Source organism: Breznakibacter xylanolyticus (assembly GCF_003254275.1).
Classification (GTDB): domain Bacteria; phylum Bacteroidota; class Bacteroidia; order Bacteroidales; family Marinilabiliaceae; genus Breznakibacter; species Breznakibacter xylanolyticus.
The window spans coordinates 1-115,343 of the sequence record NZ_QKZK01000012.1 but is presented as its reverse complement, the minus strand read 5'-3'; the positions used below and the strand labels follow the sequence as shown (position 1 = coordinate 115,343).

Below are 115,343 nucleotides of genomic sequence, written 5' to 3'. Positions count from 1 at the left end.
GCGACAGCGACGGCAGCCGGTCGGCCTGTGCCATGCGAATGTCCAGTTTGGCGCTCTCGGTTTGTAGGGCAGCGCTTTTAATTTGAGGTTTCTGCTGCAACGCCTGTTCGTAAATGCTTTGCGCCACCGGAATCTCCATCCCCGCCATGAGCGAATCGACCGAGGGTGAGGCGATGTCAAATCCATCGTCCACGGGCAGCTCCATCAACTGAAGCAGATTGAGGTGCGCCATGGCCAGGTTGCCCTGTGCATTGGCCAACGATAGTTTCTCGGCCGCCAGCGATGACTTGATTTGCAGATAATCGCTGCGCGAAACGCCGCCGAGCGTCATGCGTTCTTCAACCAACTGCAACTGCTTTTCGGTGGCCGCCACCTGATTGGCCGCATTGTTGACTTGCTCGCGGGCATAAAGAACCTGCACGTAAGCGCTCAGCACGCTCAGCTCCACCGATTCTTCAAGCGCCTTGGCATCAAGCAGGCTGCTCTCGAGTGTCAGTTGCGATTGTCGTATCGACTGGGACACTTTAAAACCATTAAAGAGGGTCACGTTGCCATTCACGCCATAGCTACCGCTGCGGCTTCCTTCATAAGCGCCATACTCGCCGGTGGCGGCATCCATTTGTTTGCTCCAGGTGAAATTCTGCGATGCCGACGCGCTCACCGACGGCATCCGCGAGGCCTGCGCCTGAGAGGCGTACTCCTCGCTCCGGCTCACCGACAAACGTGCCTTCTGCACCGACACATTGGCCTTGATGGCCTGCTCAATGCATGCATCGAGCGTCCAGGCTGAGGTTTGCGCACGAGCCAGTGGCGGCAGCACCATCATCGCTGCCATCATCCACAATGCTATTCGAAACTGTTTGGTCATTGTTTTGTGCTTTTATTAGCACAAATCTACAACCGGCTAAAGCCACCATAAAAGAAAACCGACCAATGGGCTATTTTTATAGACCAATAGGCCGGTTTTAAGATGCTGTAATAATGACTAAAACCATCAATGCTCCATCAGATGGCACATCTTAAAAAAAGATGCTTATAAATAAAGATCGATCAATCCCTCGGGGGCAGTGATGTATAGGATGTGCTTATCATCGTCAAGGCCATCAATGTATTCGTCGGCCACCGGCACCAAAATCTCGCCGGCACCGCCTTCAATCACGAAATAAGGATTGCGTTCGGGGTCGCGAATCTCGATGATTTTGCCTAATTCACCATGTTCGCTGTCCACCACCAAGAACCCGATGAGCATCGACGAATGAATGCCCTCTTCATCCATCTCCAATTCGTCACCTTCCACCCAAACTGGCACGTCAGCCAGACGTCGGGCAGCAACTTCGGTGGTGATGCCGTCGAAATGCACCATCAGCGCGCCATCGCCCCGGGTGCGACTCTCCTGCACGTAAAAGGGCACCAGACCGCCATCGAGGTCGAGGAACAAAAAATCACAGGTGATATCCTGCGCATCAATCCCGTTATTCAGCCGAATCACCACTTCACCGGACACGCCATGTGCCTTGGTGATGACACCGATATGTTGACAATTACTTTTTTCGATCATTGGTGTTGCATTTGGCGCAAAGATAGACATCTTTCCAAACCTGCATTCACAAAAAAAGCCACCGCAATGCGATGGCTCTGTAAGACTTTTACGTCGAATGGCTTATTCAGCAGCTTCTTCAGATGCAGTCTCTTCGGCAGCAGCTTCCTCAGCGGGAGCAGCAGCGGCAGAAGCAGCAGCTTCAGCATCGGCTTTTTTCTTTGCCAGTTCAGCAGCTTTCTCAGCATTGATTTTTGCTTCGATGGCCAGACGTTCTTTGGCAGCAGCATTTTTGTCGCTGGCCAATTTATCTTTTTTAGCCTGAACTTTGGCAACTTTCTCACCCTGCCATTTGCTGAAACGGTTTTCAGCTTCGGCAGCATCAAAAGCACCTTTTTTCACACCATCCAACAGGTGTTTTTTCATCATCACGCCTTCGTTTGAAAGCACTTGACGAACTGTGTCGGTAGGTTGAGCACCATTGTTGAGCCAGTTCAAGGCTTTGTCAAAGTCTAACTGAATTGTAGCAGGATTCGTGTTAGGGTTGTAAGAACCCAAACGCTCGATAAACCTGCCATCTCGTGGCGCCCTGCTGTCAGCTACCACAATGTGGTAGTAAGCATACCTTTTGCGACCGTGTCTTTGTAAACGAATTTTTACGGGCATCGGAATAATTTTAAATAGTTAAAAACCTTTGTGGTTTGAGGGTGCAAATATAAACTGTTTTCACCAAATGTAAGCCACTTGTTTTTATTTTTTTGATGATGAATATGAAACCGTATCGAGGGGATAGTGCAACAAGCGCCCCTCGCAGCCTCCAACCACCACACCAAGCCTGTCGCCATTGGCATTCAATCGTCCAATGGCCAATGAAGTAATCCCATTTTTCGGAAAACCATTGCACAAAAAACCGTCGGAACGATAGAGATAGACATTCCCATTCGCCCCAACCACACCAATGCGTACGTCATCGTCAGCCAAAGGGTAGATTTCCACAACCGGACGCAAAGGACTCCCCGGCTCGGACTGCCAATGAACTTGCCCACGACCGTCAATCAAATACAAATAAAGCGAATCAACAACAGCCATGAGACCTTGACGACCAGGCAATGGCTTCATGGCCGCAGGGCGCGATTGCAATGCCACCGCCATTCGGCTCACCCCACCCGATGGCAAGGCAATTGAAGCCAACTGACCATCAGAACCAAACGTCAACAACTCATGCTTTCCGCCTTGTATGGCATAAACAAAGGGCATCGATGGCATCTGATCAAACTCATCGGACAACTGCACGCGCTGATTCCCACGACGATCGAGCAAGTAATGGCGTGATTTGTCGGCCAAAACCCAATAATCTTTACCCCCCACATCAAAATGCTGCGGAACCGATACGGAAGGATTTTCAGTTCGTGTCAACACCCAATCGGCGATGCGATTGCCTTGATGATTGTATAACCCGATGGTTCCGTCTGCTCCTGTTATGAAAAAGCGATAATCGTGCGTCTTTTCATAATCGACCACGGCCACCGGCTGAACTGCAGGCGATGTCAACAAGATGGGGAAATGCGGCAAATCATTCCCGTTCCGATCCATCAAATACAACGACGAGGCAGTATTGAAAACATATTGAAGCTTCTTATTATGAAAACAATCCACTTGCCCCACATCGCCCATGATCAGCCCATCGAGTTGCTTTTTCCACAACACCATCCCATCACCATTTAACAAATAAAGCCAACTGTCAGCATCCTGCACCAACAATTCATGTCTCCCGGTGAGGTGATTGACCACTACCTGGGGCTTCCCCACAAGAGGCACATCAAATTTACGCTGCCAAATCACGCCGGTATCTTTAGCCGATTCACTGCCAACCCGCAACGCCGCATTCACATATACAGGCCCAACTCCTGACGACAACTGAACAGCAAAAGCATTAAAACGCTGCAATGCGGCATAATCAGAAGCAAAAAGCCGCCCTCGTTCATTCAGACAGGGAGCCACCCATTGCCGAATATATCCGGGAGCCATGTAACACATTATGTTTTGAGAGGCGGGAAAACGATTCATAAACTCGCGAAACGCGGCATCTTTCAACAGAGTCATGTCTCTTAAATTATCAACCACAAAGCGTTGAAGTGATGCAACAGAGACACCAAATATTAAATAGTTATTGTAGATGGTATAGAATTCACCGGGTGCCCCATCAAAAAGGCCGCGCATGGCCGCGGTCATTTCGTCACCAGAAAAACCTTGATATATGGGAATATTAGCTACCAACTCGGAACTGACAAACCCCACGGGCTCAACACTTCGAATGGTATCATTTAGTAATCTTGACATCTCCGTAAGTGCCTTTGCCTGACTATGGGTTTTCAACACCAAAAAAGGCTCCACACCTATGGAATCACCCGACTCGCAATGAATTAGAGCAATCTCGCCATCCAAACACCCCATAAGGGTTTCGAACAGAGGTGACGTTTGGTTTTCGGCAATAACAACATTCGATAAAAATCGCACTTCGCTCCCACGCACCTGATAGGCCAACATAAAACGGGTTCGCATGGGGCAAACCTCCTGAATTTGGCTCTCGCTCGGAGTCACGCCTTTTAGCAAATTATCCATTCGGCTCTGCGTGGGCGTGCCAATCAGGAAACCGGACAGTAAGAGATTCTTGTCCTTAACCTCAATGTCAAAACCCAACCATTCGCCCAACATAGAAAAGCGTTGAAGACCGTTTTTCGCATCGCCAAACAACGCCAACACTTCAGCCAATCGGGTCGGATGCAAATAAAGATGCGCTATAGCCCGGGCACCCAAGGCTTTTTGCATTTGCAAAAACGTTTCATTATGACGAAAACTTCGATTCGATTGAACCTGCCCGAACGATGCCTTCAACGCATGCAAAAACTGACTAATTACCACTCGACCATCCTTAACGGCTACATACCACAACGAATCAGTACAATAAATTGCGGCATCGCTCATCCCGTCCACTTTTACTTTCGAGGCATGCCCCTTCATCCATCGCTTCACCGATAAAGCCTCTTGTTGATTGACACAATCGAAGCACCAAGCGTTCACGACAGAATCATTTAACGTGAAAAAGTAATGATAAAATGTCCGATCTGTCAAGTGGCTCGCCAACGGCATTTGATGACGTCCCCAACAATTCACTTCATCAAAAAAAGATTTAAAAGCAGGCAGTTCAGACAAGGCAGACTCTAACACAGAGTCATTGGAAATCAACAATGAGGACTGATGAATGCGAACAATAGCAAACGCATCTTCCGGGATCACATCTACACAACGTCCCTCCTCAAATGCTTGATTATAGTAGAGTAAATAAAAAACAGATGAGATAGAGGCCATCGCCAACACAACGATTACCCCCCAAAAAAAATTCTTCTTCATGTTCGGGTGAGTCATAACAAATAAGCCGTATCTGCGCACATATATGTCGACGCAAATAAGCGGTTAAAATTTACGACTTTTTAATTCACAATGAGAATTTTTCCGGTCGCCACTAAACTTCCATCCGACGATGTCACCAAAACCACATAAACACCTGATTGCACACGTTTACCCCACATATTATTACCATTCCAAACGGCCTGCCCCCCCAACGACGTGGTCTCAAAAACTAAATTACCACTCGGATCAACAATTTTGACATTTGAATTTTTAACCATTCCAGACAGAGTAATGATTCCTTTATATTGGGGTTGAACAGGATTCGGATAAACACGCACTTCACTCATCGAAGATTGCCCCTCGGTAGCGGTTCCCTTAAATGAAACAATGCCGATGCCGGTTCCTATAAACACTTCTCCCGTTTGAGGATGAATCGCGATACTCATTATTTCATTCGAAAGCAATGGACTATTATCCACCGTAAAATGCTCAATCGTGCGGGTTCCATCGGCTGAAACCAAGTACACGCCCGAAGCCTCTGTGCCAATCCATTTCCTATTAGCGCCATCCACAGTAATCGCTGTCACCTTTTCCGACTCCAATAAATAATCCACATACAATGGATCATCTTCTCTGGGGATTTCGACATACCGAAAAACAGGATAAGCTTCCTTGAAAACCTTTTCAGGCGAATAATTTACCAACACTCCCTTGTCGGTTCCCAACCATAAATAACCACTTAAATCACGTGTCAAGCAATAGACATTACTGGTTACCTCTTCATAGTTTTTATCCCATATCCTGATTTTTCCGACATGACGCGAATCCCCGGCCGGATCATAAGGACTACGATAAATATCATCAGAATCATCATCGACAGTGCCATTGGTATTGAACACATAAATACCTCTTCCTTGATTCAATGATATGACAACTAAAATCCAGATGTTAGAATTCTCATCCACCACCATCTGCCCCATAGTATGCTGACTAAGCAACCTTTCATAATCATATCGATACCATTTCCCATCTGATGATTTCACAACCACTCCTTCACTCTTTTCCGAATTGGTCATAAACAGATTCCCGGTTTTATCAAAAACCATCCCCCCCACACGAGCATAACCGTACATCCCTGAAATCGTCTGTAATGCACTATTTTCCACATAATAATTTTCCGTAACCACACGATCATTCACCTCAAAAACGCCATTACCCCACGAACTAAAAAAAACACGATTGGCATCATTCGGATCTACTGCAATCCCTAAAACATCTCTCTTTCCGGTCAGCAGCTCATCGGTAGTACTGCTTAAATTTTGCCATGTTCCATCATAAAAATACATCTGAGCGGCCAGATTTCCATTGTTCCACAACGTCGTTCTGGCTCCGGGGGCAACAACCAAACGATTACCGGCAAACTTCAATTCATGACATCCATTGGTCAGAGGCCCATCCGCCACAACAGTTTGATCAGTCTCTTCCCCTTGCCTCATTAACAATCCATACGCTCGATCAGCCACCCATAACGTGCTCTTATCAGATGACCACACCGCATCAGTAAATGATGGATTAACAACAACATCACCCTCTAAGCGAATATCGTTCTTTTCAAGAATAAGTTCAAATTGGTCATTTATTGAATAAACAGACGATGATGTTGTTACCAATGCCCAATCACTCCCTGAACGAAGCGACTGAAAGCCTGTCAAATTGGACAACAACATCCAACCATCATCCCCTGAAACAAACAAATCCATCTGCGTAGCAGATGTTTCATGTACAAAAATCAACCGTCCACCAATAGATGCGACACTAATTATTTTACCCGAATAAACTTGCTCCCAAGCATCATAATACCACAAACGTCCATTATCAATCGCAGCTCTGTATACCCCCTTCAATGTTGAAACGTAAAAAAAACCATTCAAAACAGTCATCCCGGTTACACTTAAACTTTCACCATCCACTCCCAAATAATAGACATCTGCAATCTCGCGTTTATTAACATCAACAACCATGATTCCAAAGGCAGTACAACAATACAAACGACCTTCATAAGCATAAAACCCGTTAATCTGCTTACTCCCAGACATATTCTTCTCCTTCAAATCAAGTATCGAATATGTGTTATCACCTTCAATTATATCAATCCCCCCATCAAGGTAACCCACAACCATATGATCATCCTTCAAAAACTTAAAAGCAGTTATCCCGGTACCCGATAGGTAATTCACCTTGCTATACTTTTCGATGTGATTTTTCTCAGGGTAGTGCCTAAAAAAACCATTCCGACTGACCCCTACGACCGATTTACCATCATTATCAACAAGGGCACACTCCCGATAAGATAGATGATCCCGCCATTGTCCACTCGCCAGTTGCGAATAACTCGAATCCATAATCATCAATAAAACGACACAAAAAACGAATCGCAACATCATCATCTTTTATTTAAAGCGTTACACTCAACTCTTAAAAAACAAACGTCATCAGTCAACCACATCATACGACCATATATCAAGCGTCACCGTTCAACATCCTTTCGATATGGGCAATCAACAAAGCAACAGCACGACCTCTATGGCTGACTTGGTTTTTTACACTCAAATCTAACTGCGCAAACGTCGCATCAAAACCATCAGGCATGAAAATTGGATCATAACCAAAACCCTTTTCCCCCATAGGCGATTCTGTAATAACCCCATTCACGATACCTTCAAACTGCAACTCCTCACCGTCATGAATCAAGGATATTACAGTTCGAAACCGGGCTCGACGATTCTCCTCTCCCTTCATTTGTTGCAACACCAATGACATATTATGCAAGGCATCACGCATCTCACCGGCATATCGAGCTGAATACACGCCCGGCGCACCATTCAGCGCCTCAATTTCCAACCCGGTATCATCAGCGAAACAACTCATTCCAAACTTTTGATAAACATACCAGGCCTTCTGTGATGCATTGTCTGACAAAGTCACCCCTGTTTCCGGAATATCATCATCACACCCCAATTCGCTCAACGATCTCAATGTCACTATCGAAGGACACAGCACTTTTATTTCGGACAACTTATGCAGATTATTGGTTGCAAAAACCAATTCCAATCCACGCTTCAATTCCTGTTTCATCAAAAAAATAACGAGAGATAAGTCACTATTATTTCAACAAAAATAAAAAAAGCCGTCATTTATCATGAACGGCCTCTTACAACTTATAACATCATTAATTACATAAATCCATAACCATATTTCATTAAGTCATTTCGGGGATTAACAACCAAAACCGGTATTTTTGCCTCATTCGCAATAATATACTGTTCCTGAGCTCCCAACACATAATCATGAAAAGCAATATCTCGGGTCGTCATCGCAATGATCATGTCAGCTTCAATGCGCTTAGAGAACTGAATGGTTTCCTGAGAAAAAGAACCACCTCCCGACCCAATGGCCAACTCGTAGTTGATTTCTTTTTCGTCTAAAAACTTTTTGGCAAACACCACATTCGCCTTTGTGCGGCTATCCACAGCACCTTCTTTGGTTGAATAGGATAATAAATAAATCTTGGTCTTTAAATAGTGCGACAAAAACTCAACCCATTTTAACTTCTCTTTATTTTCACTTTTAAAATCAATGGGGAAAACAATTTTTTCAACTGAAGTGCGAATAGGAGGTTCTTGAACCACTATAAAAGGAACTCGGGAACCGACAATAACCTTTAACGCCCAACTACCTGTCAGTTTTTGAAGACCTTTCATGCCATGTGTTCCCATAATTACGATAAGGGCATCCATTTCTTCGGCAGTATGCTGAATGGACTTGAATATATTCCCCTCACGCACTAAGGCAATGGGACGCTGACCAAATTGCTGTTCAACTTTTTCAGCAACCTCGTCAAGTTTACTTTGCCATTCAGATGTCTGCACATCACTTTTCACAATGTGCAACAAAGTAATGCCGGTATTCAGAGTTTTTGAATAATTTATTGCATGAGCGATAGCATTGTCCGCAATTTCAGTAAAGTCATACGGAACTACAATTTTATTATTGGTTGTATTCATAGAATTGTAAGATGAGATGTCTGTTTTTTCAGGAATAAATATACTACATTTGAGAATACCAACAAAAACTCTTTCAAGATAATTTCACAAAACACCAACCTCCTCACTAACAACACCCTTAGAGTAACAATGAAGATCCTCCTCATACACACCTTCTTCTGCATGCAAAATTTGATCAACCAACTACTGTCAAACAACGCATATAAAACAGAATATTACCATCCTCACAACTTGTTAATAAAGATGTTTACACCCGTGCAGCTAACTTCTTTGCCATTTCTTGCCTTCACCTTTGCTGCAACAACAGCCCTCACCATTATTATTCTGATTTTTTTATATAAACGCTTTATAAATCGTGCAATTATACAAATCAATCACGAAACACGTCAAACACTGGAACTTGAATATCAAAAAAAACTAAGAATAGAACTTCTGCGCAAGCACAACGAACAGAACCAATTCACAAAAGAAGAACATCACACAGGATCAAAAAAACACGACCACGTCACAGTTCTATTTGCAGACATTCAAGGATTTACCAAGATTGTAGAACAACTACGCCCTGAAACCTTGGTCGACGAACTCGACAAGTTCTTTCTACAATTCGACGAGGTTGCATTCAAATATCATATCGAAAAAATCAAAACCATTGGCGATGCATATATGTGCGCAGGTGGGATTCCCGACAAAGTGCGTTCAAACCCAATTGAAGTAATATTAGTTGCATTGGAGATGCAAAATTTTATGAAATCCGCCATCCATCCCTCTACCATGAATGGCGTTTCAGGGGTATGGGAATTGCGAATCGGCATCCATACAGGATCTGTGATTTCCGGTAAAGTGGGTCGAACTAAAAATACCTTCGACATCTGGGGGGATACTGTTAACATAGCCTCACGAATGGAGTCATCAGGCATTCCAGGCGAAATAAATATTACTGGCGTAACATACCAATATGTCAAAGATTTTTTTGAATGTCAGTACCGGGGAAAAATGCCCATCAAGTACAAAGGAGAAACAGACATGTACTTTGTCAAACGCCTAAAACAAGAATACTCAGCCGATGAGAATGGTGTACTCCCTAACGAAGCATGTCTGATAAAACTCCAACACATCCGATTCTCGGATCTGGAAGATGAATTTTTGTCCCGCCTCAATATTGAACTCCCTAATTCTCTTTATTTTCACAATGTAGATCACACCATTAATGCGATTGCACAAGTTGAAATAATTGGTCGTGGAGAAGGCATTGACGAAAAAGACTTATTACTATTAAAATCGGCTGCATTATTTCATGATGCCGGTTACTTACATCAATATCACAATCCCAAAGAATACAGTTTATTAATTGCGACCGAATATCTTAAGAAACATCACTTTGCTGACGAGCAAATCCATGCCATATCTGATCTGATTAATTCCACACGACCTGGAAATACCCCGACCAATAAACTTGAAGAAATTATGACCGATGCCAACATGCATCACTTAGGACGTCCGGACTTTTACCACCAAAGCGAAAAACTTCTGAAAGAAATGCTGGCCAATGGCATTGCCATTTCACCCGCTGAATGGATTCAAAACCAAACCCGATTAATCGAATCACATCATTTTTTCACCAACACGGCTCGTAAGTTGCGACAAGTGAACAAACAACACCAGCTCGAAAAACTCAAAGCCATCAAATTCTAAATTTTTGGTCATTTTTTTTGTGCAGAAGCCAATAAAAGTGCTAATTTCGTTTATATCGAAACATCTAAAGAAATGGGAAAAACATTCGAAGTCGAAAACAAATTGCCCAACATGATTGGCCCGGGAACTAAAATCATTGGAAATATTGAAACCAATGGTGACATTCGCATAGACGGCTCGATCGAAGGGAATATTTCATCTAAAGGGAAAGTCGTTATCGGCGCCAATGGCAATGTTAAAGGAGAAATTCAATGCGCCAACGCCGAAATCTCCGGCTCTTTAGACGGCAAAATACAAGTTGCAGATTTACTCTCCTTAAAAGCGACCAGCAAAATTACAGGAGAAATGAAAATTGGAAAACTTTCCATTGAACCCGGTGCCATGTTTACAGGAAACTGCAGCATGCTTAATGCGACCAATGCACCAACTTATAATAAAGACGTTGCCACAAAATCGTCACAAGAAACATAATACTGCATCACTTTTTGCAGCAACAGGACTCTCGATAGCCAGTCTATTTATCATCAACCATTACGACTGGATAGATCTGGATTTTAAAGTATTAGCAATACCAATACTTTTTAGTAGCGTCCTTTTCATTCTGTTTTCATTTTCATTCAATTTTTTCAGAGATAAAATCATCGGGAAAGAAGGATTTTATTTCTTATGTACCTCTCCGGTTAAGTTAATACTTTCTACAACCTTTCTGCTTTTATTGAAAAAATTTGCAACTACAGGATTTCATCTTGTTGCATGGATTTACATCATCCATTATTTACTTATGCTCCTTATTGATACAAGAGAGCAAATAAATATTTTAAAAGAAAACGATCATCATCATTGAGATTCTGTTTCAAATAAAGTAAATTGTGGTTTTAAAAATTGATGCTTGTGAGCAAGACAATAAAATATTGGCTAATAACTGCATTCGCATTACTCTTAACAGGGCAAATACATGCATCGTCTAATACCGAATCTTCTTCTGAGGAAAGATTCAACCCGGTAGATTTAATCATGCACCATGTGGGTGATTCTCATTCTTGGTCTATTATTCATAATGATCAATTTGATTTAACACTCCCACTTCCCATCATCCTGGTACATGATGGACGAATCAGTGTATTTTCTTCATCTGCGTTTGGACATGGTGAAAAAATTGTCAACAACGGCAATTACTATTACAAACTCCATCACGAAAAGATTTACCTGACTGATGAAAAGGGAATACTTCAACTCAACGAACAACACCTCCCTACAAACCAACAACCTCTTGATTTTTCCATTACACGAAACGTTGCATCCATGTGGCTGAGTATAATTCTATTGCTCACACTATTTGGCATATCAGCCCAACGATACAAACATAACATGTTATCTCGCCCCAGAGGGGTACAATCATTCCTTGAGCCAATTATTTTATTTGTTCGCGATGACATCGCCTATAAAATGATTGAACCTTCAAAAGCCGACCGCTATTTACCATTCCTGCTCACTATGTTTTTCTTCATTTTTATCAATAACCTCATTGGACTCATTCCCTTTTTTCCGGGAGGCAGTAACCTCACCGGCAATATTTCGCTGACACTGGCACTGGCCTTATTCACGTTTATTGTCACAAACATCAACGGCACAAAGAGTTATTGGACACATATTTTTAACCCTCCGGGGATACCGGGCTGGGTCAAAATCCTCATTATTCCGGTCGAAATCATTGGCCTTTTCACCAAACCCTTTGCATTACTCATACGTTTGTTTGCAAACATTACAGCCGGCCACATCATCATTCTCTGTTTGATATCGCTCATCTTTATCATGAAAACCATTTATTTTGCTCCGGTATCGATCTTATTGAGTGTATTTATGTCAACACTCGAATTACTGGTGGCTTTATTACAAGCATTTATATTCACGCTTTTATCGGCGTTATACATAGGCATGGCAGTTCAACAACATGAACATCATCCTGAAAGTGCTCACTAAAAAACAATTGCAATATGGAACAAGTAGTAAATTTAGCGCCCATTGGGCTTGGATTAATCATCATCGGATTAGGCATCGGCATCGGATCAATCGGGAAAAGCGCCATGGAATCAATTGGTCGTCAACCTGAAGCTGCTTCAAAAATTCAAACGGCTATGATTATTGCTGCGGCATTAATAGAAGGTGCCGGTTTGTTTGCCATCGTTATTTCTTACCTGTTAGGAAGCTAAAACAGATTTATGAATCTATTAACTCCGGAACCGGGACTCCTCATCTGGTCTTCTGTTTCATTTCTCATACTACTATTTCTTCTAACCAAATACGCATGGAAACCAATCATCCATGCGCTAAGAGTTAGAGAAGAAACCATTGCATATTCACTTCGAGAAGCTGAACGAGCAAGGCAGGAAATGGTCAATATTGAGAAAACTCAAAAACAGATTCTCGATCAAGCTCGAGTTGAACGTGACGAAATGATTAAAGAAGCAAAAGAAATTCGCGATAAACTCGTCATGGAAGCACGTGATGTGGCCAAACTTGAAGCTCAAAAAATCCTTTCTGCAGCGAAATCTCAATTAGAGCAGGATAAGAGAGCAGCGATTGAAGACCTCAAAAAACAAGTCGCCCTTCTCTCTGTAGACATAGCTTCCCGTTTGTTGCAACAAGAACTTTCCGATCCTGAAAAACAAAAGGGGCTGATAAAGAACTATCTTAACGAAGCCACCTTTAATTAAGGACATGTGAGATGTTCAACTCTGACCGCATTAAATTGCTGATAAAAAGACTCACCCAACGCAATAAATTTTTGTTGTGAATAATAGTCTCATTGCTGTAAGATATGCCAAGGCATTATATGGATTAGCGGTTGATCAACATACTGCCGATGCCATCTATCTTGATTTGTGCATGATAGAAAAGATGCTCAAAGCGACACCTGATTTGCATATTTTCATGCAAAATCCCATATACAAACCGTCCCAAAAGAAGGATTTTTTATCGGCACTGCTTGTTAATAAAACGAATCCGACAACTATCAACTTTCTTAAGGTCATCATTGACCAAAAGAGAGAAAGCCTTATTGAGGACATCATCAGGAATTTCTCGGATTTGTATCGGGCAGGAAAAAATATCAAATGCGTCACACTTATTGTTGCTGCACCGATCTCAATATCTTTTCAACAAGAAATCAAATCATTATTAGAAAAGACGTACCGTACAGAAATCGAGTTAACGACTGAGATTAAACCAGACTTACTGGGAGGGTTCATTTTAATGATGGATGGAAAACTAATGGACGCCAGTCTTTTGCACCGGATTCAAGAAATCAGAAAAAAACTTGTTGGTTAACAACAAAATAGCAAGGAATCAATGGAACAATTTAAACCTTCTGAAATATCAGAGCTGCTTCGCAAACAAATCGAAGGCTTTCAAACATCATCTCAATTAGAGGATGTGGGAACTGTACTTCAAGTCGGAGACGGCATTGCCCGTGTTTACGGACTCAAGAATGTCAGGGCCAACGAATTAGTTGAATTGGCATCATGTAAAGGAGTCGTGTTAAACCTGGAACAGGACAATGTTGGAATCGTTTTATTTGGCGCCTCGAGCAAGGTGCGCGAAGGCGATTTAGTTAAAAGAACAGGACAAATTGCTTCCATTAATGTAGGCGAAGGGCTGTTAGGTCGTGTGGTCAATACCCTTGGTGAACCAATTGATGGCAAGGGCACCCTTAAAGGTGAACTTTTTTCAATGCCCCTCGAACGGAAGGCTCCGGAAGTTATTTACAGACAACCGGTAAAAGAACCCCTTCAAACAGGATTGAAAGCGATTGATGCCATGACTCCTATCGGCAGGGGGCAACGAGAACTCATTATCGGGGATCGTCAAACCGGAAAAACCACCATTGCCATTGACACTATCATTAACCAACGTAGTTTCTTTGAGAGTGGAAACCCGGTATATTGTATCTATGTAGCCATCGGACAAAAAGGCTCTACTGTTGCTCAATTGGTCAACACACTTGAAAAACACGGTGCGATGGAATACACCGTCGTTGTTTCTGCAACAGCATCAGATCCGGCTGCCATGCAATTCTATGCTCCTTTTGCAGGAACAGCGATCGGTGAATTTTTTAGAGATACCGGACGCCCCGCACTAATCATTTATGATGATTTATCAAAACAAGCCGTTTCGTATCGTGAGGTATCACTGTTGCTGCGCCGGCCACCAGGCCGAGAAGCCTACCCTGGTGATATCTTTTATCTTCACTCCCGATTACTGGAGAGATCGGCCAAAATCATCACTTCTCAAGAAATTGCATCCCAAATGAACGATTTGCCGGACTCCATCAAGCATTTGGTCAAAGGGGGAGGTTCATTAACGGCTCTGCCAATCATCGAGACACAAGCAGGTGACGTTTCTGCGTATATCCCCACCAACGTCATCTCAATAACAGATGGGCAGATTTTCTTAGAAAGTAACTTATTTAATGCCGGGATACGCCCTGCAATTAACGTTGGGATTTCGGTCTCTCGCGTCGGAGGTAACGCCCAAACAAAACCGATGAAGAAAGTGGCCGGAACCTTAAAATTGGATCAGGCACAATACCGAGAACTGGAAGCCTTTTCAAAATTTGGCTCCGACCTTGATCCAGCTACAATGGCAGTATTAGATCGGGGGCGAAAGAATGTTCGAATCTTAATACAACCACAAAACCAGCCCGTTGCTGTAGAAAAACAAATCGCCATCATCTATTGCGGCACCAAAGGCTTGCTAACCGATGTCCCGGAAGATAAAGTGGCGCATTTTGAACGTGAATTCATTGACATGCTTGAAGTTCGATCTCCCGACACATTAAAACAATTGGGAGCCGGCATCATCAATGATGATATCACCAACACGCTTGAATCGGTGGCAGCAGACATTGCCAAACGATTCGCAAAGGTCTAATGAAATATTCTTCAGCAATTGAGCTTGATAATAGATATTCATAATTGCAGAGCTACATCTTCAATATGGTCAATGAAAAATGCTTTAGTAATACGAATTAAGGCGTGAGTATGATTTTCTCAGGCAGAGTAAAAGAAATATTGGCGAGTTCCATCTGACCGCTAAAAAACAAATTACACACACAGATGTAATCCTATGGCCAATCTTAAAGACATAAGAATCCGGATCAGCAGTGTCAAAACCACTCGCCAAGTAACCAGTGCCATGAAAATGGTATCGGCGGCAAAATTCAAAAAATCACACGATCAGATTATTGCATTCCGCCCCTATGCTGATGGTTTAAATTACATTTTATCGACGCTCAATCTAGACAATCAGGCTCTATGGAAATACTCAAGAACAAGTATTGTTGATCGCCTTTTGGTGGTAGTGATCACGTCTAATAGAGGATTGTGTGGTGCGTTTAATGCCAATGTCATCAAACAAACCGAGCGGCTCATCAAAGAAGATTTCAAAGCCTTACACCACAACCATGCCGTAGATATTATTGCAATTGGGAAACAAGGCTATAAAGCCTTAAACGCCCATGGATTCAATGTCATTGAATCACACAACGATGTATTAAGTGAATTACGCTATGCACCTTGTTCTGAAATTGCCGAAAATATCATACAGACATTTATCGATGAAAAATACGATAAAGTCCTCGTGATTTACAACGAGTTTATCAATGCAGCAGTTCAAAATGTGACCATCGAACAGTTTCTCCCAATTCAGATTGACACAAAGGGTCAAACTGCCGAAGTGCCGTTCATTTTTGAACCAAGCACCGAAGATGTTTTAGAAATGTTGATTCCCAAAACACTAAAATCAACATTTTACAGATGGGCACTCGAATCGGTAGCCGCAGAACATGGTGCACGCATGACTAGCATGCACAAAGCAACCGATAATGCCACTGAACTCATCTCAGATTTACAATTGATGTACAACAAAGCCAGACAAACTGCTATTACAAATGAAATCCTGGAAATCGTTGGAGGAGCAGAAGCTCTTAAAAGCAGTTCATAATTTGTGACGACGGGTTGTCACTTTTTGGGGATTCTTTGAAATAAATTCTTTCCACGATTTAGCCCCTTCTCCCCCAATCACCTGCTGATTTTGGAAATGATGACACAAAGCAACGCCTAACCCATCAGTTGCATCAAGATATTTTGGCAAGTCCGAGAAGTTAAGAATTTGTTGTAACATAGCAGCAACCTGTTCTTTTGAAGCGGCACCACTCCCGGTGATCGCTTGCTTGACTCTTAAGGGGGCATATTCAAAAATGGGAATATTTTTCACCAATGCAGCTGCCATGGCTACACCTTGTGCACGCCCAAGCTTGAGCATCGACTGTACATTTTTCCCAAAAAATGGCGCTTCAATCGCCATTTCATCAGGAGAATATGTTTCAACTAACTGAGTGATACGTTCAAATATCTTCCTTAATTTGAGATAATGATCTGAATATTTATGCAACTCAAGTACCCCTAATGCCAATAATTTTGGTGTTTTCCCAACCACCTGTATCACACCGTATCCCATCACGGTGGTGCCGGGATCAATACCTATGATAATTTTATCGGTCGTTTCAGCCATTATTGAAGTTTCTTAAGCACTGAACTAAAAGCCAGGCATCGTTCGCCAAACTTAGAACCCATCAAACGACAATATTTATCAGACGCCACCTGAAGTTTATCTACTAAACTAACATCTTGACAACGCCATTGAACGGAGACAGTATGACTCCCGTCCTCTTGAATTGTCATTACTTCAAAAATTTCATATCCTGAAATTGACAAATCCTTACTAATGCATCCGCAATAGCTATTGTGTAACCAATCGATCCACGATTGGAATACAGAAGGTTGAACCAGAAAAGTTGTATTAAATACGAACATTTAAATAAAAAAAAAGAGGTTGTCTCCACATTTCACATCGGGAAACAACCTCTATCGGTTTGAATATCATTAATTAATCAAATCAAATCCACAATATGGCACCAAGACAGCAGGGATACGAATCCCCTGAGGGGTTTGATTGTTTTCGAGAAGAGCTGCGACGATACGCGGGAGAGCCAGCGCACTACCATTTAGTGTATGAGCCAAACGGGTGCCTTTGCCCTCTGTCTCTTTAAAGCGACATTTGAGCCGATTGGCCTGAAAGGTCTCAAAATTTGACACAGAACTCACCTCCAACCATCGACCTTGAGCTGCAGAATACACTTCAAAATCGAAGGTCAAAGCAGAAGAAAAACTCATATCGCCCCCACATAAGCGAAGTATCCGCCAAGGCAACTCCAGTTTTTCAACCAAGCCTTGCACATGAGCAACCATTCCGTCCAACACTTGATATGAACTATCGGGATGAGCGATTTGCACAATTTCGACCTTATCGAATTGATGAAGTCTGTTCAACCCACGAACATCCTTACCATAAGATCCGGCTTCACGACGAAAACATGCAGAATATGCACAATTTTTTATCGGGAAATCGGATTCCTTAAGAATAACATCTCGATAAATGTTAGTTACAGGAACCTCTGCCGTGGGAATGAGGTAAAGATTATCAAGGGTTGCATGATACATTTGCCCTTCTTTATCGGGTAATTGACCGGTTCCAAAACCGGAATCTTCGTTCACCATCAGCGGCGGTTGCACTTCAAGATAACCGGCTTTAAATGCTTCGTCGAGAAAAAAACTGATTAAAGCACGCTGCAAACGAGCTCCTTTTCCTTTATAAACAGGAAAACCGGCACCGGTAAGCTTCACACCCAACTCAAAATCAATAATGTCATATTTTTTTGCCAAATCCCAATGAGGCAAGGCATCTTGAAGCTGGGGAATAAGACCACCTTCACTCACCACCTCATTATCATCGGCTCCATTACCCTCAGGAACAGAGACATGGGGTGTATTTGGCAGCAACACCAATTGCTGCTGCAACTCAACTTCAGTCTGATTTTGAGCAGCTTGCAACTCCTTAATGGCATCCTTCAAGGCTGCGGTTTGCTGTTTCATTGATTCAGCTTCATCTTTTCTGCCGGACTGCATCAACGCACCAACCTGCTTAGAGATAGCATTGGCTTCGGCCAATTTGGCATCAGCCATAACCTGTAGGGACTTGCGCTGCTCATCAAGACGAACAATGGCATCCACGATAGCAGTAGCATCAAAACGTTTTATTTTCAACCGCTGAATAACCTCATCACGGTTTTCCTGAATATACTTTAGGGTCAGCATGAATCAAAATATGAAATGGTAAATAAAACAAAAAAGAAAATCCTGAATTCATTACGAAAGTAATAAAATCAGGACATTCAATAAGATTTTCAGAAGAAAGTTATTGTGCCACTGCGGGCTCAACAGATACATAAGATTTGTTGTCCTTTTTCTTCCGGAATGTTACAGTACCGTCAACCAATGCAAATAATGTATGGTCTTTACCAATACCTACGTTTACACCGGGGTGATGTTGTGTGCCACGTTGACGAACAATGATATTCCCTGCTTTAGCCAACTGACCACCAAATACTTTTACGCCAAGTCGTTTACTTTCCGATTCACGACCGTTCTTGGAACTACCGACGCCCTTCTTGTGTGCCATGTTATTCTAATTTTTTTCGATTATCAACCTTGAATACTTTCAATTTGGATTTGTGTAAAACACTGACGGTGACCGTTTTTCTTTTTGTAGCCTTTACGACGTTTTTTCTTGAAAACAATCACTTTATCGCCTTTTACATGCGAAAGCACAGTGGCTTTTACTTTAGCACCTGCAATTACAGGAGCACCAATGTTGATTGAACCATTGTTGTCAATCAAAAGAACTTTTTCAAATTCAACAGATGCGCCTTCTTCAGCGCTCAAACGATGAACAAAAATTTTACGGTTGGCTTCAACCTTAAACTGCTGTCCTGCAATATCAACAATTGCGTACATGATAAATGACTTTATAATTAACTCCGTAAGGTGGGCTTAAAACACTCTCTGTCAGCCTCTTTTTAGAACCCTACCGAAGAATACGGACTGCAAAAATAGAAAAAAAATCAAAGCACAAACAGTTCTTCTTCAAATTTTCTATTTCAGTGGGATGAATTAACACTAGCACTGTATTTTAAAAAGGTAAAAAACATGAGGAAAGACACAAAAAAACGACGATAGAAAAAGAAAACCAACAAATCAAAAAATGATTTCATATATTTGTTAACAAGAGCAGAACTGAAATCCACATTGCCAAACGTCAACATGGACAAATTCAAGAAGGTCAGATTAAATATTTTAGGGTTGTCATACAGCCAAACACAATCGGGCGCTTACGCGCTCGTTCTGGCAGAAGAGGAAGGCGACCGTCGCATTCCAATTATCATTGGGGGAATTGAAGCGCAATCCATCGCAATCAAACTGGAGGGCTTAGAACCTCCACGCCCACTGACGCACGACTTATTTTACAACTTTGCTGCAACATTTGACATTCAAATCACAGAAGTGGTAATATACAAACTGGAAGAAGGGATTTTCTTTTCGGAGCTGGTTTGCATTCACAATTCAGAAGAGACACGTATTGACTCTCGCACTTCAGATGCCGTAGCTCTGGCTCTTCGTTTTGATTGTCCAATTTACACCTACGAAGACATCATTGAAAAAGCAGGGATTGTACTTGAAGTGAGCAAAAAAGAAGCATCAAAAAGTAAAACCCAAGGCAAACCGATTACTAAATACGAGAAAAAATCGATTGCCGAGCTCCAGGAATTATTGGACGAAGCCATCAGTAATGAGGAATATGAAAAAGCCTCTGAGATACGAGATGAAATTAACAAACGCGATCGCGAAGAGGAAAAATAATGGATCCGGTCCATATTCCATGGGGAATCAAAATAATTAAAATCCACCCTTTCATTTCCCTCTCTCCATTAAGGCGATTACTCATTTATTCAAAAAAGAGGTTATTGACACGAGCTTAAATAATCGACCGTCTTAGCGCACTCTCGAAATCACGCCCCATAAATACAGCAACCGGAATCAAATTGAAGAATAAAACATCACACATCCACAAAACCGAATAGCATCACAATCTCATTCATCGGTTTATTCATAACAATCAGTGCGATGATTTAATCTACCACATTTTGTTTCCCGGAATTATATTTCAAACAGTGCTGTTAGCCTCACGATGGAATACCAATAATTGCATGGCAATATCAAAATAAACATCAACCCCACCAACAAACCATGCTACTTAGAAGCATTAATCCCGCAACAGGCGAATTGATAGGTGAATATCCGGAAACGCCATTCGAGGAAATCGAACAGAGGGTACAATGGAGCAATGATGCCTTTCAGACTTGGAAAAAAACACCAATTAGAGAAAGAGTTGCCCTATTCACCCAATTGGCTAATGCACTAAACAAGCACAATGAGCCACTGGCACAACTGATTACCCTTGAAATGGGAAAAACCATTCGGGAAGCAAGAGCCGAAATCTCAAAATGTGAACATTTGTGCCGTTATTATGCATCAAATGGGGAAGAATTCATCGCACCCAAAAGGATAATAACCGAAGCCAGCCAATCATATGTCTGTTACCGACCATTGGGTCCCATTCTTGCAATCATGCCATGGAATTTCCCGTTTTGGCAGGTATTCCGATGTGCCATCCCCGCACTTACATCAGGCAACACGATCCTGCTCAAACATGCGGCCAACGTTTCGGGCTGTTCCATCGCCATCGAAAAACTGTTTAAAGACTCAGGGTTCCCCGAGCATGTTTTTCAGTCGTTGCTCATCACCGGCCAGAAAGTAGAGGTGTTGATAAACCATCGAAAAATAAAAGGCATCAGTCTCACCGGCAGCACAGAGGTGGGGCGAACAGTGGCACAACAAGCAGGGCGGCACCTAAAAAAAACCGTCATGGAGCTTGGCGGCAGCGACCCATACATCATACTGGCAGATGCCGATATCGACAATGCGGTTCAAAAAAGCATCAGCGGGCGACTTCTCAATGCAGGACAAAGTTGCATTGGTGCCAAACGATTCATTATTGAAGAAAACATATACGATTCCTTTGTTGATCGTTTTGTGCACAGTATGCGAACGGCTCACATGGGCAACCCATTGGATGAGAATACGCAGATTGGCCCCATGGCACGAATGAATCTACGCGATGACCTGCACATGCAGGTCATTAAAAGCCTCGACAAAGGAGCAACACTACTCACAGGAGGCATTCTACCAGAAACTTCGGGGTATTTTTACCCACCCACCGTCCTCGCGGATTTGCGTCCGGGAATGCCGGCGTGGCACGAAGAGTTATTTGGACCGGTAGCATCGATTATTAAAGTCAAAGACCATCACGAAGCGGTGGCGATTGCCAATGATACCTCCTTCGGGCTAGGATCGGCCATCTTTACCAACAATATTACTTTGGCACAGAAATTGGCTGAAGAAGAACTCGACGCCGGCTGTTGCTTCGTTAATGACATGGTTCGCTCCGATCCGCGATTACCATTTGGTGGAATCAACGACAGCGGCTATGGACGGAAACTCTCGCGCGAAGGAGTGCTGGAATTTTGTAACGTGAAAACCATATGGATCAAATAAGAGACGAAGTCAAATCGGCACTAAACAAAGCCGCAGCCCTCTGCTCGGCCGGCGAAAAAAGCGTGAGCGACATTCGCACCAAACTTGAAAAATGGGATCTCTCAACCGATGAGATGGCGTGGATTATACAAACGCTCATTAACGAACGATTTATTGACCATCAACGCTTTGCCTCTTTCTTTGTCAAAGATAAATTCCGGTTCAACAAATGGGGAAAACGCAAAATTGCATTTGAACTATCCAGAAAAGGCATTGAACAGGACATTATACAAGAGGCGCTTCAAACCATTGACGATGCAGATTACGCCATTGTCATCAAAGAAATACTAACAGTTAAGCTTAGGCAAATCAAGAACAAAGACCCCTGGCAAACCAAATCGGCCTTACTCCGTTTTGGGACATCAAAAGGGTTTGAGACAGATGCGATACTCCAAACCATCAACAAATTAACCAACGACGACAGCGATTTATAAAATCACACATCCTTTGTTTTATGAGAAACCTCTCCATTGCGACATTACTTACCATGCTGCTACTTGCCCTAACGGCACAAGCAGCCCGTAAACCATCCTGGGTTAAGCAACGTCCATCCGACTCAAATGCGTACATAGGCATTGGAATGGCTATGAAAAAGCCAAACGACCTTCAGCACGCAACCCAAGCGCGAAACCAGGCCTTGAGAGAGTTATCAGCCGAAATTCAAGTTACCATATCAGCGAATTCCATTTTGCGCCAATTTGAAAACAACTACGAGCTGAAAGAATCATTCGAGTCGAACGTGCAGACATCAGTAGCACAAACACTTGAAGGCTACGAAGTGACAACATGGGAAGACAAAACGCAATACTGGGTCATGCTCAAATTGGATAAGGACAAATACGAACTCAATCGACACATGACACTGGATAAAGCCCGTCGCACAGCCTGGTCATCAATTGAAGCAGCCAGGAGTGCCACTGAACGAAACAACATCAGAACAGCCATCTCGCACTATATTGGGGCGCTACAAGCCATTGAGAAACATCTTCAAGACGACCTGACCATCAAAACATTCGATGGGAGCATTAACATTGGCACAACCTTGTACCAGGACATTCAACAACTATTAAAACAAATCCTCATCACACCCGAACACACAACTTACACGCTGGCATTTACACAACAATTGCGTCAACCGATAAAAATTAGGGCACATTTCGGAGCAAAAGCCGACACCCTGCGTGCCATCCACGGTCTACCCATTATATTTGAATTGACACGCAATGGTGGCGACATCACCAATCGAGCATCAACCGAAGCAGATGGGAGCACCACATGCTTCATTAACCAGTTGTCGTCCAAGCGGCGAGTGCAAGAACTTCAGATACGTTTGGACATGGAATCACTGCTGCAAAACTCGATACAAAACCAATCGTTGACAAACATATTTTTTCATGCCTCAGCCGTGCCACAAACCATGGTCATCCTTGAACTCAACAAAGTCAAAGCGTGGTTCAACCAATCGGAAGAGGTATTTGGAGGGACTTACCATGCAGCATTCAACAACCAAATTAAGTCACTTCTGTCCGATAGTTATTTCATATTCACAACCCACCCCGAAGATGCCGAATATGTAGTATTCCTTCAAACGCAATTTATCAAAGGCGATGAAAAAATAGGCACAGGATACTCTGTTTTTGTGGTATATGGCAGTTATCGCATCACCATCAGTAACAATGCCAACCGAACCGAAATTTTTGCAGATACCATCGACCGAATCATCGGCATGCAGCCAGGAAATTATGACTATGCGCTGAAAAACTGTCGCGACAAATTAAAAGACCAGTTTTTACAACACACACTGCCTAAACTGGATTCGGTGGACATGTAAAGAATCGGGAATAAAATGAAAATCATCAACCCTTGTTGACAATATCGTGTATAAAAATGGCCTCAAAGCCGAACATGGGTTATCCATTCTCATCAAAACCGACAATCACCACATTTTGTTTGACACCGGACAAACAGGCCTATTTATGGACAATGCCCAGACCATGGGAGAAGACCTGATGAAAGTAAACATGGTGGTTATCAGTCGCGGTCACTATGACCATACGGGAGGCCTTGAGAGGTTTCTGAAATTCAATCCACACGCAATGGTCTTCCTCAAGCAGGAAGCAACACACAAAAAATTCTCATCATCGACCGGTTTAGTCCGCTCCATTGGATTTCCATTCGATGTCACCCCCTATCAAGAACGGGTGCGGTTCATAACGGAAAACACCGAAATTGCTCCCGGCATTTTTTTACTCACGGGCATCGAACGTAACACAAGCTTTGAAACACTTCATCCCAAACTGATGATTTCTGCGACAAAGGGCTTCATGACTGACCCCTTCGATGATGAACTGGTCATGTACCTTCATCACAATAAAGGTGCAGTCATCATGTCGGGTTGCGCACACCGAGGGCTCATCAACACCCTTAACACCGTTACAAAACATACTAAAAGCGACCTCATTCGCCTTTTTATTGGCGGCACACACCTCAACGGAACCCACGACCACCGCCTCGAAAGCACGCTTCAAACATTGTCGAAAATGAAAATCACACAGATGATGCTCAACCACTGTACAGGAATTCAAGCCTACGCACAAGTCAGCAAACGACAAACAAACGTATCGTATGCTTCAACAGGAACAGTGGTTACCCTGTAAATTTCATCTCCTTTAAAAATAAACTTCGGGCAAGAATATGCTTAAATTTGCGGTCCATGAAACATTCATCCATGCGCACCACCCCGAAGGTTATCATTGCGTTAGCCCTCTCCATGATATTTTGGTCGTTTTCGTACGTATGGGTCAAAATCGCCTATGAATCGTTTCAACCCATCACCACCATCACCCTGCGACTGACCATGAGTACCGTCATGATGGGGGGAATACTCTTGGCCATTGGACGACTTCAACCCATCGCACCCGAAGACAGAAAATGGTTCCTGCTCCTGGCTTTTCTTGAACCATTCCTTTATTATCTGGGCGAAAGCTACGGATTAAAATATGTCACCTCCACACAGGCGGCCGTCATCATTGCCACCATTCCCCTCTTTTCTCCCATCCTGGCATATCTTTTTTACCGCGAACGCCTCTCAGCCATCAATGTATTAGGAATCGGCATTTCGATTGGAGGCGTGGTGATGATTGTGGCTGAAAAAAACACAGCAACGGCATCAACTGCCACAGGCATCATCCTGATGTTCTTCGCAGTAACTGCAGCTCTATTTTACGGGGTGATGTTACGCCGACTGGCCAACAAATACAGCCCATTGACCATCATCACCATCCAAAACGGAATAGGAACCCTAATGTTTCTTCCGCTGTTTTTCACCCTCGAATGGCAACACTTCGCACAAACCATCCCCTCCCCACAGTCGATTTGGGCATTGATATGGTTGGCAATTTTTGCTTCATCCTTGGCATTCATCCTATTCGCTTATGGCATTCAACAAATCGGACTTAGCAGAGCCAATGTTTACACCAATACCATCCCGGCCATTACTGCCATCATAGCTCGCCTGATGCTAAACGAACCTCTTTCAACCATAAAAATTGCAGGCATCATCATCGTGATAGCAGGCCTTTATGTTTCCCAAATAAAAACTGCACAACATGCCATTTAACCCGGAACAACATCGCCAAAAGGCTCTTAATCAAGACAAAGAAAATAAAAATTTTCTGGAGCGACTCAAAAAACGCACACCTAAAGACCTTGACCAAAAGGCATCTGAATTTCATGAAGAATCAGTTGAAACTTTCAACTGCCTGGAATGTGCCAACTGCTGCAAATCCATCAGCCCCATTGTCATAGATCGAGACATTGACCGCATCGCACGCCATTTGAAATTACGCCCCTCTGACCTGATTGACAAATACCTAAGACTGGATTCGGATGGTGACTATGTGTTTCAAACATCTCCATGTCCGTTTCTCATGCCCGATAACTATTGCATGATTTACGAAGTACGCCCCCGTGCTTGCCGCGAATATCCACACACCGACAGAAAACGATTCCACCAAATCACCCCCCTCACTTACCGCAACACATTTATTTGTCCCATTGTGCTGGATGTTGTAGAGAAATTAAAACAATCCTATCTTTAACATCGTTGGCCACACTTTTTATTCGCAGTAACCGTTTTGGAGTTATGACGACCAAACAACTAACACATATTCTGACGTTCGTCGGCCTCTGGCTCATGGCTACATCTGCATGGGCTCAGCAGGGCGGTGCTTCATCATTCGACTTTCTGACCATTCCCCATTCAGCTAAAATGGCTGCGATGGGAGGAAATCCGGTCGGATACTACGATCATGATCTCAACCACACCTCCCACAATCCGGCCATCCTGACCGACAGCATGAGTCACCAAGTGGTTCTCAATTTCGTTCCCTACATGGCTGGAATTAAATACGGTTTCACGAGCTATGCATTACACGTGCCACGTGCCGGCATGTTTGCCATTGGAATTCAAAACATCAACTATGGATCAATGACACGAACCGATGAATATGACAACACGCTTGGTAATTTTTCGGCGGCCGAATATGCTTTACTATTGACTTATGCGAGACAACTAACGCCCACCATTCGGGCAGGTATTGCATTTAAACCCATATACTCTCACCTCGACCAATACACCTCCATGGCTTTGGCGGCCGATGTGGGGATAATCTATCACACAAAAAACGACCTAACATCTATTGGACTGACGTTCAAAAATTTTGGATCACAAATCACCACATACGAAACAACCACCGAAAAACTCCCCACTGACTTACAGGTGGGTTTCTCCACCAAACTGGCTCATGCACCCTTTCGGTTTTCAATCACCTGGGATGGATTATTAAACTGGGATTTGGAATATTCTGCCGATGATTCTCAAAATGGGAGTGCCACATCCAACAACCATACTGAAAGTATCAGTTTTGGAGCAAACATTCTTCGACACACAACATTAGGCGTTGAATTTGCACCTTCTCGCAACTTTTTTCTGGCAGGAGGTTACCATTTTCGACGCAGAGCTGAACTTGGCCTCGATGAAAAAATGTCGACCGTAGGTCTCTCATGGGGAGTCGGCTTCAGGGTATCAAAATTCAGATTTGCTTACGGCTCGGCACGATACCACCTGGCCGGAACAACCAACCACTTCTCGTTGACCACCAATCTAAGCGAGTTATTTTGAGAAAAAAGCCGTTTCAACTCCCCAAAGATTGAAAAACGCTTTCCTTGATAAACCATTCCCCACTCAGGAACGTTTATCTTTGCACCTCATTTATTCAACCCATCAAAAAAAAGAATGACTACAACGCCCCCCCAACCGTTAATCATTGCCGTTGACGGACATTCATCGTGCGGCAAAAGCACTGTTGCAAAAGATATTGCCCGTGAGCTCAATATCGTTTATGTCGACACAGGTGCCATGTACCGTGCCATCACCCTTTTCGCTATCCGCAACGGAATGATTGACAGCAACGGAATCAATGAGCCACAACTCGAGGAAGCATTGCCAAACATTCATATCACGTTTAATTTTTCACCTGCAACCAAACAAAACATCACCTTCTTAAATGGCATAAATATCGAAGACGACATTAGAGGACTAGAAGTCAGCCAAAACGTGAGTGCAGTGAGCGCCATTGGTTTCGTGCGACGTCATTTGGTGACCCTTCAACGTCAAATGGCTCAAAACACCGGTTTGGTGATGGATGGTAGAGATATTGGAACCGTAGTCTTTCCCATGGCACAACTGAAAATTTTTATGACTGCCAGCCCTGAAATCCGAGCCAAACGGCGCTATGATGAATTGACCGCCAAAGGAGAAAAAGTGGACTTTAATGATATTTTACAAAACGTAGTCCAACGCGATCATCTCGACTCCACTAGAGCCGAAAGTCCATTAAAACAAGCAGTTGACGCACTGACTCTTGACAATAGTTACCTTTCCCGTCAAGAACAGCTTGACTGGATTATGACCCAATTAAAAAATAAAAACCTAATTTAAGCGAAATGCCATTTACTGTCACCATAGATAGCAATTCAGGATTTTGCTTTGGCGTTGTCAAAGCGGTTGAAAAGGCAGAACATTATCTGACAAACGGCCATCAACTATTCTCATTAGGCGACATTGTTCACAACACCTGCGAAGTGGAACGACTCGAGAACATGGGACTAAAAACTGTGACAACACAACAGCTTCCCAACATCACCAACGGCACCATACTTTTCCGAGCCCATGGCGAACCGCCCATATCATACCAGCAAGCCGCCTCGCAAAACCTCCAAGTCATTGATGCTACCTGCCCGGTAGTCTTAAAGTTGCAGCAGCGAATCCGCGCAGCTTGGGAGAAAATGAAACCTCTCAACGGTCAGATAATCATTTACGGAAAAAAAGGTCATCCAGAAGTAATCGGACTATTGGGCCAAATCAACAATGAAGGAATACTGATAGAAGATAGTAATGACTTATCGTCAATCGATTTCACCCGCCCCATTGAGCTTTTTTCACAAACCACGAAAAGCATTTCCGGGTTTCAGCAACTGATCAGTAACATCGAAAAGCAGGCATGCAACAAAGATTCATTTACCTGGCACGATACCATTTGCCGACAAGTTTCCAACCGAGTCCCCAAAATGGAACAATTTGCAACCACCCATGATGTGGTCATCTTTGTTGGGGGCGCCCAAAGCAGCAATGCCAAGTCACTTTTCAATGAATGTCTCAAACACAATCCGAACAGTCATTTTGTGATTGACGCCAACGATTTAAAACAAGAATGGTTTCCGCTACAAACCCAAAAAGTAGGCGTCTGTGGAGCCACTTCTACTCCCCAATGGCTGTTGGAACAAGTGGCCGATGCCATCACAAATCAATTTGCATCGCTTTCATCATGAATTAGCATTCCCGATTACGTTCGCCACACTCATTTACTATCTGACACCAAATAAAACACACACCAAACAAATTATTACACATTTTACCACATACACCCCCTATTTTTAACCAATAACCCCCATTCAAATTACGAAATAAGCATTAGTATTGCATACTCTCAAAGACCAATTCTGACCCAAAAAAACACTCCGAATCGGACATTTAACTTTTTAAACCCGATTCACGTTCAAACGACAAACACACAACTATAACATAAACGAGATCGCCTAACAGGCAATAAAAAAACTCTGAGAGATGAAAAAGATAGCAGTTTTAACGTCAGGAGGTGACGCTCCTGGCATGAATGCAGCCATACGAGCTGTCGTGCGGGGAGCTATTTCGTACAAACTTCAAGTAATGGGTGTATTTCGCGGTTACCAAGGGCTAATTGACGATGATTTGCACGACATGACCTCTAAATCAGTGAGTAACATCATTCATCAGGGTGGAACCATCTTAAAAACAGCTCGCTGCAAAGAATTCCCAACCAAAGAAGGTCGCAAAAAAGCATTTTACAACCTCCGCAAACATGACATCGACGGACTGGTAGTCATTGGAGGTAACGGAACATTTACAGGTGCGAAACTTTTGGGAGAAGAATTTAACTTCCCTGTCATTGGCATCCCCGGAACCATCGATAACGACTTATATGGCACAGACTTCACAATCGGATTCGATACAGCTCTCAACACCGTTGTGGATGCTGTCGATAAAATTCGTGACACAGCAACGGCACACAATCGCCTATTCTTTGTAGAAGTAATGGGTCGCCATGCCGGATTCCTGGCCTTGCACAGTGCCATCGCATCCGGATCAGAAGCCGTATTCACCCCCGAAGTGGATGGCGATATGGAACGCCTTTATGATTTCTTGCGTAATAAATTCAAGAAAGCCAAAAGTTCAAGCATCGTCATTGTCGCAGAAGGCACCAAAGAAGGCAATGCGATTACCATTAGTCAAAAAGTCACCGAAGATTTTCCGGAATATGACACTCGCGTCAGTATCCTTGGACACATTCAACGAGGAGGCTCACCATCTCCATTCGATCGCGTATTAGCAAGTGAACTGGGTGTTGCTGCCGTAAGAGCTCTTATTGCGGGTAAAAAAGCCGTAATGATGGGACTTGAAAGTAACAAACTGGTCGAAGTCCCTTTTGATGATGCCATTTTCAAAAAGAAAGACCTCGACCCTCGAATGGTCGGGCTGGTTGGGGTTCTATCAATCTAAATAAAAAAAATCCGGAGTCAGGCTCCGGATTTTTTTATTCCTCAATTAATACGGTCACCTTGTTCTCAAGGCATTCTACCACTCCACTCTTACATGCAAACACTACATCATCACTAAATTGCCCTAACACCCTAATCTCGCCCTCTTTTAAGGCTGCAATTAACGGTGCGTGCTGCTTTAAAATGGTAAAACGTCCCATGACACCCGGCAAATTGACAGACAAAACATTTTGCCTGAAAATCACCTTTTCAGGGGTCACAATCTCAAGATATAATATGGGATGAATCATTTCTTAGCTTGTGATAATAATTTCTTACCCTTCTCAATCGCTTGCTCAATGGTTCCTACCAGGTTGAACGCAGCTTCCGGATATTGATCCACTTCACCGGAAAGAATCATATTGAACCCCTTGATGGTATCCTGAATGCTCACAAGCTCTCCTTTCAACCCTGTAAACTGCTCGGCAACATGGAACGGCTGAGATAAGAAACGTTGCACTCGCCGAGCTCGATGAACCACTAATTTATCATCTTCCGACAACTCTTCCATCCCTAGAATGGCAATAATATCCTGCAACTCTTTATAACGCTGCAAAATCTCTTTCACTCGCTGAGCCGTGCGATAGTGCTCTTCTCCTACAATATCCGGAGCCAAAATGCGTGATGTCGAATCCAACGGATCTACAGCCGGATAAATACCTAACTCAGCAATTTTACGACTTAAAACGGTGGTCGCATCCAAGTGCGCAAATGTGGTCGCAGGAGCAGGATCGGTTAAGTCATCCGCCGGAACATAAACTGCTTGAACCGAGGTAATTGAACCATTCTTGGTAGAAGTAATTCGTTCCTGCAAAGCACCCATCTCTGACGACAAAGTAGGTTGATATCCCACAGCCGAAGGCATCCGACCTAACAACGCCGACACTTCAGATCCGGCCTGTGTAAATCGGAAAATATTATCAACAAACAATAATACATCCTTTCCTTTACCATCAGCGCCCTTACTATCACGGAAGCTCTCAGCAATCGTCAACCCTGACAACGCAACCCGGGCACGAGCACCGGGCGGTTCATTCATCTGACCAAAAACCATGGTCACTTGTGATTTCTTCAAAGCTTCGGTATCGACCTTGGTCAAATCCCAACCCCCTTCTTCCATCACTTTCTTAAATTCAGAACCATAATTCACAATCCCGGATTCGATCATTTCGCGAAGCAAGTCGTTCCCTTCTCGAGTGCGCTCACCAACACCGGCAAACACCGATAAACCATCATATCCCTTGGCAATATTGTTAATCAATTCCTGTATTAGAACTGTTTTTCCAACACCGGCACCACCAAATAACCCAATTTTCCCACCTTTAGCATAAGGCTCAATCAAATCGATGACCTTTATCCCGGTAAATAAAACCTCCGTTTCGGTCGTTAAATCTTCGTAAGGTGGCGCATCTCGGTGAATAGGGCTACCACCTTCAGTTGAGACCTGATACAATCCATCAATGGCGCGTCCGACAACATTCAACAAGCGACCTTTAACGTGTTCACCATGCGGCATGGTTATAGGATTGCCCAACGACACAACCGACATTCCACGCGTTAAACCGTCTGTTGAATCCATTGAGATACAACGAATGGTATTCTCACCGATATGCTGCTGGCATTCAACAATTAACCGCTCACCCGTTTCTCGAGTGATTTCCAAGGCATCTAAAATGTTTGGTAATTCTCGGCCATTAAGGTCAAAGGCGACATCAATCACTGGGCCTACGATCTGAATGATGTGTCCGGTAACTTTTTCCATATTGAACCTTCTAATATGATTTTAATGAGTTAACGACGAGATGATTTTCCCGCTGTTTAGAACCATCAAGGTAAGAAAAATTCTTTATTTGGTGCGAAATAATGTGTGCGAAGCAAAAAGTTTTAACGCATCCTTGTATTGCAATTCAATACCAAGCATTTCGATGATCCGAAGTGCTTCCATGTAATAAGTCTCCATTTTTTCCTTACTCAAAACAGCAATTCCTAATTGATCATATAATGCAACAACGGCATCAATCTTCTCTTGTCGATCAAAATCAGCAGCATGCAACCAATATTTCAACTTTTCTTTTTGCTCACTATTTGCTAATTTTTGACAAGCGAGTAATAAAAAAGTTTTTTTATTACTAACTATATCTCCACCAATACGCTTTCCAAATGTTTCAGGATCTCCATAAACATCCAAATAATCGTCTTGCAACTGAAATGCAAGACCAATATTAATCCCAAACTGATAGATTAAATCGGCATCACGCGATGATGCACCACCAATCATCGCCCCGATCTTGAGACTTGCTGCAATGAGAACGGCTGTTTTTAATCGTATCATGCTCAAGTATTCATCAACCGTCACATCATCACGTGTCTCAAAATCCATATCATACTGCTGCCCTTCACAAACCTCAAGGGCTGTTTGTAAATAAATGGTTTGAACAGTTTTCAATACGGTGTCGGGAACATCGAGCATCATCTGACTGGCTAAAATCATCATGGCATCACCCGACAAAATGGCTGCATTTTCATTCCACTTCAAATGTACTGTCGGTTGATTGCGACGCATGGTAGCATGATCCATTATATCATCGTGCAACAATGTAAAGTTGTGAAACATCTCCAACCCCATCGCCGCAGCCTCTGCTGCTTTGCCATCACCCGAAAAAAAATGACACGCACTCATGCACAATGCCGGTCGAAGTCGCTTCCCTCCCAAACCAATAACATAATCAATTGGATCATACAACAAACGAGGTTCACGCGGTTGGTAACGACGCAACATGGCCTCTCCGGCATGTTGGATATACTGCTCTATCACTCCCATCATATCAAGTATTTAATCATTGATTACGCTTCGTCCTTTCGGGCAATTTTAAGAAACTTAGGATCAATATCTTCTTCTTCATCATAAATCTGCAACAACGGTTCACTAAATGACCGATCTGTTGCCAATTTTTCGAGCCCCAATAAAACACTCGGCAGAAGAATCAAGTTTGAAATCAAAGCGATCACTAATGTAATGGCAACCAATGTTCCTAAAGCAACTGTTCCCCCAAAGTCCGATGCACTAAATATTCCAAACCCAAAAAACAATATGGTAGCGGTGTAAACCATGCTCACCCCTGTCTCCTTGGTTGCTAAAACCACTGCTGCACGGATGCTCCAATTCGTCTGACCTAACTCCTGTCGATATTTTGCCAGATAATGAATGGTTCCATCCACTGAGATACCAAAGGCAATGCTGAACACCAATATGGTAGATGGCTTTATCGGCACATTAAAGAAACCCATCAAGGCCGCCGTCACCATCAATGGCAATACATTTGGAATTAACGAAATAACAACCATTCGCCACGACCTAAACATCAAAGCCATAAACACAGCAATGAGAAAAACAGCCAACAAAACACTCGTCATCAAATTGGAAATCAAATAACTGGTCCCTTTAAATGACACAACACTGCCACCGGTAATCAACACATCAAAATTATCCTTCACAAACACAGAATCAACCACACTTCTTATTTGAGCATCTAATTCTTTCATATGGGTTGTCCCCACATCCTTCATTCTAAAACTTATCCGGGCAGACTGACGCGTTGAATCAATAAACGACCGTATCAAATCTCCTTGCGCCTGCCCTCCTTTTGCAACATATGAAAGAATAAAGTTTCGTTCTTCTGTCGATGGAACCTTAAAATGCTGCTCCCGACCATTAAAGAAGGCCTGACGAGCAAATTTAACGACTTGTGTTAGCGACAACGGCTTTGAAATTTCGGGCATGGCAGAAAGACGAGTCTCTAATTCATCCATCTTTTTTAATGTATTACCACGTAAAATCCCGTTGGGGCGTTTGGTATCTATCACAACCTCCAAGGGCATTAATCCATTGAAATTTGCTTCAAAAAACTTCAAATCAAGATATAATGGATCGTCATGCTGAATATCATCCAACATATAACCTGTCGTGTGAATTTTACTAATCCCCCAAATACTTACAACAATAATAATTCCAACAGCAATAAACACGCCTTTGCGGAAATTTAAACTAACCCCTACCAGCCAATTAATAATGCGAACACTAAACTGACTATCTAAATGCTTGACGTGTTTCTCCGCTGGAGCTCCAACAAAACTGAAAATAATAGGAATCAAGAGAATAGAAATAACAAATATTCCTATTATGTTAATGGATGCAACCACCCCAAATTCTACCAAAATTCTACTACTGGTAAATATAAAAGTTCCAAACCCCAGTGCAGTGGTTAAATTAGTCATAAAGGTGGCATTCCCAATCTTCCGAATAACTCGCTGTAATGCTTTAATTTGATTGCCATGTATTCTGAATTCGTGATGATACTTATTTAAAAGATACACCACATTCGGAATCCCAATAACAATGAGAAGTGGCGGAATCATGCCAGTCAGAATCGTAATCCGATATCCTAGCATTGACTGTATGCCCAATGCCCAAACTACGGATATCCCAACAACCAACATCGAATAAATGACAACTTTAAACGAACGGAAAAACAGAAAAATGATGAGCGCTGTAACTGCAAGCGTCAAAAGAATAAACATATTAAGCTCCGACTTAATCATCTCTGCTGTCGTAACTCTAATATATGGCATCCCCGAATAGTGCAACTGACGCTTCGTTCGCACTTCGAATTCGGTTCCAAGTTGTTTGATTTCTTCGATTAAACGCACCCGATCTTTGCTGGCTAAGATTTGATTATCCAACGTAATGGCCAACAAATAAGCATGAGTTTGCGAATTATACAACACCTCCCGATAAAAAGGCAACGACTCAAACCGATGCCTAAGAGAATCTAATTCAGTCTGATAAAATACATTATCAGGAAATAATGGTTTAACCTCAAATTTCCTTTCATCCACATTTTTCACCAAATCATAAGCCTGAGCAGCCGACAAAACTGCCGTAACGCCATGTATTTTTTTTAAAGATGCAGTTAAATTCAACCACTCCTGAAAATTACGTAACTTAAAAAATTGGTCATCTTGTATTCCAAATACAACTAAATTACTTTCGTTACCAAATGTTTTTATGAAATTCTCATACTCAACATACGTCGAATCCTCTTTGGGCAATAATGCTGCATACTGATAAGACATTTCGATTTTTCGAGCCTGATAGCCCATAAACAATGTGACCAAACCCAACGCAACTAAAAATGGAATTCGGTTCCTTAAAATCAAACGTGCAATCCAAGTCCACATATAAACCTATTATATCATGATTAAATGAACCAACGAAAGTAGCACATTTTAGATAGAATATTTCGCTTTCTTTCTTCGTTAAGTTTTTATAACTTGTTAGAAGAATCGAATCAAGGATTCACAAAAGATGATAATTTAATTATTTTTGTTATCTTTATTTTCAAAGCACTCTACAAACCTCTAACATCAAAAAAAAGAAACCAAACCAACGAAACTGCGTAACATACACCAAAACTTAGGCACAATGCACTGTTAACTACAAACCAAAGAGAGAATAAGCAATGAAACACGCCTTTACTAAGTCCCACTCACTCAGAAGGACAAATTATTGACGAGTTCCATGTGACCAATAAAAATCAAACTATAAACACATGAAAAAAACAATTCTCATTGTCATACTCGCACTGAGCATGTTCTCAATACATGCATACTCTCAGGAAGCAAAATATAAAGCCACCTTTACACTTAATTTCATCCGTTATATTGGCTGGCCCGAAACGTCAACTCAGGGGGATTTTGTGATTGGGGTGGTCAGAAGTAAAGAAATCGCCGATCATTTAAAACAACAATCCGCCGGTAAAAAATTCGGTTTTCAGGATGTTGTCATTAAAGAATTTAAAACCGTTGACGAAATTACTAAATGCCAGGTGATATTTGTAGCCAGTTCTGCTAACTTTGCCCGAAATGCAGAAACCATTTCGAACAAGGTGGGGAAAAACGCCCTCATTGTTACTGAAGCAGAAGGCGCCACAAATAAAGGTGCAATTATTAATTTTGTGATTCGCGATGACAAGCTTAAATTTGAGATCAGCAAAGCCAATGCTTCCCGTGCAAGTTTACAGATCAGTTCAAAATTAGAAACCATGGCTTCGGCCATTAGCATGTAATAATAACTCATTGAACATGAAGCTAGACATACTTAAAAAGTTGAATATTGCCCAAAAACTTTACTATGGGTTCGGGATTATTCTCTTAATCATCATCATTAACGGAGTCACGACTTTTGTCACATTAAACAACAGTCGTAAACTCAACAAAACCCTCACTGAGGAATATTCACCTGCAGCAGAAAATCTTTCAACCATCTCTGATCTGGTCGCAGAATCTAAAATGCTCATCAGAAGTTGGGTTTTCATCGACAAACAAACCGGTACTCCAGATAAAATCAGATTAGAAAATATTCACAAAACTGACTTACCTCTTGAACTTGAAAAAGTAAAAAACCTTGAGGTTGAATGGGAAGATGAAGATACAACGGCTATCAACAACATTATAGAAAAAGTCAACCAACTCATCTCGATGGAAAAAGAGATCATGGAAAGTCTCAACTCATTTGAAGCTTATGATGATGCAATGGTGACTTTCATGGTGGAACCTCAGGTACAAGAAGGAGGAGAGCTAATTATTCTTAGTGATGAAATCACTCAATCGTGCAGCAGCATCGAAGAAAAATACCGGAGTAAAAGCAATGAGATTCTCAGCAACATGAGTTTCACATATACCTTTTTTGCTGCGTTGGTAATCATTATGTCTTTAGTAATCATCGCTATTTCAATTTTTGTTGCCTGGCTGCTTATCAATTCAATTATTGCCCCCCTTAAAAAAGGAGTGGCGTTTGCTCAAGCAATTGGCAATGGCGAACTTACGGCCACTGTTGATGTACAACAAAACGATGAGATTGGTCAATTAGCTGACGCATTACGCGACATGGCCAATAACCTCAAACGGATTGTCATCACCATTAAAACCAATTCTGCAAACCTGGTCGATTCAAGCAAAGTCCTCAAAGACAGCTCTACACAACTATCAAAGGGTTCTGCAGACCAGGCAGCATCTGCTGAAGAAGTTTCAACTTCCATTGAGGAAATGGTGGCTAACATTGACCAAAACACTGACAACGCCATTCAAACCGAGAAGATTACTGTTGAAACAGCGCGAGACGTTAACATTGCTGATCAATTGAGCTCTCAGGCCGCCAAAGCCATGAAAGAAATCTCCGAAAAAATCACCATCATCGGTGATATTGCTTTTCAAACAAATATTTTAGCACTCAATGCTGCAGTGGAAGCTGCTCGTGCCGGCGAACACGGACGCGGATTTTCCGTTGTTGCGGCTGAAGTCCGTAAATTAGCTGAAAGAAGTAAAGCTGCCGCTGACGAAATTGTAAATCTTGTTACAACAGGCCTCAAAGTGTCGCAGGAAGCTGGAGACAAAGCGAGACTTCTCGTTCCTGATATTGAAAAAACAACTCAACTGATTAAGGAAATTTCAGCAGCAAGTTTGGAACAAAAAACAGGTGCAGAGCAGATTAACCTGGCCATGCAGCAATTAAACATGATTACTCAGGAAAATGCATCTTCTTCGGATATCTTAACTCAAAGTTCAAATCAATTGACCGTTTTAGCTGAGAACTTACAACAGGCTGTTGGGATATTTAAAGTTGATGAAAACGAAGCTGCTTTCAAACCACAAACAAAGCAAGCAAGTACTACTCAACAAAACAATAAAGAAGAACGGACCAGACTGGTTAAAAAACCAACATCAAAAGGGAACACTTATTCAAAACCGAACTCCCCATCTAATGATTTATCGGGACTGAGCAAGGAATTTGATCTTGACAATTACGAAAAATTCTAACAACTTATCCAAAATGAGTCAGTCACCATATTCGATTCAATTTTTAAAAGGGTCTTCTCACAATACCCTTGAAATCAGCGGCAATCTGGTCATTAACCACATTGAAGCAATATACAAGGATTTGAAAAACAGTATGGACTTTTCAAAAAAACTGATTCTACATGCCACACAAATCAAAGGAATTGACCTGACATGTATTCAAGTTTTTCTGGCAATCAAGCAAGAATTCGAGTCCAGATCAATTCCGGTAGAAATTAAAATTGATTTATCAGAAGAACAACAACACCTTCTAGACAACGCAGGTTTCAGATCCAATTATTTCATATAAATACGTAAACACATTATGGCTAAAACAGTTCTCATTGTAGATGACTCGGAGAGTATCCGTGAAGTTGTCAATTTCACCCTTCAAAACGAGGGCTACGATGTATTGGTTGGAGTTGACGGAGAAGATGCATTAAAATTTCTCGATGGCCGTGAAATTGACATCATCATCACCGACTTACACATGCCCAACCTCGACGGCTTAGGTCTGATTAGAAAAGTGAGAGAAATGGACGCATACAAGCATATTCCCATCCTCTTTTTAACAACCGAATCGCAAGCCGCCAAGAAAATGGAAGCAAAAGAAGCAGGTGCCACGGGTTGGATTATAAAACCATTTGTCCCTGCTAAACTTCTCAGTGCGATTACCCGGGTAATCCGGTAAACATCAAAAGCAATGAATGACGAGATTAAAAACATATTCATTTCGGAGGCATCAGACCAGCTTTCTTCTATCGAATCATTAATCAATGATTCAAATCGAATGACGCCACAAGATGCTTTAGTCGAAAAAGTTTTCTTAACCATGCATTCCATCAAAGGCTCAAGTCCCATGTTCGGATTTCAGCACATGCCACTGATGGCTTTGCCTGTGGAGAAAACTTTTGCAAAAATCCGAAAGGGTGAAATCAATCTCACACAAGAACTCATCTACAAAACCCATTGCATTATAAAGCATCTTCAACAGGTTTTAAATAACCGTGATGACCAGGCTTTGGTGCAATTATGCGAAAACGATGAGGCTGTTGTTTACTTTAATAACCTTTGCTCTTAATATAATCCCGTCGCATGATTGACAAGTTCAAAGATAAGTTTGTCGAAGAAGCCCTCGATAACGTTCACGATTTGGAGGAAGCATTACTTTTGCTTGAAACAGATCGCCAAAACCGTGATATTATTGAGCGTATCTTTCGAGCCATGCACTCTTTAAAAGGGGGTGGAGCCATGTTTGGGTTCAACGACCTGAGTGATTTCACACATCATCTCGAAACCATTTTTGATTGGGTGCGCAATGGCAAGCTCCAGGTTTCAGATCACATCATCTCGTTGACCCTCGAATCCATTGACCATATCCGTCACTTACTCGAAATCGGAGACTTAAAGGACAGTCAGGACATTCAATCCCAAAAAGCATTCATACTTAAGGTTCAAAATGTCATTGCGCAACAGAACAACACCCCTTCTGAGGTTCAACCTCAACCGGTAACCCCTGTTGTCAAACAAGAAAAAGACGATGGAACAAAGAGTTATCTTATTAGTTTTGAACCGGAACAGGACATCTTAAAAAACGGAACCAATCCGTTCTTCTTAATTGATGATTTGCATGCCTTGGGAGAAGCTGTGGCATTGCCATTTTTTAAAGCACTTCCAAACTTCTCCGATTTAAAAGTCATTTCATGCCATTGTGCCTGGCAAGTTATCCTTTACACGGCTGCGCCAATCAATGAAATTAAAGATGTTTTCATTTTCGTTGAGGATGAATGTAAAATAGATATTCAAGAAATATCATCAGGGAATATTCTAACAAACCCCGAACTTAAACAGTTAGTTGACGGTAGCATATCAAGCAACAAACCTCTTGTTTTAACCGCATTACAAACAATAAAGCAGGAAAATAAACAAGTTATTACTCAAGAAGAAACTGGCAGCAAAAAGAAAAACACGCTCAAAGACCACAAAATTTCAAGTATGCGGGTGGCATCGAATAAAATCGATGAACTTGTCAACTTGGTCAGTGAATTAGTAACCATACAGGCACAACTAAACTTGTATGCAGAAAACAGTGGTGAACCAACCATCATGGCTTTGGCTGAAAACATTCAGAAATTATCCCGTCAACTTCGGGACAATGCATTTGAAATCAGCCTAATCCCGTTGCAAAGTGAACTAATGAGATTTCAACGACTTGTTCGCGATCTCTCCAAAGACTTAGGAAAAGAAATTGATTTTGTGATTGAAGGAGGTGAAATCGAATTGGATAAAAACATCATCGAAAACCTTATTGATCCAATGTTGCACCTGATCAGAAACTCCGTTGATCACGGTGTAGAGATGCCTTCTGAACGTCTGAAAGCAGGAAAATCCCCCAAAGGAACCATCTTCTTCAAAGCCTATTATTCCGGAGCCAGCGTAATCATTAAAATCATTGATGATGGTAAAGGAATTGACCCTGAATTCATTCGTAGAAAAGCCATTGAAAAAGGGTTAATTGATGCGAAACTCGAACTCAGCAAAAAAGAAATTTTTGATTTAGTGTTTTTAAGTGGGTTTTCAACTCGTGATGAAGTGTCTGATGTTTCGGGTCGAGGCGTCGGAATGGATGTCGTGAAACGAAAAATTGGTGAAATTAGAGGGGAAGTAGCCATCGATTCCGAGATTGGAAAAGGAACTACAACAACGCTTGAGCTACCAATGACCTTATCCATCATTGATGGTCTCTTAATCAAAGTCGGACAAAATGAATATGTGATTCCCATTTCATCGGTCGAAAAAATTCATGAATTTGTTAATGCAACAATCAGCAATACGCTAAACAACATATTATCAATAGGGGAGAAACAATATCCTTTTATTGACTTAAGAACTGTATTTGATGCCAAAACACAAATTGAAGGTTCTGAACAACTCATTCTGATAAAATCAGAAGACAAAATTGTAGGATTAGTAGCCGATCAGGTCATCGGAGAGTATCAAACTGTCGTCAAACCATTGGGTCGATACCTAAAAAAACACGAAACTATTTCGGGGGCATCTATCATGGGTAACGGAAACATTGCTTTTGTCATTGACACAAACAGACTGATTCATTTCCAAACCATTAAAAGACGAAAGACAAACTAACCAACAGGCCTACTTCAAATTGAAAAGTTAGAATCGACAACTTACTACCATGAACGAAGAATTGAACACCATCATATCATTTCAGGCTGCAGATGAACAATTTGCTTTTAATGCGTTAATTGTTCGTCACATTCTTGAATTAGGAAAAATTACAAGAATACCAAATGTGCCGGAATACCTGTTAGGAATGATAAACTTCATGGGAACATCATCCCTGTTGCGGATTTTAGAATGATGATTGGAGCTGAACTGGTAAACAGAACAAAAGACACTTCCATTATTGTAATTTCGCCCAATAACCAGGTAGAATCTTATATTGGGTTGGTTGTTGACATGGTCAATGAAGTCATCCCAATTAATCCCTCTCAAATTACCCCATCAATTATTGATCAAAACTTAGGGATGGTGGACAGTTTTGATGGCACCATTCGCTTAAACGAACAGTTTATTAACTTGGTGAACATCGACGCACTGGTGCAGAAAATTGAAGATGTTAAATAATATACAGAATGAGCAACACTTCGTCAACATATCTAGCTTTTAAAATTTCCGACCACCTATTTGGTGTTAACGTGGACAGAGTTATGGAGATTAGTGAATATCGGGCTCCTAAACCAATCCCTGAAAGTCCTTCATATGTACTTGGAGTGGTTGAATTTAGGGAACATGTTGTCCCTCAAATTGACACAGCTCAAAAGTTCAACATGCCCCCTATAGATATCACAGCAATGACCTGCATGGTGGTATTAGAATTACAGAACCTTGACCTTGCTAAAAAATTCAGGGTTGCAATTCTTGTCGATTCTGTTTCTGATGTATTTGAAGCAACTGAAGATAACACCGTACCTTTTACCGACGATTTTCACCCACAATACCTGACTGCATCCTATAAAACCAATCATGGGATGGTCATGATTTTAGATGCAGACAAGGTATTCAGCATCAAAGATGTTATCGCTTTAGACAAACTTGTCAGATCATGAGGGAAGCCGAAAAAACACCCAAAGAACTCGACTGCTTTAAAGCTGAATTGTCGGAAAGTGATTTCCAGGCTTTCAGCAATTACATATTTATTGAATATGGTATCAAAATGCCCCCTATTAAACGCGTTATGCTTCAAGGAAGACTCTTGAAACGCATTCGCGAATTGGGACTGAAATCATATACTGAATACAAAAATTACTTTTTTAGCCAAGAAGGTCAAGAAAAAGAACTTTACAATTTCTTAAACGTCATCACTACCAACAAAACTGATTTCTTTAGAGAACCAATACATTTTGACTTTCTGACTTCAACAGTACTTCCTGATTTCGTAAAAAACAACCCTACGAAATCATTTAAAATTTGGAGTGCTGGTTGTTCAAGCGGTGAAGAACCTTATACGATGTCTGTCGTTTTGAATGAATTTAAAAGACTCAACCCGACTTTTAATTTTTCAATTCTTGGTACGGATATCTCCAACCAGGTTCTTGAAAAGGCGGCACGAGGCATCTATCCGGAACAAAAAATTGAATTCGTTCATCTTGACTTAAAAAAGAGATATTTCTTAAAAAGCAAAGACCGTCACAACCCCACGATAAGGGTTCGCCCGGAGCTACAAGCCTCCTTAACACTTCGCTATCTGAACCTAATGGACAACAGTTTCGATATTAAGGAAAGCTACACTTCAATTTTTTGCAGAAATGTGTTGATTTACTTTGACAGAACAACCCAAGAAAAAGTAATTAATAAACTATGTCAACATCTTGAACCAGGAGGTTATTTCTTCATCGGACATTCAGAATCTCTTTCAGGGATGAATGTGCCACTGCAACACATAAAACCAACCATTTTTAAAAAAATATAAACAAACACGGATAACATATAAACTATGAGTAATTTATCAGACAAACAACTACTCAAAGAACTTCGTGACAGATTAGAGGAACGAAAAAACTTTGATACCGAGATCAAAGATCTTTCAAGAGAATTACAGGAAGTAACGCGACGCTTGAAAGAATCAGAGGCACTTAAAAGCCATTTCATTTCGAATATTTCGAATGAAATTATTAATCCTTTTACCTCTATTCTTGGTTTGTCAAAGTCAATCTTATCCGTTGAAAAACACGACTGGAAAAAGGTCGTTTCAATGGTTGCACTGATACACAGTGAGGCATTCACCCTTGACTTCCAACTCCGCAACATCTTTGTAGCAGCAAAAATTGAAGCTGGTGAAATACAGCCCAACATCACAAAAGTTAACATCCGAAGTCTGATTCAAAACGTCATCGACTCGTTCAACATTGTTTCACGCAAAATGAACATCGATATTGATTTACAGTTTAATATCGAATATGGATTTGGAAAAAATTTCTATTTCAAAACCGACTCGGAAAAACTCAAACTCATTGTCAGCAACCTGGTTAACAACGCATTAAAATACAGCTACAAAGAAAGTAAAATCATCGTCACTGTATGGATGGATGAAGAAATCCTCAACATGACGGTGCAAGACTATGGAACAGGGATTTCAGAAAAAAACCAAAAGGTAATTTTCGAACGCTTCAAGCGACTGGATTCCGGCATCAACTCCATCAACAGAGGACATGGTTTGGGGCTTTCAATTACCAAAGCACTACTTGATGTATTGGGAGGTAGCATCGAAATACAAAGTAAAAAAGGTGAGGGTTCTACATTCTCTGTTACTTTGCCCGAAGCACGAAACATTGTGGATGGCTTTAGTGGTGATGGGAATGATATATTCTTTGACGAAGGAGACGAGATATTTTAAGGATTGAAAATGGACAATTATTTACAACATTTCCTCTATCCTTCATCTCTTTTTGTCAGTAGGGATCCATACCTGGTGAAAACCATCTTAGGATCTTGCGTAGCCATATGCTTGTGGGACAAAAGACTTAAAATTGGCGGAATCAACCACTATATGCTCCCAAACTGGAGTGGAAACGACTTGGCGTCTCCAAAATATGGTAATATTGCAACCGATAAATTAGTAGAACGAATGCTTTTTTACGGTTGTCGTATTGAAGATATTCAAGCAAAGATTTTTGGAGGCGGGGAGTTATTGGATGCTGGCAAAGGCAATTCAACTATGATTGGAGAAAGGAATATCCGACTGGCCAGAATGATGCTCGAAGAAAAGGGGATTCCAATTGTAGCCTCCAGCACCGGAGGCAAACGAGGACGAAAAATTCTCTTTTTTACGGATACGGGCGAAGTGCGCCATAAATTTCTGGAAAAACAGACGTATTAAAATTAATATGTCATTGATTTCCCACACATTAACATTCTCCGAAGACTTCAAAGAGATAATTAAATGTGGGAATTGAAGTTTTTTCGCTAAATTAACATCAACAAATGTCAGTCCATTCTGCTCATCCAGGCATGGAGTGACATCGGTTTTTATATACAAGGGCATTGACATTCAACCATTGCCTAATATGAAACTCATTGCTTTGGCGCTATACTACCGAAAAGACGAAAAGTGTGAAAGAAAAAATTAGAGTATTGGTGGTGGACGATTCTGCGGTTGTTCGACAAAGTCTGACAACCATCCTCGAATCTGATCCGGATATTGAAGTGATGGGCACTGCTGCTGATCCCATCATTGCTGTAAAAAAAATCATGAAGGAAGTGCCCGATGTGATCACGTTGGACATCGAAATGCCACGCATGGACGGCTTGACCTTTCTTCGGAAAATCATGTCACAACATCCCATACCGGTGGTGGTTATCTCTTCATTAACATCTGAAGGAACCGAAGTGGCCATGAAAGCTCTTGAATACGGAGCTTCAGAAATCATCGCCAAACCGTCAATGAACACGGCACAGTTCATCCATGAATCTAAAATCATGCTTTGCGATGCAGTCAAAGCAGCATCGCAGGTTAAACTGACCCGTAAAAAAATTTCCCCACCCCAACAGCCTGTTCAAACGACATTTACTCCGCCATCGGCTAGTCCAATCGTGAGTCCCATAGTTCCTCCTAAATATTCTGCAGATGTAATTTTAGAAAAAGCAACGAGCGGAGCACCAGTCATCTCAACAGAACAAATCATTGTTTTAGGGGCATCAACGGGAGGAACTGAAGCAATTCGGTTCTTCTTAAAACAACTTCCCGAGCGCTTCCCCGGAATTGCAATCGTTCAGCACATGCCGGAGGGCTTCACAAAATCTTTTGCCAATAATCTCAACACAATGTGCCGCATGGAGGTTAAAGAAGCCGAAAATAATGACAAACTATATCAAGGGCGGGTTCTCATTGCTCCTGGTGGAAAACATATGTTATTAAAACGTGTCGGAAAAGAATACTTTGTAGAAATAAAAGAGGGACCTTTGGTAAACCGCCATCGACCATCAGTTGATGTCTTATTTAGATCGGCCGCACGGTACGCGGGACAAAATGCACTGGGTATCATTTTAACTGGCATGGGTAATGACGGTGCGAAAGGACTACAGGAGCTACACGATACAGGAGCTTACACCATTGCACAAGACGAAGCCTCGTCGGTGGTATTTGGAATGCCTAAAGAAGCAATCAAGCTGGGTGCAGCTGATAAAATTCTACCATTGGATCAAATGCCAGATTTCCTTATCAAAAGATATTAACACTACATACAACCCGCATCTCTTATATGAAAAGAATAAAAACCAGACAGATAACAAATAAATACACCGTTAGAGGCGTTTTCTTCGGCATCGTTTTTTTGGCATTATCTGTATTAATCACTTCTAATTCATATCTTTTTGTTAGCCAAAAAGGAACTTTTAATGACTTATTTAAAATGTATCCGGGCTTATGGCTGGCAGCAGTCATGCCTATTGCTTTTGGAATTATTGGCTATTATTTAGCGAAAGGATTTGTAAAAATTATCAAAAAACAACAACAACTCTTGAACAAAGAGGCACAACGCTCTCAAATCGTTTTTGACTTCATTGAAAATCTTCGTCAAGGAAATCTTGAAACTGCAATTCCCATTGAACAAGAAACAGATAAATTGGGACAATCTCTTTATCGCCTAAAAGACTTCTTAATTAAAAATAAATTAGAAGAAGAGCAAAGACGTATCGAAGAAGAGCAACGTAACTGGGTCACTCAAGGTCTTGCCCAATTTTCAGAAATCCTTCGAAACAGTAGCGACAATCTGGAGAATCTATCTTATAACATCATTCATTATTTAGTGAATTATTCAAAAATCAATCAAGGTGGAGTCTACCTTCTCAATACTAAAATTAGCGGCGATAAGTACTTTGAACTTAAAGCATGCATTGCGTTCGATCGGAAAAAATTCACCGATAAAACAATTCTATGGGGTGAGGGGCTAATTGGCCGCTGCGCTCTTGAAAAACAGACGATATACCTCACCGATGTTCCAAATGATTACATCACCATCACCTCTGGACTTGGTGAAGCCAATCCTCGAGCAATATTGATGGTCCCTCTTAAAGTGAACGAAGAAATTCACGGCGTCATTGAATTGGCTTCTTTTAACTTATTTCAGCCTTATGAGATTGCTTTTGTTGAAAAAACAGCTGAAAGTAGCGCTTCGACCATTTCAAATGTTAAAATCAACATTCAAACATCGAACCTTCTGAAAGAAACTCAAATACAAGCTGAAAAAATGTCGCAACAGGAGGAAGAATTGCGTCAAAACCTGGAAGAAATGCAGGCCACACAAGAAGAAAGTGAACGCACGGCCATTGAAATGAAGGGGATTATTGAAGCAATCGACCATGCTGCGATCAACTGCGAGTTCGAAACGGATGGCACATTAATCTCTGTAAATAAAAATTTCTTAAAGACCTTTAAATACAATCTTGAAGAAATTGAAGGTCAAAACCTTCGCATATTCTTCTTTAAAAATGATTTGCCTGAGTTAGACAAAATTTTAGCGGATCTAAAAAATGGTCACAATTTTAAAGGGCGCGTTCGTCGTCGAAATAAAACTGGCGAAGAAATCTATTTATTATCAACATACACCCCTGTAATTGACAACGAAGGAGAAATCATCAAGATCCTAAGTCTTGAAAATGATGTAACTGACCAAGTCAAAATGGAGGAAGAATTAAAAAGAAGTAAAGAGGAATTAGGTATCCTTCTGGAAGAAGCTCGTAATGAAGTGAAAGAACAATTCCGAGAAATGGAATCTGTTAAAATCAGAAATGAGAAAACTCTTGAAGGAGCTCTTGATGCCATCATAACCACAGATAAAGAAGGTACTGTTCAGTTTTTCAACATTGCTGCTGAAAAACTATGGGGCTACGACCGACAGGAAGTATTAGGAAACAACGTTTCTATGCTCTTTTCAGCAGATACCATTATTAACGACGAGTTTGTCAGAACATTTGTAACAGCTGATGAGAAAAAAGTTGTGGGAGAACGGCGTGAAGCACCAATTAAGAATAAATATGGGGATGAAATCCCAGTCCTATTCCTCCTATCGGAGGCTCAAGTGGGTCTTGAACATTCCTTTACAGCATTTATACAAAATGTTGAAGTTGAACTATTCTAATACTCTCAGGTATGACCTATAAAGAGTACTTACTAGAGTTAAAAAAGTATTCTCCTTACGATTTTAGTGAGTATTCGGATAATTCAATCCAACGCCGCTTACAAAAAGTATTGGATGAATACAAAATGACTCTCGAAGAACTTCGAGAACGAACCATCAATGACAATTTATTTGTAGAACAGTTAGTTAATGACATAACCGTCAATACGACCGATTTCTTCAGAGATGCTGACATCTGGCTTGAATATGTTGAAACTGTTCTAAATAAACTATCGGCTCGTCAACAAATAAAAATATGGCACGCAGGTTCTTCAACTGGAAAAGAAGTATATAGCAACCTGATACTTTTGGATGAACTCGGGATTCTAAAAAAAACCCAGGTTTTTGCAACAGATATCAACCAACAAGTTCTTAAAGAGGCTACTCAAGGAACATATAGATACTCAAACAACATAAAAAGCATAGAGACCTACATTAAAATACTTGAAGCAAATAAAGACAACTCTTCCATCAAATCGATAAATCTTGAGAAACATTTTAATATTAACATTGCAAATGATCAATTAAAAGTAAACAACAAATACTTATCGCTACCTATATTTAAGAAACACGATCTGGTACAAGGCGCTATCCCTTTTGAAGAAAAATTTGATATCATTTTTTGCAGAAATGTTTTAATATACTTCAACACAAGTTTACAAACAAGAATTTTAAAAATATTCCATGACCATTTAAACACGTCAGGTGTTTTAATTTTGGGAAATCACGAAGGACTGACTGGTTTTTTTAAAACACGATTCAATAGACTTGGTAGTTTTTTTGTCAAGTCAAACTCATTCCATTTTAAATATTAATGCAGCCATGGCAGTCAGCTTAGGAATCAACGACATTAAAGAACTGACCTCATTGATGCATGACAAACTGGGGTATCCGTTTCATGAGTTATCAACATCATTCATGAAGCGCAGACTTTCACTGTTTTTTGACAAGCTTTTTATTAAAACCAAAGAACGCTTTATCGAACAACTCGACAATGAGCTATTTTTAAAATCTGTTCTGTATAACATTCCGGTTGAAACAACAGAGTTGTTTCGTGATCCCGGCTTTTGGAGAGTTTTAAACAACAAATTTTTAAGCTCTAATTTACTCGCACCAGATTCGGTTTGGTTTCCGGATGTATCCTCGGGTGAAGAATTATACTCTTTCCAAATTCTTAATAAGGGGATCAATCATAACAACGAAACAACCATATATTACAATCATCCATCAAATGCTCGTTTAGATGAAATAAAAACTGGGATAATAAACAATAAAAATATTGAAACTCACGACAACAATTTCAAACGATTGGAACTGGAAAGTGAGTTCTCAGATTTTTGTCACATTCATAATGGTTCCACATTAATCAATGAAATACTATTAGAGCATTTGGTTCCATGTAAAGGTTGGTTCTTGAACACCCCAAATGAACCAGTCTCTATGATTATTTTCAGAAATACAATGTTGTATCTCTCCAAACCACTCCAAGAAAAAGTGGCACAAGTCATGTATGAAACTCTTAAACCTGGAGGAATTCTTACAATTGGCATAAAAGAACCATTGCCGGAAAATATTATTGACAAAATGGAAATCGTTGATGAACAAGAGAGAATATTTAAAAAACCAGGAAGTTTAGTTTAACATGACAAACAACAATTATAAAGCAATTGTGATTGGTGGGTCTGCCGGGAGTTTTTCGGTTGTGTCAAAAATATTATCCAAACTTAACCCGGACTTTCAAATCCCAATCATACTTTGCCTACATCGTCTTAAATATATCCGTTCTGGTTTGGTGGAAGGTCTCAACCTCAAAAGCAAAATTAATGTCATCGAACCGCTCGATAAAGAAAAAATTAAATCGAACACAGCCTATTTAGCCCCTTCAAATTATCACCTTTTTATCGAATTCGACAACACATTTTCATTATCAACTGAAGAGAGTTACAATCACAGTCGCCCCTCTATTGATTACACATTATCATCTGCAGCACACACATTTAGAGAAAAATGCGTAGGAATTTTGCTCACCGGCGCTAATAAAGACGGCGCAAAAGGGATTAAAGACATATTTGACAAAAAAGGGTACACAATTGTGCAAGACCCTGAAACGTGTGACATTAAAACAATGCCTCAAGCTGCTTTGCGCTTGTTTCAACCCCATAAAATAATGTCTCCTGATGAAATTTCTGCCTTTCTAAACAGCTTATAAAAAGTAATAAATCCACCCACACAGGCATGTAAAACATAAAAAATGAGAATATTTCTATTTAAATATCTACACTTTTTCATTGCAGGAATCCTTCTGGTGTTTGCACTAGCTAAATTTTTAAGTATTAACATCAGTCTTCCTAACCATTTTTTTGTGATCGAATTTTTATCATACCTATTCATCTTATTTCTCATTGTTCACTTAGATAAAACTTATTATAAAAAAATAGAAAGAGAGAAACAACTTCAAGATGAAATAGAATCGATAAAAAGAACATCAGAAAGTAGAGAAAGTCAATTATTAATGCGCATCATGAAACTTGAGTCACGAGAACGTGAAGCAATTCTTTTTTCTACGCATAAAAAGAAGACACTACATCATCTGTTCATCGACACGCAGAAAAATCAGGATATTAATAAAAATATAAGCATCATATTAAAGAATTTCAGCAAAACCTACGAAATCGTCTCAGGAATTGCTTATGCTTACAATAAAAACAACAATCTATTCGTACCATGTAGTACATTCGCTATCGACAAGGAAATTGAAATACTTCCTTTCAAGACTGGCGAGGGTTTATGTGGACAATGCGCCACAGACAAAAAAATAAGTACGATTACAGATATTCCAACAGATTATTTCGAAGTATCATCGGGACTAGGCACGAATTTGCCTAACATTATATATATTCTCCCAGTGATAAAAGACAATCAAACGATTGCGATGTTCGAAATCGGCTCATTTAAAGAAATTGATATCGAGAAGATTTGGCCTGATATCAATGCTAGAATTACCGAACTATGTTAAACCGGATGGGGATGAATAACTATGCAACTTACAATAAATAACATACGACGCTTCATCAGAAAATATTTAAATTTTAAATGCCTCCCTGAAAGAGACATTTATTATTTATTTACAGGCGCCTTAATCCTTTTACTACTGACTTGGAGTGGCGTGTCATCAATTCTTTTTGATGAATTTGCTTTTTGGCAAATTCATCAACTTCACCATTTTATCCTCATCTGGATTATTGATTTGATTATTCTTTCAATTCCGGTCCAGGTCGTATTTTTTGTAAACTATCACATCCAAAAAAGCCGACAACTTAAGACTGAAATAGATGCACTTAAGAGCAAAATCCACTCAAGCATTGAATTGGCTACGCGGATTGGTGAAGGCAAACTTAATCGTTTTGAAGCTGCTGATGACGAATTAGCTGCAGCGCTTATTGCACTGGGCAAAAGTCTATCGGGCACTCGCAAAAAAGAAGACGACTTAAACTGGATTGCTCGAGGCAAAGAAAGGGTATCGGATATACTCCGAATAACCACAACAATTGATGAACTAACAATCAATGTATTAAAAGCGACCATCGACTATACAGGAGCCATTCAGGGGGGGATATTTTTACCGGAAGGTGATGTTCTTGTGAATGCCGCAGCATACGCATTTAACCGCCAGCGATATGAAAAAATGCAAATCCCAATCGGGAAAGGGTTAGTGGGGGAAGTCGCCTATGAAAAGCAAATGATTTATCGAACCGAAATACCGGACGATTACTTCACGTTGACTTCTGGCCTCATTGGAGATAAAAAACCCAAGAGCCTCATTGTTATTCCATTAATGCAAGAAGATGAACTACAGGGGGTGATGGAATTAGCCTTCTTAAACAACAAATTACCAAAATATATTCTCCATTTTATTGAAGAAATAAGCAACATAATCGGACGAACTATTTATAACTTAAAAATAAACATTCGCACGGCTCAATTATTAAAAGAATCACAGGAATTAACGATTGTCCTCAAAGAAAACGAGCAGACACTACATGAAAATGCTCGTGAAATGATGGTTGCTCAAGAAAATCTCGAGAAGTCGAACAAATTACTGGCCAATCAGATTCAAGAAGTCGAGCACGGACAAAAACGACTTCAAGCTTTATTGACGAATGCATCCGAATTTATTTCTATATACAACGAAAAACAGGAACTTGTCTTTGAAAGTCCTTCTGTCAAACGAATATTAGGCTATAACGATAATGACAAGGTTTCCGGGATGGATCCGGAATTATTAACACCTCGAGGTTTTAAAACGATTAACAACCTATTCCAATTCCTACTCGAAACGCCGGGTGGCGAACACGTTGCTCAATACACTTATCTCAAGAAAAACGGTGAAAAACTCTTTTTGGAAACAAAAGGAAAAAACTTACTGCACGACCCTGCAATTAGAGGAATTATCTTCAACACACAAGATATCACTGAAAGAAAAAGAGCCGAAAAAGAGGAACGAATGAAAAGCCGTATGCAATCATTATCGGAGAATAGTCCCGATATGATTTTACGGATCAGCAATACCGGAAAACTGGTATATGTAAACCCGGCAATCTCTAAGTTCATCGGAGTTCCATCCACCGAGATTATCAAAAAAAGAATATACGAACTTGACATTGACCCACAATTTATCGATTTTGTACGGACTTCGCTTTCCACAATGAGGGAAGACCCAAAACAAATGGTTGCAGAAATTGAGATGCAATCCCATGGGGATATGAGGATTATGGAAATAAAAGCCATACCCGAATTCAGCGAAGACCAAGAACTTGAGTCAGTGTTATTTGTGACGCACGACCTGACTGAGATGAAGATCATTGAACAGGAAATAAAAGATAAAAACAAGAAAATCTCTGACAGTATCAATTATGCACAACGGATACAAACTTCGATTTTACCAGATACCGGTGTTATCCAGCAATATTTCCCTAGATCTTTTATCTTCTACAGACCTAAAGATGTGGTCAGTGGTGATTTCCCTTGGTTCTTTATGAAAGATGACATTTTCTATATTGCTGCAGTTGACTGTACAGGACATGGCGTCCCTGGAGCATTATTGTCACTCATTGGTTATTTCTTATTAAACAACATCGTCAATGCAGACAAAGACCTAAGCGCTTCCGAGATATTAGATCAGTTACATCAAAAAGTCAGACGGACATTGCGTCAGGATCAAGACGGGGCAAACGGACGGGATGGCATGGACTTGGCACTTTGTAAAATCAATCCGAAAAAAAATGAATTGCAATATGCAGGTGCGCATCGTCCTTTATATTACCTTCGCAATGGAGAACTAACAGAATACAAGGGATCACGGAAAGCAATCGGAGGGATTCCTTTAGCGAAAAAAATTGAACTGGATTTTGAAAACAACATCATTGACTATCAAACTGGAGATAAATTCTTTATATTCTCAGACGGATTGCCTGATCAAACCGGCAAAGACGGTAAAAAATATTTGAACAAAAGAATTAGAGAAGCGCTCACAGAAGATAAAGATGCAACAATGGCACACTACGCGAGATTTTTCTCCAAAGATTTTTATGATTGGATGGGAGAAGAAAAACAAGTCGATGATGTCTTATTAATAGGAATTGAACTTTAAGAATAGTTACGAAATCAAAGAAAAAAATCATGAACAGCGTAAAAGAAAACCAAAGTTTTCTGGATTTTGCTTACCAGCTTTACAAAACCATGAAAACAAACGAAATCAGTCTGGTTTATGAAGGTGAAGTCACACAAGAAATCACCAAAACATTTACCTCACTGACAGAAAAAAGCTTAACCAAAAGCGCAGAATCGAATCAGGTTCAACGTAAAGTATTTAATGTCATGGTTGAATGCTTGCAAAACATTAGCAAACATGCTGACACGTTGAGCGAGGATGATGAAGAACGACGTGGCATTGTGATGGTCAGCAAAGGTGAAGAAAGTTATAACATCATTACAGGAAACATCATTAAAAATGATAAAGTAGCCGAATTACAAAGCACCCTTGAAACGGTCAACGGTCTCGACAAAGAAGGACTGTCGGAATTGTACAAAAAACAAATTAAAGAAGGGCGTATTTCCGACAAAGGAGGAGCAGGCCTGGGATTAATTGACATTGCTAAAAAAACAGGAAGCAAACTGACCTATCAATTTAAAACACTGAATGAAGACCGTTCATTCTTTATCTTAACTTCAACCATTAAACGTAACTAATTAAAAAACAGATATGGAAGTCATCAACATTAAAGGGACAGAAGATACGCCAAATGTGGTTCTTGACAAAGCTAATGGAACTTTTGAAATTTCCGGACGCTCTCTGCCTGAGGACGTCAACCATTTTTATGAACCCATCTTAAACTGGATTGACCAATACGCATCGGATGCCAATGCTGAAACGATTTTCAACTTCAAGCTGGAATACTTCAATACGGCTTCGTCTAAAGTTATTTTAGATATTTTACTTAAATTTGAAGAAATCTTCGAATCGGGGAAATCTGTTAAAATTAAATGGCACTACCACGAAGAAGAAGAAGACATGCTTGAAGCTGGTGAAGAGTACGCTGATATTGTTGAAATACCGTTTGAATACATCCTTTTGCCTGATTAAGTAAAAGAATACCTGCTATTATACAACCCTACTTTGTTGACCATTAAACCATGAGTGAAGAAATTCTAAAGGCGCTAATGCAATTGTTTGGCCTCATTGCCAAACAAGATGGTGGCGCCGGTTCCAATGAAGCTGAATATGTCAAGAATTTCCTTGAAGAGCAACTGAATGCCGAAGCTGTTGAGGAGTATTTTGCGTTTTTCTTAGAACATGCAACCGATGAAAAGGCTGCAAAATCGGAAGAAGAAGGAAAAGTGCAACTCACTTCGGTGAAGGACTCGGTGCGAATTCTTGGAATTTGCAAAAAAATCAACAAGCAGCTGAATCGCGAACAGAAGGTGGTTGTGCTGGTTAGATTATATGAATTGGTGAATGCTGATCGCAAATTCACCGACCAGCGCATGGCCATCATCAATACCGTTGCTGAAGTTTTCAAGTTCAGTAAAGAGGAGTTTACACTTATTGAATCGTTTGTCCTTCACAACGATTTATCGAAACTTGACTTTGAAGACATTCTGATTGTTAATGATCAAGAAAAAATTGGAGAAAAGCATCGACACATCTTATCAGGAACACTAGATGGCAGTGTAATTATTTTAAGAGTCAAAAGCTCGGATCTCTATTTCTTGAGATACACCGGGACGCAAGACCTACTACTTAACGGTCTGTTAATTAACAGTAAACGAATATATCTATTTGCCAAGGGTAGTTTTATCAGGCTCCCCATCGGCAAACCGGTTTATTATACCGATGTGGTGTCACATTTCATGTCCGATACCATAGCGGAAAAAATTTCCTATGTTGTAGACAATGTCGGTTATCGCTTTAAAACAGGGGGAATTGGTTTACGTAACATCAACATAACAGAAGAGCAAGGCAAGCTCATCGGAATTATGGGCGCCAGTGGTGCCGGTAAAACCACGTTGCTCAATGTATTGTGTGGCATTGAAACCCCCACCGAAGGACATGTACTAATTAACGGTCGCGATCTACACCATCAAAAAGAAGAATTAGAAGGTATCATTGGATACATCCCACAAGATGATTTGCTCATTGAAGAGCTAACTGTATTTGAAAACCTCTACTACAACGCAAAATTATGCTTCAAAAACAAGACTGAAGAAGAAATCAATCAGGTTGTTGAAGAAACATTAAAAAGTTTGGGGCTTTTTGAGAGAAAAGATCTCAAAGTTGGCTCACCACTAAACAAAATGATATCAGGAGGTCAGCGAAAACGTTTGAACATTGCCCTCGAATTAATTCGTCAACCTGGAATTCTTTTTGTAGATGAACCCACCTCCGGATTATCATCACGTGATTCGGAAAACGTGATGAATCTCCTGCAAGAACTTACGTTGAAGGGGAAATTAATATTTGTAGTGATACACCAACCATCATCAGACATTTACAAGATGTTTGACAAGATGTTTATTCTTGACACTGGTGGATACCCTGTATATTACGGGAATCCGGGTGAATCGCTCATCTATTTTAAACGACTTGATTTACAGGTCAACAGTGACATCGGAGAATGTCCTACATGTGGAAACCTTAATCCTGAAATGATTTTCAACATCATTGACGCAAATGTCATTGATGAATATGGTAATTACACAAATAAACGAAAAAAATCGCCTGAAGAATGGCACAGTCTATATAAGGAAAACATTGTTTTACCTACCTCGTCCGATGTTAAAACGGCGCCACCTAAAACGTTAGATATCCCCGGCTGGTTCAAACAATTTTGGATTTATACATTAAGGGATTTCTTTGCAAAAATTAGCAATACGCAATATATCCTCCTTAACCTCTTGGAAGGTCCTCTGCTTGGGTTTATCTTGGCATATCTGATTCGATATATTGTAGATCCCAACTCTGATATTTACATTTTCCGCGACAATGAGAATATTCCTCCCTATATCTTTATGGGGATAGTTGTAGCATTGTTCTTTGGCCTAATTATCAGCGCTGAAGAAATTTTTAAAGACGCTAAAATACTAAAACGAGAGGCATTTCTCAATTTAAGCAGATCGAGTTATCTGGCATCAAAAATCCTCATCATATTTACCATCTCTGCCATTCAAATGGGATTATTTGTATTGGTAGGGAATAGTGTAATTGGATTTAAGGGTATGAACTTTGAATTCTGGTTTGCGCTCTTTTCGCTTTCTGCATTTGCAAATGTCTTGGGATTGATTATCTCTGCATCATTTAACTCAATCATTACTATTTATATTCTTATCCCGTTATTGCTAATCCCTCAAATGGTTTTAGGGGGAGCAATGTTCACCTTCGATAAACTCAATCGTGATCTAACCACTGCAGACAAAGTACCCTTGGTGGCTGAATTCATGCCTTCTCGTTGGATTTACGAGGGATTAGTGGTTCATCAATTTGTCAACAACAAATTCAAGAAGAATATTTTCGATGTTGAACTCAAAGAAAGCTACGCGGATTTTAGAGTAGCTTACATGATACCCGAACTGGAATCCATCCTTGAAGACTGTGAACGGTACCTAAAATCACCTGAGGCTGAAGATAAGAAGCAATTCCTATCTGATCTTGAACTTCTTAGTTACGAAATTGGTAAAGAATTAAGTCGTATCCCATCAGTTTCGTTCCCGGAGATTACCGAACTAACAGAAACAAGTTTTTCGAAAGAAATAGCCAGAGCCACACGAAATGCTCTTGAAAGTATTAAAGGGCATTATAATCATCAATTTTTTGAAGCAAATACCTATAAAGAAAAATGGCTCAACCACAATATTTCGAAAGACAGAGAAAATTTTGATGCAATCAAAAATGCCTATTTCAACGAAAGCATCTCGGATATTGTGAGGAAAGTATTTGAAAAAAATAAGATCCTGAGAGACGGGACACATTTGATACAAAACGTGGATCCAATCTATCAAATGCCACAACCAACATCTGCAATATCGTTCAGAACCCATTTTTTTGCCCCAAAAAAACACTTTGCCGGCACCTTCTATGACACTTTGTGGTTCAATATTTGCATAGTTTGGCTCATCACCATCGCTTTATATGCTGTTCTTTATTTCGATTTGTTAAAAAAAGGATTGGACAAGCTTAGCGACATAAAGTGGTTAAAATCAAAGTAAAATAGAAAATTCATACTAATCATTTAATCTCTATTATCATGCTCAGAAAAATTAGCACCGCTTTGTTTATACTGGCAGGATTTCAAGTATTTAATGCTTGCACCACCTGTCAAACACAAAAATCGAAAGATGAACTGACGCTCCCTGACTCATTGGTGAGCGATGCTCCTCTGAAATTATCGGAAGAATTGGTTGGTGACGTTGTTCAAAACATCTCATCTCCTGTTGAAATGGCCGCATTGATTAAATCAACCGGCGTAGAATTCTCTCAAAAAGTACTCAACAATCCCGATAAGGTTACCGATTACAATACCAGTTTCAAAAGAGCTTTAAACTTGGGTGTTTTTAGTGCTGATCTGGGTTACATCAACATCTTTGACAAAAACAACATTGTTGTTTCATACCTTTTGTCGATTAAAAATTTGGCTGAAGGAATAAAAGTCGGTCAATTTTTTGATTTCAACTCATTAAAACGACTGGCCACCAATAGCAACAACCTGGACTCCTTAATGGAAATTTCAGTATCGAGCTTCAACAAAATGGACAGTTACCTTCGTGAGCAAAACCGAAGCAACGTGAGTACTCTTATTATCACAGGAGCTTGGATTGAAGGACTTTACATTGCATCTAACGTAGTAGAACAAACCAACAACAAAGAATTGTCGGATCGTATCCTCGAACAAAAAGACATCCTAGACATCTTATTGATCATCTTAAACAACTATAACAAAGACGAAAACTTTGCCAATTTGGCAAGTCAGATTGAAAAACTGAAGGAAGCATATAGCAAAGTAAAAATTACGACAGAGGTTGGAGAACCTAAACGATTGGAAAAAGATGGTGTTTTGATTATTGTACAAAACGAAATCAGTCATATTGAAGCTTCTCCTGAAACAATGAAGGCAATCATGCAGGAAATTAAAAACATTCGTCAATCTATCATTGAATAAGTTTGGCCTGCTATTTGCTTCTAAAAACCTAAACAAATCAAATGATCACTAAAAAGAACACCATGAAAAGGGTTATAATCAGTTTGATGATCTTACTTTCACTGGGGAGCTTAACGGCTAATGCCCAATGTGGAGAAGATGTACTCAAAAAGGCATTGAACGAAATGGGCAACGGCCAATACATTAAAGACTTTAATATTGATATTAAAAGTGACACGAAAGAGGTTAAATTTTCAATCATCCTCAACAGCCGTAGCCAATACAATTTCAACATTGTAAATGGAAGCGGCAACGGCGAAAATATCGTCATGGAACTCTTAGATGCTGGCAATGTATTATTTAGCACCGCCGACGGGGGGAAATATATCACGTCAGCAGGAATCATCATCGGGAAAACCAAAGTGTACACCTTGAAATTTTACACAAAAGGAGGAGGAGCCGGATGTGCACGTGCAGTACAATCGCTCGTTAAACAATTCACCGCAGAAGAAATGGGGAATTAATCCTTTCGAATTAAATAATTAGAGAAAGGCAACCTGATGATTCAGGTTGCCTTTCTCCATTGATGGGGATATCAATTAGTATAAAGTCATCAGCCTTTTTAAGGGAATTTCACATCACGCACCATCACCTGCAAAGATGTGATGCCATTAAAAATGTTCTCCTCAATGGAATAACAAACATGAAAGGCTTCCCCATTTTTAATTCGGGGCAAATGCTGCGACATTCCAAACGCAACACCTTGCTTAATGGCGGCCGAATGCTCTTCAATGAGTTCAAGTTTTAGGTGCTCTTTCTCCTTACCAACAGCTTTGCTAGTGCCGTAATCAAAAACATCATATGTGGCAAAAATGGACTTCATATTACCTGGCCCAAAGGGATGAAACTGTTTTAAAATTCGATAAAACTTATCATCAATATCGCGAAGATGCAACTCTGCATCAATTTCAATTTGGGGCACCAACAAATCGGGATGGATGGATTCTGAAACCACTCGCTCAAACTTTTCTATAAATGCGGGGACGTTTTGTGGTTTCAATGTTAATCCGGCAGCATACATATGCCCACCAAAATTCTCTAACAAATCGCTACATGCGTCAATGGCCTTATAAAGATCAAACCCCTCGACAGAACGAGCAGATCCGGTTGCTAAACCTTTTGATTCTGTTAAAATTACTGTTGGACGATAATAATGCTCTGTCAATCGGGAAGCCACAATGCCTACAACTCCTTTATGCCATTCAGGTTTAAACAGCACTGTGGTTTTGCGACTCAAAAGACTTTTATCAGAAGCAATGAGCTCTAATGCTTCCTGAGTGATATTTCGATCAAGATCTTTTCGAGTTTCGTTGCACACGTTTATGTCAATACTCATCATTTCGGCCAGCGACTCGTTTTCACTGACCAACAAATCAACGGCATCGCGTCCGGAGTCAATTCGCCCGGCAGCATTGATTCTCGGGCCGATTTTGAAGACAATGTCGCTGATATTCATTTCTCGCCCCTCCATTCCCGATATTTTGATGATGGAGGACAAACCGGTAGATGGTGACGCATTAAGCTTTTTAAGTCCGTAATGTGCCATCACCCTATTTTCACCGACAATAGGAACAATATCAGAAGCAATGCTCACTGCCACTAAATCGAGGAATTCAAAAAGTGGCTCTTCGGAGACCTGATTTTGACGACACCATGCCTGCATTAACTTAAAACCGACCCCACATCCGGACAGATTCTTATCGGGATAGGGGCAGTCAAGTCGTTTGGGATCGAGACAAGCAACGGCTTGAGGCAATTTATCACCAGGAGTATGATGGTCACAGATGATAAATTCAATCTTCTGACTACGCGCATACTCGACCTTTTCAACAGCCTTGATCCCACAATCGAGAGAAATGACTAAAGAACAACCGGTTTCGGCTGCATAATCAATACCTTTGATTGAAACGCCATACCCTTCTTCATATCGATTGGGAATGTAAAAATCGAGATTCGGATGATAATTCTTCAGGAACGAATAAACAAGAGCCACTGACGTGGTTCCATCCACATCATAATCTCCATAAATCAGAATCCGCTCATTATTTCGTATTGCCTCATCAATTCGGTCAATGGCCAGATTCATGTCCTTCATCAAAAAAGGATCATGCAAATCGGTCAATTGTGGTCGAAAAAAGGCTCGTGCTTCATTAAAATTGGTGACCCCACGCTGAACCAGCAGGTTGGCCAACACCGGGCTAATATTAAGCGACTCTGCCAACTCTCGTACGGTGGCTTCGTCCCCGGGTTGTTTAATGGTCCATCGTTTTTCCATTCAAAAAGGTCTTTATAAAGAAATTCTTGCTAAAATATCTCTTTTTTAGCAATGATAGTGGGCGATTGCCAAAATAGTTTTTAACAATTGCCTTTAAACAAAGGAAACGACCTGAGATATATTCACTTCCATAAAATATGGAACACTTCTTGAAAATGACGTCTCAAGGATTCTTTAACATTGGAAACATCCACATCAAATCCCAACTCCTTCTGAATGGAAGTAACTCCTTTATCCACAAATCCACAAGGATTGATAAAATTGAAATATTTCAAATCAGTATTGACATTGAGGGCAAAGCCGTGCATCGACACGAAACGACTGGCACGCACACCAATGGCACAAATCTTCCGCGTATGGCCAGGCTTGTCAACATCAAGCCAAACACCGGCAGCGCCATCGAGGCGTTTCCCATCAATGCCAAAATCGGCAACAGTGCGTATAATCACCTCTTCGAGGTTAAAAATGTACGATTTGAGCCCTAATCCCATTTGCTCGAGATCGAAAATGGGATAACCAACAATTTGCCCGGGACCATGATAGGTGATATCCCCTCCCCTGTCGATGCGAAAAAATGAAGCCTTGATTGATTTCAAGAAATCATCATCGACCAAAAGGTTGTTCTCTACCCCGCTTTTTCCCAAAGTATAGACATGGGGATGTTCCACAAAAAGAAGATGACCGGAATCCGTCATGAAGGGTTCAGAATGAGAACGCTGTAAACTCTTTTGGGATATTAATTCGTTGAACAAGCGTTCTTGATAATCCCAAACTGTTTGGTAATCACTCACTCCCAAATCTTCAAATTTAATTATAACAGACATATCAAAAGGCATTTAGGAGATAACACGTTTCACTTTTAAAGCATGAATATGTTCATCGGCATGATAAGACGAACGAACGAGCGGCCCACTTTCGACGAAGGCAAAACCTCGACTGAGCGCTTCTTCCTTTAAAGAATTAAATATTTCAGGTCTAACATACTCCACCACAGCAAGGTGATCTTTTGAAGGCTGCAGATATTGCCCGATAGTCATTACCTGCACCCCCACAGATCGGAGATCGTCCATGGTTTGCAACACCTCCTCGAATGTCTCGCCCAATCCCAACATGATTCCAGACTTGGTGACCATCCCGCTATCGGAAATGTACCGAAGCGTTTTAAGACTTAAATCATACTTGGCTTTCGACCGTATTTGAGGCGTCAACCGGCGAACGGTTTCCAGATTGTGGGAAATAACTTCAGGCTTGGCATCAATGACCTGTTGAATGAGGTGATGCAAACCGTTAAAATCGGGAATCAACACTTCCATGGTTATACCGGGATTCATCTCTTTAACCTGACGAATAGTGGCTGCCCACACAGATGCACCACCATCCTCCAAATCATCGCGATCGACCGAGGTGATGACGGCATGCTTTAACTTCATAATTTGGATGGAACGCGCTACTTTGAACGGTTCATTCATATCGACAGCCAATGGGCGACCTGAAGGCACATTACAGAACTTACAGGCACGGGTACAGATGTTCCCCAAAATCATGAATGTAGCCGTGCCCTTGCTCCAACATTCAGCGGCATTTGGACATTTGCCACTGGTGCATATCGTATGAAGATGATTATCTCTGATCGTTTTATGCATCCAACTGTAATCGGCAGTATTGGGCAGTTGTATTTTGAGCCAATCGGGTTTGGTTATACGTCTGTGAGGTTCCATATAAAATGAGATTAATAGCAACGGCCATAAAAGCCCCATCGCAACAAGTTAATAAAGGTGTCGATGAAATGACACAATCGTGTTATAAAAACAGCATCTGAAGGAAAAAAGTTCACCATCCGCCCCTTGTCAAACACTTGTGTTATCAAAAGCAATCAGCTACTTTTGGCAAAAAAATAACTGAACAATGATCGATCAACTGAAACCAATCATTGAGAGTGCTTGGAACGACCGGACTCTAATTGAAAAAAACGAAACCAAGGATGCCATCCGTCAGGTTTTAGAAATGTTAGACAAGGGGCAGATACGCGTAGCTGAACCAACGGGCATGGAGCAATGGCAAGTCAACGAGTGGGTTAAGAAAGCCGTATTGATGTATTTCCCCATTCAACAGATGCAAACCCATGAGGTTGGTATTTTTGAATTTCACGATAAAATTGCCCTAAAAACCAACTTCACGCAGCTGGGGGTACGGGTGGTTCCTCCTGCTGTGGCTCGTTATGGATCCTTCCTTGCTCCCGGAGTGATTATGATGCCATCGTACGTCAACATTGGCGCTTATGTGGACTCGGGGACAATGGTGGACACCTGGGCTACAGTTGGCAGCTGTGCCCAAATTGGCAAACACGTTCACCTGAGCGGAGGCGTTGGCATTGGGGGAGTTTTGGAACCGGTACAGGCCGCTCCGGTCATTATCGAAGACAATGCGTTTATTGGCTCTCGCTGCATTGTGGTAGAAGGATGCCACGTGGGCAAAGAAGCAGTTCTGGGCGCCAATGTGGTTCTCACCGCCTCGACAAAAATCATCGACGTATCGGGCAACGAACCCATTGAATACAAAAGTTATGTACCACCGCGTTCGGTTGTTATCCCGGGCACGTACACCAAAAAATTCCCTGCAGGTGAATACCAGGTACCTGCAGCACTGATTATTGGCAAACGAAAAGAATCAACAGACACCAAGACGTCGCTCAACGATGCATTGCGCGATTTCCATGTGGCCGTTTAAGAAACTCACAATTTCATCATCACACAACCCGAAAAGTACCGACAACGCTTTTCGGGTTGTTTATAAAATTCCCATAGAGCACACAATCCAGACACACCGACGATATAATGCTTCGGAGTTATCTGCATTTATGATTTAAACGCGATCTATTACTCATACCAAATCAGCGCCTTTGCACCTCAGCGTTTATTCCTACTCTGTGGAAAATAAAATGACATAATTGAATACCTTGAACATGTCAGCCAACATATAGCAAATTGCAACAAGACGAAACGAGCCTCGTCAAACACTCCGACATACAGGAGCATCATTGCCAATAAGTTCCATGTAGCCATTGAAAAACAAATTTAGAAAAAATGAAACAAGATATCGACAACGCACTGGACGTCTTACACAAAGGAGGAATCATCCTCTATCCTACCGATACCATTTGGGGGATAGGATGCGATGCCACCAATGGCGATGCAGTGAAACGCATTTACGACCTCAAACGTCGCATTGACAGCAAAAGCATGCTGATACTGCTCGACAACGCGGCACGTCTGGCTTCGTACGTCGACACCGTACCCGATGTCGCATACGACCTCATCGACCTGAGCGACAAACCAATGACCATCATTTATGACGGAGCCAAAAATTTGGCAAAAAAACTGATTGCCGAAGATGGCAGCGTTGGCATCCGCATCACCTCCGAGCCATTTTCAAAAACCTTGTGCCAGCGATTCAAAAAACCCATCGTTTCCACATCGGCAAATATTAGCGGTGAACCATCGCCGCGAAACTTTAGTGAGATATCGGAAATCATTAAAAAAGGCGTGGATTACGTGGTGATGCACCGCCAAAACGAAACAAAACAAGCAACCCCTTCGGGCATCATCAAATTGGGAGCCTCCGGTGAAGTGAAAATCATCAGACCCTAAAAAACATCATCGCCATGACCGACCAACCCATCCATTTTCCAATGAGCCTTCCGGTTCAGATTCGGTTCAACGACATCGACCCCTTTGGCCACGTTAACAATGCCACATATCAGGAATACTTCGACCTGGGACGCGTACAGTATTTCAAACAGATATTCGACGGGCAGTTATTTACCAAAGACACCGCACTTGTCATTGCATCCATCTACACTAATTTTGTGTCGCCGGTTCGGCTGAATGACATCATTGAAGTGCGCACTAAAATTGATGAAATAGGAAATAAAAGCCTTAAAATGCTACAACACGTGGTGGACAGCCATACAGGTGAACTGAAAGCCACCTGCCAGTCAACAATGGTGTGCTTCAGAACGAGCGACCATCAAACCATGCAGATTCCGGATGCCTGGCGCGAGAAATTTTTAACCTGCGAAAAAGGTTAACGCATCGTCGCCTTCATCTGCGCCACCACCAGCTCGGGACGGATATCCATCAGACACTTGCGCTTTTCGGCAATGCGGCAACGGGTACTGCCATCCTTGGTACAGGGGCGACATGGCAAATCAACCTCCATCACCTTAATTTGAGGTCCGGTGGGGAAACCAAATGCCGTTGGCCCAATAATCGCCATGCCGGGTTTACCAAACAAATCGGCAGCATGTAGAAATCCGGTGTCGCCACTAATGACATAATCGGAAAGATAAATGGCGGCAAAACTCTCCAACAACGAGGTCTTACCGGCCAGGTTAATCACCCGATTGGGTGCAACACCGGCAATATCGGCACAAAAATGGTCGTCGGGACCGCCCAACACCACAAAATACCGGTCAGATGATTGTGCCACCACGGCCTGCCAATAAGCTACCGGCCAGCGCTTCAACTCCCACGCAGCCGAGGGAACCAATGCCGTGAGTTGACGTCCCGGCTGATAATCCATCAACATCTTAACTTTTTCGAGCAATCCGGCATCAAAATGCCACGTCTTTGAGTTGATTGGAAACTGATGTATCCTCCACTTTTCGAGCGGCTTCTGAAACGATTTAAAAGCCCGAAAAGGCTTGGGAAAACGATTGATGCCAAACGAAAAAAGCATCATCCGTTTCACCCGATGTTTATGACGCGTCACCAACAAGGGACTCCCAAAGCCGAACAAGGCACTTAACGGGCAAATCACCAACTTATAAATCGAAGAACGAATATTACTGTGCGCATCGTACACATGGGTAAAACCCTGACGGCGTAACTCAAAAGCCAGATTCAACAGACCTTTCAATCCGGACTTTCGGTCAAGCTCCCAAATGCGGGTGATATTGGGATCGATACGTAACAAGGGCGCCATATCACGGCGTGCCACCCAATGAAGTTCATCGTGAGGAAACTTCTGTCGGATGCCAGATGTGACTGACATACATTGAATAATGTCGCCAATGGAACTAAAACGAATAATCAGGATTTTTGCCATGATGAATGATTTTTTATTAGCGATGGGATACCCCCCCGCCATCACTGTTCCTGTCGTAAGCATACAGGTTGCGCATCGCATTGCCCAGTGTCATAAACAGACATGCCTAAGACAACTACTCATAACCGGCCAACAACTCCCGAGCTACTTTTTCGTCCTCTGAAAGCTGTGCCTTAAGCGCACCTAAACCGGCAAACTGCACTTCGTTACGAATTCGGTAAATGAATTCAACCACAATTTCTTCGGAATATATATCGCCGGAAAAATCGAACAGATGCACTTCGATGGTTTTAACAGCCACGGCTGATTGAAGCGTGGGACGAAACCCAATGTTCATCATCCCGCCATAATGTCTGCCCATCACCATGACGCGACAAGCATACACCCCCACAGCAGGAATTAACTTCAATGGATCCTCCACCTCAATATTGGCTGTCGGATATTGTATGGTTCGACCCATCCGATTTCCGCCCACCACTCGCCCGGTAAGACGATAAGGATAAGTCAGCAGCCGGGCTGCATCTTCCACATTTCCTTTGTTGAGCAAATTACGAATCGCTGTCGAACTGGCTTTCAAATCGCAAAACGACACAGCTCCCACTCTGGTCACTCCAAAACCCATCTCCTGACCCATGCCTTCGTAATCGGGCAACACGGCACGCGAATCACTCCCAAAACGATGGTTGAAGCCAACAACCACGTGCACCATCCCAATGTGGCCAACCAATACCTGATGCGTAAACTGCCGGGCTGTCAAGGCTGCCAAATCGAGTGTAAAAGGAATAATTACCAAATGGTCAATTTCGAGCTCACTAAACAAACGTGTTTTTTCCTCCAGCGAAGTCAGGAAACGCAACGACTCGGGGTCATTATTGAGCACAATGCGCGGATGGGGCCAAAAGGTAAGCACTACCGATTCGCCATCGCGCTCACGAGCACAGCTCACCAATTGTTGCAACAACTGACGATGCCCCATGTGTAGCCCGTCGAACATCCCAATGGTCACCACTGGCCGATGGGCTTTAAAATCGCTGAGTCCTGAATGAATCTTCACGTTGTGTCTGTTCTTAAGGCGTCAAAATTAATAATTAATCGTCAAGCAGGGCGCTTTCCCAACAAACAAGGCAAACCACAACTTCAAAAAAACACAACACCCGATGAATCATTTATGGTTCATCGGGTGCCGTATCACTAATATTTTGAAAAACCTGACAGCGATCAGTTGCTCTCAATCATCTTAGCCGAATTGTGCAAATTGGCGGTTATCGTTGGGCTCCCTTTATAATAAAGATAAGCACCCTGTGCTGCATCCACATCCAATTTATTAGCAACCGAAAGTTCGGCCGTACAAGCACCGGTTTGAACCACCTTGGCATTGGTCGATTTCAAATCATAACACTTCACAGCACCTTTCCCTTCCATGGTCAAGGTATGGGTTTGGGCGTTGGTGCCTGTGAGAACCACATTGCCATCGCCCTTCACATAAGAAGTGATGTTGGTAAAAACACCACCAATGGCCACGCTACTTTTCCCATAAACTTTAAGATCCAGGTTGGCAGTTGTCATATTCTTAACACTTAACCGGCCGGTGCCATTGATGGTCACAGAAATGTTTTGCCCTGTCATTTCATCGGCACTCACAATGCCGGAACCCAACAAATCAATGGTATTCAACGAAGGTGATGTAATTAAAACGCGAATCAAATTTTTAGAGGTCAACACAACGCCCGACTTAGCCTTCACAGACATTTGATTCCCATTGACGGAAGTCTCGATGTAATCAGCCAGATTCTCATCGCAGGTTATTTTCACCGAAGGCGTACTACCCTTGAGATACATCACCGTGATGTCGCCGGTGGTTTCAACTTTTGAAAAAGTCTCAGAGTCACGTGTCACGGTTGTTAAAACGCCATTTCCGGTCACAGTCTGTTGTCCGGCTTCCGAATCACATGCAGTCAACAAGGCCAGCATCAGGCCGGCCACCCATAATATTTTCTTCATAAATCTCAGGAGATGTACAATTTGCCACAAATCTAAAAAGTTTATCGAAAACAAAAAATTATTCTTTGACGAACGGAAAAAAACGACCGGCAACGATAATTGAAATAGAATCAGCTCATTTGCGGAAATGACAGGGGGGTTGTATCTTTGCAATGCTTATAAAACTAAGGGCTGTCGCAACAGCTTCCGGAACCTTCAACATCAAAATAACGAAGGGGACTATTAGTTTTAAGCCGACAAAACCATACAAACATCAAAGAATGAACCGGAACGAACAACTCTATACCGCCCTGCGCGAGCGGGTGCTTTTGCTCGATGGCGCCATGGGCAGCATGATTCAACGATATAAACTACAAGAAGAGGATTTCAGAGGCGACATCCTAAAAAATCATGCTCACCCCATGCAGGGCAACAACGACATCCTGGTACTCACACGCCCCGATGTGATTGAAGCCATCCATCGTCAATATCTGGAGGCCGGTTCGGACATCATCGAAACAAACACATTCAACGCCACCTCCATTTCTCAGGCCGACTACCACTGTGAACACCTGGTGTATGACATCAATTACCGCGGAGCCCTTCTCGCACGCAAGGTGGCCGATGAAATGAGCACCCCCGACCGCGTTCGTTTTGTGGCCGGCGCCCTGGGGCCCACCAACAAAACGGCCTCGCTGAGTCCCGACGTGAACCAGCCGGCTTTTAGAGCCGTCAGTTTTGATGACCTCCGTAACTGCTATCGCGAGCAAGTCAAAGGGCTACTCGATGGTGGTGTGGACATTCTGCTGGTCGAAACCATCTTCGACACCCTCAATGCCAAAGCAGCCCTGGTGGCCATTAACGAAGAACTTAAAAGCCGCGGCATTGCCAAATTCCCCCTCATGGTATCGGCAACCGTTGCCGACAAAAGCGGCCGAACCCTTTCGGGACAAACCATTGAAGCCTTCTTAAACTCGGTTTCACACATCGACCTGCTGTCAGTGGGTCTGAACTGCTCATTTGGCGCCACCGACCTGCGCACCTACATTGAAGAAATGGGCGAAAAATCACCATTTTTCATCAGTGCCTATCCCAACGCCGGATTGCCCAACCAGTTTGGCGAATACGATGAGACCCCCGAAGAGATGACCCGTCAAATCAGAGAATATCTCTCCGGCGGGCTGGTGAACATTTTGGGAGGCTGCTGTGGCACCACTCCCGACCACATCCGGGCTTTTGCCAAAATTATTCACGAAGCAAAAATACACCACCCTCGACCCCTCGACCACACCACCCGACTGAGCGGCTTGGAACCATTTACTTTCACGCCCGAAATCAACTTTGTGAACGTGGGCGAACGCACCAACGTGGCCGGCAGCAAGAAATTTGCCCGTCTTATCAAAGAAGAGAAATACGAAGAGGCGCTGTCGGTGGCTCGTGACATGGTCGAAGGCGGCGCGCAAATCATTGACGTGAACATGGACGATGCCATGCTCGATGCCAAAAAAGAAATGGTGACGTTCCTCAACATGATGGCTTCCGACCCCGAGATATCACGCCTGCCGGTGATGATCGACAGTTCCAAATGGGAAGTGCTCGAGGCCGGCCTCAAATGTGTGCAGGGCAAGGCCATCGTCAACTCTATCAGCCTCAAGGAAGGCGAAGAAGAATTCATTGCCCATGCCCAAAAAATTAAGCAATATGGCGCAGCAGTGGTGGTGATGGCTTTCGACGAAAAGGGGCAGGCCGACAATCTGGAACGACGCAAAGAAATCTGCTCGCGGGCTTACAAACTACTCACTGAAACAGTACAATTCCCGGCCGAAGACATCATCTTCGACCCCAACATTCTGGCCATTGCCACGGGCATCGAAGAGCACAATAATTATGGCGTTGACTTTATCAAATCGGTAAAATGGATAAAGGAGAACCTGCCATACACCCGTGTGAGCGGCGGGGTCAGTAACCTGTCGTTCTCGTTCCGCGGCAACGACGTGGTGCGCGAAGCCATGCACTCGGTGTTCCTTTACTACGCCATCAAAGAAGGCATGGACATGGGCATTGTGAATCCCGGCATGTTGCAGATTTATGATGAGATACCCAAAGACCTGCTCGAACTGGTGGAAGATGTGGTTCTCAACCGACGCCCCGATGCCACCGAACGGCTGATTGAATTTGCCGAGAAAATTAAAGACCAGAAACTGGCCGGCAAAGACGACGACAAGCTCAAATGGCGTGAGCTGCCTCTGCAGGAACGCCTCAACCACTCGTTGGTAAAGGGCATTGCTGACTTTTTAGAAGAAGATTTGGCCGAAGCTCGCACCAAATACCCCTTCTCGCTCGACATCATTGAAGGCCCCTTGATGGATGGCATGAACATCGTGGGCGATTTATTTGGCGCCGGCAAAATGTTCCTCCCCCAAGTGGTGAAAACGGCCCGCGTGATGAAAAAAGCGGTGGCCTATCTGCAGCCCTTCATCGAAGCCGAAAAAGCGGCCAGTGGCAACACTTCAACGTCGGCCGGCAAAATTATCATGGCCACCGTGAAAGGTGATGTACACGACATTGGCAAAAACATTGTGGGCGTCATCCTGGCATGCAACAACTACGAAATCATCGACCTGGGCGTGATGGTGCCTTGCGACAAAATTTTGGATGCCGCCATCGAACACAATGCCGACATCATCGGCCTCAGTGGTCTCATCACCCCATCTCTCGAAGAAATGGTGCATGTGGCCAAAGAGATGCAACGTCGAGGCATGTCCATGCCCCTGATGATTGGCGGTGCCACCACCTCCAAAATCCACACGGCCGTCAAAATTGAGCCCAACTATGCACACCCCGTGGTGTACGTCAAAGATGCTTCAAAAAGCGTGCAAGTGGTCAGCGCCTTGCTTTCGAAAGACAAAGAAACCTTCATTGCCGAAACGCGTGCCGAATATGAAGCATTGCGTGAACAAAACAACCGAAAAACCAACATCCGCCTGGTTTCACTGGCCGAAGCTCGCCAAAAGAAATTTCAAATTGACTGGAATCAAGTCGATTTCGATTTACCCGAATTTGCGGGCGTGCATACCCTGACAGATTACCCCATTGCCGAAATCAGAAAATACATCGACTGGCGTTTCTTTTTCCACGCATGGCGCCTGCAAGGCAATTTTGACGGGGTAGATAAAGTAACCGACGAGGCTTCGAAAAAGGTCTGGCTGGAAGGTTACGAAGAAGGCGACGAACGCATCAAGGCCCTCGAAGCCCTGAATGTGTACCGCGATGCCCAACAAATGCTCGACCGTATTATATCGGATAAGATGCTGCAAGCCAACGCCGTGTTTGGCATCTTCCCAGCCAACAGCGTCGATGATGACGACATTGAGGTGTACGAAGACGAATCGCGTACCAAGGTTCTCACCCGTTTCTGCCACATTCGCGAACAACAGGAAAAGGCCGGCAAAACCAACTATTTCTGCCTAAGCGACTTTGTGGCTCCAAAATCGAGTGGCAAATTCGATCACATTGGGGGCTTTGCCGTTACCACCGGCATCGGCATCGAGAAATGGATTGAAAAGTTCGAAAAAGATCACGACGACTATAAGAGCATCCTGCTCAAAGCTGTTGCCGACCGACTGGCCGAAGCCTTTGCCGAGCTGCTGCATCACCGCGTGCGAACTCAGTTTTGGGGCTATGCCGCCAACGAAAGTCTCTCCATGGACGAAATTGTGCGCGAACGATACCAAGGCATACGCCCCGCACTGGGATATCCTGCCTGCCCCGATCACTCCGAAAAACGCAAACTGTTTGACCTGATGAAAGTGGAAGAAAAATCCGGAATCACCCTCACCGAACACTTCAGCATGTACCCCACGGCGGCCGTGAGTGGCATTTATCTGGCTCATCCCGAAGCGGTTTACTTTGGCGTAGGCAAAATTGGTGCCGACCAGGTAGAAGATCTTGCCCGGCGCAAAGGCGTCAGCCCGGAAGAAACCGAAAAATGGATTCCACTCAACTTAGCCTATAAATAACTACAAGGCACAACTCACTGTTGTTTAGTTCATTCAAATAAAAGACATGAAGATTATTAGACTGAAGACAGATAGATTAGACTAAAGAGATAAAAAAACAGATCAAAAAAGTCTTGCATCATCTCATTTCTGTCTCATCGTTTTGACATCTTCATATCTAAAAGAAACAACACTGTTATTAAGCTGATTGGTAAAGCATCGAATGTTTTTTTGAGCTGCCGGATATCACGAATGGCCATTCGTGATATCTTGCAGCTCATTTTTTATGTCATCAAAAAAACAGAAAAACAATGACAGTAGCCCAGCTAATCAACCACACGAAAAGCACAGCCTTCTCATTCGAGCTGTTGCCTCCCCTCAAAGGGAATTCCATCGACCGGGTGTTCAACACCATTGATGCGCTGATTGAATTCAACCCGTTGTTCATCAACATCACTTCGCACCGTTCCGAAGAAACCTTTGTCAGTGTTGGCAACGGCCTTTACGAACGCAAAATTGAACGCAAGCGGCCGGGAACCGTGGCCATGGCCGCAACCATCATGCAAAAATACAACGTGAAGGTGGTGCCTCACATCATTTGCAGCGGCTTTACCCGTACTCAAACCCAACAAGCTCTGATAGAACTCAACAATTTGGGCATACACGACATCCTGGTGCTGAGGGGAGACAAAGGGGGGATGGACAAATTTTACAAACCTGCCGAGGGTGGCAATGCCAATGCCATTGATTTGGCTCATCAGGTAACCGACCTCAATGCCGGCAAGTTCATCGACGGCAGCATGGGCAATCCACTCGATACCCCGTTTGCCTTTGGAGTGGCCGGATATCCCGAAAAACACGATGAGGCTCCCAACCTTGATGCAGACTTTTACTGGCTCAAGAAAAAAGTAGAAGCCGGCGCCGAATACATTGTTACACAAATGTTTTTCGACAATCAAAAATATTTCGATTTTGTCAACCGATGTCGCGCCGAAGGCATCACCATCCCTATCATTCCGGGTTTAAAACCGATCACCTTTATGAATCAGGCCACGGTTCTTCCCAAAATATTCCATGTGGACATACCCGAAGATTTTGCAAAGGAAATGCGCAAATGCAAAACCGACGAAGCAGTGACTCGTGTTGGCATTGATTGGTGCACCATGCAAGCCAAAGACCTGATTAAAAATGGCGTCCCAATTGTGCATTTCTACACGCTCATGGCAACCCAAAGCGTCCGCGAAGTGGCCAAAGCGGTGTATTAAAAACAATCAGATAAAACATCTTTAAAAGCTCCACTCATTGCCGTGGGGCTTTTTTTGTACCATAAAAAACCGGGCACACAGGAGGACGTGAAACCCTGTATGCCCGGACAATACGAAAATGTAATAGGAGAAAACAGATTGAGAAAATGCAAAGTGCGATAAACACTCCGTGTGGCAACTTTTTACCATTCACGGAGTGTATTATCAAAAAACTACCTGATTAAAAACCAAAACTTTCATTACAAAAATAGGTCTCATGCATTGCTCCTACAATCGCTTAATGTGGTGAAAAATTTACCCCAAAAAACATCAATCTACCGTCCGAATACTCATAAATCGTCCATAATCACTGATTACACAACAATTCTCACCTACCTATTTATTGGGAGGCCACTTCGATCCATGTTATCAAAAAAACGCATGAACCGTTAATTATTTGAAAAAATAATCATCTATGTCGCATGCGACATTATTCTTCTTATATTTGTATCGCGAACGACACATTAAAACATTAAAACAAACGAGCCATGAGCAACAACATTTATCAATTCAGCGCCAAAACCTTACAAGGAAAAGAAATCAGCATGGACAACTACAAGGGTAAAGTTGTCATTGTGGTCAACACCGCCAGCAAATGCGGATTCACACCCCAATACGCCGACCTGAACACGCTTTACAACAAATACAAGGAATACGGCCTGGTAATTTTGGGATTCCCCTGCAACCAATTCGGAAACCAAGAACCCGGCGGTGCTAAAGAAATTTCAGAGGGATGTCTGCTCAATTACGGGGTCTCATTCCAGATGTTCGACAAGGTAGATGTGAATGGTTCTTCGGCTCATCCCCTATTCAAACACATCAAAAAAGAATTGCCGGGAATATTGGGAGGTCGCATCGTGTGGAATTTCACAAAATTCATTTTCGACCGTCAGGGAAAACCGGTAAAACGCTATGCTCCTATCACATCGCCATTAAAAATGGAAAATCAAATTAGAAAATTGTTGGGGTTATAATTATTAAACGTCATCACGCAGAGACGCGCTATAGCGCGTCTCTACCACATCCACATCACAACAACAACGCGTAAAACAACGCCCCGAACGTCAAATAAATAAACATTCCAATAATGTCGTTCAACGTGGTAACAAAAGGGCCGGTGGCCACGGCCGGATCAATATTAATGCGCTTAAGCAGAAGCGGTACAAAGGTGCCAAACATGGATGCAAACACAACCACTGAAAACATGGCTGCCGAAACGGTCAACGACAGCGGCCATCCTGCATCGACAATGTAGTTATATCCAAACATGATTAACGACAGCACCGTGGCATTTAAAAACGCAATGGTGAGCTCCTTCACCAACTTGCCCCAATTGGTATCGAGCCCCATGGAACCACTGGCCAGCGACTGCACCACGATGGCCGACGACTGAATGCCCACATTACCCCCCATGGCGCCAATCAGAGGCATAAAAAGTGCCAAATGCGGGTGTTCACCCAATATCCCAATGAAGCCTCCAATCACCCGCGAACCAAGTACACCGCCCAACAAGCCGATTAACAACCACGGAATACGGGCACGGGTATGAATCCACACACTATCAGATATTTCCACATCCTCGGTAATCCCCGAAGCCAACTGATAATCCTTCTCAGCCTCTTCGCGCATCACATCCACCACGTCGTCAATGGTAATGCGTCCTACCAAACGCCCCACGCCATCCACCACCGGAAGCGCCACCAGGCCGTATTTGTCCATGATGTTACTCACCTCATCGGTAGATGTATCCACACGCACCGAAATCACATCCTCATTTAAAATATCACGAATCTGAATGTCTTCAGGGCTCAACAACAAACGCTTCAGCGAAAGCGTCCCCTTCAGCACATCACGGCTATCGACCACGTACACGTAATACACCTCATCTACCTCTTCGGCCTGTTGACGCATGCTGCGAATGCAGGTGTTCATGTTCCAGGAATCACGCACCTTGATGAGCTCCTTGGCCATGATACCTCCGGCAGTGTGCTCGTCGTATGTCAACAAATCAGCAATGTCGCCAGCCACCTCTATGTCCTCAATGTGCGAAAGCACCTCCTGCTGTGTAGAGGAATCGAGCTGCCCCAACACGTCAGCAGCATCATCCGAATCCATCTTGTCGATGAACCGTTTTGCAATGACTTCACTGGGAAGGCTTTCGAGAAAACGGAGCTTGTCATCTTCGGGCAACTCGGTCAGCACATCGGCGGCCGTATCATCATCGAGCAAAAAATAAATGTACTTGGCCTCGTCGAGATCAAGCTCCCCGTATATTTCGGCAATATCGGCCGGATGCAAATCGTCCAACAATGCCAACACCGCCTTTTCATCATGATGGTCAATCAATTCGCGCAACGAATCAATAAACTCACGTGTCAGATCAAAAGTGGTCATGTTTGGCATTGGGCAATCATTAAAAATATGAATACTAATGATTCAATGTCGTTTAGTTAAGAGAAAAAGACGCCAGTATAAGAGACAGATGATGACAAGAAAACAGTTGTTTAGAACCGTTCTCTTCGCCTATTCAGTCTAATCTATCTGTCGTTTGTATAATCATCTTCTTGTCTCTTTTGTGAATCGCACTCACTTAACGACATTGACTAATCATTTATCAACACTGGTGTGCAGCCACCAAATTGGTCAGTTCCACAAACTGAGCCACTGAGAGTTGCTCGGGACGCTCGTTGAGGAGCGGAGTATCGGGAAACGACTCCCGGTTGTAAGCAATCGCCTTCAGCGAATTACGAATGGTTTTGCGTCGCTGATTAAAAGTTGCCTTAATCACTTGCTTAAACAACACTTCGTCGCAGCCTAAATGGGTGCAACTGTTACGTTTCAGACGAATGACAGCCGACTTAACCTTTGGAGGGGGTGAAAATACGTGCTCGCTTACCGTAAAAAGATATTCAATATCGTACCACGCTTGCAACAACACGCTCAAGATGCCATAGGTTTTGCTTCCCGGAGGCGCAGCCAAACGTTCGGCCACTTCCTTTTGCAACATGCCAACCACTTCGGGTATTTGATCGCGATACTCGAGAACCTTAAAAAATATCTGACTGGAGATATTGTAAGGGAAATTTCCGATCACAGCAAAAGAACCACTAAACAAGGCACTCAACTCAAGCTTCAAAAAATCGCCCTCTATGATGCGCCCCTGCAGCGCCGGATAATGGGCATGCAGATAGGCCACCGACTCGGTGTCTATCTCAATCAATCGCAAATCAATCTCGGGCTTTTGAACCAAATATTGGGTCAGCACCCCCATCCCGGGTCCTACTTCAATCACCGGCACCCCGGTCGACAAACTCTCCACAATGCGCTGGGCAATGGTTAAGTCGGTTAAAAAATGCTGCCCCAGATGTTTCTTGGCTCTTACCTGCTTCATGCAATCGGTTTTGTGTCGCCACTTGGCGAAAAGGGATAACTTTACTAAACTTGCGCAATCTTTGCGCGGCAAAGGTACAATTATTCCCTTGCCCGACCACGATTTATAAAGGGTTCACACAAATATAACATCAACACACCCCTCTTGCCAAATCATCCAAACAGGAAAAAAAGAGGCGATTGTTGAATTAATTTCGCACTGACCACCTGGAGTTATTTCTTCGCGACTCCACGTTAAAAGCATTCATCCATTGAAAAAGAAAATCCTTCAAATCCTCCGTTTTTTATTGTTCCTCTCCATCGGAGCAGGCGTTTTTATATGGCTGTACCACGACCAAAACCCGATGCAACTGCTCGATGTTATCCAAAACGAAGTCAACTTCAACTGGATATGGCTATCGCTGTTCCTGGGTGTAATGAGCCACCTGGCTCGAGCCTTGCGCTGGCAAATGCTCATTGAACAGGCCGAAAAACGCACCAAGTGGTACAACACTGCCATGGCCGTGTTTGTGGCCTACCTGGCCAACCTGGTGCTCCCCCGCATGGGCGAAGTAACGCGTTGCGCCGTGCTGAGCCGACACGAAAAAATTTCGTTCACCCGACTGGTGGGCACCGTGGCTGCCGAACGACTCACCGACCTGGTGATGCTGATACTGGTGATAACACTGGCGCTCAGCATCGAATTTTCAATGCTCACAAAATTCCTGGGCAATAAACTGGGAAGCAGCTCGGTAGCCTCGTTCCCATGGGGATGGGGCCTGATGGGATTGATAATTCTTACCGCCACCATTTATGCACTTCGGAAATTCATTGCACAATGGCGCGTGGTTAAGAAAATCAGGGGGGTATGGCAGATGTTTGCCGAGGGCTTTCTATCGGTACGACAGCTTAAAAACAAAAGTCTTTATCTTTTTTTCAGCCTGTTTATTTGGCTGATGTACTTTGGGATGCAGTACGTGAGTTTTTTTGCTTTACCGGCCACATCGGGACTCTCCCTTAATGCAGGCCTGGTAATTTTGGTAACCGGAAGCCTGGGCATGTTGGTACCCGTACAGGGCGGCATTGGCCCCTGGCATGCCATGGTCATTGCCACATTGGCCATGTACGGCGTCACCAGCGAACCGGCATACGCCTTCGCACTGCTGCTGCATGGGGCACAAAACCTGCTGGTGGTTGTACTGGGATTACTGTCGTTCATCATTTTTCCTCTTGTCAACCCTATCAAAAAAGAGATTTCATAATCGATCAATTAAGACAGCCCCATCTTTCATGCAACCCCGTCGCAACATTCTCAACCGAAGCATCATCATCACCATTTCCGGGATGGCATTTGCTTATGTAGGATGGCGTCTGTGGGGATTTCAAAATTGGGATGCCATCGTGAAAACGGCATCCGATCGGCTGGGCGTTTTTATCGCATTCACACTGATGCAAATAGTGTTGCAAGTGATCAATTTCATGCTCGAATCGACAAAATGGCATGCACTTATCCTAACCATCCATCACCAAACGCTCCGTCAATCGATATGGCAAACATTAGGGGGCACCACCGTGGGCGCCATTACCCCGGCACGACTGGGCGAACCGGCCGGTCGACTGTGGGGAATCCCCAAAGAGAAAAGACTAAAAGCGTTGATATTGGGATTTTTAGGCGGAATACTCCTATCGCTCATCATCACCATTGGCGGCCTAACGGCCTTGATATTCTTTAACCCCTTTCAAACCACCCTTTCGGCAGTCAACCTGACGCATGCTGCTTGGATGATGGCGCTCATCATCTCGGGCATCTGGATTTGGCATCGTTTCATCAGACCGGATTCCCTGAAAGCCATCATCCTCAAAATTCAAAATGCTTTGAAAATGGTCACTGGCACACGCCTGGCCTTGCTCTCCTTACTCACGGCTGCCCGTTATATCTGCTTTGCAGCACAACTGCTCCTGTGGTTTAAATTTTTTTCACCCACTACAGCGCTTTCTGAAATCATGGCCCCGCTCGCCATCTATTACCTCATGGTGACAGTAATTCCCTCATTTTTCGTGGCCGACCTGGGCATCCGAGGATCCATTGGGGTCTTTATTTTCTCCCTTACCGGCATCAACATCGTGGCCATTATTTCAGCCATTTTCTGCCAATGGCTCATCACCACCTGTGGACCAACCCTCTTGGGATCTCTCGTCTATTTATGGTCATCGGAACAAAAAAACAACACTTTCGTGCTTCTACAACAAAAAAGATAACCAAAGCCACTCAATGTATTTGAGAAAACTGGTTATCTTTAGCACTTTAAAATCGGATTTGTTCCGTAAAAATTTTACCCTTACGCACCAACTCACTCATATTCTGAGCTATGAACAAAGACATCTTAGACCTTGTCAAAAATAACAACCGTGTGATTTTGCCCAACTTTGGCGCATTCATTGTGTCATCGGAAAAAAACGGGTTTTCGGTATTGTTCAATAATTTCCTCAGCTTTAACGACGGCCTGCTGGTCAACCACATTGCCGCCAGCCGATCGATTGACAGCACACTGGCATTGGAACAAGTCAACGCTTTTGTAGATGGATTGAAAAACACACTCGACACCACCGGACGCTACGACATCCCGGGCCTCGGACGCTTTACCAAAGACACCACCGGCATCATCCGCTTCATACAGGATAGTGAAAGCCTGATACAAGCCGAAAAAATTGCCGAATCAGACGAACTGCTCGACTTGATGCCGCCCTCCGAAGCCGCCGACGCTCCCATCATCACTGAAAAAAACGACACAACGCCATCATATACATCCAACGATAGCATTTTAAACATCGATAACGAACCCGACAATACCGAGCGCAACACAACGACTCCCCCTCCCATGACAAATGTAAACACAAGCAATCCTACACCTGAGAAAACCACCGTAATCATTGAAAAGAAGAAAAAATCACCACGCCTGCTACTGTGGTTATTGCTACTGCTGCTCATTGCCGGTGCGATATACTATTTCACAGCTGTGAATCCCATCTTAAGCAACTTATTCAACAAAAAAACTCCGGCTCCTCCCAAGGTCGAAACTCCGGCTCCTGCGCCTGCACCGGTGGTAGAAACTCCTGCGCCGGTGGTAGAAGAAACTCCTGTCACGACCGACAACAAGTACCACATCATTGTGGCAACCCTCAAAAATGAACAGGTTGCCATTGAACAGGTCGCAAAACTCAAAGAGAAAGGGTTTGAAAACGCAATGATTCTGCCTCGCGACAACAAATTCCTGGTTAGCATTGATGCACAACCCGACCTCATCAGTGCCGATGCACGACAGGAAGAGATTGTAAACAAATACCGCATCGAAAGCTACGTTTTGACCATCAAATAAGACAAAATGACGTGCATATTCATCCCCATATTACTCATCGCCATGATGGGCTATATGGGGATGCTTATTTTTTTTATCCGAGGCATCAGAAAAAACATTCCACTGAATGCAACGCCCAATGATCTTCGCGAAAGAATAACAGTAGTGGTGGCCTTTCGTAACGAAGCGCCCAACCTGCCAATGCTCCTCGACGACTTAGCCGCGCAAACACTGCCTGCCGGGCACTTCGACATCATTTTAGTGAACGACCATTCCTCTGACCTTTGGCAAAAAACCATCACACCCAGGCTGCTCCCAAACCTGACAATCGTCAACGCCACCCAAACGGGAAAAAAAGGCGCCATCCGCCAGGGATGCCTGATGGCCAAAGGCAATATCATCGTAACCACCGATGCCGACTGCCGATTGCAACCCCGATGGCTCGAATCCATCCTACAACTCATACACCATAACCGCGCCGACATCCTCATTGGCCCCGTAGAGATGCTCTCAAACGGCTCGTGGATGCAAAACCTGCAAGCACTCGACTATCGAGCCTTGCAACTCTGCAGTGCGGGTGCTGCCAATATGCAACATCCCATCATGTGCAGCGGCGCCAATCTGGCCTTTACGGCCAAAGCATACCACCAACTGATGCATCACATCAACGACACATTCCTCTCGGGCGACGACATGTTTCTGCTGCATGCCGCCAAACGACACAACATGTGCATTGCATTTGCAAACTCACCCCATGCCGTGGTCTTCACGTCCGCTCAGCCCACACTGTCGTCGTTCATCCAACAGCGCATCCGATGGGCATCAAAAAGCAAAGCTTACACCGACCGTGATACCATTATCGTCGCAATAATGGTTCTGACGACGAACGTACTGATGACTGCCCTGATGCTTACAACGCTGTGCGTCCCTCAAATATGGTTATTGACATTGGGGATCATGACCATCAAAGCAATCTTCGAATGGAAACTCTTTAGCGCCGGAAAACTCCTTTTCGATCGACCTGCCCTCATACAGTTTCTCTGCGTCATGGCTGCACATCCTCTATTCACAACCGCCATTGCCAGTGCCGGGTTTGTGCTCAACGTGACATGGAAAGAGCGACGGGTGCAAACAAAAACACCTGTCCGGTAAAGGACAGGTGTGGTTCGAAACGGTGGGTAATCGTTATTCAAACATATTTTTCATCCGGGAGAAAAAGCCCCCGTCATCATTACTGCCGGTAGGTTGAAATGCTTCACTCTCGCGCAGTTTCTCAACCACCTTGCGATCGTCCTTATTCACCTCTTTAGGAATGAAAACGTTAATGTGTACCAACAAATCGCCACGACCGTAGCTGTTGACTTCGGGCAAACCCTTGCCTCGCAATCGAAGAATTCGACCGGGCTGTGTACCGGGATCGATTTTCACCTTCACCCGTCCGTCAATGGTGGGGATCTCGATGGGCGCGCCTAAAATGGCATCTGGGATGCTTAGCATCAAATTAAAAATCAAGTCATTGCCATCGCGCACCAGCTCAGCATGTCGCTCTTCTTCGATGACTACCAGCAAATCGCCATTTACACCGCCACGACGTGCGGCATTGCCTTTGCCTGATACCTGAAGCTGCATGCCCTCCTCTACCCCGGCGGGGATGTTGATCGAGAGCACTTCCTCGTCACGCACCACACCTTCTCCGGCACAATAGGTACACTTGTTGGTGATAATTTTACCTGAACCTTCGCAAGTGGGACATACCGATGCGGTTTGCATCTGACCCAAAATGGTGTTACTGATGCGTGTCACCTGACCCGTTCCGCGACAAGTGCTACAGGTGGAATGGCTGGATCCGTCGGCTGCACCCGAACCATGGCAGTGCTTACACTCGACCATTTTTTTCACCTTGATTTTTTTCTCAACGCCATTGGCAATTTCTTGAAGATTGAGCTTTACCTTCACCCGCAAGTTGGTGCCTTTATTGACTCTCCGGCCACCGCCCCGCGACGAAAAACCGCCGCCAAAACCGCCGAAGCCGCCAAAACCGCCACCAAAAATATCGCCAAAGTGCGAAAAGATGTCCTCCATAGACATGCCGCCACCAAAACCACCGCCGGCCGATCCACCGACGCCGGCATGACCATACTGGTCGTAACGCTGCCGTTTGGAGGGATCGCTCAGCACCTCGTATGCCTCGGCTGCCTCCTTAAACTTCTCCTCGGCCGACTTGTCATCGGGGTTTTTGTCGGGGTGATATTGAATGGCCTTCTTGCGATAAGCCTTCTTAATCTCCTCGGCAGAAGCATTTTTGGAGACTTCCAGAATTTCGTAATAATCTCTTTTTGACATGATGGTTGGTTTATTTATTCACCCACAACAACTTTTGAAAAACGAATCACCTTATCGTTGAGCAGGTAACCCTTTTCGACACAATCAATCACCTTCCCCTTCATTTCGGGCGTTGGTGCAGGAATTTTGGTAATGGCTTCATGCAAATCAGTATCAAAGGGCTGATCTTTGGCATCAATGGGCTTCACCCCCTGACGGGTAAGAAAATCGACAAATTTACCGTAAATCAACGCAATGCCTTCACGCATCGCCGCCATATCCTGCGCGGTGTCGATATGTGCCATGGCGCGTTCAAAATCGTCGACCAATGGAATGATATTTTTCAACACCCCTTCGCCTCCGCTGGTGATAAGCTCTGCCTTTTCTTTGAGGGTGCGCTTGCGATAATTGTCAAAATCGGCAGAAAGTCGCAAATATTTGTCAGTCATGTCAGCCAATTTCACGTTCAAACTGCCAATCATCTCCTCATACTCATTCTCAACAGCCGGCTCCAAAGAGGGTTGTTCCTCCGTATCGCCATTATTGCCGGTGCCATCGGCAGTTGTTTCGGCCACAGGCTGTTCCACTGATTGATTGTCCATTTCGGTCTCGGGCTCATGGGCCTCGTGATGTGCTTTCTTGGTCATATCTTATTGATTCTTATTTTCGTCCTCTTTTGGGTGTGCAAAATTATACAATTATTCTGCCATTCGGAAGCAATAGACAAAATGACAGGTTCACGCCCTTTTTTTCTAAAAAAATGAGCATTCCACCCCCAACACTCAAAAATCATTGAACATACCTCATCAGCTCCACTAAAAAAACTAACATCAACATTCACAAATCACGCATCAACCAATCAGCGACCCTATCATTTCTTTTTATACGTGAGCAATCTTTTAGAGGCCCCATCGGGGCCAAATATCGGTAGCATTTGGGGGAATCATTTTCCTCTCGCCCCAATTGGGGCGAAAGATGGTTTGCTTACCTTCTTCTACCGAGCTTTGATGACCAAAGGCACCATATAAAAAACACGAAAGGTCAAGTCAGATAAGACATTGAGACATAAGAATTAGACGAAACGACAGCAAATCACTAACTAAACGACATTGAAAAATGATTAAAAATAATGGAGGAGGTTAAGAGTGAAGGGGTTTAAAAGTGGAGGTGTTTGACGTTGAAAAGAGCAAGAGAACATCAGTTTCCACCACAACTTAAATTCATGTAATTCAAGGCAATTGCCTGCTTTGCAAAGCCGCATAAACGCAGGCAGAAGGAAAAATTCGTGTAATTCTTAGCTAACAGCGATGATATATAATTCGGGAATGTAAAACCTCATCGTCTTGCATCTTGATAATCATATCGGTTACATATGCCCATTGGGTATATGCGTGTTGGCTGTTTGGCGTCTTTTTAGCTAATCAAGAGATTAATTCTTTTCCCAAGTCCAAATTCAAATATCCGGAATAGTGTGGACAGTTGAATATCACATTTCCCATTTTCAAGTCGAGAAATATAACTTTTCTTGGTTCCAACCTTTTCAGCAAGCTGTTCTTGAGTCATTTTTGCTTCTTTTCGCGCTTCTTTTAGCATTGCGCTAATCACATAGTATTGAGCTCTTTCTTCAAAGCCGTCCCGTTTTTCTGTTCCTATTTTTCCATATTTAATGTCTAATAACTCATCAAAGTTTTTAGCATTTCTAATCAATTCCTTTTCCATTTTATTTCTTTTTTGAGTTAAAATATTCGTCTTTGAGTCTCAACGCCAAATCAATTTGCCTCTTAGGTGTTTTCTGCATTTTCTTTTGAAATCCATTAAAGAGTACAACTAATTTTCCCTTGTCAAAACAACAGAATATTCGATAAATATTGCTCTCAAATTCAATGCGGATTTCATAAAGGCCATCAGTTCCGGTCAAGTGTTCTAGAAACTTTTTCGGGACATTCTGGACGGTACGAATAACTTTGAAAACAAATTCGATTTTCTCTTGGACTTTTTCTGGCTGTTCCAAATAAAAATCCATGAAATAGTTTCCGTGAAAAATGATTTGTCTTTGAACTTCCATTCTACAAAGTTAACTCTAAAGTTATCTTTATCCAAATTTCCAACCTCCCTTTTAAGTTAATGCAGCTTCTTACGCTAAAAGCCAACTTAATACTATTACAAACACATAAAACTACCATGACAGCACCATGTGCACACAACTAAATCCATTATCTTGCGTCTTAATAATCACATCTTAATACTTTTTCAACCACATGAAGAAAACCATCTTACTTATCACCCTGTCAGCCATCTGCACAACATGGATGAATGGCCAGTCAACGATCATGTTCGACAAAAAAGACCACATCACCAAAAAGAAAGAAAAAGCCATCACCATTCGCGAAGTGGGCTTGCCCGAGAACGGGCGTTGTTACCTAAAAGAATATGACAATCAAGGCGTTCTCGTGTGCGAAGGGCAAACCAATGACGCCCAATGGGCCATGAAGTACAAAAACGTCTTCAAAACCGGGCAATGGATCACCTATACTCCGGATGGAAAAAAAAACTCCAAACACATCTATTCCGACAAAGCACCCGAGGAGTTATCAAAACTCACCCCACAAGAGCGCAACTTGAAACTCGAGCACCAAAACGGACTATTAATCAATCAGGTGTCGTACTACCCCGACGGACAAATTGAAGATTCTATCGCCATCACTTACGCCAACAAGAAACAATGCAAACACATTGTTTCGTATCATCGCAACGGACAACTGCAACGCGACGAAATAAGTGAAAACCTAAAAACCATCAAAGGCGTATGTTACGACACCACCGGGGCTGAATGTGAATTTTTCCCCTTCGAGGTCATGCCCGAATTCCCCGGGGGCGAAAGAGCCCTATTGCAGTTCGTTACCAGCAGCATGCAATATCCTGTAGAAGCTGCCAAAGCCAAAATCGAAGGGCGCGTGTTTGTCCGTTTCATTGTGGATGAAAAGGGTGAAGTAACGGACGCTCACATTGCTAAAAGCAGCCCCAATCATTCACTTAACATGGAAGCACTCCGCGTAGTTCGCGCCATGCCCGCGTGGTCACCGGGTAAAATCAAAGGAAAACCGGTCCCGGTCAAGTTTACCCTGCCTGTCAATTTTAAACTGAGATAATTATCCCACAAAATCATCTATTATATCAATGTCGTTTAGTTAGTGACAATCGAATAAAAGACAAGAAGAATTTTAGACATCAGATAGATTAGACTGTGAAGACGAAGAAAACAGATCTAAATATCTTTCCTTATCTCATCATCTGTCTCATAGTCTTGCGTCTTCTTCTCTTAACTTAACAACACTATCTCTTATATTCACATAAAAGTCGCAGAGATCAACTAACGCTCTGCGACTTTTTTTTTTAAAATTATCAAATTGAAATAGGCTCATGGACAACAACAAGCAGTCGCCTACATAAAGGTTTAGCCGCTCTGGTCAGTCAAGCTGTTTGCCGATCACTGTTTGTACGACAAATTAAAACCACAAACGCAAGTAAAAGAATGGATTAACCACCCTATGATTTCTTTTTTAACGCGAGAAATACTTTTTTTGAGACCCCATAGAAGCCAAATATCGGTAGCATTTAAGGGATTCGTTTACCTCTCGTCCCAATCGGGGCGAAAGATGGTTAGCTTACCTTCACCTACCGAGCTGTGGTGCCCAAAGGCACCATAAAAAAAGCTTGAAAGGTCAAGTCCGATATGACTTTAAGACATGAGAATTGGGAGAAATGAGATCGCAAATCACGAACTAAACGACATTGATTTACAAAGTCTCTATTTCAATTATCATATCCTTCTCTTTCAAAGTCAGACACGTCACGACAACGTGCCTGCTCGCAAAGCCCAAAAGTGACAGACTTCAATCAATACGTTTTTTCATTTACAAGCACACCTTTATCATCCCAAATCTTCCAGGTTCCGCACTTGGCTCCATTGAGATATTCCATTTCATAACGCAGCACCCCATTGTCGTCCCAAATGTACCACTTGCCGTGTTTGACACCTCGCAGATAATTAGCTTCACCAACTTTCACACTCTTGTCGTTAAAAGTAATCCAGGTGCCATCCATCAAATCCTGATAAAAGGAACGGATTTCCTGCACCGAATCATTCTTAAAATAAAGAATGGTTTTGCCATGTTTCTGACCTTCGGTCAAATTCATCTCAACCCGCTTGTTCCCTCCCGGATAATACTCAATGTAAACACCCGAATAGGGTTTACCGGCATGATCATAAAAGCGCCCATCGTCGTGCTGTACCAACTGAGCAAACGACATGGCAGGCAATAAAAGCAACAATCCGAAAATTAACTTCAACTGTTTCATGGATAATAATTAAATGAATCGGTTTCTAACATGAGATGACGGAAGCCCTTTGCGGCCATCGTTCCGCAGGCATCCTATTTCAATCACAAACAAAAAAAGGCCGCTCCGGAACAACAACCGCAGCGACCCGGACAATAGGGAGGATAATACATTATCGAATGGCTGCAGAATGGCTGGCCATCATTTTTGATGAGGCCACTTTCTCGAGCAACTCATTCTGGTTTTGTGCAAACAACTCCAAATTCAATGAGTGAACCTGATTATATTGTGCATCAATGGTGCGAGTCTCAACACGTCCATAAGAGACATAATTGGTCACTACTTTATAATTACCGGCAGCAAGCCCGTTAAACGAAAATTTACCTTCAAAATCGGTATAGGTCTTCAGGTCGGTACCATCGATGGTCACTTCTACCCCAGCAAGGGTTTCTCCGGTCGATCCGTCAACAATGGTGCCGGTCACGCACACATTAGGCTGAACAGAAGAGGATACTTTTTTCTCTCCATTCATATGGTTCAGTCCTAAAAACAACACACTTGCGATTATTAATAATTGTGCTTTCATTTTTTTCTTCTTTTATTTGTACAACGCAAAAGTAGGGCTGGAATGTGAAGAGATTGTTAAGGCGTAATTAAAGGATGTTTAATCAATTGTTAACCGTATGTCATGTCCCTAACCCGACTCTCACCATCACCGCTTCGCAAATACCGCGAGGCCCTTTCGCACCTCATCTTTCCGCGCATGTGCATCCTTTGCCACAATCCCTTGCTGGCAAAAGAAAAAGGCATCTGCCGTCATTGCACCGAAAAACTTCCCTTTACCCGCATCGAAGGCACGAAAGGGAATGTGGTGGAGCAACTCTTTTGGGGCAAGGTGCCTATTGAACGTGCCGCGGCATTGCTCAACTTCCGAAAAGGCGAAAGACCTCAAAAAATACTGCATTACATCAAATACCGAAATGCCAAAGACCTGGCCATACACATGGGCAACGTCATGGGAGAACGATTGTTACAAAACGGCATGATGCACGACATCGACCTCATCGTCCCAGTGCCACTGCATCCCCGTCGTCTCAAAAAAAGAGGGTATAACCAAAGCGAACTCATCGCACAGGGCATTGCTCAGGCCACCGGCATTACCCGACACTCCAACATCCTCATCCGCACCACTCACACGGAGACACAAACCCGCAAAAACAGATTCGACAGATTTAACAATGTCAACCGCGTTTTTGAACTTGACAGGCCGGAGCACATTGCAGGCAAACACATCCTGCTTGTAGATGATGTCATCACCACGGGCTCAACCCTGGAAGCATGTGCCGACCGCCTGGTAGCGATTCCCGGAACCCGTGTAAGCGTGGCTGCGTTGGCCATGGCCATGGGTTATTGACCCAACAGTTTATAATAAAGTGTCAGGGTAATCACGTTATTGTATTGACCCGGCTTGCGCAAATCCCACACAGGATCATACACCGCGATACTTCCGCCATAAGGTTCGCGCACCGGCATAATGGAATAACTCATACGCCCGCTTACCCAAAAGTCGGGGGTGATGTGATAATTAACCCCCAATACAGTGGCAACCTCCATCGTTTTAAAGGGGATGCGAACATTGTCCGGGATGGGTTCAAAATTCACTTCCTCACTGGAGCTGAGCAAAGACCCGATGCTCAAACCCGCCTCAAACGACAAGTTTATACGCTGGTATTGCACCACCATCGGGAAATGGATGTAATCGAGTTCAATGGCATAGTCGCGGTCATCACCGGCCTCCACATCGGCATATTTACGACTCCCCTTGCGAAGATACTGAATCTCCAAACGAGCATTCCAGTCGGGTGCTATGCGTCGACCCACAAAACCGCCCATGACCAGCCCCACGTGGTGATATCCGGCGTAACGATCGCCGTCGACCTGCGAAAAAGCAGCTCCGACCAGCGGGCCTGCAAAAAAATCCTGACCCGAAGCAAGTACCGGAAACAAAATAAAGCACAACAAGAGAACCCAATGACGCAACATATAGAAACGATTAATCACACAAAAGATAAGAAAATTTTAAGAATCAGAACAACCAAAGACTCAGGAGAATCCGTCAAGACAACATGCTTCAATTCTTCATCCAATGTCGTCAAGTTAGTTTTATTCAAAAATAACACAAGAAGACAATTTATTTGACGCGCTACCCGAACGTTGTGATGAATCACGTGAAATCCATGACAATGAATGCATTAACCCACGAATTTCACTATTTTGACGAATTGAAAAGCAATTACGATATTTCCATGACTGGCGTATGCAAGTCATTTAATTTGTGGAATTCGTGGAAAATCATTTTTAACTCATCACAACATAGAGGGATCGCAAGTTTAAAACTCTGCGTTTACTCTGTGCTAATCAGCATTATACATCATTTTCTTCATTGAGTCACACATAGGACACACAGTGCTTCACGGAGATACACGACCTATGATTGCGAACGATGAATCAAAAACACACCAAAATTACTGCAACTCATCAGGAACCAAACGTTGTAACAACAACCTTACCCCTTTACTAGCCGGCTCTTTGATGTGCGTGATGCGGGGTGAAGGAGAAAAGGCCGGTTGACCGGGATCAATCAAATAAATGGGCGCTTCACGTGGCGCATAATGCAACAATCCCGCTGCCGGGTACACATTGAGCGACGTCCCAATCACCACAAACACATCGGCCATAGACGCTATGGCAATGGCCTGATCCATGGCAGGCACAGCCTCTCCAAACCAAACAATGTGCGGCCGCAACTGCGAGCCCTTCTCACAGCAGTCACCCCATTTCACTTCCCAATCCTGCACGGTATAAACCAGTGAATCGTCAACGGTGCTGCGCACCTTCATCAACTCGCCATGCAAGTGCAACACATTGCCACTGCCGGCACGTTCGTGAAGGTTATCCACATTTTGCGTGATGATGAAAACACCAAAATGCTTCTCGAGTTCAACCAGGCCACGATGCCCTGCATTGGGTTCTGCTTCCATCAATTGTTTGCGACGCTGATTGTAGAAATCAAGCACCAACTGCGGATTTTTCGCCCATCCTTCGGGCGTGGCCACTTCTTCAATGGCATAATTCTCCCACAAACCATCCATGTCGCGGAACGTCTTTAACCCACTCTCGGCGCTGATGCCAGCACCGGTCAATATCACTATGTTTTGCATGAACTCCTTATTTTTTTCCGAAAGATAATGCGATTCTTTGTCGTTAAGTTAGTGACAATCGAATAATAGACAAGAAGAATTTTAGATAGCAGATAGATTAAACTGTGAAGACGAAGAAGACAGATCTAAATATCTTTCCTTATCTCATCATCTGTCTCATAATCGTACGTCTTCTTCTATTAACTTAACGACATTGTAACGCGATTTATAAAAATCGCTAGCACACAAAATGATATTCCACCATCCCAAACACCTATCATCGGCCGTCGTTCTCTACCATCAAGGAGTCATATTCGCACCAACATCGCCCCTTTTTCGCCCTTTCTTCGACTCCGGGTCGAAGCGGTATCGAAGCGGAGTCGAAGAACAGTCGAAGCAGACCCGAAGCAGACCCGAAGAAAGGGCGAAGCAGACCCGAGGAAACACTTTTTAATACCCCCCGGGGGAGCATAAAACTGTCTTTAAATTCGTATGACACTAATGATGTGTCACTTCACGCAACTGATTCATGACGGTAACATTACTGTCATTTACGATTCAATGTCGTTTAGTTATGACGCTGAACTGTTCAGTGAGGCTTTCTGGTCAGTCAAGGTGTTTGCCAATCACTGTTTATACGATAAATTAAAGCTACAAACGCAAGTAAAAGAATAGATCAACTACCATATGATCTCATTTTTAACGCGAGCAATACTTTTTTTTAGAGGCCCCATCGGGGCCAAATATCGGTAGCATTTAGGGGATTCGTTTACCTCTCGCCCCAATCGGGGCGAAAGATGGTTTGCTAACCTTCATCTATCGAGCTTTGGTGCCCAAAGGCACCATAAAAAAGCTTGAAAGGTCAAGTCCGATATGATTTTGAGACATGAGAATTGGGAGAAATGATTGCAAATCACTAACTAAACGACATTGATTTTCGACTCAGATAATACCCCTTAGTTTTCATCACCTTTAACACACACAGATGATACCGACTGATTGGAAGAAGTGATAAGCACAGTCAACACCTTTAAGCAATCACTTAGTGTAGCACAGAAGTTTTCAACAAACACCCGATCACAACTTGCGCATTGATATTTTTTTAATATTTTTAACACCCCAGAGAAAACGAAATCAATCACCGTTGATCGCATGTGAAGAAAGAATGATTGAAAAGGGAAAACACATTCATCCAAACAAATAACGGTTACAAAACAGCCGTTGAAAACAACACACCACGGTGTATAATTCCTATTTATTAATCGTTAAACTTTAATTCACATGAGAAAAAGATTCTTTATTGCATTTGCAATTGCGCTCTTCGCCGGCTTATTTGCCACATCTCAAACAACCCAAGCCAAGGGACTCTTTATTTATGGCACAGCCGACAAAATGGATAAAGTGGCTGAACTCCCCGATAGCGAAGACTATCAAACCACTGAAGGCCAAAATTTTGACATGGGCGTGAAATATTCCATTTTCCACATCTTTTGGATTCCGCTTTGGGTCACTCAGGAAGCTCAACCCTGTGGCTACATCGACGGCGACAACTATGTGGAACTGACTCAAGAAGACGTGGATGCCATCGCGCAAATCAATGAAATTGACATGAGCGGAAAGGTCAAGGCTTCGTTTTGGAACAGCATTGGCGGTAAACTGATCTTTGGATTAATTCTTCTAACGCTTCTGATCATTTACGCAGCAAAACCAAAAACGGCTTAATGCCTCTACAATATTCCTAAAAGCCGAACCAACCCGTTCGGCTTTTTTATGCTCCAATAGTGAACTCGCTATTCCGCAATGTTGTGATGAGTTTAATGATCATTTCCACGAATTAAACGAATTGAATGACTTGCATTCGCAAGTCATGGAAATATCATATTTGTTTTTCTATTCGTGTCATTCGTGCAATTCGTGGATTCCGAACTTATCAAAACAGACTCAATAGTGTGCCAAAAAAGCTATTTTTGCACTTCGGACATCTATCATCATGCAAAAAATTCTCGTCACCGGAGCTGCCGGATTCATTGGCTATCACTTATCGTCGTGGTTGTGCAAAAATGGTCACCAAGTCATGGGCATCGATTCGCTCAACAACTATTACGATGTAAATCTGAAACTCGACAGAATCAACCAACTTCGCCGTGAATCACACTTTTCGTTTCGACCGGTCAACATTTGCGACAAACCCGAACTCGATGCCCTTTTTGCCGCGCAAAAATTTGACGTGGTGATCAATCTGGCGGCACAGGCCGGGGTGCGCAACAGCATCGAAAAACCTTATGCTTACATCGACAGTAACCTCATCGGGTTTATCAACATACTGGAGGCTTGCCGCCACAACCCGGTGAAACACCTCATTTTTGCCTCATCGAGCTCCATCTATGGTAATTCCGACCGGATACCCTTCTCCGAAGATCACATCACTGATGCACCGGTGTCGTTGTATGCGGCCACCAAAAAAGCCAATGAGCTGATGGCTCACAGCTACGCTCACCTCTACGGCATCCCAACTACCGGGCTCCGCTTTTTCACAGTCTATGGCCCCTGGGGACGTCCCGACATGGCCTACTTCTCATTTACCAAAAACATCATTGAAGGAACACCCATCAACGTCTACAACCATGGCAACCAAATGCGCGACTTCACCTATGTGGATGACATTGTGGAAGCCATGGGAGCCCTGGTATCTAAAGCGCCCGAACATAATATCCCCTTTAGAGTGTGCAACATTGGAAACCACCAGCCGGTGCGACTGATGGATTTCATCAACACCCTGGAAAACATCATCGGCAAAGAAGCAAAAAAAATCATGCTCCCCCGCCAAAGCGGTGACGTTGATGCCACCTACGCGGATGTCACAAAACTTACTCACCTGGTGGGATTTCAGCCAAAAACGGATATTGAGGAAGGACTTTCTCAATTTGTGAATTGGTACAAAAAATATTATCAATAATTTATCAACATTGTATCCATGATTTCCAAAAGGAAAGCAAACATTAATCTGGTTATTATTTACCGGCTACTGATTGTTTTTGTGGCCTATGCCATTTGTCGTGCCCTGTTTTTAGCCTTCCATTATCAGGCCTTTGAACCGCTCAACGCGACGGCATTCGTAAACATTTTTATCGGTGGTTTTCGGTTCGATGCGGCCGGCATCATGTACCTCAATGCGCTGGTTATTTTGGCGTCGGTCGTCCCATTCCAATTCAGACATAACCCTTCTTACCAAAAGATTGTATTCATCCTGTTTGTGGCATTTAACCTGATAGGGTTCGCACTCAACATTGCTGACATCGGTTATTACCCATTCACCAAAACTCGAACCACAGCCAGTGTGTTTGCTCAATTTTCAGAGGAAGCCAATAAGCTGAAACTGTTTTCCCAATTTTTAATTGACTACTGGCATTTGCTCGTCATCTTCATCACAATGGCAATCCTGTTCGTGTTTGCGGCATCGCGCCTCACCACCGGCTTGCCTCACATCAGGCACAAGGGTCGTTATATTTTGGCCTCATCGCTCTTAATTCCAATATATATTTTCGTGGTCATTTTGGGCATCAGGGGTAATCTGCGATCGGGTGCCAAACCCCTGTACCTGAATGATGCTGCTGCTTATGCCGAATCTCCGTCACAAGTCCCACTCATTCTGTCCACGCCTTTTTCGGTCATTCGCACCCTTGGCAAAATGAGCTTTGAAAAGAAGAATTACTTTAATTCCGAAAAAGAACTTGAACAATGGATGAACCCCATTCACGTACCCGACTCCACAGCGACATTCGATGCAAAAAACGTGGTCATCATCATCCTCGAAGGATTTGGTCGTGAATACATCGGCGCCGTAAACACGCTGCCCAATGCAGAACCATTTGTGAGTTACACGCCGTTTTTGGACTCGCTGTTTCAACAGGGCAGGGTTTATCAACATGCTTTCGCCAATGGTAGGGTTTCAATTGAAGCACCCCCAGCCATTTTTGCATCCATCCCCAGCTTATCGATGCCTTACACACTATCGCAAAACGCGAACAATGAGTTGAAAAGCTTGATTCATTGTTTGGATGAGAAGGGGTATCATTCGGCTTTTTTCCACAGTGCCGACAATGGCACCATGCGCTTTGATGCGTTTATGAAAATGGCCGGTTTCGATCAATATTTTGGCCGTACAGAGTACAACAACGAGAAAGATTTTGACGGCATGTGGGGCATGTGGGATGAAGAATACCTGCAATACTATGCCCACGAAATGACCAAGATGCCTCAGCCCTTTGTTACAAGTGTGTTTACGGTGACTTCACATCATCCGTTCTCAATTCCGGAACGTTACCACAACAAATTCCCCCAAGGCCATTTACCCATGCACAAATGCATCGGGTACACCGACCACGCACTACGTCGCTTTTTTGAGAAGGCCAAACAGATGCCGTGGTACCATAACACGTTATTCGTTCTGGTGGCCGACCATGCGTCCATCCCCTGGTATGATGAGTATAAAACTTTGCCCGGTGAATTTGCGATTCCTCTCTGCTTCTTCGCCCCCGATGGCTCAATCGCTGCAACCAAGGACACAACCACCGTGGCCTCGCAAATTGACATCATGCCCACCATTATGGACTTGTTGAATTACAACAAACCCTATTTCGCGTTTGGAAAATCTCTCATCAACACGCCACCCAATAAGAACTTTACAATTTCGGCCAATAAAGATCGGATGCAGATTTTTCACAACCACCTGATGATGGTGAGGGAACATGAAACCATTTTGCAGTGGATGGATCTTGAAAAAGGATACGTGGCACCGAATCAAAAATTCACCCCCGAAATTGAATCCATGGATTCATTGATCCAGTATGGAAAAGCTTTTGAGCAACAATACTATAATCGTATCATTGAGAACCGGATATATATGTGTACTTATTGAGCCGTTTTGAATCTATGTTCTCCATGACAGATCAACATTTCAAACAAGACATTGCATAGACCAACCAGCCTCTCTTAAATTATAATTCCCGTCACCTAAACAACACGATACAAACAGTCTTATGTCAAAAATATTAGTCACCGGTGCAGCCGGATTTATCGGATATCACTTATCCTCCCTGTTGTGTCACAACGGCCATACAGTAATCGGTATCGATTCACTCAACAACTATTACGATGTCAATCTGAAGCTCGACCGTTTACAAACTCTTCGCAATCAGCCCCTTTTCTCATTCAGATCCATCAACATATGCGACAAAACAGAACTCGACGCACTGTTTGCAAATGAAAAATTTGATGTGGTCATCAATCTCGCGGCTCAGGCTGGAGTACGCAATAGCATTGAAAAGCCTTATTCTTATATCGATAGCAACCTGATTGGGTTCATTAACATTTTAGAAGCCTGCCGACACAATCCGGTGAAACATCTCATTTTTGCTTCATCCAGTTCCATTTATGGCAATTCAGAGCAAATTCCCTTTTCGGAAAACCAAATCACCGATGCCCCGGTATCGTTGTATGCGGCCACCAAAAAGGCCAACGAGCTGATGGCACATAGTTATTCACACTTGTACCAAATTCCAACTACCGGGTTACGATTTTTCACTGTGTATGGTCCTTGGGGACGACCCGACATGGCTTATTTTTCTTTTACAAAAAACATCATTGAAGGTACACCAGTAAAGGTATTTAACAACGGTAATCAAATGCGTGATTTTACTTATGTAGATGATATTGTAACGGCCATTGGTGCATTGATTGACAAAACACCCGAAACCACTATCCCTTTTAACGTGTTTAATATTGGGAATCATCAACCGGTAAAACTCATGGATTTTATAACCACACTTGAAACTATTATTGGGAAAAAAGCCAATAAAGTGTTTCTACCACGACAAAGTGGCGATGTGGATGCCACTTATGCCGACATTTCAAGATTAAACACACTCGTTGGATTTCATCCGCAAACCAACATCAAAGAAGGGCTCTCGAAGTTTGTAATGTGGTACAGAGACTATTATAAAATCAACTCATATACCAACATATCACAACAGGCTGATTGAATAATTAATCAATAATCCATTTTTAAATATGTCGCAACGTATAGATATTATTAAGCAAGGTGCTTGGTTCTTTTTATTCAATACTCTTATTCTACTCTTAAGTGGATACAAGTATTTTCAATATTTTGCTGATTGTAAAAGCACAATCACATTCATTTATTTAACAGTCACAACACTTAGCCACTTTGCTGCGATTTCATTCATTCCCTACTTACTTATTTTCGTGCCCGTTACACTACTCTATCCTAAAAAGAGTGTACTTTGGGTAATAGCTGGTATATTAACAACAGTAACATCTCTGTTTCTTTTAATAGATAGTATGGTCTATAATCTCTATCGATTCCACATCAACCGTTTTGTATTAGAATTGATCTTTGGAGGTAATGGCAATCAGATATTTGAATTTCAATACTATCAATATATAGTATCAATCATTGGGGGTCTCATTTTCATATCAACAATGCTTTGGGCATCATATAATTTTTTCAACTGGTCAAAGTCGTTGTCACTTCTTGGGGGGAAATTGATAACAATCACTCTACTGATCTTCATGTTAATGAGCCATTTTATTCACATGTGGGCTGATGCAACCAATCATTTTTCAATCACGCGCTCATCGCGTACCTACCCACTTTATTTTCCTACAACAGGCAAACGACTTATTGCTAGCCTTGGATTGTCTAATTCTACGACAGATAACACTTCTTCAAATCTTTCATTCGATGATGAATCAAATGGATTAAACTACCCTCAACATCCAATTATGATTGACTCCACAGCCAATACCAATATAGTATTGATATTAGTGGATTCGTGGAATCCCTGCACATTTGATTCTATAACGATGCCCAACATTTACCATTTTTCAAAAGAGTGTGAAGTATATCATCAACATTACAGCGGAAGCAATGGCACCAGAACAGGGTTGTTTTCTTTATTCTATGGCATACCCGGACTTTATTGGGACGCTATCCTTTCAACACAAACTTCACCTGTTTTGGTAAATATACTACAAAAAAATCATTATCAGATCGAAACATACACAAGTGCATCATTAACCAATCCTCCATTTGATCGCACAATCTTTAGTAAAGTAAAAGGACTTCAGCTAAAAACTGAGGGAGAAAGTGCAACCATCAGAGATTCTATAATTACCATGCAATGGTTGAACAAACATCAATCAAAATCAGATTTTAAGAACCCTCTATTTAGTTTTTTATTTTATGATGGACTTCATGCAATTTCGCATCCAAAGTCATTTAAAGGACCATATCAGCCTGAATGGGAATATGCGAAATATGAGATTTTAAACAATGATATAGATCCCACACCTTTCTTAAATCTTTATAAAAATTCAGCTAATTATATTGATTATTTGATAGGTAAAATTTTGCAGCAACTAAAAGACAATGGTTGTCTTGAAAATTCATGGGTCATTATCAGCGGAGATCACGGACAAGAGTTTAATGAAAATAAAAAGAACTACTGGGGACACAATGGCAATTATAGCCCTGCTCAAATGCAAGTTCCTCTTATGATCCATAAGCCGCTAGGTAAAAATCGTAATTATCACCATTGGTCAAGTCATTATGATCTGGTACCGTCTTTAATGAATGATATTTTTAAGTGTCAAAATCCCATATCAGATTATAGCATGGGTAAATGCCTGAATGACTCTTCAAAACGAGAATGGATGCTGGTTGGTAGCAACGATAACTATGCAATTCTGGAGCCAAATCGTATTACGAGTATTTATTTTAATGGCACCTTTGACATCACTGATTCACATTTAAATGAAATTCAGGATGGCCAAATAAATACACAACTGTTCAACAAGATATTGTTAAAATCAAAAATGTTTTACAAACAATAACATGCAACTTTACAACAAAAGTAAAAACAACATTGAAGAATCGAAGACCAATCTATCACAGATGATCGTTACATGAAAAATGCAATTATTTTAAATAATTACAACTATTCACTTATGAGACAAAGCACAAACAAAATTCGTTTTTACGAAGATACACTTAATCGTATATGCTACTTATATGAGTCTCAATTATTGACTGTGTTCAACAACTATTCAGATATAGTATACTGATGATTTATTGACCTTTTAAAATTAATTTATTTCAAACAATAATCACAATAACGCATTAACATCTTACAAAACCAAAATTTAAAAATAGTTTACTATGTCCTAGTTTACCCCTAGCTAGTTTTTTTTCTAAAAGCCCTTTATTAAAACTACTATCCCTAACCAGATGATGCGTATCAACATCCTTAGACACAAGAGTTAAGCTATTTCTAAACGATATTTTTTCACACTAACACCATTCAATAAAAGCCATTTCAAAAAAAACTCATCATCATAGCCATAATTGCCACAAAATTCTTCGTCATATCCATAACAACCGAAAAAAGTTGATCGAGAAATGACAAATGTATTGGGATGACTCCTAACTTTAATACCATTATGATCCTTTCTACGAAACAAATAAACCCTGTTTTTCCAAAAATTTTTTTTGAGTAAATATTCAAATGTCTTTTCTGAAACTCGATGATCTAAATCAGTCATTAGTATATAATCAGTTTTGGCAAAAACAGCACCAAGATTCCTCGCTCCAGGTTGATTCCACCTAATATCTTCATTAATCCGATACAATCGAATATTCAAATTACAGTCACTAGGTATAAGAACAGGAAGTGGTGAACAATCATCAATAAAGATAAAATCAACATTGCTTGTTATACTTGAAGAATAAGTACTATACAAATCCAAAAGATCAGATAATGCATTGCTATCCTTCGTGAAATACAAAGGAACTATATATGTTAATCTTTTCATGTCAATATATTTTTCAAAATTCGATTTGCTAATATTTCCCAATCAAAATTTTCAATCTCTTTTCTTCCGGCTTTAGCCAAACGAACTCGTAACGCTTCGTCTTTCATTAATCTCTTAATGGCCCGTGCCACAGAAAACGAATTGCGTCGAACAATTAACCCCGTTTGCTCGTGAAATAAAAAATCATTGGTTCCTGATTTTGTGGCTATCACAGGAATGCCACAAGCCATTGCTTCAACAGATGTATTTGACCAACCAGCTTTTTTTTCTGGTGCAACAAAGACATTGGCACGTTGAAACAACTCAGGATTTTTATCTACCGGATGGTTCTGTACAAACTCAAATGGAACTTTAGCCGTGAATTCGGCTATAGCCTTCTTCATTTTTTCATCCACAGGAGTATCAAACAACAATAATCTGACATTGGGGTTTTTCTTATAAATTCGCTCACAAGCCCTTACCACATATTTGGTGCCTTTACGTCCTTCGGTCAATCGTCCATAAGCCATAACTACAAAGGGTTCATCTAAATCTCTCTCTTTAAATATTGGCGTTTGATATAACTTTGTGTTGATCCCTCCAAAAGCCTTAAATGCTTCAATCCCAAACTTGCGTTTTGCCAAATCGTACATATTGGTAGAATTGGCAAACACCTCAATTTCTTTAAATTTTCTAAAAATCCGCAGATTTTCGTTTCCTCTTACAAAATAAAATATTTTTCTTCGCGCTTTCGCCTGAAGGACAAGATTTAAATAACGTGGTTCAGTAAAAAAAAAGGCATCGAATGAATACTTATCTATTTCTGAAAACGAACAAATGTCTCCTTTAAAGTCAAACCAATTGGGGCGATCACCCTTTTCATTAAATACAATAAACTGATGTCCATGATCAATAAAGATGTTTCCCAATTCAAAAAAACGCTTTACGCCACCATACAGTTTTGAGTGGGGAAGGATGACTGCTAATACCATGATTTACATATTAAATTGACGATCAACCTGACCGGTTTTACTTAACGAACTAATCACTCTCTTTATTCGACTCCGCAGTTTTGAGTTTTGGGCGCGCTTATCAGCTTCCTCCAAATCAATTTCTCCACTGAATGGTGCTCCCCGTTGAAGAATATACTTGGTTAATGTGGATGATGTGATGCCCCACTTATTCAAAAACTGTTTGCTCCCATTGTTTCGTTTGACACGTTGAGTTGATTTTGATCCGAAATGATATACCTTACTTTTGGCAACCCCTTTAAAGTGAGTTACACCGGCTTTAATAAGTTTCATCGAAAAATCTGGATCTGAGTACATACCCGGAAAATACTCAACACTATAACCTCCAACTAAATCCCAAATATGTTTGTGTACAATATTGGGGGGCCAGGTCGCTCCATTCCAATCGTATGATGGAAGATTTTGATATTCATCAAGTAATTTTTCCTCTTCAAAATTGAAGGGGTCACGACCATAATCGTATGGTGCAATAATTCCCGGATGAGGAGACGGTGTTGGTTCAATCATTGTCGATGACAGAAAAAAATAGGGATGGTTTACTTTCGCCACTTCTTCCCATAAAGCCAAATCCCATTTCGGTAGGACATACATATCATCGTTCATATAAACAATGTAATCTGTCTTCACCAAACTTCGGCATGCATTAATGGCCCAACAAACCCCGGCATTATTTTCACTATGTGTAAAATCATAGCCCTGAGCCTGAACCCACTCTAATGACCCATCATTACCCTCATTCACATGGATGATAATCTGATGTTGAAAGTGTGAATGACGTTGTATGCTTTCGATGCATGTCTTTAAAAATGAAAGATTGTTCCAAGTTGGAATAATAATTGAAAACTTCTTATCTGTTGCAGGATTGTGATTATCAACCCATCGAATCAGTTTGTTGTTCATACATATAAATATCCGTTTCCCTCTTTCAATCTCTCAAAATACTTCCTCATCCCCTCTTCAAGTGAATGAAACTTGCCATGAAACCCGGTTTCCATCAACGCAGACATATCGGCTTGCGTGTAGGCCTGATATTTGCCTTTCAGATGATCGGGGAAAGGGATGGTTTCAATGGAGCAACTGCCATGCAACGATGCAAAAATGTGCGCCATGTCCATGAACGAACGGGCTTTGCCGGTGCCACAGTTAAATATGCCACTCTCTCCCGATTGAAACAGATACTTCACCACCTCCATCACGTCATCAATAAAGATGAAATCGCGCAAAAAGGTATCGCTACCCTCAAAAACCTTGATATGCCCGTTGTCACGAGCCTGATTGAAGAAGTGAAACGGCACCGATGCCATGCTACCCTTGTGATTTTCCTGATAACCGTACACGTTGAAATAACGCAAGCCTGCCACCTGGCTGTTGTGCTTCTCGGGGTTGAATACCCGACGAACGTAGTTGTCGAAAATGAACTTAGAAAAGGCATAACCGTTGAGCGGATACTCACAGGCTGGCATTTCTACAAAACCATGATCCCCATTGCCGTACACCGAAGCGCTGGAGGCATAAATAAAATCGATTTGATTGGCAAGGCAATGATGCAGCAATGTTTTGGAATACTCAAAATTGTTGCGCATCAGATACGACGCATCACGCTCAGTCGTGGCCGAACAAGCCCCCTGATGAAAAATGGTCGACACCTTGGGCAAAGTGGGCAACAGGCCGAGAAAATCGTCCTTCTCAACATAGTCCGCAAACTGTAGCCGATTCATGTTAAGGTACTTGTCGGACGTCCCCAAGTGGTCAACAATAATGATATTGGTAAAACCCTGCGCATTGAGACTCTTCACCAGGTTGCTCCCAATGAACCCTGCCCCTCCGGTAACGATGATCATATTTGTTTAGTTTATTTTTATATCAAGCCCCCAAAATCCCCCAAAGGGGGACTTTGGAGTTGTTTAATCCCATTTACACTCTTACACTTCTCCACTTCTCCACTCTTCCACTCTTACACTTCTCCACTTCTCCACTCTTCCACTCTTACACCCCTCCACTCTTACACCCCTCAACTTCTCCACTCCTCCACTCCTCCACTCCTCCACTCCTTACATTTACAAGCTTTTCCATTTTTGCCACAAAGATAATCAATTATCAGCGCCCGGTCTCCATTGGCAACGCATTCAAAATCGCATCAATGCCAATGTCACCACACTTAAAATGTCCCTGCGGACACGCCCGCTTGCCATGCAAGCCACAAGGGCGGCATGCCAATGAATGATGGGTTTCGAGTACCATGGCATCGTCCGACAAGGGCGTGTAGCCAAAAGCCGGTACCGTAGAGCAAAACATGGCACGCACCGGCGCATTCATGGCCGAACAGATGTGCAACGGTGCCGAGTCGTTCACGAAATTCATCTGCGCCCCCTTCATCAAGGCTGCAGAACGCAAAAAACTCAATTCACCCGCCCGGTTTACCACGTTGGGATGACGCGATTGTTTCTTCAATTCTTCACATACTGCGGCATCGCCCTTGCCTCCGGTCAAAAAAATGGTGTGGGTGTATGGCAGGGCATCCATCAGCTCTACCCATTTGTGAAAGGGATACTGCTTGGTGAACCACACCGATGTGGGTGCCATCACGTAATATGGTGCATCATGCTTCACCGCCTCAAAATCGGATGGCTGAGGATACATACGGGGCATCTCGAATCCCGGATCGGTTAGATGATCAATCAACTTGAGATTACGGACCACCTCGTGCTCCGATGGCCCGCTGCTGTGCATGCGGTGATCGATGCGAAAGGTGAAGAAACGCGAAAGACCATTCTTCTTAAAACCGATGGTCTGGCGCGCACCCGACAATGCCGTGATGATGCCGGTGGTGGAATAACGCTGAATGTTCACCACCACATCGTAACGCGTGCGACGAATCCGTCGGATCAGATGAAACAACTGACGATACTTCCCGCCTTTTTTGTCAAACACAATCACCTCGTTCAACAGCGGATGGTGATCGAGCAACCCTTCGTTGCCTTTGCGTAACAAAAAGTCGATTTTGCAGTCGGGGTAAAAACGACGCAGCTTCTCAACCACCGGCGTGGCCAAAATCACATCGCCAATAAAAGCCGTTTGAATCACCAAGCAGCGTCGTGGGGCACGCGCTGAGACTTTCTCCTTGAGATAATTCTCAAGATTCGTCACCATGGCGTCCACCGAAAACATCGCATCGACACGCAACTTGGCTTTGTCAATCATGGGCTGGCAACTGTCGAGACTCAACACATCCACAATGGCCGCCGCAAGCGCCCGGCTATCAGCAGGGGGCACAATCACACCTGCACCGTCGACCCCGATGAGTTCCTCCACGCCATTGACACGCGTGGAGACCACCGGAACCAGGTTCATCATCGCCTCCATCACCACGTTGGGCATCCCTTCGAAAAGCGAAGACAACACAAAAAGTGACGATTGACGAAACAATGGAGCCAGATTTTCGTGAAAACCAACCAGAAACACCCGCCCCGACAATCCAAGCGCATCGATCAACTGGTTCAACCGTCCTTCTTCTTTCCCTTTTCCGGCAATGAAAAAATAAACATCGGAATGTACCCGACACACATCACGGGCTGCTTCAATCAGATATTCATAGCCCTTTTGTTTGGACAAACGCCCACCCGATAAAACAATGCGAGGCGTAACCTCCGTACGTGGAATCCATTGGTGAATATCAATAGGTTCGTCAACAGGCACAGGCGGTTCCACGCCATTGTGAATCACTTTTACAAAATCGTCCCCCCACCAGCCATACGAGTCATACTCTTCTTTGATGGTGCGCGTGTTGGTAATGATGCCGTCACAAAAATGCTGAAACGACCATTTGTATTTATACGAACGATGAATTAACTGTACCCCCTGACGACTCAACACCACCGGATGACCCATAAATGGCGACACAAAACCGGCAATACGCACATCCCGATTCTGACAACCAATAATGACATTAAACCGCTCCTTTAAACCCTGACGCCATAACTTCCAGGCACCGGTGACACTAAAATCGGTGTAAATAGGCAAATGAATGGTATGCAAGCCTGCTGCTGCAGCTTTGAGCGCGATCATTGAACCCTTACGACACGCAATAACTACATGATGTCCCCGGGCATTCAACCCGGCAGCCGCTAAAAGCATCCACTTCTCTCCTCCGCCCCACTTGGTGCGCCCGATGGAATTTATCAATAAAATATTCACAAAAACTATATAATTATAAAATATGAGCTCAGTAAACAACCTTCAAAACATCACGAAACCAAAAATGCGCCAAAAGGTCGATACCTTTAAACAAATACAAATTAACCCATAATAATTGAATTGACATAAATCAGAATGACCTTACAAAAAATTTCAAAATCCACCCAAAAGGGTCTTTACAAACAATCTTACGCTCAATAAATTGGGGCGATTCAATCACAACAAACAACACAGCACAAACAAATAAAGCATTTAAACAGATTGAATACAAAACCTAAAAATAAGCACTCTCCCCACGCAACCTCAACCATCATCCATTCGTCAAATAAAAATAACCCCATCAAAAAAAAACGCAACACAATGAAATCTGTAACCCAAAAAACTGCTCAAAAAATTTCGCTCGACATCCCACACCGTTTCCTCGTCTTTCAAGGCGTCATTATTTTGCTCATCCTCATCTACGCCTTCTCATAACGACCCCAATAGCGACCATTGATTCGTGAAATTTGCAAATTAAAAAAGGCCGTCGATCACCCGACAGCCTTGTATATTATTTCGTTTCGCAACGCAATCAAATCGTTCTTCCGGGATAGGCCTCTAACGCTTTTTCGAGCACCACCAGTGCATTGGCCAAATCCGTCCGATTCAACACATAAGCGATGCGAACCTCGTTAACCCCCAAACCCGGTTGACTGTAAAAACCGCTGGCCGGCGCCATCATCACGGTCTGACCCTGGTATGAGAAATCACTGAGAATCCACTGGCAAAACTTCTCGGAATCGTCTACCGGCAAACGTGCCACGGTATAAAATGCACCTTTAGGCATGGGCGAATAAACCCCGGGAATTTTATTCAATCCTTCCAACAAGAAATTGCGACGGGCAAGGTACTCATCATACACCTCCTTGAAATAATCCATGGGCGTGTCGAGCGATGCCTCGGCAGCAATCTGTCCAAACGAAGGAGGACTCAATCGCGACTGTCCAAATTTGAGCGCCGCTTCTACCACTCGCTTGTTTTTGGTCACCATGGCACCAATGCGCACACCACACTCACTGTAGCGCTTCGACACCGAGTCAATCATTATCACGTGCTGGGAAATATCTTTCAACGACATGGCTGAGATATGCGCCTGCCCGTCGTAACAAAACTCACGGTACACTTCGTCGGAGAACAGAAATAAATCATGCTTCTTCACCAAAGCTTCCAGCTTTTGCATCTCCTCGGCCGAATACAAATAACCGGTTGGATTATTGGGGTTACAGATTACAACACCTCGGGTACGCGGCGTAATCAGTTTTTCAAACGCTTCAATGGGTGGCAACGCGAACCCATCCTCGATGGTCGAAACCAATGTGCGAACCTGAATGCCGGCCATCACCGCAAAAGCATTGTAGTTAGCATAAAAGGGCTCGGGAATAATGACCTCGTCTCCCGGATCGAGACAACTCATAAATGCAAACACAAACGCCTCTGATCCTCCGGTCGTTATCAGAATATCGGAATAATCCACATCCATGCCAATGGCGTTGTAACTCGCCGCCAACTTCCGACGATAGCTCTCGTTGCCCGCCGAGTGGCTATATTCAATCACACTCAGATTCGCAGTGCGAATGGCGTTCAACGCCACCTCCGGCGTCTTAATATCTGGTTGGCCAATGTTGAGGTGGTAAACTTTAACCCCTCGTTGCTTGGCTGATTCTGCATAAGGCACCAGCTTCCGGATCGGCGAAGCGGGCATCACAATCCCTCGGTTCGAAATTTTTGGCATTCCTGATGATTCTCGCTATTGATAGTTTCAATCAAACTTATCCGACAGTTGATAACTTGATTATTCAATGAAGTGATGACACAACACAACAGGGCACGGATTAACACACCCAATGCGGCCTACAACCCTCTCATTGACAAATCAAAAGCTCCTTATTTTACCGCCGGAACGTTCGCAAAATTTGGCTTGCAAGATACTCATTTTCAAACTTGCTTACCACCTCATGTCAATAATTTCAGCCAAGTTCTGCCTAACTGCTCACACATAAAGTAAACCTAGCTCCAACAATCAAAACAAACAGCTCACAATCAAATACATTAATTAATATTAACCCGACAAATAAAAGTCAATGCCGTCTAGTTAAAAGAATAGGCTCTATGTCGAATCCTGTGGATAAACAAAATATGAAAGCACGAAATCAACACAAGGTAACTAAGCCGCCTTTGGAAACGAGCCCTGGCTAACACTTCGATACACAGGAGTTGATTATTGGCGAGTTCCATCTGACCAATTGAAAACAAATAATATACAGATGAAAATGGCGTTAAAAAAATCATAGGCCTGAGCGTAAAAAAATATGCGCTGTTTGAGCTTGCGAGTTCGCAGATTTTAGCGAAGGCCTATGATTTTTAGCCATTTTACGTCAGCGGCGGCCTTTTTTAGCAAAGCTGATTTTTGCAACGTTCGGCATTGACAAAACAGTTTGCACAATGCTCTCACTTAATGCAAAAATTGCTTACTTTTTGGGGCTGTAGCCAATTCAGCGGAGCTCAGCGACGCTTAATCATGAGGGCAAATGAAAACAAACACTTGCCGAATTAAAAGTAAGAGCCCGCCCGGCTCGAGGGCACGAAATATAGGTTTGAGTGAATACATACGATTACCCATATGAATCAGAATAGAGCCAAAGAATAAGACATTGAGACAATGAGAATGAAATGAAAAAGATTATAAATGAGTTCTTGGGCCTCATAAGTCTTTCCGATCTATCTGAAGCTTAACAATTTTCTTGTCTTTCACCCTAATAACACAAACGATACGACATTGAAAAAAGCACAAGAGTTCAAATACGCTTCCTGCAAACACAACGAAACCAACCCCGAGCCACTCTACCATATTACTCTTTTGAGTCATCTGCTTTTTTTACACAAACGCAAGGCGTTACAAAGTAACTCAGCGCCTTTAGCCTCAGCGTTTATTCCTTCTACGATGTAACTCTTTTGTGTTATCTAATTTTTTATTTGAACTAGGGGGGGGGGGGCAAAGCTTCATCAGGATGATATGATAAATCAAAATAAAACTCTGTGTCCCGGTGTCTCCGTGTTCACTAAAAACTATTATATAACAATTTTGAGTTATCTGCTTTGTTATTTAAACGCATGGCGTAACAAAATAACTCAGCGCCTTCGCGCCTTTGCGTTTATTCTGACTCTGTGTTCGCTGAAAACTCTGGGAAAACAGGAAACTGATTTATGGCTCCTCTCCCTTTAATGCATCCAAAAAATCTCGAATCTCCTGCATCAACCTCATGGCTTTGTCGATGGGATAATCCACCTTTTCGACCAACTTCATCGGAATTTGAGCTGCCTCCTGCTGCAAGGATCTTCCGCGATCAGTCAATGTCACCAATACCCGACGCTCATCTTCTTCCGAACGTGTACGCACCAACAAACCAGACTTCTCCAGGCGCTTTAGCAATGGCGTAATGGTATTGGTATTGAGCATCAACTGCGAAGAGATCTGCCCCACTGTCAAACCATCCTTCTCCCACAGCACCATCATCACCAGATACTGCGGATAAGTCAACCCAATAGTGTCGAGCAAGGGCTGATAGTGTCGCGTTATAAGCATCGACGCGGCATAAAACGGAAAACACAACTGATTAGACAGCTTCAATTGTGGATACGATGGCTCTGGGGATTCCATGGCTTATATATGTTTTGAACCACAAAGTAACAAAAAGTTCCGCTGAAACTTCTTCCCCTCAACGGTTCTCATCCTCCCTCACTGCAACTCAGTGTCAGTTCTTAGCTGGTTACACTGAGAAATATGAGTTAACACTAAGATTCACAGAGTTTTAATATTTCTCACCGCCCCTCATCTTCACTCACTGCAACTCAGCGTCAGTTCTTCATCGAAAAAAGAAGAATAAACGCCAAATCACACTGAAACTTCTTCCCCTCACCGACTCTCATCATCCCTCACTGCAACTCAGCATCAGTTCTTCGTCGATTACGCTAAAGAAGTTGAGTGAACACTGAGCAATCTGCATTTTTTATTCTAATACAAGCAGTTAACAAAACCAAACAGCGCCTTAACCACCGCGTTTACTTGCTCATCTTCATTCATCGGAAACGCTGTATTTCAAACAATTCGTACAGTTCGCGCAATTCCCGGACAAAAAAAACGAAGCCATCAACCCGACCACTATCATTATGATAATTCCGAATTTTTAACTCAAAAAATTCTCGAAAATCGTCACTAAAATATGACGATCCACGTAACACATCCCAACGTCACTTTTTGAGTGCATTAATTTTACCATCATCTAACGAGAAGATTGGGAACTCATGCGTGTGAAAATGAAAAAATATCTGCAGCTGTTATTGATCATCTTCGGGATGACGGCCATTTCAGGATGTCTAAAACCTCATGGGCTAAGGGTCATGTCGCTGTTCCTACCCGATCATCAACCCGATGGCCAAACCATCTCATGGAACAACTTAAAATCAAAGACGTTATCACTCATCAACGAGTCCACCCCCGATCTCATCGGCTTACAAAACATCAGCAAGTCGCAAATAAACAGCCTGATGCTCGACATTCCTCAATATACTTTTGCGGGCGACAAACGTTTCTCTACCACTCACTCGAAACCATTCAACCCGGTTCTTTACAATGCGAATCAACTGGACGTCATTGCCCGTTCTGAATTCCGACTTTCCGATTCTATCATGAATGCGCCTTCTATCGTCAGTTGGCTCAAGTTGCGTTACTTAAAAACCGGACACATCTTTTACCTATTCAACACATCCTTTTCCGACTCATCAACGATGGCTTCCGAATCGTTAGCACTACTCAACCACATCCGCATCATTGCCGGCGATGCTCCGGTGGTGGTCACTTCGGCACTTCAGGCACAAACAGCCCAGGCCGTTTCAGAAAAACTGAGCCGCAATTACAGCAATGCCATCCCGTTAAAGGAAATCAACACATCTCACAAATCCTCAACAACACTTGAATCGGTGATTAGCAACCACATCTTCATAAATAGTTATTTCAATGCCGCGCGCATAAAGAAAGATGCAGCACCACGCGATGGGGTGTTGGTCTGCAACCTCCGCCCCGTCATAGCCGAATTATCGTTTATCGAACGGCAGAACAAACAACCGGGTGATGCCGGTCGTCTCCATGAAGAATCGAAAATCAGAGCTACCCTCAGTCATCAATGGTCTCAACAACAACCAAGTAACCCCGGTGACGGCGCACATTGAGTGCCCAATGGTGATCAAAAACCAGGTATTGCCCCCGCACAGCCGTTAACACGCCTTCAACAACCGATTGCTTGTCAAAGGTCACCTGCGCCAACATCTCGGGTAAAGCACCCGCATATGGGTAACTCAAACTCGTCACCTGATCGTTCCCGCTCACGTATCGTCGTAATATCGGCGGTAACAAGGCTGCTGCCCGCTGTTTCTCAACCAATAGATCGCCTTCATCATGTACCCCTTTCAACATTTGCTGCCACTTGGTCTTATCGGGATAATGTTGCTTCAAAAACACCTCAATCACTCCCGCGATGTGTCGGTTAGGCGTCTCACACAGCACCACGGCCGACGAGGCTCCCTGATCGATCCATCGTATTGGAACCTGTGTGTGACGGGTCACGCCCACCTTAATGTTGCCCGACATGGCCAGGTACACCACGTGCGGAATGAGGCAATGAGCTGTGGCCCACGACATGTCGCGCGCTTCGCCCAAATGGGCGCGGCATTTCTCGGGCGACAACACGCACGCATCTGCCTCCGGAACCGTGGTGAAACAGGGATAACAAAAACCCTGACCGTATGTTTTCGGTATCGTCTTGCCGCACGACACACAGCGGATGCTGTGCATAAATGAAACTCGCAAACGACGTCCCAACAAAGCATTCACATCCACCAGCACGTCATCAAGCGGCAACTGATAATGCACCAGCCCCTCTAATCGTGCCGCCATTTTCTCAATATGTCCCTGCCACCTCATTGTTGCGGCACCTCCCGGGCATCAACCAACAAAAATACTTTATCGGAACGACGAACTTTTTCGGGTACCGGCATCGAAAATCGCACCCCTTTATCGGCGACATCCACCGGCTGCAAATCCACTCGCAGCTCGCCAATGACCAGCTCCATAACCCCGGTGGTAGGACCGGTGATCAGGATGGTGTCACCCTGATTGGCTCCGCGGGTCTCCAACAATATCTCAGCCACACCAAGCTTTGGAAAATAGTTCGTCACCTTGCCCGCGTAAACCCGCTTGCGCGTGGCCTTGTTGCCATAATTCTCGGTCCACTCACCCATGGTCTGTCCCATGTAGTAACCATCCCAAAAGCCACGATTGAATACGGTCGACAAACGCTCGTCCCAAACAGCCACTTTTTCAGGTCCGAACGTCCCGTCAATGACAGCAGCCACTGCTTCGTGATAACAACTCACCACCATCTTCACATAGTCGGCCGAACGGGCGCGCCCTTCTATTTTAAGAACTCGCACGCCGGACTTTAACACCGTATCCAAAAAACCAATGGTTTTCAAATCCTTGGGCGACATGATGTATTCGTTATCAATCTCAAGTTCGTTGCCCGTCTCCTTATCCGTGACCACGTACGAGCGACGGCATGTTTGAAGGCAGCCGCCCCGGTTGGCCGATGAGTTGTATTGATGCAAACTCAGATAACACTTCCCCGACACGGCCATGCATAACGCGCCATGCACAAACATCTCAATCCGAATCAATTCCCCCGAAGGTCCTTTAATCTGTTGTCGCTCAATCTCTCGATGAATGGCTGCGACCTGAGTCATGTTGAGCTCACGCGCCAAAACCACCACATCGGCGTAATGACTGTAAAACTTCAAGGTCTCTATATTTGAGATGTTTACCTGGGTAGAAATGTGGACCTCAACGCCAATCGACCGCGCATAATGAATGGCTGCCTGGTCGGCGGCGATAATGGCTGTCACACCGGCCTCCTTGGCCGCGTCAATCACATCGCGCATCACCGGCAGGTCATCATCATACAGCACCGTATTGACCGTCAGGTATGTCTTCACCCCATGTTCCCGTGAAATGCGCACAATCTCATGCAAATCGGCAATGGTGAAATTGGCCGACGACCGGGCGCGCATGTTCAACTTCTCAACCCCAAAATACACCGAATCGGCACCTCCCTGAATGGCCGCCATCAACGACTCATACGAGCCCGCCGGCGCCATGATCTCTATCTCCTGACGTGTAAATGACATATTCTTTGATTATCAGCTCTGAATCAACGCCTTATTTCAACGTCCTCATCGCCTCTTGTGAATGGTGCAAAATTATAAATTAACAACCGTTACTTCCATATAACTCTCACAAGTTATCTGCATTTTTATTTGAACACAGAATGCGATCTTCATCAAACACACTTCATAAATAAAAAACTCTGTGCCCCCGTGTTGTCTACTATATAACTCTTTTACCGAGTGGCACTGAGGCTTCTTCTCCTCACTGGATCTTATCTTATCTCACTGCAAATCACTGTCATTTCTTAGTTAATTAGGCTCAAGAAAATGAATGAACGCCGAGTAAACTGAGATTTCTTCTTCTCACCGTCTCTCATCTGACCTCACTGTAGCTCAGTGTTAGTTCTTAGTTGATTACGCCAAGGAAGATGAGTGAATGCTGAATTATCTGCATTGAGGTTTAAGGTTTTTCAAACTTACATCTTCACCTGAAAAAACGCTGAACCCTGTGTCTCTTCTAAGCTTATTGACAACAACGCCTCATCTAATTCTAACCATAACTCTCGTTAATCGAATCACATCCTCAACCATCAAACATCCATCCCTCCCAAAAAAATTCTTGCATATAGAATTTGTATCTTTGCACCATGATTGACCAAAGTACCATCGACCGGGTTATGGATGCTGCCCAGGCGCAGATTGTGGACATCGTTTCCGAGTTCATCAGTCTCAAACGCCGTGGAACCAACTACATCGGCAACTGCCCATTCCACAACGAAAAAACGCCCTCCTTCATGGTCTCTCCGGCCAAGGGCATCTTCAAGTGCTTTGGTTGCGGCAAAGGAGGTAACGGCCTCCACTTTGTCATGGAACACGAGCAGCTCACCTTTGTGGATGCCATCCGTTACCTGGGCAAAAAATTCCACATCCCCATCGAAGAAACCGAAGTCTCCCCTCAACAGGAGATGCTTCGCAACGAACGCGAAAGCATGATGGTGGTCAGCTCTTTCGCTCAAAAATTCTTCGAAAACACCATGTTCCAAACCGACGAAGGTCAATCCGTCGGGCTGTCCTATTTCCGTTCCAGAGGCTTTCGCGATGACATCATCCGCAAATTCCAACTCGGCTATTCTCCCGAAGAACGCGACGCTTTCATCAAAGAAGCACTCAAAAACGGATTCAAACAAGAATTCATCGAAAAAACCGGCCTCGGAATCTTCAAAGACGACTATCGCGCCGACCGGTTCAGGGGACGCGTCATGTTTCCCATTCATAACCTCACCGGTAAAGTCATTGCATTTGGCGGTCGAGTCCTCAAAACCGACGCCAAAACCGCCAAATACCTCAACTCCCCCGAATCCGACATCTACCACAAAAGCCGTATCCTTTACGGCATATACCAGGCCAAGCAGGAAATCGTTAAACAAAACCGGTGCTTCCTCGTCGAAGGTTACACCGACGTCATCTCCATGCACCAGGCCGGCATTACCAACGTGGTCGCCTCGTCGGGCACAGCCCTCACTCAGGATCAAATCCTGCTCATCAAACGCTTCACCCCTAACATCACCATCCTCTACGATGGTGACCCCGCCGGTATCAAAGCCGCCCTGCGCGGTATCGACCTCGTGCTCGAAGAAGGCATGAACGTCAAAGTCCTGCTCCTGCCCGATGGCGACGACCCCGACTCCTTCTCCCGAAAGATGCCGGCCGAGCAGCTCATCGAATACATCAACCAACACGAAACCGACTTCATCCGCTTCAAAACCGGACTCCTGCTCCAGGATGCTAAAAACGACCCCATTAAGCGTGCATCCCTCATTCAGGACATCGTCAAAACCATCTTCACCATCCCCGACCCCATCGTCCGAAGCGTTTACATTAAAGAATGCAGCAACCAACTCGACGTGCAGGAACCGGTGCTATATGCCGAACTCACCAAACTCACCCGACAAAAACGCGAACAGGAATCAAACCGACAACCGATTCAACGACCCGACGAACCCCCGGCGGACCTCTTTGCGCCGCCCGATGTGTTCGCTCAAGCGCAATCAAACATCATCGACAACAAATTTGAAATCGAGGAACGCGAAGTACTCCGATACCTCGTCAAATTTGCAAACTTCCCGCTCACCACTACTCCCGAAGGCGACATGCTTTCCGTAGGCGAATTCATCGTGCGCGAACTCAAAATCGACGACCTCCAAAGCACCAACCCCACCTACAACCGTATGCTCGACATCTTCTCCAATGCCCATAACCAGGGCATCCCCGTCACCGACATGCTCTTCATCAACCACACCGACGTCAACGTCGCCCAAATGGCCTCCGACCTGGTCAGCCGACAACACCAATTGAGTAAAATACATGCGCGGTTTGGAACCCCAAAATCCGAAGAAGACCTCCTCACCGAAATCGTCCCTAAAGTCGTCCTCGAACTCAAAAACAAAAAAGTCATCCTCCTGTTAGAAGAAAACAGCAAACAAATCAAAAAAGCTCAGGAAGAAAAAAATATCGACCGACTCATGCAACTCATGGTCGAAAACCAAAAATGGCAAATCGTCAAAAAAACGCTCGCCTCACTCCTCGGCGGCCGCATCATCGTTAAATAACTCTCAAAAAACATCCCCATGCAAACCATCACCCACTCCGACCCGCAAATCATCGAAGCCGTCATCCGCCAAAGCGACATCTGTTTCATTGGCGTGGCCGACTTCAACAACACTCCCTACGTGCTGCCCATGAACTTCGGCTACCTAAACAACACCCTTTACCTCCACTCCGCCCCCCACGGTCGCGTCATCGACATCCTCAACCAAAACAACCAAATCTGCATCTCTTTCAGCATCGATCACCAACTCGCCTTCCAACACCCCAAAGTCGCCTGCAGCTACCGCATGAAAGCCAAAAGCGTCGTCGCTTTCGGACGCGTTCAATTCATCGACGACCTCAACGAAAAACGTCAAGCCCTCAACATCATCATGGGCCAATACATCGACCGCGAATTCTCATACAACGACCCCGCCGTCCGCAACGTCAAAATCTGGAAAGTCCCCATCGAATCCGTCACCTGTAAAGAATTTGGTGCTCCCCACGACCAATACAAAATCCAACGCGGCATCGAAGCCCTCGTCAACCACAAAAAACAACCAAACGATCAATAATTTAATTCTCTCTCAATAACTCATAAACCCTCAACTCCTACACCCTACACCCCCACTCATCCGACACACCTTCCGACGGTCGTCTGAAACACCTTCAGACGACCGTCGGAATCATATTCCGCTGCCCGTCTGACACACCTTCCGCCTTCAATCGCCCTTAACTCCCCCCCTAAACTCCTCCACCCTAAACTTCTCCACTCTAAACTTCTCCACTCTAAACTCTTCAACTCATCATCAGGGCGTTCCCCTCCGGGTCGGGCTTTCCGCTACAAGTCCTCGCTAAGGCTGCGGGCTTTCCGCTGCAATCCCTAACGCCAAGTACCCACAAGCACCCCATTCACACCCAGCCCACACATCAAGCCCCCAATCCAACTCAAAAAAAACTCCGTGCCCCTCCGCGCCCCCTCCGTGTCACTAAAAAACATTACACCGAGCCACTGAGAATTCTCCGAGCACCACAGCGCAACAATTCGTGTAATTCGTATAATTCGCGGTTAAAAAAAACGCCAAATCTCCCCCAATCCAGCTCAACTTAAAACTCCGTGCCCCTCCGTACCCCCCCCAGTGCAACTCCGTGTCATTAAAATTTACCGAGCACCATCGAGCAACAATTCGTGTAATTCGCGTAATTCGCGGTTTAAAAAATCTTCTCTACCTGATCCCCTGTGCACTTCGCGGATAAAAAAGTCTATAACGCAAAAAAGCCAGCTGATTACTCAACTGGCTTTTCTAA

General features: G+C 43.0%; 105 protein-coding genes (1 of these 105 running past the window's edge). 64 read left to right on the top strand and 41 right to left on the bottom strand.

What is annotated here, in order from left to right; genetic code table 11:
- The 7 genes from LX69_RS09025 to LX69_RS08995 form a co-directional block, all read right to left on the bottom strand.
- A protein-coding gene (locus LX69_RS09025; RefSeq protein WP_111445658.1) for a TolC family protein crosses the window boundary here: on the bottom strand, positions 1 to 868 show its 5' portion. The gene continues 470 nt to the left of window position 1, outside the view; 868 of the gene's 1,338 nt are visible here — the first part of the coding sequence; the start codon lies at positions 866 to 868; the stop codon falls past the left edge of the window.
- Positions 869 to 1,033: 165 nt separating this feature from the next.
- Positions 1,034 to 1,558 carry a ribosome maturation factor RimM gene (rimM, locus tag LX69_RS09020; RefSeq protein ID WP_170124311.1) on the bottom strand — a complete coding sequence of 175 codons (525 nt, stop codon included), beginning with the start codon at positions 1,556 to 1,558 and terminating at the stop codon, positions 1,034 to 1,036.
- Between the two features lie 102 nt (positions 1,559 to 1,660).
- Positions 1,661 to 2,203, bottom strand: a complete 543-nt coding sequence (locus LX69_RS09015) for a 30S ribosomal protein S16 (RefSeq protein WP_111445654.1) — start codon at positions 2,201 to 2,203, stop codon at positions 1,661 to 1,663.
- Between the two features lie 84 nt (positions 2,204 to 2,287).
- Entirely contained in the window at positions 2,288 to 4,948 is a 2,661-nt protein-coding gene (locus LX69_RS18450; protein WP_245934983.1) for a hypothetical protein, read from the bottom strand.
- Positions 4,949 to 5,028: 80 nt separating this feature from the next.
- On the bottom strand, positions 5,029 to 7,395 hold the full coding sequence (porZ, locus tag LX69_RS09005) for a type IX secretion system anionic LPS delivery protein PorZ (RefSeq protein WP_111445652.1): 2,367 nt from the start codon (positions 7,393 to 7,395) through the stop codon (positions 5,029 to 5,031).
- A gap of 73 nt (positions 7,396 to 7,468) precedes the next feature.
- On the bottom strand, positions 7,469 to 8,083 hold the full coding sequence (gene rdgB, locus LX69_RS09000) for an RdgB/HAM1 family non-canonical purine NTP pyrophosphatase (RefSeq protein ID WP_185741707.1): 615 nt from the start codon (positions 8,081 to 8,083) through the stop codon (positions 7,469 to 7,471).
- Positions 8,084 to 8,181: 98 nt separating this feature from the next.
- Positions 8,182 to 9,012: a universal stress protein gene (locus tag LX69_RS08995; protein ID WP_111445650.1), complete on the bottom strand. Its 831-nt coding sequence runs from the start codon at positions 9,010 to 9,012 to the stop codon at positions 8,182 to 8,184.
- A 243-nt stretch (positions 9,013 to 9,255) separates the two neighbouring features.
- Between LX69_RS08995 and LX69_RS08990 the strand changes: the two genes are divergently transcribed.
- The 9 genes from LX69_RS08990 (at position 9,256) to atpG (ending at position 16,704) form a co-directional block, all read left to right on the top strand.
- Entirely contained in the window at positions 9,256 to 10,704 is a 1,449-nt protein-coding gene (locus LX69_RS08990) for an adenylate/guanylate cyclase domain-containing protein (protein WP_111445700.1), read from the top strand.
- 72 nt (positions 10,705 to 10,776) lie between these two features.
- Positions 10,777 to 11,175 carry a bactofilin family protein gene (locus LX69_RS08985; RefSeq protein WP_111445648.1) on the top strand — a complete coding sequence of 133 codons (399 nt, stop codon included), beginning with the start codon at positions 10,777 to 10,779 and terminating at the stop codon, positions 11,173 to 11,175.
- Positions 11,147 to 11,548 (top strand): hypothetical protein, encoded by a 402-nt coding sequence (locus tag LX69_RS17760; RefSeq protein WP_111445646.1) that lies wholly within the window; start codon positions 11,147 to 11,149, stop codon positions 11,546 to 11,548. The genes LX69_RS08985 and LX69_RS17760 overlap by 29 nt, the downstream gene beginning before the upstream one ends.
- Before the next feature lie 41 nt (positions 11,549 to 11,589).
- Positions 11,590 to 12,684: a F0F1 ATP synthase subunit A gene (gene atpB, locus LX69_RS08975; RefSeq protein WP_111445644.1), complete on the top strand. Its 1,095-nt coding sequence runs from the start codon at positions 11,590 to 11,592 to the stop codon at positions 12,682 to 12,684.
- Between the two features lie 14 nt (positions 12,685 to 12,698).
- Complete coding sequence (gene atpE, locus LX69_RS08970) at positions 12,699 to 12,914, top strand: ATP synthase F0 subunit C (RefSeq protein WP_111445642.1); 216 nt, start codon at positions 12,699 to 12,701, stop codon at positions 12,912 to 12,914.
- A 9-nt stretch (positions 12,915 to 12,923) separates the two neighbouring features.
- Positions 12,924 to 13,418, top strand: coding sequence for a F0F1 ATP synthase subunit B (gene atpF, locus LX69_RS08965; RefSeq protein ID WP_111445640.1), 495 nt, complete (start codon positions 12,924 to 12,926; stop codon positions 13,416 to 13,418).
- Between the two features lie 76 nt (positions 13,419 to 13,494).
- A complete protein-coding gene (atpH, locus tag LX69_RS08960) occupies positions 13,495 to 14,031 on the top strand; it encodes an ATP synthase F1 subunit delta (RefSeq protein ID WP_170124310.1) in 537 nt (178 codons plus the stop codon).
- Positions 14,032 to 14,052: 21 nt separating this feature from the next.
- Complete coding sequence (gene atpA / locus LX69_RS08955) at positions 14,053 to 15,633, top strand: F0F1 ATP synthase subunit alpha (RefSeq protein ID WP_111445636.1); 1,581 nt, start codon at positions 14,053 to 14,055, stop codon at positions 15,631 to 15,633.
- 195 nt (positions 15,634 to 15,828) lie between these two features.
- Positions 15,829 to 16,704, top strand: a complete 876-nt coding sequence (gene atpG / locus LX69_RS08950; protein WP_111445634.1) for an ATP synthase F1 subunit gamma — start codon at positions 15,829 to 15,831, stop codon at positions 16,702 to 16,704.
- On the opposite strand, the gene ruvC is transcribed toward atpG, so the two are convergent.
- The 5 genes from ruvC to rplU all read right to left on the bottom strand — a co-directional run bounded on the left by ruvC (position 16,699) and on the right by rplU (position 19,616).
- A complete protein-coding gene (gene ruvC, locus LX69_RS08945) occupies positions 16,699 to 17,274 on the bottom strand; it encodes a crossover junction endodeoxyribonuclease RuvC (RefSeq protein ID WP_111445632.1) in 576 nt (191 codons plus the stop codon). The two genes, atpG and ruvC, sit on opposite strands and share 6 nt — an antisense overlap.
- Entirely contained in the window at positions 17,274 to 17,576 is a 303-nt protein-coding gene (locus LX69_RS18355; protein WP_111445630.1) for a DUF4286 family protein, read from the bottom strand. Before LX69_RS18355 ends, ruvC begins: the two co-directional genes overlap by 1 nt.
- 69 nt (positions 17,577 to 17,645) lie before the next feature.
- Entirely contained in the window at positions 17,646 to 18,917 is a 1,272-nt protein-coding gene (serS, locus tag LX69_RS08935; protein WP_111445628.1) for a serine--tRNA ligase, read from the bottom strand.
- A gap of 100 nt (positions 18,918 to 19,017) precedes the next feature.
- Positions 19,018 to 19,281 (bottom strand): 50S ribosomal protein L27, encoded by a 264-nt coding sequence (rpmA, locus tag LX69_RS08930; RefSeq protein WP_111445626.1) that lies wholly within the window; start codon positions 19,279 to 19,281, stop codon positions 19,018 to 19,020.
- A 23-nt stretch (positions 19,282 to 19,304) separates the two neighbouring features.
- Positions 19,305 to 19,616, bottom strand: coding sequence for a 50S ribosomal protein L21 (gene rplU / locus LX69_RS08925; protein WP_111445624.1), 312 nt, complete (start codon positions 19,614 to 19,616; stop codon positions 19,305 to 19,307).
- 306 nt (positions 19,617 to 19,922) lie between these two features.
- Here rplU and LX69_RS08920 point away from each other — a divergent pair, with 306 nt between their 5' ends.
- The 11 genes from LX69_RS08920 (at position 19,923) to pfkA (ending at position 30,471) form a co-directional block, all read left to right on the top strand.
- The gene (locus tag LX69_RS08920; RefSeq protein WP_111445622.1) at positions 19,923 to 20,519 is read left to right on the top strand and encodes a bifunctional nuclease family protein; all 597 of its coding nucleotides are present in this window, start codon (positions 19,923 to 19,925) and stop codon (positions 20,517 to 20,519) included.
- 387 nt (positions 20,520 to 20,906) lie between these two features.
- On the top strand, positions 20,907 to 22,274 hold the full coding sequence (locus LX69_RS08915) for an NAD-dependent succinate-semialdehyde dehydrogenase (RefSeq protein ID WP_111445620.1): 1,368 nt from the start codon (positions 20,907 to 20,909) through the stop codon (positions 22,272 to 22,274).
- A complete protein-coding gene (locus tag LX69_RS08910) occupies positions 22,262 to 22,747 on the top strand; it encodes a regulatory protein RecX (RefSeq protein WP_111445618.1) in 486 nt (161 codons plus the stop codon). Before LX69_RS08915 ends, LX69_RS08910 begins: the two co-directional genes overlap by 13 nt.
- 20 nt (positions 22,748 to 22,767) lie before the next feature.
- Complete coding sequence (locus LX69_RS08905; RefSeq protein ID WP_111445616.1) at positions 22,768 to 24,144, top strand: LPP20 family lipoprotein; 1,377 nt, start codon at positions 22,768 to 22,770, stop codon at positions 24,142 to 24,144.
- A gap of 46 nt (positions 24,145 to 24,190) precedes the next feature.
- Positions 24,191 to 24,970, top strand: a complete 780-nt coding sequence (locus LX69_RS08900) for an MBL fold metallo-hydrolase (RefSeq protein ID WP_170124309.1) — start codon at positions 24,191 to 24,193, stop codon at positions 24,968 to 24,970.
- Positions 24,971 to 25,026: 56 nt separating this feature from the next.
- Positions 25,027 to 25,932: a DMT family transporter gene (locus LX69_RS08895; RefSeq protein WP_111445612.1), complete on the top strand. Its 906-nt coding sequence runs from the start codon at positions 25,027 to 25,029 to the stop codon at positions 25,930 to 25,932.
- Positions 25,922 to 26,413 carry a YkgJ family cysteine cluster protein gene (locus LX69_RS08890; RefSeq protein ID WP_111445610.1) on the top strand — a complete coding sequence of 164 codons (492 nt, stop codon included), beginning with the start codon at positions 25,922 to 25,924 and terminating at the stop codon, positions 26,411 to 26,413. The genes LX69_RS08895 and LX69_RS08890 overlap by 11 nt, the downstream gene beginning before the upstream one ends.
- A 44-nt stretch (positions 26,414 to 26,457) precedes the next feature.
- A complete protein-coding gene (porQ, locus tag LX69_RS08885) occupies positions 26,458 to 27,495 on the top strand; it encodes a type IX secretion system protein PorQ (RefSeq protein ID WP_146260692.1) in 1,038 nt (345 codons plus the stop codon).
- A gap of 114 nt (positions 27,496 to 27,609) precedes the next feature.
- Positions 27,610 to 28,314: a (d)CMP kinase gene (gene cmk, locus LX69_RS08880; RefSeq protein ID WP_111445606.1), complete on the top strand. Its 705-nt coding sequence runs from the start codon at positions 27,610 to 27,612 to the stop codon at positions 28,312 to 28,314.
- A 5-nt stretch (positions 28,315 to 28,319) separates the two neighbouring features.
- Positions 28,320 to 29,204, top strand: coding sequence for a 4-hydroxy-3-methylbut-2-enyl diphosphate reductase (locus LX69_RS08875; protein ID WP_111445604.1), 885 nt, complete (start codon positions 28,320 to 28,322; stop codon positions 29,202 to 29,204).
- A 295-nt stretch (positions 29,205 to 29,499) separates the two neighbouring features.
- On the top strand, positions 29,500 to 30,471 hold the full coding sequence (gene pfkA, locus LX69_RS08870) for a 6-phosphofructokinase (RefSeq protein ID WP_111445602.1): 972 nt from the start codon (positions 29,500 to 29,502) through the stop codon (positions 30,469 to 30,471).
- Positions 30,472 to 30,505: 34 nt separating this feature from the next.
- Here the strand turns inward: pfkA and atpC are convergent, their stop codons facing one another.
- The 4 genes from atpC to LX69_RS08850 form a co-directional block, all read right to left on the bottom strand.
- On the bottom strand, positions 30,506 to 30,760 hold the full coding sequence (gene atpC / locus LX69_RS08865) for an ATP synthase F1 subunit epsilon (RefSeq protein WP_111445600.1): 255 nt from the start codon (positions 30,758 to 30,760) through the stop codon (positions 30,506 to 30,508).
- Complete coding sequence (atpD, locus tag LX69_RS08860; protein WP_111445598.1) at positions 30,757 to 32,271, bottom strand: F0F1 ATP synthase subunit beta; 1,515 nt, start codon at positions 32,269 to 32,271, stop codon at positions 30,757 to 30,759. The genes atpC and atpD overlap by 4 nt, the downstream gene beginning before the upstream one ends.
- An 84-nt stretch (positions 32,272 to 32,355) precedes the next feature.
- On the bottom strand, positions 32,356 to 33,333 hold the full coding sequence (locus tag LX69_RS08855) for a polyprenyl synthetase family protein (protein WP_221621320.1): 978 nt from the start codon (positions 33,331 to 33,333) through the stop codon (positions 32,356 to 32,358).
- 20 nt (positions 33,334 to 33,353) lie between these two features.
- The gene (locus tag LX69_RS08850) at positions 33,354 to 35,747 is read right to left on the bottom strand and encodes an efflux RND transporter permease subunit (RefSeq protein ID WP_111445594.1); all 2,394 of its coding nucleotides are present in this window, start codon (positions 35,745 to 35,747) and stop codon (positions 33,354 to 33,356) included.
- 371 nt (positions 35,748 to 36,118) lie between these two features.
- Here LX69_RS08850 and LX69_RS08845 point away from each other — a divergent pair, with 371 nt between their 5' ends.
- The 24 genes from LX69_RS08845 (at position 36,119) to LX69_RS08730 (ending at position 59,315) form a co-directional block, all read left to right on the top strand.
- Positions 36,119 to 36,634, top strand: a complete 516-nt coding sequence (locus LX69_RS08845; RefSeq protein ID WP_111445592.1) for a YfiR family protein — start codon at positions 36,119 to 36,121, stop codon at positions 36,632 to 36,634.
- Between the two features lie 16 nt (positions 36,635 to 36,650).
- Positions 36,651 to 38,384 carry a methyl-accepting chemotaxis protein gene (locus LX69_RS08840; protein ID WP_111445590.1) on the top strand — a complete coding sequence of 578 codons (1,734 nt, stop codon included), beginning with the start codon at positions 36,651 to 36,653 and terminating at the stop codon, positions 38,382 to 38,384.
- A gap of 13 nt (positions 38,385 to 38,397) precedes the next feature.
- Complete coding sequence (locus LX69_RS08835; RefSeq protein WP_111445588.1) at positions 38,398 to 38,712, top strand: STAS domain-containing protein; 315 nt, start codon at positions 38,398 to 38,400, stop codon at positions 38,710 to 38,712.
- A gap of 15 nt (positions 38,713 to 38,727) precedes the next feature.
- Positions 38,728 to 39,093 (top strand): response regulator, encoded by a 366-nt coding sequence (locus tag LX69_RS08830; protein ID WP_111445586.1) that lies wholly within the window; start codon positions 38,728 to 38,730, stop codon positions 39,091 to 39,093.
- 12 nt (positions 39,094 to 39,105) lie between these two features.
- Positions 39,106 to 39,483 carry an Hpt domain-containing protein gene (locus tag LX69_RS08825; RefSeq protein WP_111445585.1) on the top strand — a complete coding sequence of 126 codons (378 nt, stop codon included), beginning with the start codon at positions 39,106 to 39,108 and terminating at the stop codon, positions 39,481 to 39,483.
- A 14-nt stretch (positions 39,484 to 39,497) separates the two neighbouring features.
- Positions 39,498 to 41,549 carry a chemotaxis protein CheA gene (locus LX69_RS08820; protein ID WP_111445583.1) on the top strand — a complete coding sequence of 684 codons (2,052 nt, stop codon included), beginning with the start codon at positions 39,498 to 39,500 and terminating at the stop codon, positions 41,547 to 41,549.
- A 49-nt stretch (positions 41,550 to 41,598) separates the two neighbouring features.
- On the top strand, positions 41,599 to 41,784 hold the full coding sequence (locus tag LX69_RS08815) for a chemotaxis protein CheW (RefSeq protein ID WP_111445581.1): 186 nt from the start codon (positions 41,599 to 41,601) through the stop codon (positions 41,782 to 41,784).
- A complete protein-coding gene (locus tag LX69_RS08810) occupies positions 41,784 to 42,050 on the top strand; it encodes a chemotaxis protein CheW (RefSeq protein ID WP_170124308.1) in 267 nt (88 codons plus the stop codon). The genes LX69_RS08815 and LX69_RS08810 overlap by 1 nt, the downstream gene beginning before the upstream one ends.
- An 8-nt stretch (positions 42,051 to 42,058) precedes the next feature.
- The gene (locus LX69_RS08805; RefSeq protein ID WP_111445578.1) at positions 42,059 to 42,532 is read left to right on the top strand and encodes a chemotaxis protein CheW; all 474 of its coding nucleotides are present in this window, start codon (positions 42,059 to 42,061) and stop codon (positions 42,530 to 42,532) included.
- On the top strand, positions 42,529 to 43,395 hold the full coding sequence (locus LX69_RS08800) for a CheR family methyltransferase (protein ID WP_111445576.1): 867 nt from the start codon (positions 42,529 to 42,531) through the stop codon (positions 43,393 to 43,395). The genes LX69_RS08805 and LX69_RS08800 overlap by 4 nt, the downstream gene beginning before the upstream one ends.
- A 24-nt stretch (positions 43,396 to 43,419) precedes the next feature.
- The gene (locus LX69_RS08795) at positions 43,420 to 44,319 is read left to right on the top strand and encodes a sensor histidine kinase (protein ID WP_111445574.1); all 900 of its coding nucleotides are present in this window, start codon (positions 43,420 to 43,422) and stop codon (positions 44,317 to 44,319) included.
- A 9-nt stretch (positions 44,320 to 44,328) separates the two neighbouring features.
- Positions 44,329 to 44,802 carry a chemotaxis protein CheD gene (locus LX69_RS08790; RefSeq protein WP_111445572.1) on the top strand — a complete coding sequence of 158 codons (474 nt, stop codon included), beginning with the start codon at positions 44,329 to 44,331 and terminating at the stop codon, positions 44,800 to 44,802.
- Positions 44,803 to 45,035: 233 nt separating this feature from the next.
- Positions 45,036 to 46,157 (top strand): protein-glutamate methylesterase/protein-glutamine glutaminase, encoded by a 1,122-nt coding sequence (locus LX69_RS08785; protein ID WP_111445698.1) that lies wholly within the window; start codon positions 45,036 to 45,038, stop codon positions 46,155 to 46,157.
- A 26-nt stretch (positions 46,158 to 46,183) separates the two neighbouring features.
- Positions 46,184 to 48,061, top strand: a complete 1,878-nt coding sequence (locus LX69_RS08780) for a PAS domain S-box protein (protein WP_111445570.1) — start codon at positions 46,184 to 46,186, stop codon at positions 48,059 to 48,061.
- A gap of 11 nt (positions 48,062 to 48,072) precedes the next feature.
- Positions 48,073 to 48,915 (top strand): CheR family methyltransferase, encoded by an 843-nt coding sequence (locus tag LX69_RS08775; RefSeq protein WP_111445568.1) that lies wholly within the window; start codon positions 48,073 to 48,075, stop codon positions 48,913 to 48,915.
- Between the two features lie 7 nt (positions 48,916 to 48,922).
- Complete coding sequence (locus LX69_RS08770) at positions 48,923 to 49,741, top strand: CheR family methyltransferase (protein WP_111445566.1); 819 nt, start codon at positions 48,923 to 48,925, stop codon at positions 49,739 to 49,741.
- A gap of 1 nt (position 49,742) precedes the next feature.
- Positions 49,743 to 50,309 carry a chemotaxis protein CheB gene (locus LX69_RS08765; protein WP_111445564.1) on the top strand — a complete coding sequence of 189 codons (567 nt, stop codon included), beginning with the start codon at positions 49,743 to 49,745 and terminating at the stop codon, positions 50,307 to 50,309.
- 42 nt (positions 50,310 to 50,351) lie between these two features.
- Entirely contained in the window at positions 50,352 to 51,116 is a 765-nt protein-coding gene (locus tag LX69_RS08760) for a GAF domain-containing protein (RefSeq protein ID WP_111445556.1), read from the top strand.
- A 150-nt stretch (positions 51,117 to 51,266) separates the two neighbouring features.
- The gene (locus tag LX69_RS08755; protein WP_245934981.1) at positions 51,267 to 53,750 is read left to right on the top strand and encodes a PAS domain S-box protein; all 2,484 of its coding nucleotides are present in this window, start codon (positions 51,267 to 51,269) and stop codon (positions 53,748 to 53,750) included.
- A 29-nt stretch (positions 53,751 to 53,779) separates the two neighbouring features.
- A complete protein-coding gene (locus tag LX69_RS08750) occupies positions 53,780 to 54,349 on the top strand; it encodes a SiaB family protein kinase (RefSeq protein ID WP_111445553.1) in 570 nt (189 codons plus the stop codon).
- Positions 54,350 to 54,362: 13 nt separating this feature from the next.
- Positions 54,363 to 54,743 (top strand): DUF1987 domain-containing protein, encoded by a 381-nt coding sequence (locus tag LX69_RS08745; RefSeq protein WP_111445551.1) that lies wholly within the window; start codon positions 54,363 to 54,365, stop codon positions 54,741 to 54,743.
- 50 nt (positions 54,744 to 54,793) lie between these two features.
- Positions 54,794 to 57,862, top strand: a complete 3,069-nt coding sequence (locus LX69_RS08740; RefSeq protein ID WP_170124307.1) for an ATP-binding cassette domain-containing protein — start codon at positions 54,794 to 54,796, stop codon at positions 57,860 to 57,862.
- A gap of 38 nt (positions 57,863 to 57,900) precedes the next feature.
- Complete coding sequence (locus LX69_RS08735) at positions 57,901 to 58,812, top strand: hypothetical protein (RefSeq protein ID WP_111445549.1); 912 nt, start codon at positions 57,901 to 57,903, stop codon at positions 58,810 to 58,812.
- Positions 58,813 to 58,874: 62 nt separating this feature from the next.
- Positions 58,875 to 59,315, top strand: a complete 441-nt coding sequence (locus LX69_RS08730; protein ID WP_111445694.1) for a hypothetical protein — start codon at positions 58,875 to 58,877, stop codon at positions 59,313 to 59,315.
- Between the two features lie 98 nt (positions 59,316 to 59,413).
- On the opposite strand, the gene recJ is transcribed toward LX69_RS08730, so the two are convergent.
- The 3 genes from recJ to lipA form a co-directional block, all read right to left on the bottom strand.
- A complete protein-coding gene (recJ, locus tag LX69_RS08725; protein WP_111445547.1) occupies positions 59,414 to 61,126 on the bottom strand; it encodes a single-stranded-DNA-specific exonuclease RecJ in 1,713 nt (570 codons plus the stop codon).
- 122 nt (positions 61,127 to 61,248) lie between these two features.
- A complete protein-coding gene (lipB, locus tag LX69_RS08720; protein WP_245934980.1) occupies positions 61,249 to 61,950 on the bottom strand; it encodes a lipoyl(octanoyl) transferase LipB in 702 nt (233 codons plus the stop codon).
- Positions 61,951 to 61,962: 12 nt separating this feature from the next.
- A complete protein-coding gene (lipA, locus tag LX69_RS08715; RefSeq protein WP_111445546.1) occupies positions 61,963 to 62,844 on the bottom strand; it encodes a lipoyl synthase in 882 nt (293 codons plus the stop codon).
- A 187-nt stretch (positions 62,845 to 63,031) separates the two neighbouring features.
- Here lipA and LX69_RS08710 point away from each other — a divergent pair, with 187 nt between their 5' ends.
- The 3 genes from LX69_RS08710 to LX69_RS08700 all read left to right on the top strand — a co-directional run bounded on the left by LX69_RS08710 (position 63,032) and on the right by LX69_RS08700 (position 65,213).
- On the top strand, positions 63,032 to 63,853 hold the full coding sequence (locus LX69_RS08710; RefSeq protein ID WP_111445544.1) for a 2,3,4,5-tetrahydropyridine-2,6-dicarboxylate N-succinyltransferase: 822 nt from the start codon (positions 63,032 to 63,034) through the stop codon (positions 63,851 to 63,853).
- Between the two features lie 356 nt (positions 63,854 to 64,209).
- Positions 64,210 to 64,773 carry an L-threonylcarbamoyladenylate synthase gene (locus LX69_RS08705; RefSeq protein WP_111445543.1) on the top strand — a complete coding sequence of 188 codons (564 nt, stop codon included), beginning with the start codon at positions 64,210 to 64,212 and terminating at the stop codon, positions 64,771 to 64,773.
- A 14-nt stretch (positions 64,774 to 64,787) separates the two neighbouring features.
- Positions 64,788 to 65,213 (top strand): acyl-CoA thioesterase, encoded by a 426-nt coding sequence (locus tag LX69_RS08700; RefSeq protein WP_111445541.1) that lies wholly within the window; start codon positions 64,788 to 64,790, stop codon positions 65,211 to 65,213.
- Here the strand turns inward: LX69_RS08700 and LX69_RS08695 are convergent.
- The 3 genes from LX69_RS08695 to LX69_RS08685 all read right to left on the bottom strand — a co-directional run bounded on the left by LX69_RS08695 (position 65,210) and on the right by LX69_RS08685 (position 68,233).
- A complete protein-coding gene (locus tag LX69_RS08695) occupies positions 65,210 to 66,232 on the bottom strand; it encodes a glycosyltransferase family 9 protein (protein ID WP_111445539.1) in 1,023 nt (340 codons plus the stop codon). The two genes, LX69_RS08700 and LX69_RS08695, sit on opposite strands and share 4 nt — an antisense overlap.
- 115 nt (positions 66,233 to 66,347) lie before the next feature.
- Positions 66,348 to 67,286, bottom strand: a complete 939-nt coding sequence (ribF, locus tag LX69_RS08690) for a riboflavin biosynthesis protein RibF (RefSeq protein ID WP_245934979.1) — start codon at positions 67,284 to 67,286, stop codon at positions 66,348 to 66,350.
- 164 nt (positions 67,287 to 67,450) lie between these two features.
- The gene (locus tag LX69_RS08685; protein WP_111445537.1) at positions 67,451 to 68,233 is read right to left on the bottom strand and encodes a GIN domain-containing protein; all 783 of its coding nucleotides are present in this window, start codon (positions 68,231 to 68,233) and stop codon (positions 67,451 to 67,453) included.
- A gap of 260 nt (positions 68,234 to 68,493) precedes the next feature.
- Between LX69_RS08685 and metH the strand changes: the two genes are divergently transcribed.
- The 3 genes from metH to LX69_RS08670 all read left to right on the top strand — a co-directional run bounded on the left by metH (position 68,494) and on the right by LX69_RS08670 (position 74,488).
- Complete coding sequence (metH, locus tag LX69_RS08680; RefSeq protein WP_111445534.1) at positions 68,494 to 72,231, top strand: methionine synthase; 3,738 nt, start codon at positions 68,494 to 68,496, stop codon at positions 72,229 to 72,231.
- Positions 72,232 to 72,521: 290 nt separating this feature from the next.
- On the top strand, positions 72,522 to 73,475 hold the full coding sequence (locus LX69_RS08675; protein ID WP_111445532.1) for a methylenetetrahydrofolate reductase: 954 nt from the start codon (positions 72,522 to 72,524) through the stop codon (positions 73,473 to 73,475).
- A 527-nt stretch (positions 73,476 to 74,002) separates the two neighbouring features.
- Positions 74,003 to 74,488, top strand: a complete 486-nt coding sequence (locus tag LX69_RS08670; RefSeq protein ID WP_111445530.1) for a glutathione peroxidase — start codon at positions 74,003 to 74,005, stop codon at positions 74,486 to 74,488.
- A 55-nt stretch (positions 74,489 to 74,543) separates the two neighbouring features.
- Here LX69_RS08670 and mgtE read toward each other — a convergent pair whose 3' ends face one another.
- Together mgtE and rsmA are read right to left on the bottom strand one after the other, a co-directional pair.
- A complete protein-coding gene (mgtE, locus tag LX69_RS08665; RefSeq protein WP_245934978.1) occupies positions 74,544 to 75,917 on the bottom strand; it encodes a magnesium transporter in 1,374 nt (457 codons plus the stop codon).
- A gap of 211 nt (positions 75,918 to 76,128) precedes the next feature.
- Positions 76,129 to 76,905, bottom strand: coding sequence for a 16S rRNA (adenine(1518)-N(6)/adenine(1519)-N(6))-dimethyltransferase RsmA (gene rsmA, locus LX69_RS08660; RefSeq protein WP_111445526.1), 777 nt, complete (start codon positions 76,903 to 76,905; stop codon positions 76,129 to 76,131).
- A gap of 250 nt (positions 76,906 to 77,155) precedes the next feature.
- On the opposite strand from rsmA, the gene LX69_RS08655 reads away from it, so the two are divergent.
- The 4 genes from LX69_RS08655 to LX69_RS08640 all read left to right on the top strand — a co-directional run bounded on the left by LX69_RS08655 (position 77,156) and on the right by LX69_RS08640 (position 81,391).
- Positions 77,156 to 78,145, top strand: coding sequence for a lysylphosphatidylglycerol synthase transmembrane domain-containing protein (locus tag LX69_RS08655; protein WP_170124306.1), 990 nt, complete (start codon positions 77,156 to 77,158; stop codon positions 78,143 to 78,145).
- A gap of 28 nt (positions 78,146 to 78,173) precedes the next feature.
- Positions 78,174 to 79,142: a lysylphosphatidylglycerol synthase transmembrane domain-containing protein gene (locus LX69_RS08650; RefSeq protein ID WP_170124305.1), complete on the top strand. Its 969-nt coding sequence runs from the start codon at positions 78,174 to 78,176 to the stop codon at positions 79,140 to 79,142.
- Positions 79,143 to 79,252: 110 nt separating this feature from the next.
- Positions 79,253 to 80,260 (top strand): hypothetical protein, encoded by a 1,008-nt coding sequence (locus LX69_RS08645; RefSeq protein ID WP_111445521.1) that lies wholly within the window; start codon positions 79,253 to 79,255, stop codon positions 80,258 to 80,260.
- Positions 80,261 to 80,266: 6 nt separating this feature from the next.
- Positions 80,267 to 81,391 carry a glycosyltransferase gene (locus tag LX69_RS08640; RefSeq protein ID WP_111445513.1) on the top strand — a complete coding sequence of 375 codons (1,125 nt, stop codon included), beginning with the start codon at positions 80,267 to 80,269 and terminating at the stop codon, positions 81,389 to 81,391.
- A 33-nt stretch (positions 81,392 to 81,424) separates the two neighbouring features.
- Here LX69_RS08640 and dnaJ read toward each other — a convergent pair whose 3' ends face one another.
- From dnaJ to LX69_RS08620, 4 genes are all read right to left on the bottom strand, one after another.
- The gene (gene dnaJ, locus LX69_RS08635) at positions 81,425 to 82,582 is read right to left on the bottom strand and encodes a molecular chaperone DnaJ (protein WP_111445511.1); all 1,158 of its coding nucleotides are present in this window, start codon (positions 82,580 to 82,582) and stop codon (positions 81,425 to 81,427) included.
- Positions 82,583 to 82,596: 14 nt separating this feature from the next.
- Positions 82,597 to 83,208 carry a nucleotide exchange factor GrpE gene (locus LX69_RS08630; protein WP_245934977.1) on the bottom strand — a complete coding sequence of 204 codons (612 nt, stop codon included), beginning with the start codon at positions 83,206 to 83,208 and terminating at the stop codon, positions 82,597 to 82,599.
- Between the two features lie 766 nt (positions 83,209 to 83,974).
- Positions 83,975 to 84,280 carry a helix-turn-helix domain-containing protein gene (locus LX69_RS08625; RefSeq protein ID WP_111445509.1) on the bottom strand — a complete coding sequence of 102 codons (306 nt, stop codon included), beginning with the start codon at positions 84,278 to 84,280 and terminating at the stop codon, positions 83,975 to 83,977.
- A 1-nt stretch (position 84,281) separates the two neighbouring features.
- A complete protein-coding gene (locus LX69_RS08620) occupies positions 84,282 to 84,626 on the bottom strand; it encodes a type II toxin-antitoxin system RelE/ParE family toxin (RefSeq protein WP_111445507.1) in 345 nt (114 codons plus the stop codon).
- 193 nt (positions 84,627 to 84,819) lie between these two features.
- On the opposite strand from LX69_RS08620, the gene LX69_RS08615 reads away from it, so the two are divergent.
- Positions 84,820 to 85,710: an energy transducer TonB gene (locus LX69_RS08615; protein WP_111445505.1), complete on the top strand. Its 891-nt coding sequence runs from the start codon at positions 84,820 to 84,822 to the stop codon at positions 85,708 to 85,710.
- Positions 85,711 to 86,458: 748 nt separating this feature from the next.
- On the opposite strand, the gene LX69_RS08610 is transcribed toward LX69_RS08615, so the two are convergent.
- Both LX69_RS08610 and LX69_RS08605 read right to left on the bottom strand, forming a co-directional pair.
- The gene (locus LX69_RS08610; protein ID WP_111445503.1) at positions 86,459 to 86,920 is read right to left on the bottom strand and encodes a toxin-antitoxin system YwqK family antitoxin; all 462 of its coding nucleotides are present in this window, start codon (positions 86,918 to 86,920) and stop codon (positions 86,459 to 86,461) included.
- Between the two features lie 151 nt (positions 86,921 to 87,071).
- A complete protein-coding gene (locus LX69_RS08605) occupies positions 87,072 to 87,485 on the bottom strand; it encodes a carboxypeptidase-like regulatory domain-containing protein (RefSeq protein WP_111445502.1) in 414 nt (137 codons plus the stop codon).
- A gap of 102 nt (positions 87,486 to 87,587) precedes the next feature.
- Between LX69_RS08605 and LX69_RS08600 the strand changes: the two genes are divergently transcribed.
- Positions 87,588 to 88,313 carry a ComF family protein gene (locus LX69_RS08600; RefSeq protein WP_111445500.1) on the top strand — a complete coding sequence of 242 codons (726 nt, stop codon included), beginning with the start codon at positions 87,588 to 87,590 and terminating at the stop codon, positions 88,311 to 88,313.
- On the opposite strand, the gene LX69_RS08595 is transcribed toward LX69_RS08600, so the two are convergent.
- Both LX69_RS08595 and LX69_RS08590 read right to left on the bottom strand, forming a co-directional pair.
- The gene (locus LX69_RS08595; RefSeq protein ID WP_111445498.1) at positions 88,307 to 88,942 is read right to left on the bottom strand and encodes an outer membrane beta-barrel protein; all 636 of its coding nucleotides are present in this window, start codon (positions 88,940 to 88,942) and stop codon (positions 88,307 to 88,309) included. The two genes, LX69_RS08600 and LX69_RS08595, sit on opposite strands and share 7 nt — an antisense overlap.
- A gap of 482 nt (positions 88,943 to 89,424) precedes the next feature.
- Positions 89,425 to 90,120 (bottom strand): SIR2 family NAD-dependent protein deacylase, encoded by a 696-nt coding sequence (locus tag LX69_RS08590; RefSeq protein ID WP_111445496.1) that lies wholly within the window; start codon positions 90,118 to 90,120, stop codon positions 89,425 to 89,427.
- Positions 90,121 to 91,380: 1,260 nt separating this feature from the next.
- Between LX69_RS08590 and LX69_RS08580 the strand changes: the two genes are divergently transcribed.
- The 5 genes from LX69_RS08580 (at position 91,381) to LX69_RS08560 (ending at position 98,013) form a co-directional block, all read left to right on the top strand.
- On the top strand, positions 91,381 to 91,821 hold the full coding sequence (locus LX69_RS08580) for a hypothetical protein (protein WP_111445493.1): 441 nt from the start codon (positions 91,381 to 91,383) through the stop codon (positions 91,819 to 91,821).
- Between the two features lie 268 nt (positions 91,822 to 92,089).
- Positions 92,090 to 93,055 (top strand): NAD-dependent epimerase/dehydratase family protein, encoded by a 966-nt coding sequence (locus LX69_RS08575; protein ID WP_111445491.1) that lies wholly within the window; start codon positions 92,090 to 92,092, stop codon positions 93,053 to 93,055.
- 18 nt (positions 93,056 to 93,073) lie between these two features.
- On the top strand, positions 93,074 to 95,017 hold the full coding sequence (locus LX69_RS08570) for an LTA synthase family protein (protein ID WP_111445489.1): 1,944 nt from the start codon (positions 93,074 to 93,076) through the stop codon (positions 95,015 to 95,017).
- A 121-nt stretch (positions 95,018 to 95,138) separates the two neighbouring features.
- Positions 95,139 to 96,140, top strand: coding sequence for an NAD-dependent epimerase/dehydratase family protein (locus tag LX69_RS08565; RefSeq protein WP_111445487.1), 1,002 nt, complete (start codon positions 95,139 to 95,141; stop codon positions 96,138 to 96,140).
- A 28-nt stretch (positions 96,141 to 96,168) separates the two neighbouring features.
- Positions 96,169 to 98,013, top strand: coding sequence for a DUF3413 domain-containing protein (locus tag LX69_RS08560; protein WP_111445485.1), 1,845 nt, complete (start codon positions 96,169 to 96,171; stop codon positions 98,011 to 98,013).
- A gap of 426 nt (positions 98,014 to 98,439) precedes the next feature.
- Here LX69_RS08560 and LX69_RS08555 read toward each other — a convergent pair whose 3' ends face one another.
- The 7 genes from LX69_RS08555 to LX69_RS08520 all read right to left on the bottom strand — a co-directional run bounded on the left by LX69_RS08555 (position 98,440) and on the right by LX69_RS08520 (position 107,892).
- Positions 98,440 to 98,991 (bottom strand): glycosyltransferase family A protein, encoded by a 552-nt coding sequence (locus LX69_RS08555; protein WP_111445483.1) that lies wholly within the window; start codon positions 98,989 to 98,991, stop codon positions 98,440 to 98,442.
- On the bottom strand, positions 98,988 to 99,962 hold the full coding sequence (locus tag LX69_RS08550; RefSeq protein ID WP_111445481.1) for a glycosyltransferase family 4 protein: 975 nt from the start codon (positions 99,960 to 99,962) through the stop codon (positions 98,988 to 98,990). The genes LX69_RS08555 and LX69_RS08550 overlap by 4 nt, the downstream gene beginning before the upstream one ends.
- 3 nt (positions 99,963 to 99,965) lie before the next feature.
- Positions 99,966 to 100,901, bottom strand: coding sequence for a glycosyltransferase family 2 protein (locus LX69_RS08545; protein WP_111445479.1), 936 nt, complete (start codon positions 100,899 to 100,901; stop codon positions 99,966 to 99,968).
- A complete protein-coding gene (rfaD, locus tag LX69_RS08540) occupies positions 100,898 to 101,842 on the bottom strand; it encodes an ADP-glyceromanno-heptose 6-epimerase (protein WP_111445478.1) in 945 nt (314 codons plus the stop codon). Before rfaD ends, LX69_RS08545 begins: the two co-directional genes overlap by 4 nt.
- Before the next feature lie 256 nt (positions 101,843 to 102,098).
- Positions 102,099 to 104,195 (bottom strand): glycosyltransferase, encoded by a 2,097-nt coding sequence (locus LX69_RS08535; protein ID WP_146260691.1) that lies wholly within the window; start codon positions 104,193 to 104,195, stop codon positions 102,099 to 102,101.
- Between the two features lie 571 nt (positions 104,196 to 104,766).
- On the bottom strand, positions 104,767 to 105,966 hold the full coding sequence (locus LX69_RS08525) for a pyridoxal phosphate-dependent aminotransferase (RefSeq protein WP_111445472.1): 1,200 nt from the start codon (positions 105,964 to 105,966) through the stop codon (positions 104,767 to 104,769).
- A 1,470-nt stretch (positions 105,967 to 107,436) separates the two neighbouring features.
- Complete coding sequence (locus LX69_RS08520) at positions 107,437 to 107,892, bottom strand: MarR family winged helix-turn-helix transcriptional regulator (protein ID WP_111445470.1); 456 nt, start codon at positions 107,890 to 107,892, stop codon at positions 107,437 to 107,439.
- A 656-nt stretch (positions 107,893 to 108,548) separates the two neighbouring features.
- Here LX69_RS08520 and LX69_RS08515 point away from each other — a divergent pair.
- Positions 108,549 to 109,460: an exonuclease/endonuclease/phosphatase family protein gene (locus tag LX69_RS08515; protein WP_146260690.1), complete on the top strand. Its 912-nt coding sequence runs from the start codon at positions 108,549 to 108,551 to the stop codon at positions 109,458 to 109,460.
- Here the strand turns inward: LX69_RS08515 and LX69_RS08510 are convergent.
- Positions 109,405 to 110,184 (bottom strand): DUF2797 domain-containing protein, encoded by a 780-nt coding sequence (locus tag LX69_RS08510; protein WP_245934976.1) that lies wholly within the window; start codon positions 110,182 to 110,184, stop codon positions 109,405 to 109,407. The genes LX69_RS08515 and LX69_RS08510 overlap by 56 nt on opposite strands.
- A 23-nt stretch (positions 110,185 to 110,207) precedes the next feature.
- Complete coding sequence (locus LX69_RS08505; protein WP_111445464.1) at positions 110,208 to 111,470, bottom strand: peptidase U32 family protein; 1,263 nt, start codon at positions 111,468 to 111,470, stop codon at positions 110,208 to 110,210.
- A gap of 626 nt (positions 111,471 to 112,096) precedes the next feature.
- Between LX69_RS08505 and dnaG the strand changes: the two genes are divergently transcribed.
- Together dnaG and LX69_RS08495 are read left to right on the top strand one after the other, a co-directional pair.
- On the top strand, positions 112,097 to 114,058 hold the full coding sequence (dnaG, locus tag LX69_RS08500) for a DNA primase (protein ID WP_111445462.1): 1,962 nt from the start codon (positions 112,097 to 112,099) through the stop codon (positions 114,056 to 114,058).
- Positions 114,059 to 114,076: 18 nt separating this feature from the next.
- A complete protein-coding gene (locus LX69_RS08495; protein WP_111445460.1) occupies positions 114,077 to 114,610 on the top strand; it encodes a pyridoxamine 5'-phosphate oxidase family protein in 534 nt (177 codons plus the stop codon).
- Positions 114,611 to 115,343: the final 733 nt, after the last annotated feature.

Bases quoted from the DNA above. Each gene is read 5' to 3' on its own strand.
- LX69_RS08565 (WP_111445487.1), top strand. From the start codon at position 95,139: ATGTCAAAAATATTAGTCACCGGTGCAGCCGGATTTATCGGATATCAC.
- LX69_RS08515 (WP_146260690.1), top strand. From the start codon at position 108,549: ATGAAAAAATATCTGCAGCTGTTATTGATCATCTTCGGGATGACGGCC.
- serS (WP_111445628.1), bottom strand. From the start codon at position 18,917: ATGCTGACCCTAAAGTATATTCAGGAAAACCGTGATGAGGTTATTCAG.
- LX69_RS18450 (WP_245934983.1), bottom strand. From the start codon at position 4,948: ATGAAGAAGAATTTTTTTTGGGGGGTAATCGTTGTGTTGGCGATGGCC.
- LX69_RS08905 (WP_111445616.1), top strand. From the start codon at position 22,768: ATGAGAAACCTCTCCATTGCGACATTACTTACCATGCTGCTACTTGCC.
- LX69_RS08510 (WP_245934976.1), bottom strand. From the start codon at position 110,184: ATGGCGGCACGATTAGAGGGGCTGGTGCATTATCAGTTGCCGCTTGAT.
- LX69_RS08550 (WP_111445481.1), bottom strand. From the start codon at position 99,962: ATGGTATTAGCAGTCATCCTTCCCCACTCAAAACTGTATGGTGGCGTA.
- LX69_RS08575 (WP_111445491.1), top strand. From the start codon at position 92,090: ATGCAAAAAATTCTCGTCACCGGAGCTGCCGGATTCATTGGCTATCAC.
- LX69_RS08620 (WP_111445507.1), bottom strand. From the start codon at position 84,626: ATGGAAGTTCAAAGACAAATCATTTTTCACGGAAACTATTTCATGGAT.
- atpD (WP_111445598.1), bottom strand. From the start codon at position 32,271: ATGGAAAAAGTTACCGGACACATCATTCAGATCGTAGGCCCAGTGATT.
- LX69_RS08730 (WP_111445694.1), top strand. From the start codon at position 58,875: ATGAAAAGGGTTATAATCAGTTTGATGATCTTACTTTCACTGGGGAGC.
- LX69_RS08890 (WP_111445610.1), top strand. From the start codon at position 25,922: ATGCCATTTAACCCGGAACAACATCGCCAAAAGGCTCTTAATCAAGAC.
- atpE (WP_111445642.1), top strand. From the start codon at position 12,699: ATGGAACAAGTAGTAAATTTAGCGCCCATTGGGCTTGGATTAATCATC.
- LX69_RS08820 (WP_111445583.1), top strand. From the start codon at position 39,498: ATGATTGACAAGTTCAAAGATAAGTTTGTCGAAGAAGCCCTCGATAAC.
- rplU (WP_111445624.1), bottom strand. From the start codon at position 19,616: ATGTACGCAATTGTTGATATTGCAGGACAGCAGTTTAAGGTTGAAGCC.
- LX69_RS08595 (WP_111445498.1), bottom strand. From the start codon at position 88,942: ATGTTGCGTCATTGGGTTCTCTTGTTGTGCTTTATTTTGTTTCCGGTA.
- LX69_RS08790 (WP_111445572.1), top strand. From the start codon at position 44,329: ATGGACAATTATTTACAACATTTCCTCTATCCTTCATCTCTTTTTGTC.
- LX69_RS08650 (WP_170124305.1), top strand. From the start codon at position 78,174: ATGCAACCCCGTCGCAACATTCTCAACCGAAGCATCATCATCACCATT.
- LX69_RS08495 (WP_111445460.1), top strand. From the start codon at position 114,077: ATGCAAACCATCACCCACTCCGACCCGCAAATCATCGAAGCCGTCATC.
- ruvC (WP_111445632.1), bottom strand. From the start codon at position 17,274: ATGGCTGAAACGACCGATAAAATTATCATAGGTATTGATCCCGGCACC.
- LX69_RS08710 (WP_111445544.1), top strand. From the start codon at position 63,032: ATGATCGATCAACTGAAACCAATCATTGAGAGTGCTTGGAACGACCGG.
- LX69_RS08810 (WP_170124308.1), top strand. From the start codon at position 41,784: ATGATTGGAGCTGAACTGGTAAACAGAACAAAAGACACTTCCATTATT.
- LX69_RS08815 (WP_111445581.1), top strand. From the start codon at position 41,599: ATGAACGAAGAATTGAACACCATCATATCATTTCAGGCTGCAGATGAA.
- LX69_RS08735 (WP_111445549.1), top strand. From the start codon at position 57,901: ATGCTCAGAAAAATTAGCACCGCTTTGTTTATACTGGCAGGATTTCAA.
- LX69_RS08605 (WP_111445502.1), bottom strand. From the start codon at position 87,485: ATGAAAGCACAATTATTAATAATCGCAAGTGTGTTGTTTTTAGGACTG.
- porZ (WP_111445652.1), bottom strand. From the start codon at position 7,395: ATGATGATGTTGCGATTCGTTTTTTGTGTCGTTTTATTGATGATTATG.
- recJ (WP_111445547.1), bottom strand. From the start codon at position 61,126: ATGGAAAAACGATGGACCATTAAACAACCCGGGGACGAAGCCACCGTA.
- rimM (WP_170124311.1), bottom strand. From the start codon at position 1,558: ATGATCGAAAAAAGTAATTGTCAACATATCGGTGTCATCACCAAGGCA.
- LX69_RS08910 (WP_111445618.1), top strand. From the start codon at position 22,262: ATGGATCAAATAAGAGACGAAGTCAAATCGGCACTAAACAAAGCCGCA.
- atpB (WP_111445644.1), top strand. From the start codon at position 11,590: ATGCTTGTGAGCAAGACAATAAAATATTGGCTAATAACTGCATTCGCA.
- LX69_RS08745 (WP_111445551.1), top strand. From the start codon at position 54,363: ATGGAAGTCATCAACATTAAAGGGACAGAAGATACGCCAAATGTGGTT.
- LX69_RS08765 (WP_111445564.1), top strand. From the start codon at position 49,743: ATGACAAACAACAATTATAAAGCAATTGTGATTGGTGGGTCTGCCGGG.
- LX69_RS08840 (WP_111445590.1), top strand. From the start codon at position 36,651: ATGAAGCTAGACATACTTAAAAAGTTGAATATTGCCCAAAAACTTTAC.
- atpG (WP_111445634.1), top strand. From the start codon at position 15,829: ATGGCCAATCTTAAAGACATAAGAATCCGGATCAGCAGTGTCAAAACC.
- LX69_RS08775 (WP_111445568.1), top strand. From the start codon at position 48,073: ATGACCTATAAAGAGTACTTACTAGAGTTAAAAAAGTATTCTCCTTAC.
- LX69_RS08640 (WP_111445513.1), top strand. From the start codon at position 80,267: ATGACGTGCATATTCATCCCCATATTACTCATCGCCATGATGGGCTAT.
- LX69_RS08825 (WP_111445585.1), top strand. From the start codon at position 39,106: ATGAATGACGAGATTAAAAACATATTCATTTCGGAGGCATCAGACCAG.
- atpF (WP_111445640.1), top strand. From the start codon at position 12,924: ATGAATCTATTAACTCCGGAACCGGGACTCCTCATCTGGTCTTCTGTT.
- LX69_RS08770 (WP_111445566.1), top strand. From the start codon at position 48,923: ATGGCAGTCAGCTTAGGAATCAACGACATTAAAGAACTGACCTCATTG.
- LX69_RS08600 (WP_111445500.1), top strand. From the start codon at position 87,588: ATGTCCCTAACCCGACTCTCACCATCACCGCTTCGCAAATACCGCGAG.
- LX69_RS09015 (WP_111445654.1), bottom strand. From the start codon at position 2,203: ATGCCCGTAAAAATTCGTTTACAAAGACACGGTCGCAAAAGGTATGCT.
- LX69_RS08855 (WP_221621320.1), bottom strand. From the start codon at position 33,333: ATGATGGGAGTGATAGAGCAGTATATCCAACATGCCGGAGAGGCCATG.
- LX69_RS08995 (WP_111445650.1), bottom strand. From the start codon at position 9,012: ATGAATACAACCAATAATAAAATTGTAGTTCCGTATGACTTTACTGAA.
- cmk (WP_111445606.1), top strand. From the start codon at position 27,610: ATGACTACAACGCCCCCCCAACCGTTAATCATTGCCGTTGACGGACAT.
- porQ (WP_146260692.1), top strand. From the start codon at position 26,458: ATGACGACCAAACAACTAACACATATTCTGACGTTCGTCGGCCTCTGG.
- LX69_RS18355 (WP_111445630.1), bottom strand. From the start codon at position 17,576: ATGTTCGTATTTAATACAACTTTTCTGGTTCAACCTTCTGTATTCCAA.
- LX69_RS08625 (WP_111445509.1), bottom strand. From the start codon at position 84,280: ATGGAAAAGGAATTGATTAGAAATGCTAAAAACTTTGATGAGTTATTA.
- LX69_RS08560 (WP_111445485.1), top strand. From the start codon at position 96,169: ATGTCGCAACGTATAGATATTATTAAGCAAGGTGCTTGGTTCTTTTTA.
- LX69_RS08850 (WP_111445594.1), bottom strand. From the start codon at position 35,747: ATGTGGACTTGGATTGCACGTTTGATTTTAAGGAACCGAATTCCATTT.
- LX69_RS08830 (WP_111445586.1), top strand. From the start codon at position 38,728: ATGGCTAAAACAGTTCTCATTGTAGATGACTCGGAGAGTATCCGTGAA.
- LX69_RS08610 (WP_111445503.1), bottom strand. From the start codon at position 86,920: ATGAAACAGTTGAAGTTAATTTTCGGATTGTTGCTTTTATTGCCTGCC.
- dnaG (WP_111445462.1), top strand. From the start codon at position 112,097: ATGATTGACCAAAGTACCATCGACCGGGTTATGGATGCTGCCCAGGCG.
- LX69_RS08740 (WP_170124307.1), top strand. From the start codon at position 54,794: ATGAGTGAAGAAATTCTAAAGGCGCTAATGCAATTGTTTGGCCTCATT.
- LX69_RS08875 (WP_111445604.1), top strand. From the start codon at position 28,320: ATGCCATTTACTGTCACCATAGATAGCAATTCAGGATTTTGCTTTGGC.
- rfaD (WP_111445478.1), bottom strand. From the start codon at position 101,842: ATGATCATCGTTACCGGAGGGGCAGGGTTCATTGGGAGCAACCTGGTG.
- rdgB (WP_185741707.1), bottom strand. From the start codon at position 8,083: ATGAAACAGGAATTGAAGCGTGGATTGGAATTGGTTTTTGCAACCAAT.
- lipB (WP_245934980.1), bottom strand. From the start codon at position 61,950: ATGTCTGTTATAATTAAATTTGAAGATTTGGGAGTGAGTGATTACCAA.
- LX69_RS08700 (WP_111445541.1), top strand. From the start codon at position 64,788: ATGACCGACCAACCCATCCATTTTCCAATGAGCCTTCCGGTTCAGATT.
- LX69_RS08760 (WP_111445556.1), top strand. From the start codon at position 50,352: ATGAGAATATTTCTATTTAAATATCTACACTTTTTCATTGCAGGAATC.
- LX69_RS08670 (WP_111445530.1), top strand. From the start codon at position 74,003: ATGAGCAACAACATTTATCAATTCAGCGCCAAAACCTTACAAGGAAAA.
- LX69_RS08895 (WP_111445612.1), top strand. From the start codon at position 25,027: ATGAAACATTCATCCATGCGCACCACCCCGAAGGTTATCATTGCGTTA.
- LX69_RS08845 (WP_111445592.1), top strand. From the start codon at position 36,119: ATGAAAAAAACAATTCTCATTGTCATACTCGCACTGAGCATGTTCTCA.
- LX69_RS08800 (WP_111445576.1), top strand. From the start codon at position 42,529: ATGAGGGAAGCCGAAAAAACACCCAAAGAACTCGACTGCTTTAAAGCT.
- LX69_RS08705 (WP_111445543.1), top strand. From the start codon at position 64,210: ATGAAACAAGATATCGACAACGCACTGGACGTCTTACACAAAGGAGGA.
- metH (WP_111445534.1), top strand. From the start codon at position 68,494: ATGAACCGGAACGAACAACTCTATACCGCCCTGCGCGAGCGGGTGCTT.
- LX69_RS08545 (WP_111445479.1), bottom strand. From the start codon at position 100,901: ATGAACAACAAACTGATTCGATGGGTTGATAATCACAATCCTGCAACA.
- rsmA (WP_111445526.1), bottom strand. From the start codon at position 76,905: ATGAAGCAGGTAAGAGCCAAGAAACATCTGGGGCAGCATTTTTTAACC.
- atpA (WP_111445636.1), top strand. From the start codon at position 14,053: ATGGAACAATTTAAACCTTCTGAAATATCAGAGCTGCTTCGCAAACAA.
- LX69_RS08525 (WP_111445472.1), bottom strand. From the start codon at position 105,966: ATGCCAAAAATTTCGAACCGAGGGATTGTGATGCCCGCTTCGCCGATC.
- LX69_RS08520 (WP_111445470.1), bottom strand. From the start codon at position 107,892: ATGGAATCCCCAGAGCCATCGTATCCACAATTGAAGCTGTCTAATCAG.
- LX69_RS08615 (WP_111445505.1), top strand. From the start codon at position 84,820: ATGAAGAAAACCATCTTACTTATCACCCTGTCAGCCATCTGCACAACA.
- LX69_RS08645 (WP_111445521.1), top strand. From the start codon at position 79,253: ATGAACAAAGACATCTTAGACCTTGTCAAAAATAACAACCGTGTGATT.
- LX69_RS08750 (WP_111445553.1), top strand. From the start codon at position 53,780: ATGAACAGCGTAAAAGAAAACCAAAGTTTTCTGGATTTTGCTTACCAG.
- LX69_RS08780 (WP_111445570.1), top strand. From the start codon at position 46,184: ATGAAAAGAATAAAAACCAGACAGATAACAAATAAATACACCGTTAGA.
- LX69_RS08915 (WP_111445620.1), top strand. From the start codon at position 20,907: ATGCTACTTAGAAGCATTAATCCCGCAACAGGCGAATTGATAGGTGAA.
- atpC (WP_111445600.1), bottom strand. From the start codon at position 30,760: ATGATTCATCCCATATTATATCTTGAGATTGTGACCCCTGAAAAGGTG.
- LX69_RS08990 (WP_111445700.1), top strand. From the start codon at position 9,256: ATGTTTACACCCGTGCAGCTAACTTCTTTGCCATTTCTTGCCTTCACC.
- LX69_RS08555 (WP_111445483.1), bottom strand. From the start codon at position 98,991: ATGAAAAGATTAACATATATAGTTCCTTTGTATTTCACGAAGGATAGC.
- LX69_RS08985 (WP_111445648.1), top strand. From the start codon at position 10,777: ATGGGAAAAACATTCGAAGTCGAAAACAAATTGCCCAACATGATTGGC.
- pfkA (WP_111445602.1), top strand. From the start codon at position 29,500: ATGAAAAAGATAGCAGTTTTAACGTCAGGAGGTGACGCTCCTGGCATG.
- LX69_RS08795 (WP_111445574.1), top strand. From the start codon at position 43,420: ATGAGTAATTTATCAGACAAACAACTACTCAAAGAACTTCGTGACAGA.
- LX69_RS08835 (WP_111445588.1), top strand. From the start codon at position 38,398: ATGAGTCAGTCACCATATTCGATTCAATTTTTAAAAGGGTCTTCTCAC.
- mgtE (WP_245934978.1), bottom strand. From the start codon at position 75,917: ATGCCAAACATGACCACTTTTGATCTGACACGTGAGTTTATTGATTCG.
- LX69_RS08505 (WP_111445464.1), bottom strand. From the start codon at position 111,470: ATGTCATTTACACGTCAGGAGATAGAGATCATGGCGCCGGCGGGCTCG.
- LX69_RS08580 (WP_111445493.1), top strand. From the start codon at position 91,381: ATGAGAAAAAGATTCTTTATTGCATTTGCAATTGCGCTCTTCGCCGGC.
- LX69_RS08630 (WP_245934977.1), bottom strand. From the start codon at position 83,208: ATGACCAAGAAAGCACATCACGAGGCCCATGAGCCCGAGACCGAAATG.
- lipA (WP_111445546.1), bottom strand. From the start codon at position 62,844: ATGGAACCTCACAGACGTATAACCAAACCCGATTGGCTCAAAATACAA.
- LX69_RS08675 (WP_111445532.1), top strand. From the start codon at position 72,522: ATGACAGTAGCCCAGCTAATCAACCACACGAAAAGCACAGCCTTCTCA.
- LX69_RS08685 (WP_111445537.1), bottom strand. From the start codon at position 68,233: ATGAAGAAAATATTATGGGTGGCCGGCCTGATGCTGGCCTTGTTGACT.
- LX69_RS08920 (WP_111445622.1), top strand. From the start codon at position 19,923: ATGGACAAATTCAAGAAGGTCAGATTAAATATTTTAGGGTTGTCATAC.
- LX69_RS08590 (WP_111445496.1), bottom strand. From the start codon at position 90,120: ATGCAAAACATAGTGATATTGACCGGTGCTGGCATCAGCGCCGAGAGT.
- rpmA (WP_111445626.1), bottom strand. From the start codon at position 19,281: ATGGCACACAAGAAGGGCGTCGGTAGTTCCAAGAACGGTCGTGAATCG.
- LX69_RS08570 (WP_111445489.1), top strand. From the start codon at position 93,074: ATGATTTCCAAAAGGAAAGCAAACATTAATCTGGTTATTATTTACCGG.
- dnaJ (WP_111445511.1), bottom strand. From the start codon at position 82,582: ATGTCAAAAAGAGATTATTACGAAATTCTGGAAGTCTCCAAAAATGCT.
- LX69_RS08805 (WP_111445578.1), top strand. From the start codon at position 42,059: ATGAGCAACACTTCGTCAACATATCTAGCTTTTAAAATTTCCGACCAC.
- LX69_RS08695 (WP_111445539.1), bottom strand. From the start codon at position 66,232: ATGGCAAAAATCCTGATTATTCGTTTTAGTTCCATTGGCGACATTATT.